Genomic DNA, 106,556 nt, shown 5'->3' on the forward strand with positions numbered 1-106,556 from the left:
GATGAGGAGGATGAGGAGGATGAGGAGGATGAGGAGGATGAGGAGGATGAGGAGGTAATTTCTCCCTCATCTCCCCCATCTCCCCCATCTCCCTCATCTCCCTCATCTCCTCTTGACCATTCGCAATACCCCGAAGAACACACCCACTGCTAAAAGACCTGAGAGGGCGATCGCCCAAAGTGGTATTCCCTGTGTTTGCCCCTCTGTTACGTTTTCTAGATTTTGATTGACATTTTGTACATTTACTGGTAATTCTGTTGACACTGAACCAGCTGCTACAGTCACCGCAAACTTTAACTCAAATGGCTGAAAACTCCTTCCGTCTTTTGGTTTGCCACTCAGCTGTAGCTGATAAGCTCCTGGTCTGGGAAAGGTAATTTCAGTACCAGGTATGCCTTGATACCGTTCAGCAGCAACAGGTTGTAAGGGTGGTTCAAGGAGTGGTGGTTCCTTAGGTGAGTGAGGTTCAGCGTAAACAACTAATTGACAATTACACTCTGCCAAAGCGATAGCTTTTCCACCTTTACGAGTCAGGGCAAACCAAGTTTTTGTCGCTTCCCCAGCACGGGGGTTATCATTTGGTTCTAGATGTAAAGTCGCACCGACATCTGCTGCAGTGGTTACTTTATGGGCAGAGGCGACAGGAGTGTTTGTTGTGAATATTACTAAAATTCCTAGTAATATTATCGATTGAAACAACCTCACCCCCCTAACCCCCCTCTGGGCAAGCAGAGAGGGGGGAGTACTTTTTCCCCTTCTCGCTTGCGGGGAGGGGTGGAAAGAGGGGGGAGTACTTTTTCCCCTCCTCGCTTGCGGGGAGGGGTTAGGGGTGGGGTTACGTCTTTTTTGGGGGAACATAAAATTTCTGTAAAGATAACATTGACCAAAAAAAGCGCCAACGCACCAGCAACACAAGCGAAGTCACAAATCCCAGAAGCACTGCTGCTAATTTATTTCCCCAGCCAGATTGAAAAGAACCTAAGTAGTGGGAGCCAATAATCACAGCATGAATGGAGCTTAACAGCAAAGCGGGTACGCTGAATAGATGAATGAATCGCCAGCGCTTGCCCAATGACTTCTGCAAGGAATCAAAACTGGTGAGGGCTGCGGGAGTCATTAATACCAGTGCTACAGCACCCAAAGCCATGCCCAACTGATACTCTGGCGGTAAGAAAAAGAAAGCTGCAAAATTCCATTGCAGGGAATGTTCCATCATATGAGTGGTGTGAGCACAAGACAGCACAAAAGCGCCTACTCCCAACGCACGACGGTAACGCAAAGGTGCTGTCCACAAGCTGCTGATGGGGCGAGCAACAAGCGCCAGGATTAAACAGATTAACGCAGCGTGCCCAGTGTAATCTACCATTGTGTCACCAGTCCGCAGCAGCGTTAGCACGCCGATGGTGAGAGTGACCCAACCACCCAAGCGAAACAATTGACTGCGCCTGTCTTTACTGACCAACGATGTAGACACTCCTACACCTAACATTGTAGGCAGAGTTCCTAAGCCAAAAGCCAGCATTGTTGCAGCACCCATCCACGAATTGCCAGTTTCCGCAGCTTTAATTTGGGCAGCATACAAAAAACCACAGGGCATTAAACCCCAAGTCATACCCAAAAGCGCTGGTGTCCACCACCTGTTTTGTAGAGAAAGCTTTATCATTCCCTGACTGAGAGAGTTGTGTAGACGAGCTTGCACCAGAGGGTGTAGTAATGGAATTTGAGGCAGAAAGTCGGGTTTTATTTGTCCAATGCCAAACCAAATCAGCAGAACGCCAGTCATAATTGCTATCCATTGGCGTAATTGGCTACCAATTCCCGCCATTTGTCCACTGGCAAGCAACACTGAACCCAATGCCCCAATACCAGCACCCACGAGAACATAGCTTAACATTCGCCCCAAGTTCAGGAGTGCGTGAAACTGCAATTGCTGTCGCCAATGGGAATCCTGCTTATGAGACAGGGAAAACGCCACCGCCAAAGGTCCACACATCCCAAAGCAATGTCCAAAACTTCCTAAGAACCCCAGAGCCATGATGAGCAACAAATGTAGCATCAGTCATTAAAAATTAAATAAATGACAACAATTAAGAAGAAAAAATTAATAATGAATATAACTCATTAAAAATACTATGCTTTTTCTTATAATGATGCTTTTTTGACTTAATTATCTCTAATATTTCTGAGTACTTTTTGTAGGAACTTCTATAATTGTTGTATCTTGAATGGCTTTTCCGTTAGAAACTAAACCTTCATGACTGTTACTATTTAAACTAACAGTAATCCGGTTTTTACCAGGTGGCAAATCTTCTAGATAGTACCAATTCCCATACAATCTGGCAATTTTTTGTCCATTGACATAAAGATGAGCGTGACCTTCTCCAGGTTTAGCGGCTGTATTGACACTTAGGAGTGCGAAGCTAAAGTTAGTAACTTTTACCTCCAAATTCCATCCTTTCTTAGTATCTGGATGCACAACTAAGTTAACTGAGGGTACAGGTTGACCAGGAGCAATTTCCATTGTCTTATGATGATGACTTGTCCCATTAGTATGTGGAGTATCACCTCGGGCTATTGTCATGTTCCCCAGTACTGTCAAGCAAATTAATGCAGTAGATGCGAAGAAAAGTCTTTGGAGCATTGCTCTAAGTTTGAAAGTTTCATGGGAACTTTATATCAAGTGACTTGTTCTGTCAAAAGACACGGTGTCAAACTTGGCGTTTGCGCTATCCTATGTCAGGAATACACGAAGGTGACAAGGGGATAACCAGATGAGGGGATTTTGATGAGAGATGTGAAAAAACGGTTTTGGCTGGTACTTTTGTTACTGCTGACAACAGTTGCTGTAGTTGTCACGAGCGTGTTTGTTAAGCAGCATGGGGAGTCAGTCATTTACAGTATTAGAGTTGACAATTCCCTCACTGCAAATCAAGACGCAAACACATCAAAAGGGAATGTAAAGACAACCAGAGGCAAAGATACGGAGACAAAAAATTTCCCCACGTCTTTGCGTCCTCCTATCCCTACTTCCTTACAAGTTTCTGGTGAGCAGCTTTTTGCCCATGTTCAAAGGTTAAATTTTACACGCCATACCCCAGCCGAGCGATCGCGGACTCGCGCTTACATCACAACCGAACTGAAAAAATTCGGCTGGAAACCTCAGTTAGAGAAGTTTGAAGATGGTGTCAACATCTTTGCCGAAAAACCGGGGACAGATAAAAATGCAGGAGCAATTCTAGTCGGAGCTCATTACGACAGTGTTTATATCTCTCCTGGTGCAGATGACAATGCTAGTGGTGTGGCTGTGGTGCTGGAAATTGCCCGACATCTTGGTTCGCGTCCCACTCCTAGAACATTGCAACTCGCGTTTTTTGACAAGGAGGAAGCAGGGCTTTTAGGTAGTAAAGCTTTTGTGACAAACAAGAAACATCTAGAAAACCTGGAAGGCGTGATTGTCATGGATATGGTGGGTTATGCTTGTCACACTCCTGGTTGTCAGAAATACCCCACCGGTTTACCAGTGACTCCACCCAGTGATAAAGGTGATTTTTTGGCGGTGGTGGGTGATACGGAACATTTGCCACTGCTTCATGCTTTTCAAAATTCACAGATGCTTCCTCCAATTTCTTTTAATAAGGAGAGTAGCAAGGGTACAATTGAATCAATCCCACCTGTGTTAACACTGCCAATCCCCCTCAAAGGTTTATTAACACCTGATACTCTACGCAGTGATCACGCTCCATTTTGGTATCAAGGAGTCGGTGCAGTGCTGGTAACGGATACCGCAAATTTACGGACTCCTCACTACCACCAACCGAGCGATGTACCAGCAACTCTCGATCGCAACTTTTTAACAGGAGCGGCGCAGCTTGTTGTAAATACGACTAATGCATTGTTAGAAAACAGCGATGGCTTGGGTAGCTCACCATCAACCTCGTCAGAATCATCTTGAAGATGGTTGGGTTTCTGTATTAATATATAGCAATATGGTAACTTCTATCGACATCTAACACCTGCGATAAACAAGAATGAAGCACATCAAAGATGTCCTTGATAAATAATTTTCAAATAATCAAGGTAATGTTTTGTCTCAGGTTCCATAGTCTCAAAACTCCCCCAGCCTTCGTTATCAACTCTATAGTTTCCTGATTCAAGCTGAGTCATCCACCAATTTAGAAATGTCTGAAAATCATCTGCTAAAACAAATTTAACGTCCTCATCAGTCCCAAAATTTATAACTTGCCCTACTGTACCCTTCTCTCCTGGATCGAAATCTATACCTAAGTGGTTTCCACTCCCATCGTAAGTAAATGGAATCCACTTTTTATTTATATACATTTCTTTTACTTTTCCGGGTATATGAGATCTACCGCCAATTTCCTCATTTATTGTGTCATCATCATCAATTATGTCTGACCAACATTTCCATTGCTCAAATATTCCCTCCAAAGAAAGAAATGAAAAACCGTAAAAAAGTCCGGTACTATTACCCTTCTGACCATTATGCCACTTATAAAATTCTCTAAATGAAATTGGTAGCTGCACTCCTATTCTATTTTCGGCATACTCAATTTCGCTTTCAGTAGCTCCAGGGTTCAAGTCTGCCAACATTTTTGGCAGATGCTCATTAAACCATGTTTCAATTCTATTTAGAATCTCTTTCATATCTTCATCACCACAAAGTAGCTTGTAAGTAGGGGCTATTTGCGCGATTATAGCTTACTGCAACTTGTTCACTTTACAGCAGTTTTCAAGTAAATAAACCACGGGTAGGGGCAAAGGCTAGCCTGTGCCCCTACAAAAATCTGTGGTTCAATTAGCTGAAAATAGCTGTAATTGACAGTACAATTGGAGAAACTCTTACAAACATTCTAACTCATACAAGCAACAGAATTTTCAAATTATATTTAATTTGCATTAATAATTTTTGGGTTCTACAGAATATATGAGTTACGAGTAATTTTTCATATTGATGTTTTAGAGGATTTTTGAAAAAGATATCCTCCAGTTCTCAAGTACGTTGACTTATAGTGTTTTTGCACCTGATTGGATAGCAAAATACAGTTGATTAAATTCTTGATTTGGTAATAGACCAGTTGGATCTAAAGCCAGGCTATCTTTAATACCATCCACAAGATACATATCGATTTTACCCTTATTTTTAGCAGTAATTTTTCCTCGATATTGAACAGCAAAAAAATCTTTAATTAACTCATAAGTTGCTTGGGAAATATTAATGCTTCCAGAAACACCAGACGATTCCATCCCGGAAGCGGTGTTAACAGTGTCGCCCCAAACATCGTAAGCAAACTTTTTGTGTCCAATCACACCTGCTAATAATGGTCCTGAGTGGATACCAATACGAATGTCCCAGTATGGTTGGTTCAAAAGCTGCTTCTCTTTTTTGCGCCATTCCATAAAGGTGCGAATGTTGATAGCAGCGAGTACAGCATCAATGGCATGGGTTTTGTTAGAAGTAGGAATTCCTCCAGCACACATATAACTGTCACCAATTGTTTTCAATTTTTCCAAATTATGTGCTTCTATAAACTGGTCAAAGCAAGAAAAACAGTAATCGAGTTCATCAACCAGTTCTTGTGGGGTCAGCTGTTCTGATAACTTGGTAAAATTCCTGAAGTCTGTAAACAGAACAGAGGCACATTCATAATAAACGGGCTGAACTGTACCACTTTGCTTGAGTTCAGAAGCAATATCTGTTGGTAGTATATTTAAAAGCAATTGGTCAGTCTTGCGTTTTTCTTCTTCTAATTGAAGATACAACCGATTTAACTCTTCAAAACGTTGAGCATTACGAATGGCTGCTGATAATTGCACGGCTAGTAAATAGCCAATCCGTACATCTTCTTGAGTGTAGATGTTTGGTGCTCTTGTGGCAAAGTTGATAGTACCAATCACCTGATGATCGCTTTCTAAAGGAATGATTACCTGCGATTGATACTGGCTAAGAAAACCGCTTGCAGAATTTTCCTGAATGAGTTGAACTTGACCTGTTTTCAGGCTTATACCAACTGCACCCATGTTTGTCAGATCAAAAAAGTCAAATTCGACAGTAGGACCAAACAGCCTCACTACACGCCAAGAATTGTTAGTGTTGCATAGGCAAACACTACAATGCTCGAAGTCTAACAACCATTTTGCTTGTTTGCCCACTACCTGCAAAATCTCATCTAGCTTCAGCGAACGATTCATTGCGATCGCAATTTCATTAACAGCAGCAATACGACTGGAAAGCGCTTGCGCCTCAGCAAGCAGGCGACGGGAAAGAACCAACAGTTGTTGATAATCCTGTTCGTCCAGCCTACTACCAATAAAGGCAGGGATAAAAGTCATAATGTATCAATTTCGAGCCCAATCGCGTCAGTATATCGATTTATACTCGTAAATAAGTCTGCTGTGGCAACAATCTCAAATATTTCAGAATCGTCCAAACCTAGGTTATACAGGTGTTGGTAATCTTTACTCGTCAGTTCATGGGGTTCAGTAGCCGCTTTCAAGCCAAAGCTGATCACTGCTTTTTCACGCTGAGGAAGCGGACAGGCTGCAAAATCTGACACCAAGGTTTTTAAAACTTCCTCACTCATCCCCAAGGATGATAATCCATGCAAGTGGACATTCAATGCATAATCACTGCGATGTGCCTGGGAAATGGCAATTCCCAGCATTTCCTTGAGTGTGCGTGGAACATCTCCTTTTAGAACTGTAGCGCGAAATTTCTTCCAGTTCGCTTCCAGCACATCAGGATTGATTGCCATTGATTTAAATAGATTTGGTACTATACCAAACCCAAGTTCAACCTGGATTTCTTGATATATCGTTTTGACCTTGGTATCAGTCAGTTGCCCGTATTCAATTATAGGAAATTTAGCCATTGTCATCTCTAGCCTGACTAGGGAACATGTTTGAGCCGCTCAACTCAAACAAACTTGTACGAATTAGTACAAGCTATATGTTTTGATAGAGAAATAATACTTAGGTAGAGACCCCGTCAGTAGATAGTATAACTTCTTGTCGGATTTGGTTGATTGGTAAAATAACCATAATCATCCTTTTTATCTTATCAGAGAAAATCTATCAAAAGTATAGTAATAATGATTTTTGATTTCAAGAAGCGCAGATTTTACTCAGAAATCTATACTTTTGAGAGAATAGGTAATAAAAAAACACGCAAAGAATTATGCAGGCAGAATATCGGCAGCGCCGTGAGCAATTGATGTCAAAAATTGGGAATGGTACTGCAATCTTTCGCAGTGCGCCAACAGCGGTGATGCACAACGATGTCGAATACGCTTTTCGCCAAGATAGCGATTTCTACTATTTGACAGGGTTTAACGAAGCGCAAGCAGTAGCAGTTTTAGCACCATCACACCCAGAACATCGGTTTGTGCTGTTTGTACAACCTAAGGATAGGGAGCAGGAAGTCTGGAGTGGTTATCGCTGTGGGGTAGAAGCGGCAAAACAAGTGTATGGTGCAGACGAAGCTTACCCGATTACCGAACTAGATGAAAAGTTGCCCCAGTATTTGGAAAAAGCCGATCGCATTTACTATCATCTGGGACGCGATCGCACTTTCAACGACAAAATCCTCAACCTTTGGCAGCGTTTGATGCGGACTTATCCCAAGCGGGGTACAGGACCAATTGCCATTGAAGATACGGGTCCTATTCTACATAGCATGAGACTCATTAAAAGTCAATCAGAATTGGAGTTGATGCGCAAAGCTGCTGATATTGCAGTTGAAGCACACAATCACGCAATGGAGTTTACGCAACCCGGACGTTACGAGTACGAAATTCAAGCAGAAATCGAACATATCTTTCGCCTCCGGGGTGCGAATGGACCAGCTTACCCCTCAATTGTGGCTTCTGGAGTGAATGCGTGTGTTCTGCATTACATTGAAAACAATCGGCAAATACAGGACAAAGAATTGCTGCTGATTGATGCTGGTTGTGCTTATGGTTACTACAACTCTGATATCACGCGTACCTGGCCAGTGGGAGGTAAATTTACGCCAGAACAAAAGACGCTGTACGAGCTTGTTTTGGAAGCACAAAAGCAAGCCATAGCCCAAGTGCAACCAGGCAATCCCTACAAACTCATTCATGATACTGCCGTCCGCGTCCTCACAGAAGGCTTAGTCGAACTTGGCATCCTCAAGGGTGAAATTGACAAGCTCATTGAGGAAGAGAAATACAAGCCATATTATATGCACCGTACTGGTCATTGGCTAGGTTTAGATGTTCATGATGTGGGTGTGTATCAGCACGGTGAAGATAAACCGCAGATTCTACAACCAGGTCAAGTGCTAACTGTAGAACCGGGACTTTATATTGTGCCAGATACCAAGCTCGCTGAAGACCAGCCACAGACAGACCCGCGTTGGGTTGGTATTGGGATTCGGATTGAGGATGATGTTTTGGTGACAGCGACAGGTCATGAAGTGTTGACTGCTGGTGTGCCTAAGGAAGTCGCGGACTTGGAAAGATAAATTGTAGGGTGGGTAATGCCCACCCTTTGAGAGGAGTTTCAATCTCTGATAGAGATTCGTTCTGATGAGGTCAAAGCCAGTACTTGGGATAAGTTCTCTCGTGTGCAAGATTATTGAAAACTACAGCGCAAAGTACCAGAATAATAGAACCTTCAAGTGCAGGAGTTAGTAGAAATTGCCAGGGTGCTTTCGTCATCATCACAACTAATGCAACTGCTCCCGAAGGGGGATGCAAAGTTCCAGTAAGCTGCATCATCCCAATCGCTGTCGCCACTGCCATTCCCATCGCCCAGGGTTCCGAACCAAAAAGATGTAGAATAGTCAGGCTCACTAAAGCAGCCACGAAATTACCGCCAATTACATTACGCGGTTGAGCCAAGGGACTGTCAGGTACACCAAAGATCAATACGCTCGTGGCACCAAAGGGAGCCATCAGCAGAGGAGAATTCATTTTCACCGAGAGGTAAGCCGTTGCTGATATTCCCAAAAAACTACCGAACCAACTCCAAAAGATATGTCTGTGATGGGGTTTATCTAGAGGAACTGAACGCTTAGTCCCGCGTATCTTGAACCAGTAATTCTTGCATTTCAACTGAACGTTTTTATAATTCAATCTGGATAGATAGGTGTAATGAATTCGCCCTTTAGGTAAATAGCCTTTCATAATTCTCCATAGCAATCAAAACAAACAGGCATCAAGTTGGGAAAAATGCCTGCATAATACTGTGTCCTAGCCAACCCTCAAATTTACAAATGAACAAGGGAAGCAATGACAACTTCAGTGGACAAAGAAATACCTCAAATTTGTAAACAGGCTAAATCTACAACGTAGGTTTCTAACCTGCTATTCCATTGGTACATCTACCCCACCAATCAGCGTTTCTACTAGTACAAAATTCACATACATTAATCGCGTGCAAATTGAAAAAATTTAGCAACCTCACAAATGTCATGAATTAATGACATATAGTTTTTAGAATATCCTCTAAAGCCTGTAAATAAAACTTAAAATCTATATAAATAACTTATATAAAGTATACCAAATCCTTATATATAAAACACATCAGGCTATAGAGCGGTTGGGAATTACGCCAAATTAGTTAAATAATTCAATTGTTCTGCATTGCTGGCATAGTTGTAGGCGTGATGCAACAAACCACGGATAGTCTATTGTTCATGCTTGTAAAATCAAAAACAAGATGTATTGAAGACTACAGATTGACTTGATTAGAACTCTGTCTGTAGAGCAGGTCAACTTGTTCCTATGGTACACGTTTAATAAAACAGCATCATTTAGGCTGTTAGGAATAGGCTGCCCTAATAAATATTTGCAACAGGTAAAGTAGCACGTTGAAATTCAAGGTAGTCTTTCTCATCGCCCTTCCCTTGTTATTGCAAGGGGAGCCAAGTTGAGGCTTTGACGAATCTGTAAAAGCTAGAACAACACCACAATTTCTGGTGCATGAATTTTTTCATCTGTAACTGAATGAAGCAGAGATTACTTGAAAGCAAACTCTGCTACTCCCTACCCCACATTTAGTTAGATTTTGAACTATGAGAAAAGCTGTTTTCTTGATACTTCCTATTACCTTAATCCTGTTCTCTAACCAGAGAGTTCAATCCCAACAAGCAGAGTCTTCGTTTGACCGTCCCTACTTAGCGTTAGTTAAAGGAGACACTCCTAACAGTTGTAGCTTTATCTCCGCCGATTTGCTGGAACGGACAGCAGACATTGTTGATGATTTGCTGTTTGTCCGTCCTGGTGACTCTCCAGAGTGGGTGAGGTATAAAGTGCGCTTGGTTCCCGATCAGTCTTCGGGTAATGCGTTGCAATGGACGGGGCTTGCAGGAGGAAACTATATTAAGGCTGTTGTAAATTTCCGCAACAACAGCGTCCAATCCCGCAGTTTTACAATGGCGATTAATTACAACCAACCGAATGAAAAACGGTGCCAGTGGGAGGTACGAGAAACACCACAGGCAATTAAATTGAATTCTCCAACTTCATCTGTAGGGCAGTAAGGAGTTGTCTTCTTGTCGAGTAACAGATTATTTGACACTCACAAACTGATGACGCGGTAGCGGTGGGGAGTAACAAGTGGTTAACAAGGGCAATCGCAAACTTTCTTAGGGCAAGCGGTCGTCTTTTGTTATGTCTCATATTACTAACGTAAATAGTAATAATCAAGCGGTTTCTCTAATTTTTTGGGGCATTTTCACCAACGGACATCCCAAAAAATCCTCGACAGTGATAGAAAGCGCTTGGCATATAGCTTCTAGTTTTTCCAAAGAGATAGTAGGCGGCGAATTTCTTCCACTTGTTTTGCGGATATTCTCCACGTTCTAAATGCTGAATCAATTGATAAGCACAGCTAGCCCGTTTCGCAAAAGATTGCATGGACTCGTTGCCACGCAAGTATTTTAGCTTTAAACCTAGTTCTTTATTCCATCGAATAGACGCAATTAAGCTTTTGTCAATAATCATTAAATTCATCACCGATTTCACCAATTGCGTTAGTAGACATAATACAGTAGTATCACTAATAGCGTTAGTAGAGAAAGACAAAACAACCCATTTAAATCAGTTATCAGTTATCAGTTATCAGTTATCAGTCAGTCAGGCGTATGGTGGGGGACGCGCGACCACTCGTATTTAACTCATAACTGCGGCTGGTACTGTTCACTGTTAAAGTATGACTGCGATCGCTCTAGCAAGGATGTGAGTAGTGACCTAGGACATCCAAGCATTTCTTAAGTGTCTTTCAGAAAAAAGCTGATACGCAACTTACCTGTGCACGAGTCCTGTTCCACAACAGACCCCACCCCAAATACATCATAGATAAGCATCGGTTGCAGTAGCGATTCCGGCTTTCCTGAGGCGGCTATGGTTCCCCCCTTGAGAACGTAGATGCGATCGCAGTAAGTAGCTGCAAGGTTCAAATCATGTAAGGCAGCGAGGGTTGTTATACCTAGCCGCTTTACGAGTTCTAAGAGTTCTAACTGGTAGCGAATATCGAGGTGATTTGTTGGCTCATCGAGAATCAAAAAGCCTGCTTGTTGGGCGATCGCTCGTGCAATCAACACCCGCTGTTTTTCTCCACCAGAAAGGGAAGCAAAACTACGTTCTGCAAAGCCATCCATTCCCACCTGCTTCATAGCATCAAAGACTAAGGAGCGGTCTAGTTCTGTTTCGCGGTCAAATAACCCTTGATGGGGATTACGCCCCATCAACACTATCTCTTCAACAGTAAAGTCAAATTCAGTAGACGTTTCCTGCAAAACAACTGCGGTAGCAGTTGCCATTTCACGGGAACTCAAGTGCCAGATATTCTTACCATTGAGGGTAATCACCCCAGTATCTGGTTTGAGGACACGATAAATACATCTGAGTAAAGTTGACTTACCACTGCCATTAGGACCAATCAGTCCAACAAACTCCCCTGGCGAAACTTCCAAATTGATGTCATGTAAAATCTGTTTTCCCTCAATACTCCAGGATAGGTGTTTCACCTCTAAATTCATCGCCCACCCCCTTGACCTTGCATCAACCAGATGAAAAAGGGAGCACCAAACAGTGCCGTGATTATACCGACAGGAATTTCTTCTGGAGCAACCAAAGTCCGTGCCAATACATCTGCCCAAATCAGGAAAATTCCCCCCAGTAGCAAACTCACAGGTAACACGCGGCGATGGTCTGAACCGATGAGGAAACGGACGCTGTGAGGAATCATTAGCCCAACGAAGCCAATAACACCACTGACAGCAACTATTACACCTGTTAACAGCGATGTCACTAAAAATAACTGCTTGCGGAAATTATCGGTGTCAGTTCCCAAAGTCCGAGCTGTTTCTTCACCAATGAGGAGTGCATTCAGCGATCGCGCTTGCAATAACAAATATCCTAACCCTAGTAATAATGCAATCATCGGTAAGGTTAAATCAGTCCACTTTGTACCTGATAGCCCACCTAACAACCAAAATAATACCCGTCGTGCGGCTTCCCCTGTCCCACTTTTGATGGTCAAGAAACTCGTCACCGCAGAAAATAAATAAGACATCGCGACCCCAGCCAAGACTAACCGAGTAGCTGAGATGCGTCCTTGCCGTTGTGCTAAAAAGAAAACAACAAAGAATGCCAACAGCGCCCCAAGAAAAGCCCCAACCGAGAGTGCATACACACCAAAAAATGAGAACACACCGAACAGGATTGCTAAAACAGCACCTACGGATGCACCAGAGGAAATACCGAGAATAAAGGGGTCAGCCAGGGGATTTCGCACCAGTGCTTGCATAGTGACACCTACCACTGATAGCCCAGCACCCACAAAAAAAGCCAACAGCACACGCGGAAAGCGAATCAGCCAGACAATTTGAACTTGTGCTTGCGTCCAGTCTCCTGTTACCTTTGGAAACATTTGGGATAAAGCTATCTGCCATACCCTCAAAGGGGAAATAGGCACAGGTCCAATCATCACCGCCAATGTCATAGAAATCAACAACATCACAACCATTGCCACCATTAGCAGTTTGTAGCGTTGCTCCTTGTTTTTTTTCAGGTGCTTTGGTGTTGGATTAATCATGAGTTAGTAGTTGCTGTTTCCATCCCTGCGTCTCGTGTCGATCACTCAAACCTCTCTGGGTACAAAGCCTCTGCTAATTGTCTCACCCCTGCGACATTCCTAATTCCTGGCATCGTGTAGCTGAAGCCTAAAACAACGAATTTATCTTGTTGCACTGCTTTGAGCTGCGAGTAAGCAGGGTTAGATTTAAGCAACCGCCGCTTCTCCTGGGCTGGTGACCAGCTAGCATCGATGAGAACAATCACATCGGGTTGACGTGCAACGACATCTTCCCAATTAACTTTCACCCATGCTTCTTTTTTCTGGATATCTTTGAAGATATTTTCTCCACCTGCTAGTTCAATAATATGATTGGGCATTCCCCAGCTAGAAGCAGTCACAGGAGGGTTTTCCGAGTCATACCAGAAGATGCGCTTGCGGTTTGTCACCTTTGCTAGCTTTTGCTGAGTTTCTTGCAATTGTTCTTGCAGTTGAGCAATTAACTTTTCTGCCCTTTCTTCTACTCCAAAAATCCGCCCAATCTCCTGTATTTCCTGATATAAATTCTCCATCGTGACACGTGATGGTCTAAGTTCTGAGCGATCGCATTCAATGGGCAGTAAATAAGAGGAAATACCTAATTTGAGCAACTCTTCCCGTGACCCAAGTGCTTCTTTGGCAAAAGCACTTTCCTCAGTGGAGAACACAAAATCTGGTTCCACCCCCAAAAAAACTTCCTGTGACGGGTATTTCTGCGCTAAAACTGGAATTTTGGAATATGCCTGTTGATACTCTGGCAAAATCGGATTATCCAGGTAAGCTGTACCGACCATGTGCTTTTCTAAACCCAGCGCCAGCATGACCTCCGTTGCAGATTGCATCATCGTGACAGCGCGTTGTGGTGGTTGTTTGTAGGTAATCGTCAGGTCACAGTTCTTAAGTGTAACTGGTGTGTATTTTGCTGCTTGAGAGGCAGTATCAGTTGATTTAACAACATTTGTTTCACACCCTGAAACCATTCCCAGCATCAACACTGCTAAGACTGCCACAAAGGGTTTACTTATCGAGATACGGTAACGTCGTAATTTACTCACACACAACTCTCGTTTGAATGCTTCGGGAATCAAAACTCAATTGACGCTGTTCCCAACACCGTAAACGGTGGCGCAGGGTCGATACTGTACCCATCAACCTCATAATACTTGATGTTAGAAATATTCTTTAAGTTGATCGCAAATCGATAATTTTGCCGCCGATAGAAGATCGTAGCATCAGATCGCACGTAACTTGGGAGTTTAAATGTAGGATTCGGTAAATCTACTTCTTGCTCACCGACAAAATATACCCCAACACCAAATCCTAACCCCTGCAAACTACCACGTTGCAGTTCATAAGTTGTCCACAATCCAGCGCTATGTTCTGGGACACCAAATAATCTGTCTCCTACAGGAATCACATTGTCTTTCGTCACTTTGGCATCAATGTAAGCATAGTTGGCAATCACTTTCCAACCTGGTAATATTTCGCCTGCAATATCTAATTCAATACCTCGGCTGCGTTGTTCTCCTGTTTGGGTACTGAATCTGGAGTCTACTGGGTCTGGTGTCAGTACATTCTGCTTGGTAATTTGAAAGAATGCCAAAGTTGCAGAAAGCTTATCGTCGAGAAAATTCTGTTTAACCCCCACCTCAAATTGCTCAGTCGTTTGCGGCTCAAATTCTTCCTCTGTCCGACTCCGCGCCTGAAATTGGGGAGAAAAACCATTTGACCAATTGAAGTAGAGCGAAGTGGTATCACTCGGCTGATACACAATCCCCACTCGTGGCGAAAAACGAGTCTTTGATTGCTCGTTGAGTATCTCTCCACGCACACGGTCTTCAGTGCTGTAGTCATTAAAGTCTAAACGACCACCCAACAACAGTTTGACACTCGGCAGAAGTTCAATAAAATCCTGTACAAAAATGCCGATATTCTCGGAGACGATTTTTCGACCAAAGGGAGAAGCACCTTCCACAGGTATAGGAGTTCCACCATATTGTGGGTTAAAAATATCTATTGGTAGTTCCAAATCGGGAGCAATAATGTAGTTAAATAAATTTCGGGCTAAATCTACCCCAAATAGCACATTATGGCGAATAAAACCAGTAGAAAATTTGCCAGAGATTTCATTTTGGAGGGTGATATTTTCGTGTTCTTCATCGGAAGCATAGAAAAAACGGTCTAATGTCCGGCGGTCATCTCGCAAAGAACCAGGAGATACCTGCTTTGCATCGTTCAAATTAGCATTGAGAAAATTAAATCCTTGGCGGAATTTCCAGTTGTTGCTAAATTGGTGTTCAAAGTTATACGTAAACGAGTTAAGTGTCACTTCACCATCGGCAAAGTTAGGTTCTCCTAAAAACCGACTGCGCGGAAGTTGCAGAACCTCTGGCTCAATGGGAAAACCATTATCAAAAACATAGTTGTATTTTTGGTGTTCGTATTCTAAGGTGAGTTTGGTGCGATCGCTTATATTCACCTCTACCACAGGCGAGATAAAAAAGCTGTCATACTCTACAAAATCACGGAAACTATCAGCTTGTTCATAGGCAACGTTCAAACGATACAGAACTGATTTATTGTCTGTCAGCGGTCCACTAAAATCTAGAGTGGGTCGCAGAAAATTGTAACTTCCATAAGTAAAGTTTAGATTGTAGTATGGTTGTGCAAGCGGCTTTTTCGTAGTTGTGTTAATAACGGCACTTCCACCTGCATACTGTGTTGGACTACCGCCATAAAGCACCGCCGCCGGACCTTTGAGAATTTCCAACCTCTCAATATTGGCTACATCTCGCGGACTAAAGTAACCGTAATCTGGAAAGCCATTGCGTAAAGTCTCAAAATTGGTGAGAAACCCACGCACTCGAAACCCTAATGAAGACAATCCCCCATATCCCCGTTCTGGTTGTACGCCACTAACGTTATCTGCCAATTCCGAAAGACGCACAACATTCCGGTCTTCAATCACCTGACGCGGAATGACTTGAATCGATTGGGGAATATCACGTAATGGTACATTGAGCCGCGTTGCAGTTGTGGCATCAGGTACACTGTATCCTTCTTGTTCACCCGTCACAACTAGTTCAATCGGTTCTTTATCAGAAGCCGATGGTTGAGTTGGCGGTGTTTGACTACTTGGCTGATCCGTCTGTGGCTTTTGCGGTTGCTGCGGTTGCTGTGTAGAGGGTGCAGCTGGTTTTACGCCGAAAATCAGACCTTGATCGCTGTCAAACAGCTCAACAGTAGGCACAGCCACCTCACCAATCACCGTCACCAGGATACTATTTGTATCCTGATTCGTCACTGTGATTTCAGTAATTCCAACAGCAGGTTTTTCAGAGCGGAAGGCATTGCCTGATGGTAAACGTAGTTGAGCGTTACGAATTATAGCGGTAAAGGTGTTCCCCTCACTTTTGATTGTGGTTTGTAGTTTATCTGATATCGGAGTTTGTAATATGACTTCCACACCGCTAGCAGTTGCGTTCAGGCGCACCTCTGTCACTTGTATAACCTGATTCTGCTGATTTTCCTGCGCTAGCCAGTCCTTGACACTAGTGTAAGGACGCGGAATATCACGAAGTTGGGGAATGTCTGTGATGGGTATTTTTGCTTTTGTTGCCTGTTGTTTAAGTGGCACAGCAGTCACTTTCACAACATCAGCACGCGCCTCTGAAGCAACTAAGACTGATACAGTCGCATACACCCACATCCAAAAGGATAATTTCCGTTGTTTCACCTACTTCCTCACACATAAATGGCAGATTGCACCCACAACATTGGAGAAAAAATAGGTTTTTTCTGCTGTGGGGATTGGCAAAAACTTTCTGGAGTCTTGAAAATTACAGTTTATGAATTTATTCACAATTGACACACATCGGCTTCAAGTTCCCCATGCTCAATCAATTGACGATTGAGCGAAGACTGTGCTTGTGTATCAATGATCTTCGAGTTGCAGAAAAGCTCTAGATATTATGAATGAGGGAGCTATTTATGTCAAAAGACAGGATGTCAAACTTAGCGTTACTTTGAATAAGTGTTAGTAAAAAGCGATATTTTCTGTTGAGTTTTCTCAGGCTTGAGTTTTTCCTGGCGTCCATTTAGGTCGTTATCAGTCATACTGTGTTTATATAAATTAAAAAAAAACATTGTTTCTTTTTGATAATGTTTTTTTATATTGAGTTGCTAAACACAAAAAATCTGTAATATGGTTAATAACAGAATTTCTGAAAAGCTAAAAAAGTTTCCATATCTGCTTTTGCAGTTTTTTCTACCAAATAATAATATCAATGCTCATCATTAACAATAACGGCAACATAAGGAATGCCAAAAATTTTCGTTACTTGGAATATTTCTAATATCTTTGTCACCCAAAAATAGGTTTTCATCATCCTTAAATAGAAAATCTCTTTTGTGTTGTCTCAAAAATTTCAGTTATCAACGTAAAAGGGATTGGGGATTGGGTAATCAAGACGAAAATTATGTCCGGGGCAATAAAGACCTAGACATATTTTGGAATGTTTTCCCAGTCCGTAGAGACGCCCATAGAGGGCGTCTGTACTCCCAGTACCCAGACAGGGAGCGGCTAACCACAAAGTACGCATATACGTATGGTGGGAGGTTTTGAGACAGTTGAAAATGAATTTTAAACTTCGAGCAGAGCGCAACTGAAGAGTCTTAGTCATGGATGACCTTTACTCCACCATCAGTAGGTGTACAAATGGGCAAACACTTTTTCGAGCTACCAGTTAAGTTCTCCACGTTGATCGAACTTCTGCGTTGGAGAGCGCAAAAGCAACCTCAGCAGAAAGCCTATTCTTTTCTGATTGATGGAGAGGTTGAAGGCTCTCATCTCACTTATGGGGAACTTGATCGCCAAGCTCAAAGCATTGCTGTTCAACTTCAAAGTTGTGGAGTGAAAAATGGAGAGCGTGGACTACTGCTCTACCCACCTGGCTTGGAATTCATTGTTGCATTTTTTGGATGCCTGTATGCTGGGATCATTGCAGTCCCCGCTTATCCGCCGCGACCTAACCAATCCTTATCCCGACTCCAGGCTGTTGTAGCAGATGCACAAGCAGCAATGGTTCTTACCACCACAACTGTCTTGTCCAACATCGAACGACAATTTGCCCAGTATCCGAACTTACAAACTTTGCGGTTGCTGGCTACCGACAATATGATTGCTGGCGACTTAGGACAGCAATGGCAGCAGCCATCTATAAATAGCGACACGCTGGCGCTTCTCCAGTACACATCAGGCTCTACAGGTACACCTAAAGGGGTGATGGTGAGTCATGGAAACTTGCTGCATAATGAACTTTTGATTAAGCAAGCAATGCAACACACAGAAAACACTCTTTTCGTGGGTTGGTTGCCCCTGTTTCATGATATGGGTTTGGTGGGAAATTTACTCCAGCCCTTGTACTTGGGAATACCTTGCATTCTCATGTCTCCTGTGGCATTTCTGCAAAAACCTGTTCGCTGGCTACAGGCAATTTCCCGGTATAAAGCAACAACTAGCGGCGGACCCAATTTTGCTTATGACCTGTGTGTTCGCAAAATTACACCCGAACAACGAACCAACCTGGATTTGAGTAGTTGGGAAATCGCCTTTAACGGTGCTGAACCTATTCGTGCAGCTACTCTGGAGCAGTTTAGCACCACCTTTGCCGAGTGTGGCTTTCGCCGCGAGGCTTTGTATCCTTGTTACGGGATGGCGGAAACAACGCTGATTGTCACAGGTGGCAGCAAACTACTTCCACCAGTATTACAGCCAGTTCAGTCAGCAGCACTGCTGCAAAATCAAGTCGTTCCAGCCAGTCAAGAGGCGTCTGGCGTACAGACTTTAGTCGGTTGTGGTCAAGCCTTACAAGATTTAAAGATAGCCATAGTTAATCCTGAGACTTTAACTCGTTGCCAGCCTAATAAAGTAGGTGAAATTTGGGTTGCAGGACCAAGCGTCACCCAAGGCTACTGGAATCAGCCAGAGCAAACTGAGTACACATTCCGAGCCTACCTAAAAGATACTCAAGACGGGCCTTTTCTGCGTACTGGAGACTTAGGTTTTTTGCACGAGGGAGAGCTATTTGTCACAGGTCGTCTGAAGGATTTGATCATTATCCGAGGTCGCAACCATTACCCGCAAGACATTGAATGGACAGTAGCGCAAAGCCACCCAGCCCTTCAACCTAGTGGTGCAGCCTTTGCCATTGATGTTGCTGGCGAAGAGAGATTAATGATTGCCCAAGAAGTTAAGCGCGATTTCCTGCGGAATTTGGCAACTGAGGAAGTTATTGCAGCTATTCGTCAAGCTGTAGTAGAAGAACATGAACTGCAAGTTTATGCACTGTTGCTGCTCAAACCAGGTAGTATCCCCAAAACTTCTAGTGGCAAAATTCAGCGCTATGCTTGTCGGACTAGTTTTTTGGCAAGAAGGTTAGAGAGTATAGCCAGCAGCATTTTAGAAGAATCTCATACTACAGTCAGTACAGCCAGCCTCACTCATGCAGCAGTTCTGGCATTAGAACCACAAGAGCGTCAGTTACAGCTAACGTTTTATCTTCAGCAGCAAGTTGCTCAGGTTCTCAAACTAGGGACTTTCCAAGTCAACCCACAGCAACCCTTAAACACTCTGGGACTCGATTCTTTAATGGCGATCGCACTCCAGCACACCATTGAAACTAACTTGGGTGTGGTCTTGCCGATGACTAGCTTTCTGGGGAGTTCCAGCATTAACCAACTAACAACCGCATTACTTGCCCAGTTAACAGATGTTTCTTCTACCCCAAAAAGCGCTCCAGCCGAGGCTATTAAAGCTGTCACTGAATATCCCCTTTCCTACGGTCAACAGGCTCTGTACTTTTTACACCAACTAGCACCAGAGAGTCCTGCTTACAACATTGCTAATGCTGTGCGTATTCGTGGCGAACTTGATATTCCCGCATTGCATCAAGCATTTCAGAGTTTAGTAGAACGCCATACAACTCTTGGCACGACTTTCGCAAATGCCAACGGACAACCGATGCAGCAAGTCCATAAGCATACAGAGGTTTGCTTTCAACAGGAAGATGCAGCAACATGGGATGAGGAATTTTTGAGCGATCGCCTGCTTGAAGAAGCGTACCGTTCCTTCAATCTTGAGCAAAGTCCCCTCATGCGCGTGAGTCTGTTCACCCGCTCACCCCAGGAACACATTCTTCTACTTGTTGTCCACCATATCGTAGCAGACTTCTGGAGCCTTACCGTGCTGGTGGATGAGTTAGGAACACTGTACCAGGCAGAAAAGAATAATACACCCGTCACCCTCCCTCCTTTGGTCTGGCAGTACACCGACTATGTGCGGGATCAGGCGAAAATACTAGCGAGTCCAGAAGGTCAGAGGCTGTGGGGCTACTGGCAGAAGCAGTTGGCAGGAGAGTTACCTGTGTTAAATTTGCCAACTGACCGTCCGCGTCCCGCCATTCAAACCTATCAAGGGGCTTCCTTGGGGTGCAAGCTGAGTGCAGAACTCACTCAAGAGCTACAAGACTTCAGCCGCAAACGTGGAGTGACTCTCTACATGACAATGCTAGCAGCCTTTCAACTGCTGCTTTACCGCTACACAGGTCAAGAAGACCTACTAGTGGGTTCTCCCACAACAGGCAGAAGTCGAACTGATGTGGCAGGACTAGTAGGCTACTTCGTCAATCCGGTAGTTTTGCGAGCCGATCTATCAGGAAATCCTACCTTTGATGAGTTTCTCGCTCAAGTACGTTCCTGTGTACTGGATGCTTTTGATCACCAGGACTACCCCTTCGCACGACTGGTTGAACAACTACAACCAGTGCGAGACTCCAGTCGTTCGCCACTCTTTCAAGTGATGTTTGTCTTGCAGAAAGCGCACCTCCTTAATGAGGAAGGTTTGGCAGCTTTTGCCTTAGGGGAAACAGGAGCAAGGATAAAACTAGGGGAACTAGAGCTAGAGTCCCTAGCCCTCGAACAGCGAATTGCTCAGTTCGACCTCACGTTGATGATGGCTCTTGTGGATGAAACATTATCTGTTTCTTGGCAATACAACACAGACCTATTCGATGCTGCCACTATTGCGCGGATGGCTGGTCATTTTCAGACCTTATTAGAAGGTATCGTCGCTGACTCACAGCAGCACGTCTCACTTCTACCACTCCTCACCGAATTAGAACGGCAACAATTATTGGTAGAGTGGAATGCTACCCAAGTAGATTATGCTAATGCACCTTGTCTCCATCTACAATTTGAGGCTCAGGTAGAGCAGACACCAGATGCAGTGGCGGTGATATTTGAAACAGAACAACTCACCTACGCACAATTGAATCAACGAGCAAACCAGTTAGCACACTATCTGCAAGCCTTGGGAGTAGAACCAGAGGTGTTGGTTGGTATTTATTTAGAGCGTTCTATAGAAATGGTGGTGAGTATCTTAGCGACTCTCAAAGCAGGAGGAGCCTACGTCCCTCTAGATCCCAGCTATCCTCAAGAACGTCTAGCTTTCATGCTCAAAGATGCCCAAGTTTCAGTGTTGTTGACTCAAGAGAAATTCCTCGCAGCTTTACCTGAGCATGGGGCGCAAGTAGTCTTTGTGAACAAAAACAATGAGGTTTGGGCTAGTGAAAGTGTGGACAACCCAGTTAGCCAGGTTACAACTAATAACCTCGCATATGTGATTTACACCTCCGGCTCAACTGGCAAACCAAAGGGGGTAATGAACACCCATAGAGGAATTTGCAATCGTCTCTCTTGGATGCAGGAAACTTACCAACTGACAACGGTAGACCGAGTGTTGCAAAAAACACCCTTTAGCTTTGATGTCTCGATTTGGGAATTCTTCTTGCCTTTAACTACCGGAGCGCGTTTAGTGGTAGCTCGACCAGGAGGTCATCAAGACAGCGTCTACCTTGTTCAGATCATAAAAGAGCAGCAGATCACCACACTGCATTTTGTTCCTTCCATGTTGCAAGTGTTTCTTGAGGAACTTGGTGTGGAAACTTGTCACTGCTTGAGGCAGGTAATGTGCAGCGGTGAAGCACTACCTTTTAAACTACAAGAACGATTTTTTGCGCTTTTGGATGCAGACCTCCACAATTTATACGGACCAACGGAAGCAGCTATTGATGTCACATATTGGGCTTGTGAGCACCAGAGCCGTAAACACACTGTCCCTATTGGTCGCCCCATTGCCAATACGCAAATTTATCTGCTAGATACTCACTTGCAACCAGTGCCTGTTGGCGTACCGGGGGAACTACACATTGGCGGTGTGGGTTTAGCGCGGGGTTATCTCCACCAACCAGAATTAACAGCTCTGAAATTTATTCCCAATCCCTTTAGCGATGAACCTGGGGACCGCCTGTACAAAACTGGGGATTTGGCACGTATCTCACGCGATGGCAACATCGAGTATCTGGGACGACTCGACGATCAAGTTAAATTGCGAGGGTTCCGCATTGAGCTAGGAGAAATTGAAACAGTACTGAGTCAACACCCTGCACTGCGGGAAGTTGTTGTCTTGATAAGAGAAATTGAGAGGAGGGAACTTAAGCGAGAGTTTACACCACTAATTGACGTAGAAAATTCATCAACAATTACTGGTTTGCGTCGCTTACTCAAGGGAGAATTAGCTGCATCTGGGGCAGACTCTAGCAACCAGCAATTAGTTGCTTATTGCGTCACCCGTTATCAGCCAGCACCTACAACTACCGAACTGCGTCGTTTTCTCTTGGAGCAGCTCCCCGATTACATGGTTCCTGCGGCTTTCGTCATGCTGGATGCACTTCCTTTGACTCCGAATGGTAAGGTAGATCGGTTTGCGCTACCAGTTCCTAGTAAAGCCAGACCTGAATTGGAAAAAGCTTTTGTAGCACCTCGCACTCCACAAGAGCAGACATTGGCACAAGTGTGGGCAGAAGTGCTGGATATTGAACAGGTGGGCATTCACGACAACTTTTTTGAGTTGGGAGGGGATTCGATTCGTAGCATCCAAGTGCTAGCTAGAGCCACTGCAAAAGGTTTAAGCTTCTCCCTGGCGCAGATTTTCCAGCATCAGACCATCGAATCTCTGGCACAAGAAATTACCTTTGTCGAACCCAGTGGTTTATTAACTCGAAAAACAGAGCCATTTAGCCTCATTTCCCACGAAGAACGGCAAAAGCTACCCGAACACGTAGAAGATGCTTATCCTTTGGCTAGGGTTCAAGCTGGGGTAATTTTTCACACTCAGTCTATGCCAGAGGAGCCGATGTACCATGACATTTTCCTGTACAATTTGCAAGTTCGTCTAAACATTCAATTGTTTCAAAAAGCCGTACAGCAGGTTGTGGAGCGCCATCCCATCCTGCGGACATCATTTGATCTGACCAACTTTAGCGAACCCCTACAGTTAGTTCATCAACAGGTCACTGCTCCCTTTCAAGTCGAGGACTTGCGCGATTTATCACCAGAGCAACAACAACAAGCGCTTTCCACTTGGATCAAAGCTGAAAAAAGACGAAATTTTGACTGGTCTTACCCGCCATTTATTCGCTTTTTCATTCACCGCCTCACAGATCAGTCTTTTTATCTCACCTTTAGCTGTCATACTTCTATTCTTGACGGCTGGAGCAAAGCTTGTTTGCTGACAGAATTGCTGCATCATTATTATGCCCTGCTTAATGGCAAAGATGATGCCATTGAACCATCCCCAACGATTGCTTATCGAGATTTTGTCGCCTTAGAGCGCTCAACGTTGCGATCGCCTGATTCTCAAAACTTTTGGAAGCAAAAATTAGCAGATTGCGTCACTACCAAACTAGCCCGTTGGGCGGTGACTCACCGCACCACAGATACCCCGGAAATTGGCTTTTTAGATGTTCCCATCTCCCCTGAGCTTTCCGAGAAATTGCAGAAACTAGCACGTAGAGCAGAAGTCCCCCTCAAAAATGTTTTGCTAGCTGCACACGTGAGGGTGATGAGTTTGCTAAGTGGTGAAAGCGATGTCCTCACAGGGCTTGAGTCTAACGGTCGATTGGAAGAGGCTGACGGAGAAAAAACCCTGGGAATCCATTTGAACACAGTTCCCTTGCGTCTAAAGTTGATGGGCGGAACTTGGCTAGAGTTGGTGCGGCAAGTTTTTGAAGCTGAACGAGAGTTGTTACCCTTTAGACGTTATCCCTACGCAGATTTACACCAACTTGTCGGGCGTCAGGCTCTCCAGCCCTTGGTTGAAACTGTCTTTAACTACACTCACTTTCATGTTTATGAGAGTCTGCAAAGCTTCAAAGATTTGGAAATTTTGGGGGCGAGGGGTTTTGGTGAAACTCATTTTACGTTGCGCTGTGAGTTTAATCGAAATCATGCCTCAGATTGTATACAACTCGATTTAGAGTGCGACTTGACACAGATTAGCCATGCCCAGTTAGAGACTATTGGCAGTTATTTTATAGAAACGCTAACAGCAATGTCTACACAGCCGTTTGCACGTTACGAGTCTCAATGTCTTTTGGGCGATCGCCAACGGCAGATGTTGCTTGTGGAGTGGAATAATACCGTCACCCAATATCCCCAATATAGCTGTATCCAGCAATACTTTGAGGCGATGGCAGCACAAAATCCTGATGCGATCGCCATCGTCTTTGCAGGTGAGCAACTCACCTACCAACAGCTAAACCGTCGAGCTAATGCCCTTGCCCATTACTTGCAGCGCCTAGGAGTAAGTTCCGATGTGCCGGTGGCTCTCTGTGTCGAGCGTTCCTTGGAAATGATTGTGGGAATTTTGGGAATTCTCAAGGCAGGAGGAGCTTACTTACCCTTAGACCCAACATATCCCAAAGAAAACCTGGCTTTTATGCTGCAAGATGCTCAAGTTCCAGTCCTGCTGACTCAGGCACGGCTAGTAGCAGACTTACCTACACACTCCGCCCAAATTGTCTGCCTAGACTCACATTGGCACACTATAGCACAGGAGAGTCCAGAAAACCCCAGCAGTACAAGCACATTAGAGAATCTAGCCTACATCATCTACACCTCAGGTTCCACAGGTCAACCGAAGGGAGTACTCGTTACCCAGCAAAACTTAGTTCACTCCACAAGAGCGCGGATTGCTTATTACCCAGAACCCGTTACCAGTTTCTTATTGATTCCCTCGTTTGCTTTTGATAGTTCAGTTGCTTGCATATTTTGGACATTGTGTCAAGGCGGTACACTGGTGCTGTTCCAAGAGGGTTTCCAAAAAGATATTTGGCAATTAACCAAGCTAATTGTCCAACATCAGGTTTCACACTGGTTGAGTGTTCCTTCACTCTACAGCACCCTACTCGCTACTATAGACCCGGATCTACTTGTTGAGTTGCACACTGTCATTGTTGCCGGGGAATCTTGTTCCACAGAGTTAGTGGAACGTACACGTCAGTTATTACCTCATACATCCTTATTTAATGAGTACGGTCCAACAGAAGCCACAGTTTGGAGCAGTGTATACAATTGTCAAAATCATGATTTGAAAAATTCTGTTCCGATTGGTCGTCCAATTGCCAACACCCAGATTTATTTACTCGATTCTCACTTTCAACCAGTACCAATTGGTGTACCGGGTGAACTATATATTGGTGGTTTCGGTCTGGCTAAGGGCTATCTTAACCAACCTGAGCTAACTGCCCAAAAGTTTATTCCCAATCCGTTTAGCGAAGAACCGAACGCACGCCTGTACAAGACTGGGGATTTAGCGCGTTACCTTCCAGACGGCAATATAGAGTTCTTGGGGCGCATTGACCATCAAGTGAAGCTTAGGGGGTATCGTATTGAACTAACGGCGATAGAAGCACTGTTACTCCAACATCCTGTTGTTCAACAAGCGATCGCCACACTTCGAGAAGAAGAGTCAGGTCGCAAACGCTTAGTTGCCTACGTAGTGCTACAGCAAAAACCTGCACCTGCAACCAATGAATTGCGGAGTTTCTTGCGGCAGAAGTTACCGGAGTATATGATTCCTACCACCTTTGTTGTCTTAGAAGAATTGCCATTGACTCCTAGTGGCAAAGTTGATCGCCGCCGTTTGCCAGCACCTGAGCAAGTAAAATCCCAACCAGAAATGCTGGTGCAGGAAGAAAGCACAGCAGAGCAAACTACCTACGTAGCACCCCGTACAGTCGTAGAAGAGGCGATCGCCACAATCTGGAGTCAGGTTTTGGGAATTCAGCAGGTGGGCATTTACGACAACTTTTTAGAGTTGGGAGGTGATTCGATTCAAAGTATTCAGGTTGTGGCTAAAGCTTATGAAGTGGGGTTGAAATTCAGTACCAATCAGCTATTTGAATATCCAACAATTGCAGAGTTAACAACGGTTATCGAGACAATTCCAATTCCACAGGAACAACAGCGATCGCGTACCCGAAGAGAGCGCTTTGCGCTCAGCGGCTCCTCCGGAGCATCGCCCGCATCGCCAATCACTGATTTTTTGTCCACCGAAACCCCAAGCTTCACACCTTCAGATTTTCCAGAAGCTGGGTTAACTCAAGAAGAACTCAACAAGCTGTTGATGAACAACTAAAACCAGACAACAACAGGTAGAAATCCCCAGGTATGGAAGCTAAAAATATAGAGGACATCTACACACTCTCACCTACCCAGCAGGGTATGCTGTTTCACATCCTCTCTGCTCCAGATTCCAGGATGTATTTTGAGCAGACGCTATGTACCTTGCACGGAACTCTTGATGTCTCAGCTTTTGAGCAGGCTTGGCAGCAAGTGGTAGACCGACATCCGAGTTTAAGGACAGCTTTTGTATGGCAAGGTCTAAATCAACCAGTTCAAATAGTACACCGACAAGCTAAACTGCTGATACAGCAGTATGATTGGCGTAAGCTCTCAACTGCTGAGCAACAAGCGCAACTACAAAGTTACCTGGAAGCAGACCGCAAACATGGCTTTGAGCTTGCTAAACCACCCTTGATGCGGCTCATCTTAATCCAGACTGATGTAGATACTTATCAATTGATCTGGAGCATTTGTCACTTGGTGCTGGATGCCTGGTGTGTTAACACTATCCTCAAGGAATTTTTCTGCTTCTACGAAGCACTTTGCCAAAATCAAATTCTCCAGTTGCAACCAAACCGTCCCTATCGGGACTACATCACTTGGTTAAAGCAGCAGGATTTATCGGAGGCTGAGGTATTTTGGCGAAAAGTTCTTCAGGGCTTCACAACACCAACTCGTTTGGTAGCAGACTGGATAACCAATGGCTCCTCTGGTCAGCACCAAGGTTTCAGTCAACAACAAATCCAGCTGTCGCTAGCAACCACAGAAGCACTGAAGTCTTTAGCACAAGAACATCATTTGACACTGAATACCCTAATACAAGGCGTTTGGGCTTTGCTATTGAGTTATTACAGTGGTGAAGCAGATGTAGTCTACGGAAGCGTTGTGTCTGGTCGTCCGCCCACCCTACTAGGGGTTTCCTCTATGGTGGGAGTCTTTATCAACACCTTGCCAGTGCGTGTACTCGTGTCTGGTGAAGCTTCGCTCTTGTCTTGGCTAAAGGAATTTCAGTCCCAGCAGCTGACTATACGTAAATACGAGTGTACTCCTCTAGTCCAAATCCAGAATTGGAGTGAAGTACCTCCAGGGATGCCTTTGTTCGAGAGTATTTTGGTATTTGAAAACTCTTCAGTAAATATCTCTAGCTTAGCTACAGGAAACTTGAGGATTGACAATGTTCGCTCTGTTATTAACTCTAACTATCCTGTTGTTTTCTTAGTTAAACCTTGGTCGCAGTTATCGTTGAATATATTTTATGACTTACGCCACTTCAGTACCATGACGGTAGCTAGAATGCTCAGTCATGTTGCAGCGCTGCTGAACAATTTAGTTGCTGATCCCAACACTACACTGGGAGCTTTGACACAGAGTATTGTTAACAATCCAGAACAATTGATGAGTGATGTCGAGCGACAACAACTGCTCGTTGAATTTAACAATACGAGAAGAGACTATGTTAACGACAAGTGTATCCACCAATTTATTGAGGAACAGGCAGAACGTACCCCGGAAAACGTAGCTGTGGTGTTTAAAAAGCAGCAACTCACTTACCGAGAATTGAACACCAGAGCCAATCAGCTAGCACACCATCTTCAGGCTTTGGGAGTTGGGCCGGATGTATTAGTGGCGATTTGCGTAGAACGCTCTTGGGAAATGTTAGTAGGTATACTAAGCATTCTCAAAGCCGGAGGAGCGTACTTACCTATCGATCCAATGTATCCAAACCAACGACTGGTTTATATGCTGCAAGATTCTCAGGTATCAGTCGTATTGACCCAAGAACGGTTGGTGAAAAAGTTACCTGATATTGGGGCGCAAGTACTTTGCTTAGATACTCTTTGGGATGCAATTGCCCAAGAAAGTGATGAGAATTTCAAAAGTGAAGCGACTCCTGAGAACCTGGCTTACTTGATTTATACTTCTGGATCTACAGGACAACCCAAAGGAGTGCAGGTTACGCATCAAAACCTAGTTCACTCCACAACTGCTCGCATCTGTTACTACGATCAATCGGTAACAGGCTTTCTCTTAACTTCACCTTTTGCGTTTGATAGTTCCGTTGCCGTCATTTTTTGGACACTTTGTCAAGGTGGTTTTGTCTCCGTTTTACCAGAAAATTTTCAACTAGATATTAAACAGCTCATAGAGGCGATCGCTCAACAACAAATTTCCCATTTATTATGTCTGCCATCTCTCTACAAGCTGATTTTAGAGCAAGCCCAACCACAGCAACTAGTTAGCCTGCAAACCGTAATTGTAGCTGGAGAATCCTGCCCAAAAGAGCTTGTTAAGCAACACCGTGAATTACTACCCCAGACATCCTTATTTAATGAGTACGGTCCAACAGAAGCAACAGTTTGGAGCAGTGTATACAATTGTCAAAATCATGATTTGAACAATCCTGTGCCAATTGGTCGCCCAATTGCTAACACCCAGATATATTTACTGAATTCTCACCTCCAACCAGTACCCATTGGTGTATCGGGAGAGATATACATCGGCGGTCTTGGCGTAGCACGGGGTTATCTCAACCGTCCAGAACTAACGACCCAAAAGTTTATTCCCAATCCGTTTAGTGATGAACCAAACGCACGCCTCTACAAAACTGGCGATTTAGCGCGTTATCTCCCGGATGGAAACATTGAGTTTCTCGGTCGTCTCGATCAGCAGGTCAAGATTCGAGGGTATCGCATTGAGCTGACTGAAATTGAAGCCGTTCTGAATCAACACTCCACCGTACAGTCAGCGATCGTCGTCGCCCAAGAGGATATCCACGCTAACCGACGTTTAGTAGCTTATATTGTCCCACAAAAGGAGCAAGTCCCCACAGTTGATGCCCTGCGTAGCTTCTTGAAAAATCGCTTGCCAGAGTATATGCTGCCTTCGGTGTTCGTGATGCTGAAGGCGCTACCACTGACTCCCAATGGCAAGGTAGATCGTCAAGCGCTTCCTGTTCCCGACCAGGAAAGACCAAATCTCGAAGCAGTATTTGTCCCACCTAGCACCCCAATCGAAGTAGCACTGGCAGAGATTTGGTCACAAGTTCTTGGTGTCGAACAAGTGGGCATTCACGACAACTTCTTTAAGTTGGGAGGAGATTCTCTGTCCAGCATTCAAGTACTATCCAGAGCTAATGACCGAGGATTAAGTTTCTCTTTGCAAGAGTTTATCCAACATCCTACAATTCACGAACTTTCCCATGTGATCAAGACGGGTGAGGATCTGCGGATACCTGCAATACAGCCAGTGTCTCGTGAGCAATACCGTATGCAGGCATCTTTGGATACACTACCGATGGTGTCTGAAATTCACAACAAGGATTTGTAAGAGCGCAATGACAGAAGAAGTGTTTGTTTTTCCTACATCTTTTGCCCAGCAGCGATTGTGGTTTTTGCATCAGCTAGAGCCGAATAGCCGGGTATATAACATGACTTATGGGTTGCGGATAAGTGGTAAATTGAGGGTAGAAGCTCTGCAACAGGCTTTTGAGACTATCGTAACTCGCCACGAGATACTGCGTACTACTTTTGCCACAGTGGATGGGAGTCCGGTGCAAGTCATTGCCAAAAGCCGATCAATAGACATACCTGCGATCAACCTGAGCGAATGGTCAGAAGCAGACCGCGCAGCCCAAGTCCAGCGACTGATTACCGAGGAAGCAGAACATCCTTTTGACCTGGCACACGGTCCGTTACTGCGTGTCACCTTGCTACAATTAGCCGAGCAAGAATATGTGCTGTTGCTGGCACTACACCACATCATCTTTGATGGTTGGTCGCTTGGGGTTTTCATCCGAGAACTGACAGCACTGTACAAAGCTTTTTCTACCGGGACTTCTTCGCCACTTCCCGAATTGCCCATACAGTACGCTGACTATGCTATCTGGCAGCGACAGTGGCTGCAAGGGATGGTACTCAAAACTCATTTGGACTACTGGAAGCAGCAGCTAGTCGGGTCCCTGCCCGTCCTGGAACTGCCTACAGACCGTCCGAGATTGGCAGTCCAAAATTTTCAAGGTGCAACCCAGTCTTTTTCATTGTCTTCTGATTTATCGCAGGCGCTTAAGCAGATCAGCCAGCAAGAAGGAATCACCTTATTTATGACTCTGCTGGCGGCATTCAAAACATTACTCTACCGCTATACAGGAGAAGGAGACATCATAGTAGGTTCACCTACTGCTAACCGCAATCGTCCCGAAATTGAAGGATTGATTGGGTTCTTCGTTAACACCCTTGTCTTGCGTACCTACCTTGGGGATAACCCCAGTTTTCGGCAGTTGCTTTTACGAGTACAGTCCGTAACCTCAGGGGCATATGACCATCAAGACTTGCCCTTCGAGAAGCTGGTAGAAGAAATGCAGCCCGAGCGAAGCTTAAGCCATACACCACTGTTCCAGGTGATGTTTGTCCTGCAAAATGCACCGATGCCACCCTTGGAGTTACCAGAACTGATCCTGAGTCCTCTAATGGTTGACAACAAGACAGCCAAAGTTGACTTGTCTCTATCTATAACAGATACGCAGCAGGGATTAATAGGGAATTTAGAATACAATACTGACCTGTTTGAGGCAGCCACCATTAGTAGAGTGGTGGGGCATTTCCAGACTTTGCTCGAAAGCATTGTGGTCAATCCCGACCAACGCCTCAGTGACTTGCCAATCTTGACAGAAGCAGAACGGCAGACTCTGCTAGTAGATTGGAATCAAACAAAAACAGAATATCCGCAGGATTTATGTATCCATGAGCTGTTTGAAACTCAAGTAGAGCAGACACCGGATGCCGTTGCAGTAGTCTTTGAAAACGAACAGTTAACATACCGGGAACTGAATGCCAAAGCAAATCAGCTAGCACATAACTTGCGTTCGCTTGGTGTGGGACCAGAGGTGCTGGTGGGCATTTGTGTAGAGCGATCACTCTTAATGATTATAGGGTTGTTGGGCATCCTCAAAGCTAGTGGGGCTTATGTACCCTTAGATCCCACTTATCCCCAAGAGCGCTTGACCTGGATGTTGTCAAATTCACAGGTGTCAGTCCTCTTAACTCAGAAGCAAATGCTTGTGGGACAAGAGTTTGATGAACTGCATCTAGTTAGCCTGGATACAGACTGGGAAGTCATTTCTCACGAGAGTGAAGAGAATCTCGTCAGTAAGACTACACCTGAAAATTTAGCCTACATTATTTACACCTCAGGTTCCACAGGTCAACCGAAGGGAGTACTCGTTACCCAGCAAAACTTAGTTCACTCCACAAGAGCGCGGATTGCTTATTACCGAAAACCCGTTACCAGTTTCTTGTTGATTCCCTCGTTTGCTTTTGATGCTTCAGTTGCTTGCATATTTTGGACATTGTGTCAAGGCGGTACACTGGTGCTGTTCCAAGAGGGTTTCCAAAAAGATATTTGGCAATTAACCAAGCTAATTGTCCAACATCAGGTTTCACACTGGTTGAGTGTTCCTTCACTCTACAGCACCCTACTCGCTACCATAGACCCGGATCTACTTGTCGAGTTGCACACTGTCATCGTCGGCGGGGAATCTTGTTCCACAGAGTTAGTGGAACGCCATCGCCTAAGCTTACCTCACACATCCTTGTTTAACGAATATGGTCCAACAGAAGCAACGGTTTGGAGCAGTGTATACAATTGTCAAAATTATGATTTGAAAAATTCTGTTCCGATTGGTCGTCCAATTGCCAACACCCAAATTTATTTACTCGATTCTCACTTGCAACCAGTACCAATTGGTGTACCGGGTGAGGTGTACATTGGTGGTCTTGGTTTGGCTAAGGGTTATCTTAATCGCCCAGACTTAACTGAAGAAAAATTTATTCCTAACCCCTTTAACAAGTCAAAAGAGAGCGATCGCCTTTACAAGACTGGGGATTTAGTGCGTTATCTCGCAGACGGCAACATTGAGTTTCTCGGTCGCATTGATAATCAAGTGAAGGTGCGCGGCTTCCGCATCGAACTTGGAGAAATCGAAGTTGTGCTGACTCAACACTCAGAGGTTAAGGAAGCTGTAGTCATGGCTCAACAAGACGCTACGGGCAACCAATACTTAGTGGCTTATGTGGTTCCGAAGCAAAAGGCAGTTCCGAAGAGCAGTGAACTACGCCGCTTTCTCAAGGAGAAGTTGCCCGAATATATGGTGCCAAAAGTCTTTGTGATGTTAGAAGCACTACCACTCACTCCTAACGGCAAAGTAGACCGCAGAGCGCTACCAATAGCTAACCAAACCCGCTGTGATGATGACACAATTTACGTAGCACCACGTACATCCATTGAGGAGCAGTTAGCGATAATTTGGTCTGAGTTACTTGGTCTGGAGCAGGTTAGTATCAACGACAACTTCTTCGAGTTAGGCGGTCATTCCTTACTACTGACTCAGCTGATTTTTCGAGTGCGAGAAACTTTCCAACTAGAGCTACCCTTGCGTAGTCTGTTTGAAATGCCTACCGTAGCTAGCCTAGCCGGAAGTATTGAGATGGTTCAAAACACAGGTTTTGATACTATTGGCGGGAAAACTGTTGCGGAACTGCAAGCCGAAGCCGTCCTTGATCCCACAATTCGTCCTGAAGCTATCCAAAGAGAGTATACAACTGAGCCAGCGAGTATCTTCTTAACTGGAGCTACAGGTTTTTTAGGAGCTTTTTTACTTGATGAACTTCTCCAAAAAACTCAAGCAGATATCTATTGCTTGGTACGTGCTGCTAATGCTGAAGAAGGCAAAAATAAGCTCTGCAAAAACTTGGAAATGTATTCACTTGGAAACGAACATTTCAGTTCTAGAATTATCCCAGTTGTGGGAGATTTATCGCAGCCACTTTTTGGACTTTCTGAGGCACAATTTTTACGACTCGCAAATAAGATAGATGTTATTTATCACAATGGTGCTTTAGTTAATTTTGTTTATCCATACGAGCAGCTGAAGGCGGCTAATGTTCTCGGAACCCAGGAAGTTTTGAGATTGGCAAGTTTAATCAAAGTCAAACCTGTGCATTACGTTTCTACCCTTTCTGTTTTTCCCGCGCAGAGCGATTCTGACGTGCAAGTATTCTGCGAACAAGACTGTTTGGAACATGATGGAATTCTCCAAAATGGCTACGCTCAGAGTAAATGGGTGGCGGAAAAGTTAGTCGCGATCGCACGTTCTAGAGGGCTTCTTGTCAGTATCCATAGACTGGGAAGAATAACAGGAAACAGCAAAACAGGGGTTTGGAACACAAATGATTTTATGTGCAGCATGATTAAATGCTGTATTCAGCTTGGTAGTGTGCCAAAAATTGATGGTTTGCTGGACATGACCCCTGTAGACTACGTAAGTCAAGCCATCATTTATTTATCTCAGCAAAAAGAATCCATTGGGAAAGTCTTTCACTTGCTCAATCCCCACCCAATTCAACTGGAAAAACTGATCGACTGGATGTGTTTTTATGGCTATCCACTGCGGCTAGTGACCTATGACGAATGGCGACAAGAGTTGATCGCTGCTGCAAAGCATTCCTCAGATCCAACTTTGTATTCCCTTTTGCCTTTGTTTCCTGAAAATAGATACAAAGAACAGATATCCATCCCAGAGAGTCTCTCTCAACCAAGAATGACACAGTTCGATTGCCAAAACACGCTTGCTCGGCTGGCAAGTACTTGTATTTTCTGTCCTAGGATAGATGACAATCTTCTGAAAAACTACTTTTGTTACTTCACTCGTAGTGGTTTTCTGAATCACCCACACATGTAGAATGCGAGTATTTACCCTTATCTGGTTTGGGCAGCTTATTTCACTGATTGGCTCTGGGCTGACTCGATTTGCTCTTGGTGTCTGGGTATACCAGAATACTGGGTCAGTCACGCAATTTGCGCTCATTTCTTTGTTCGCTATGCTGCCGAGTATCTTGATATCACCGTTGGTCGGTGTGCTTGTAGATCGCTGGAACCGACGCTCTTGTATGATATTTAGCGATGCAGGAGCAGGAGTAAGTACGCTGACTATTGCGCTGTTGCTCTTTTCTGGTCAGCTTGAAGTTTGGCACATCTACTTGGTTGTAGCAGTTAGTTCGACCTTTAGCGCTTTCCAGTGGCCAGCCTATGCTGCTGCAACTACGATGCTTGTCCCAAAGCAACACCTTGGTCGCGCCAGTGGGATGGTGCAACTTGCAGAGGCAGCTTCACGGCTGCTCTCACCGATGTTAGCAGGTGCGTTGGTTGTCAGTATTCAGATTCAGGGCGTAATCCTGATTGACTGCCTCACTTTCCTCTTTTCCCTGGTGACGCTGCTGCTTGTCCGATTCCCTACGTCGAAAACTACCGCAGAGGATGAAGTCAGACAAGGTTGGCGATTGCGGGAGTTTACCTATGGATGGACATACATTACAGATCGACCGGGACTACTGGGATTGTTGGTTTTCTTTGCTGCTATTAATTTCTTAATCGGAGTTGTTAGTGTGCTAGTTACACCGATGGTACTAGCGTTTGCTTCAGCGACTGTACTTGGCACCGTGCTGTCCATTGGTGGAAGCGGGATGTTGGTCGGCGGTCTGGTGATGAGCGTTTGGGGCGGTCCAAAGAACCGCATCCGTGGTGTGTTTGGCTTTACACTATCAGGTGGGCTGTCCATACTACTTGCTGGGCTTATGCCTTCTGTTCCGGTCTTCTTTGCTGCTGCCTTCATATACTATTTTGGGGTGTCAATTATCAATGGCTGCGACCAAGCCATCTGGCAGAGCAAAGTCGCATCTGCTGTGCAAGGACGGGTGTTTGCCGTGCGGAGTATGCTCGCCTTGGCATCCCTACCGCTTGCCTATCTGATTGCAGGACCATTAGCCGATCAAGTCTTCGAGCCGTTGCTTGCTGTCGGAGGACCATTGGCTGCTAGCATAGGGCGGATCATCGGTGTGGGGCAAGGACACGGCATTGCCCTGTTGTTTGTTGTGATAGGAATACTCACTATGCTAGTAACAGCTGGGGGCTATCTATATCTACCTCTACGGGTACTAGAGGAGCAACTGCCGGATGCGATTGCGGACGTTGCTCCTGCCACAGTTGAAAACAAAAGTAAAACCACATAATAGACCTAAAAAGAAGATTACAAAAATAGCTTTGCTGATAGAATTAATGGCTATCAAGTTAATAGGACCCAAGCGTAGAATTGGACATTAATTCTTTAAAACTGACAAATAATTATTTAATGGACAGAGGCTGAATAAAGCTCTCAACTATGTGCACAAAGATGACTGCGCGATTGCCTGGAAGTTAGATAAGCTCAGGCGATCGCCGTGTTGAGTATGATCTCGCCCGTGCCAACGGAACTGATCGCCTCAGAAACCTGGAACACGGTTCACCGCCAAAAACTACCCAAAAAGATCAGGAAACAGATTTATTGCGGAGAGTACAACTACATCCACTACCACTGGTCTAAATTCTTCCATCACATCCAATGCTAAGGAAGGGCGACCGTAACGTTCAACGTGCAAGTAGCCTAGGTAATACCGTTTTACTTTAATGTTGATACAAATAGGCAGCAGGCAGTAGGGCGCAGGGGTCAGGGGGAAAGAATTAGAGACCAATCATTTGTATCAGGCCTGAGCGTGAAATGGTATAAGGGTCGAAGCCGACGATATTCACCGCACTTTGCACGTCATGGGGGAGTAAAGAATATCCCAAAGCGTTCTGATTTTAACCAGATGGCGCGAACTTGCCAAGTTTCTTCGCGGTGTCCTTCCCCTAAGTATGGACGCGAGAATGCAAGCTAGTTCCTTCGATTGTGTATTGATTATCGGTAAATTCTCCAGCACAAAACATCCGCCAACAACGATGAGGACAATAAGCATATTGATTGAGGGCGGCAATTGGAATATATTGTGTGTTACTCATAGTGTTTGTCAGTCAAAGTTATTTTTTGTCATGTTTAATCGTCGAATCATACCCATACCCATTGTGGTTTTGCGTCCTGCACCACAATAGAGAGCAAAATTAGCTAAGGCGTTAATTTGTTTGATGATGAGTGGGTCAATATTTCCCATAATTCGATAGCTCATTTCGCCGACACAGCCAATAAATTTACTACGAGAGTCGGCTGCTATGGCTGTGCGAATATTAAAAAAACTAGGAAAAATGACTTCTGTCAAATTGGGTTCTAAAGAAATACCGCTATATTTATTCCAGCGTTGAAGCAAACTGTTAAATACACATTCTCTTGTTGGTAAAGCAGTGTCAAAATTACCTTGGCGGAAGTTAGTAGGAGTGCAAAAACTTAAAGCAATTTGGCGCTCATGATCAGATGCTTGCTCGTATAATTGGGCGTAAGTAGTCGCATTTGCCCAAGGTTGCGTTAACTGGGGAGTGCCGAAAATGCTGGTAATATACAAATCAGCAGGACCCAAGTGCCAAGGTTGGGCAGGGTTAAGATTGAGCCACAGTTGGGTTAGTTTGCTAAAGAGGGTATCATCTAGTAGGGAAATACGCCACCAACATGGAGTTCCTATAGGAATCGGTTTTTCATGATCCCATTGCAAGGTGTGATCTGAAATTTTGTTCCTGTTGGTATGGTTGAATTTAGCTTGCAGGGGGCTGATGGTGAAAGCTTTGTCTGCACCGGAGTCGTGGAGGCGATCGCCCAGTTCTCTATCCACGGAACTAACGAGGTTGAGAAACAGGGCGTGGAGATGTCTGCCGGTGAGGAATTGTGGTGGAATAGGAGATTGGGGAAGTAGGTTGAGGACTAAGCTGTGGGGCATGGGATTGTTGTAAACTGAAAAACTGCATAACACTATGTAGTTTCTATCACGCGCTTAAACATCGCCCGAATATTTCCAAGTTGGTGGAGGCGATCGCCCGTCGCAAATTCCCTCAAATGACTCATCACGAAGAACGCAAGTATCTTGATTGTTGGTTTGACACTCCCCACGACTATAAGCCGGGGGATTCTTGGCTCATCGTCGCAACTTGCGTAAGCCTTGGTTGCCCCAACAAGAGTAGAGGTTCCGACTCCCCAAGCGTTACTTCCCGGATGCCCTCCGGTAGACTTTGCTTTACACAAAATATTGATCGCTGCATTCACGTCGCGTTGCAGAACACATCCACATTTACAGGCGTGTGTTCGGGTTGACAACATCTTTTTCACGATGTTTCCACAGCTACTACACTTTTGACTTGTGTAGTGAGGTGGAACAGCGACAACTTGAGTGCCGAACTTGATAGCACAGTATTCTAACCAACGACGAAAAGCGCTCCAAGCTACATCACTGATTGACTTGGCTAAGCGACGATTTCTTACCAACCCTTTAACATTTAACTCTTCATAGGCGACATAGGCGTTAGCCTTGCATACGTTACGCGCCACCCTAAGAGCGTGTTCTTCCCGTTGCCTACTTACTTTTAAATGCTTGCGAGCATATCGACGGATTGCTTTTCGTCTGTTGTTTTTCCCTTTCTCCTTAGAGTAGATGCGTCGCTGAGCGTGCTTGATAGCCTTGTGTGCTTTACGGAGAAATCTGGGATTTTCTTCGTGATACCCGTTTGAATCAGAGTAAAAGTACTCCAACCCTACGTCTAGTCCGACTTGGCCGTTCCCAATCCTAGGCTCAGGTGTCGCATCCACTTTTATGCAGAATTGAACATAATAGCCACTTGACTCACGACGAACAATCCGGACTCGTTTAATCAAGTCTAATGGGTATGTGTGAATATCCCATTTACCCAATAGTTTGAGTTCCCCAATGCCCTTTTTGTCCAAAAAAGTGATTCGACGTTTTGTTGGGTGTAGCTTCCATCCGGATGTTTTATATTCAACAGAACGAGCATCTGTTTTGAACTGTGGATATCCCTTCTTCCCCGGCTTATTCTTTTTGCAATTATCAAAAAACCTGTTGATTGCACGTTCAACATTTTCAACCGATGCATGAGTTGCATGGCTGTTTAGATCTTTAACAAATGGATATTCAGCACGTAATGCAGTGTTGTACTGGTACAGTTCTTTTTTGCCTACACCACGATTGTCCATCCAGTATCTCAACACTTTGTTCCGTACAAATTGACTTGTCCGGATTGCCTCGTCTATTGCTTTTGATTGACTGGGTTTAATCACGGCTTTGTATTCCAGCACCAACACTTGTAAATCACCACCTTTGTGTTAATGTATATCTGTTAGACCCACGATAACACAAAATAAGTTCCTATGCCAAAGAAATATGCAGTAAAAAAGTTAACTGTTCGATTAAGCGAGCAAGAGTGGGGAATAGTTCAGAAGATATCCGAGTCTGAAGGAATTGACTACAATGACGTTATTCGTGATGCGATACGGAAAATAGGACGGGGATTAAAATCCCCTCACGGCGTCGCCCATGAATAAAATTCAGGGGCTTGCGCCCTCCGACCTTCGGTCAACAGACAATAGGAAATCAGGATATAGAGGAACTGCAACACAACAGGAGTTTACGCTTAGACGGCATCACAGACACCACTATTTCACCAATTTAAAGTCTGTAACAATTTCTAGAACTGCCGACCGTTGGTTTGTTTCGTTCAAGATTCAAGTAGAACCAACAGTTACCGAAAACAAAGTTGATGTTGTTGGTGTAGATTTGGGCGTCAACCACTTGGCTACGCTTTCGACAGCACAGGTGTTTGATGGCGTTAAGCCGTACAAGCAGTACGAGAAAAAGCTTGCTCGCCTGACTTGGCTCAACCGTCATAAACAACCGGGTTCTAGTAACTGGAAGAAAGCTCAAGTCAAGATAGCTAGACTGCATCGGAAAATAGCCAACATCCGTAAAGACACTTTGCATAAAATCACCACCTATATCGCCAAGAACCACGGCGTAATCGGGGTTGAGAATTTGAACGTGTCCGGGATGTTGGCAAATCATAAACTTGCCTTAGCTATCGCGGATATGGGTTTTTACGAGTTTCGTCGTCAATTGGAATATAAATGTCAGTTGTACGGCAGTAAGTTAGTTGTTGTGGATAGGTTCTTCCCCAGTAGTAAGCGGTGTTCTAACTGCTTGTCTGTGAAAGAAACACTGTCTTTATCACACCGGACGTATTGTTGCTCTAGTTGTGGAATTCAAATTGATAGAGACTTGAATGCCTCTATCAATTTGGAGTTAGCGGTCAGATCGAGCGTGTTAGCCTCTGGACTGGAAGGGTGCCGTCACCCCCAGGATGAAGGAGGAAAAAGTGTTAGCGATTGTTAGCATTTTGGTATCGGAACAGTATAAGTGCGGCTTTCAGTAATTCTGGATTCTGAGTTCTCTCTGCATAAATTAAGCGCAGGTTAGATCTATGACAACTACGGTAATCGTCGGATAATGGTTAACCCATCTCGCAGTGGCAACAATACCTGTTCTACACGCGAATCGGCGGCGACAACACGGTTAAACTGAGCAATAGCCTCGCCGTTAGGGGTGCGATTTTCACCGGGGAGATAAACTTGTCCTTGAAGTAGAGTGTTATCCACGCAGAGAAACCCGCCAGGGACTAGCAAATCTTTCTCCAGCAGGGTTTGAAAGTACTTGACATACTCCCGCTTATCTGCATCAATAAACACAAAGTCAAATGACTCTCTCGCTGCTGCCAGTTTCTGCAAAGTTTCCAGTGCTGCACCCACTTCCACACGAATTAAAGCGCCGTGGGGAGATTCCCGGAAAGCAGCTTGCGCGAACTCTGCGGTGTAAGGGTCTACTTCACAGGCGACTAGTTCTCCATCAGCCGGTAAAGCTTCTGCCATAGCTAATGCAGAATAGCCAGTGAACATACCGATTTCCAGCACTTTCCTAGCTTTGGTCATGTGGATAAACATCTTGAGGGTTTGTCCTTCCACATGCCCAGAAAGCATTTCCTGCTCTAGTTCTCGGACGGTAGCTCCCTCGTGGAACCTTTGACTCCAACCTTCCTGAGCCGTTTTTTGAGCTAGCGCTGCTAGGGCAGGTGATTCACGGGTGGTACATTCTTCTAAGTAAGGGTCTAGACCTGCTGCCAAAAGCCATGCTTGATTGAGGTTAGCTAGTAGCTCATCAGATGTTTGCTGATTTAATGTCTGCAAAATGGTTTCTAGCTGCTTAGCTAAAATCCCTAACGGCGTAACAGGTCTAGCGCTTGGCTTTTCGACAACTTGAGACATTACATTTCACTCCCGACAAGTTCTGGCTGATGAGCGTCTGGGTACTGTTCTACACCATCTCCGCCACGAGGGTAAGTTTTGCACAGATGCTTATGTTCTGATAATGCTGCTGCTAGTTCATCGCGAGTTAAATCATTGACAAAGAAACAACTTCCAATCGGTCTGGGCATAGCGGCTCGTAGCAGACCGTCTCGTGTTAGGGTTATCGATTGGGTAGCATACCAGGCAAGTTCTTCGTCTAAGAGGGGATGGTCGAGGGCAAGACCGATACGGCTCATCAAACCAAGAATGCGATCGCGTTCTTCTGTGGTAATATAACCCCGCCCCGCAGCAATTGTCGCAGATAATGCCATGTCAATATTGACCGCATGACCATGATATATAGGCACGCGAGGAGCAAGTTCTAGAGTCGGACTCCAAGTATGACCGTAGGCAATAACGCGATCCAGGTCTAATTCGTGTAGGTTGGGAACTTCCAACTCCAGCATTGTTTTGATAGACTCGTAAGTCACCCGATGCGCCACATCCTTGATTTCTGGGGTTGCGTCAATGTTGCCAAAGTGTGTATGCAGTAGTTCTTCCCCATACTTCTCCAACAAATCGAAAACCTCTTTGTTGGCAACCACTGAAATTTTTACGAGTTCCGCCATACCATTACGCACTTGCGCTGTTGGCAAAGTACCCAGAAACGAGAAATCGAGGAAAACGTTTCGCGAAGCGTGATAAGCACCTAAACGATTTTTCAGCTTCTTGTGGTTCACTGCTACCTTGATAGCAACACTCGCATCAATCAATCCGATCAGAGTCGTTGGAATGCGAATGTAGTTGCTACTGCGGCGGTAAGTAGAACAGGCGAAACCTGCGACATCTGTAATCAGCCCACCACCAACCACTAGCACTGGTTCTTTGCGTACCAGCTTAAATTCAGCGAAAGCATCGATAATCTTCTCGAACGATTCAATCGTTTTGTTTGGCTCAGTGATAGTGATGGGAAAAACCGTCAGGTCAATGCCGTAATGCTTGAAATATTGCTGAATTTGACTGCTGTAGTGTTTATACACATTTTCATCTACAACAGCTAAGCAGCGTCCAAAATCTTTGTAAACTTCTGCTAATTCTGCATTTTCGATTCCGAAAACTCCATTAACATAAATCAAGCTGTACTCAATTTTTTCGTAAGCTTCTACGTGAAAAGCGGTTTTAGTAGCTTCAAACTTTGTTTGGACGGTACTCATTCTTTTTGACCTAAAGTTGACACTATCCCCCAAACAATATGGGGGACTATTCGCAAGATAGTAGTAACTCCAGTCCACTCACAAAACACCTATCCTCTTGAGCAAACTGCTCAATGGATAAGAGAATTGGAGGAGAATAAGGGAACACAATATAATGCTCTCCTCCCATATAATTAGGTTTTGAGCATTATTCAGTAATTGATTTGATTTTGATTAGCTGACTAGTGAGCCAAAGAGCGCTGACATCAGGTTAAAATTCCACATTTTGCAGAAATTTCCTCATGCTTCGCTCTGTTGATAGCTATCTAATGGTCATTGTATTTTGACCTCTTTATCAAATTATCACATTTGCTTAAATGAAATTAAGTTTTTTTTCTATTATCCTCCCAACTATCGGATACAAAGTAACCGAAATGACTCAAAAGTTTCATAAAAATGCGAGAATCTCAGTAAACAGCAGGACTATATATCGTTTGATATCGTTTGTATTTAAACTACTAATTACCACATCATATGACTCACTCAAATCTACCAGAAGCTATACAAAATATCCTAGATACATACAAAGAGCCGGATGCTGTCTTTAGTGCTTTGGTTGGGGTACTTGGGGAAGTCTTGCAGTGCGATCGCTGTTTCCTTTACCTGAGAAACCCTCAAACCAAACTTGGCAAAGTCTCCTATTGCTGGCGACGAAACCAAGAAATTCCAGAAATCCTAGACCCCGACTGGAAAGCAGAACCGGAATCTCTACCTAAAGAAGACCCCCTATTTGCTGCGGCTTTGCGAACTGACCCTTCTGTCTATGTTGAAGATGTAGAAACAGCGAGTCCAGAGGTCGTCAACCGGGAGTTTGAGCGCAAGGAGTTTGGACATCGAGCGTTAATTCACTCCCACCTTGTCTGGGACGGTCAACTATGGGGAATTTTGCAACCCTGTGTTTTTGGAAGTCAACGAGTCTGGTCAGAGTTTGACCACGCCGTTGTAACTGAAGTGGAAGGCAAAATAGCACCCCTAGCGGCTGCTTATGTTAAAGCAGCTAATTTTAATTAGGGATGTCAGGGCGGACAGCATTGAAACCCTACTTACTAGGTCGGTTATCCCCCACTCTGTGATCCCCTATCTCGCCTAGGATTTAGCCACAATTTAAGTAGGGTCATTTCTAAAAAAGCAAACTATGTTTCCGTTTTCTTTTCCTTTTGGGTATAACAACTGCTATACTGGCGAGCCTGTTTCTCGCAAAAGCCGCCTAGAGCGTAAGCTGAGATTCCTCAAGACAATGCGAGATGATTTAGAGACTAAACTTGCTGGTCTAAACGCTGCTATCAGTAATGTTGAGCAGCAGTTAAATCAGGAAGATGTCACTCAAGTGTAAGAAGTGACGGTAAACGTGAATTTCGCCGTGATATAGGCTGACCTCAGGGTTCGTGTTATCAGGGATGTGTATAGTAACTGCACTTCCCTAGTAACACGAACCCTGACAACTAAGAAGTTTTTAGAGTTAATTGCTCAAAGCGAAGTTTAACTAACAATTCCTGCCAACGCTCCACAGGCAAACTTCCTCCAGATGCAAAGTCGTGTCCATGACCGTAATTGCCCTCACCTTCAGATAAGCCTATATTGCCTAAGAAGTCCAGCACATTTATTCCAGAATTTGTTCTCACACTAAAGTTAACTCGACCAGGTATGTAACCTGAATTGGCTACAATGACAATGTACTTTGGCAATCGTGTACGCCAGCTTTGAGCAATTAACGGGTGAATCTGACAAGGTGAATTAATTTGCACCAAAGCCACATTCCCCGCAAACACAGGTGCAGCTTTTCTTGCTTCGTCCATTGCTGCTTTGACCTCCGCCCTTGCAGAACGCAATTGCTCAACTTCCGCCGCATTCGAGTTAACAATATCTCGCGGTGAAGTGTGGGTAAGTAACACTTTGGCAGCAACTTCTGGGTCATAATAAGAAGCACGCCGTGCTGCATTAATTAGGGTAGTTGCCTCTTTGAGATACTTGGCAGTGTACTGAGTTTTAGCAACTCCCAACATTTCAAAAGGAGCCTTTTCACCAAGGTCACTAATAGTACCAATTGCAGCAATCCAGTCTAAATCTGATACCTCTGCAATCACCTTGGACAATTCCCAAACTATGAGTGACGTGTTAGGTACAGGGTTCCATGTATAAGCACTGATAAGAGTATCACCTGGTGGCACTCCTTCTGGGCGGTGATGATCAATAAAGCAGGTAGGAATACCAGGAATGACAGGTTCTGATTGACTACCTAAGTCAAGTACAAATAAATAATCCGGTGCAGCGGCTTGCACTTGCTTGCGGTTCGCAGGAGTCCAAGCATTGCGTTCCCGATCTGGGATAACGCGCGTCACATTTCCAAAACCAGCCCGTGACAATGCTAACTGCAACACCACACCCGCCGTTACACCATCTGCATCCGAGTCGTGTAATATCACAAGGCGTTGCTGCGCTTTTATGCGTTCAACAAAAGCCTTAAAAGCATCACGCGCAGCCTCAAGAGTTGGTGTCGTGTTGATATCTCTGGGCGATCGCTCTTTAGTAAAAGATTCCTCATCTTCTAAATGAGGTTTTGCCGTTGGAGAGTCTGGGACTACTTCAGCCAAACGCCGCACTGTTTCGAGGGTGTCAATTTCTTCAGCAGGCTTATCATTTCGTACCCGAAGAATACGCGGGAAGCGCAGGGCGTAACCGCTATTGTGTCGTTCCGATGGTTGCACGCGGTCAAAAGTAACTTCCAAAACCATTTTTGGTTCCACCACACACACCCTACCGTGTTCCAACTCTTGCAAAGTATGGGCGCGAAACCAATGACTCAGTTCAGTGACTTCAGCATCAGTGAGTCCTGAGTATGCTTTGCCCACATTTAAGAGTGTTGGGTCTGTTTCGCTTTTGCGTACTGCAAAAGTGTAGTCAGAAAGAAAGCGACTGCGTTTACCAGTTCCTACTTCCGCTGCTGTAACAACAACATCAAGGGTGGCGATCGCCCGTTTAACTTTCAGCCAATCACGTCCCCGACGACCTGGTTTATATGTTGAATTGAGGTCTTTCACCATCAATCCTTCATTTCCTCGCCCACGAGCGGCTGCAAATTCTTCATCTAAACTGGAAATATCAGCGAATCGTTTATGAATCCCACTTCGCACTCTTTCACTGTTTAAATGTAGAGATTCTAGAATTGTTCGCCGAGTCTGAAACGGTTCATTAATCAACACGCGTCCTTGAGCGTACAACACATCATAAGCAATAAATGCCACGGGAACGTCATTCAGCAATTCTTGTGAAACTTTCTTGCGTCCCAAGCGCTTTTGCAGTTCTTGAAAAGGTAAAATTTCTTTGCCTCTAATTGGTACAATTTCCCCATCCAAAATTAAACCATGAGCTTCACCCACATCTGATTCAAGTGATATCAAATCAGCCAGTGGACTCGTTAAGTCTGGAAAGCTTAATGTAATTTCGTCAAGAGTGCGCGAAAATATTGCCACACGCCTATTGTGACAAACTGTGCCGTGCAAAATTTCTTGGTCTTCTGAAGCTCGCGCAATGTGAACTTGAGCGCGAATACCATCATACTTGTCTTCAACAGCAAAACCCGAAGGCATTTGCTTTGCAACTTCCGTTAAATCAGTAACGGGACTTGCCAGCATAAATTTGATCGGATGAAATAACCGCATCTGTGCTGTGTCAAGTTGTTTATTCCGAGCAAGAATTGCTGTTTCACCAATATCGCCAGTTAGCATATTTACCCATTGGACTTTAGCAACTGGGATTTTAAAAAGACGGGCTATACCATCCTCAACAGCACCTTCTTTTAATCCAATGCGTAAATCACCTGCTAACAGTTTAACGATATACTTTGCTTCTAAAGGTGTTGCTAGTTTTAGTAAATCTGTAACAAGAGAGATTTTGCGTTTTGTTCCCTTTGCTGTTGCCAGTTCTTCGAGTTTTTCTGATAATTCAAAAAGGGTAAGAGTAGGCTGATGTTGCTCTACTTGGAAATTCTTATTAAAAATTTCAAATGCTACGTCTCCAGGGTCGCCCTTTTTGACTATCTTCTCTTGAATTTCTGATTTTTCAGCACCACTAACATTTGTCATTGCTGTCAATAACGCCGCTCCACCAATATTAATTGTGCGTTGGTCGCGTAATGGAAATATATATCCGGAAAAATATCTTGCAGCAAGTACCAACTTGTTATCAGATAATTTGGTGAAGTAGTCGCCCAGCAATGCAGCTTTTTCAGTACGCTTTGATGTGGTAGCGATACTTTCTGCAACTTGGGCAAAACAGATGAAGGCATTAGCCTGTAGAATTATGTTGTTACTAACAGTTATTTCTTCAGACACAGCAAACAAAGCTTTTGGAACACTTAATAGTAATTACTACTACAAATAAATTTCATCTGCCCAAAAGAGTATGCAAAAAACTTACCTTTGGGACTTGCTTTTGCAATTAGCAAATCATCAATTTTTATATATTTTAAGAGAAAATATAGCGCTTCTCGTTTGAATGAAGTAGTAATTTATCTGTGTCCATCTGTACGGCAGTTGCTTCAACGGGGGGAACCCCAACGCCAGTCACCTGCGACGGGAAACCCGTCTTCAGTGCTGGCTCCGCAACGCACGCAAGAGTCCATCTGTGGTTCATTATTTCTTTGTGTACCTCACTCAATTGCAAACCGCTATATAAACTAAAATTTTAGCTGTAAATACAGACAAATTAATTTTTGTCTGACCATTGGCGGTAGTGTGCGAACAATCACGGAGGTAGAGGCATCAACATTTGCTGATTACGGTTTACCTGACCAGTTTATAAACATATCTGGAATACGGTAAGGTGTTTAGACAAGTGGATGATACTCTCTCACTCCAAGCCAAGCAGCAACTCAACTACAAGCGGAGGTGATTTTCTTGACGCACAAAGAGGAACTGCATGAAGTGAATCTGGGTTGGCATCCTCAGGCGGAAGAGATTTTATGGCGACCCGAACTGCAAGAGCAGAAGTATTCCCAGACAGGCGGTAAGAATGTGCGCTACATACGTACGGCGGGTCACGTCCGAACTAACGCCTCTGGAGACATCGACCTCTGCGCGGGTGTTCGCCTTTGGCGTCTCCCCTTGGGAGAGGAAACTCCTCCTTTGTAAGCCGAGTCGCGGAAAGAGAAAGCCCAAGAAGTGATTCTTGGAATCCCCCCCAGTACCTGTACTTTTGTCAGCGGCGGGAGGATGTCAATGCAACATTCGGTATGCTTTTTAAGAAAAATCACAGGTAATCGGGAGATTGTGTGCATTGAGCAGCTTAATGCATACAACTCTTATGAACTTCATTTGTATCCTAGAAATAGAGGCTTAATATTTTTTAGATAGATATGATGACTTCAGTAGAATTCAAGCAATTGATAGAAAATGAACGAAAATGTCCTGAGTCACTGCCAAAAGCGTTGCAAGCCCTTTGGTACGACAAAAAAGGTGACTGGAACACTGCACACGAAATAGTACAAGATGCCAGCGATGCAGATAGTGCTTGGGTTCACGCCTACCTACACCGTAAAGAGGGCGATTTAAGTAATGCCCGTTACTGGTACAGACGTAGTGATCAGCCAGAGTCAAAAGTAGGATTAGATCAAGAATGGGAGCAGATAGCTTCTAGTTTGCTGAGCAAGGTGAACCAAGCATGGATGCAGATGAACTGAAGCGGCGTTATGCTGCAGGAGAGAGAGATTTTCCAGCAACAAATCTCGGCAGAGCCAAGTTGATTGGAGCCCATTTAGCTGGAGTCAATTTATTTGCAGCGGATTTAAGTGGGGCAAACTTAGCTAAAGCTAAACTGTGGGGAGCCAACCTTGGAGGAGCTAACTTAGCCGGAGCCAACTTGACGCGAACTAACTTAAGCGGTGTCAACTTGCATGAAGCTAATCTCAGGGGAGCCAAGCTAAACTTTGCCAAGCTTTATGGAGCAAATTTGAGTGGGGCTTGCTACGATGACAGCACCCGCTTTTCTAGAGGTTTTGACCCCATCAGTAGAAATATGCGGAAGCTGTGACTAAATATATATTCATTGCCTACAGTTTAAGCATAATAGAGATAAGTTATGGAATAATCTGATGGCTGATGTAAGTGGCACTTGGCTGGGAACTTACTGGCAACAAGGAATTCCTACTCGCTTTGAAGTGACATTAATTCAGAGTGGTAACGCATTGACTGGTAGGATTTTGGATGACAGTGACTTGGGAGAAGCGCAGCTCACTGGTGAAGTGGTTGGGCGTCGTATCAGCTTTATCAAGCGCTACTTCACGACTTCACCTGACCCAGTTACGTACGTTGGCACAATCTCAGAGGATGAAGATTATATGCAAGGACAATGGAGCCTCAAACCTTGGGGCTCTGGTCCTTGGGAAGCCCGACGCAGTGGCGAAACCCTGATGGCAGATTTACAAACTCGTATAGAAAAAAAGGTTTCGTTAACAGGTGTATAGCTGGGATTTTACAGCGGTTTTCTGTAAGGAGGGCATTGCCACACAATATCTCAAATCTTGATTACGTAAGCTTTTACGGGCAATGCCCAACGCCAGATGCGTGGCTGCCGGGAAACCCTTTCGCCAGTCGCCTGGCTGTCGGGAAACCCTCCAAAGGGCGCTGGCTCACCAACGCACTGGCTCCCCTACGATTTGTCGTCTAATCATTTGAAGGGCGCTGTAAATAAGTGTGGGGTGTAGTCATTTTTTTATCCTTACACCCTACACCCTGGTCGTGGCGAATCACTTTGTTGCTTTCAAAGCAATTTCAAATTAATTCTCCACGGAGAACGGTAACTGCTTGTCCACTCAGATAAACACGAGAACCCCCTTCATAACGAATCTTTAACACACCACCCCGGCTAGATGCTTGGTATGCTAAAAACTCATCCTTCCCTAGGCGATCGCGCCAAAAGGGAGCAAGGCAACAGTGAGCAGCCCCAGTTACAGGGTCTTCATTAATTCCAACTCCTGGTGCAAAAAAGCGAGAGACAAAATCGTATTCTGAATCTGTGTGTGCTGAGCTCGTAACAATCACATTGGCAAGAGGTAACGCTTTGAGAAGCTCAAAATTCGGCTGCATTTGTCGTACTAAATCTTCAGACTCCACCTCTACCAAATAACCCAGAGAATTTTTCATCAGTGTTTGTATGGGGACACCCAAAGCTTCATCAAGTTCTCCAGAAGCGGTTGTTTCTTCGGAATGATTCACTGGAAAATCGAGTTCAATCCAATTTCCCTGTTTTTTGGCAATCAGCAGTCCGCTCTTAGTGTGGAAACGAGCGACTTCATCAGGTAAAAGATCTCCCTGGAACCAAAGAACATGGGCGCTAGCAAGGGTTGCATGACCACACAGTGGCACTTCTGTTGTAGGCGTGAACCAACGCAGATGAAAACCATCCTCCTGCCTGACCAAAAACGCAGTTTCAGATAAATTCATCTCTTGCGCCACTTTCTGCATCCAATCTTCCGACTGGGGAGCAGGTAAAACGCAGACAGCAGCGGGGTTACCTGCGAAAGGTGTGTTAGTAAATGCGTCTACTTGAGTAATAGTCTGTCCCATATCTTCAAATTTGTTTTAAATTAAGAATAGTGGTGAAACTTAACCGTTTGGTAATAAATAGTCTGGTTGAGGCGGCAGTTCTAGCCAAAAAGCAATTTAGCCGTCATCGGTTGATAATACTCATTTTTGCAGGGATTATGCTAAGGAATCTACCACAAGCGTGGTAACTAATTCAAAAAATTGCTCGGACTAGCTTATAAATTTTTTCTTTCTACCCGCATCACCCCATCAGAATTATGAGCTAATAAAAGCAGCTTGAAAACCCCTGAGTATTGTCACCACTATTTGAAGCCATCTATGATTGTTTGCAAATATTGAGTGGAGGCAGCTTCTGCTTGGGAACGCACAACCAACTCTGGCTTATTTAATGCATCTCGAAGCTGGCGATAAAAGTGAATAGTGTGTTGAAGCGCTTGGGCAATTTCCAGGCGATCGTCTTTGGCAGGAAGAGTCTGACAAAAATCGGGAACCAAAAGCGGAATTTCCCTTTCCAAATTCCTTACACCGCGTGGAAGCAGCCCAGCCTGCACCTTTGCTAATGGAGCCAGAACCTGTCCACGGAGAAAAGAAAGAAAATCAATGGCTTCAAACAGTTCACCTCTTCCTAATTTAGTTGCGCCGTAGTGTATCCACACCCAGAAGCGGTCTTCAATCCATTGTGGATCAAGGGGTGGATAGTTCCGTGGATTATCTAAAATAGCTGAACTCAGTAATTTTCCACGTTCCCATAGAACAACAGGATTTTCTATCCGGTCTGTTTTGAAATCTTGTAAAAGCAAAAACTTCAAATCGACGTGTACAAGCGGATTGTCATACAGACAAATTAACAATCGGGGTTCGCCGACGTGTTCGCCCGTAAAAGCTGCAAGCAGGGAACCAAGCCGATTGGCGAAAAGCTGTCGCTCGTTTAAAACCTGTTCATAATAAACATCATCTACGACAATAATCAGATCTAAGTCGGAATACTCATCCATTTCTCCAGTCAAATAGGAGCCAGCGATCGCTACACCCAGCAAACGGTCATCCTGATTCAACTTTCCAAGAATCTGCTCTAGAAACAAGCGTTGTGGTTCGGGAATAGACATACTATCTTCTATCTCTGCTGCCGCTTTGTAATACTATATTACTAAATGTAGTATGAGACGATTAGCTGGTAACATCCTGCAACTGGGTGATTTAGATCAGTGAATTCCCATGCTCTTGAAATACAGATAAGTTGCTGAAACAGCAAATTCGTATCAGAATCGTGAGGCTATCAGCTTCACATCCGCATACTTCCAGGCTTGCTCAAAGCGCTCCTGCACGGTCAAAGCTTCCCGAGTCTTGCCTTGTTGGCGCAGGCTCTGTACTAGTCCGAACAGTGACCAGCCATTCTCGGGATAGCGTTCTAAGTCCTCTTTATACACAGTCTCAGCTTCTGCGCCACGATTAGTCTTAAGCAACAAAGCTCCCAATGATTGCCGAACTGGTGAGTACCAAGTTGCAGGCTCATCATACTTCAGGTTGTCTTCCAGAGTAACAGCCGTTTTTAAGTGAGCGATCGCCTTCGTATAATCACTTTGTTGAGCCGCTATCTCACCTGCCAAAACTTCAGACGCCATTTGCAGAAGCTGTGAAGTTGTGTTGATATCCCAAACCGTCACTTTCTTTATGGCTGGATCAGCTGCAATAGCTTTTAACTGTTTGAGTTCCTCTGCTGCTTGTTTGAGTTCACCTTTTGCTGCGAATGCCATTCCTCTGGTATAATGCCAAACTCCGTTAGGATACTTAAGATCTGCTACTGGTGCTGGTTCTTTGAGAATTTCATCCCACTTACCGAACCTTGTTAATGCGTAAAGCGGCATCGCGTAGTAATGTTGCAGCGTACCATATCCAAGTTCTCGCATTTTTTTCTGGTCTGCCATTTCTGCTGTATGGCGAGCAGCTTGAATTGCTACTTCACTATCCCCTCCCATCATGGCACCCGCCATCAGGAAATGATGGTTATGAGGCATATAACCCAGTGGATAAATTCCTTGAGCATGGCATTGGGTAATATAATCTTGGTCTACGGCGATCGCTCTTTGGTTAGCAACAACAGCATCATGGTAGCGCCCAACTCGAATGTAGATGTGAGCGGGCATATGCACAAGATGTCCAGCCCCCGGAACTAACTCACCAAGACGATCTGCACTGGCTATACCGCGTTCGGGATTAGGTGAGGACTCAACAGCGTGAATGTACAAATGGTTTGCGCCAGGATGATTAGGATTGCGCTTAAGCACCGACTCTAAAACAGTCAGAAGTTCAGTTGTTCCTGGATTCGGCTTACCATCTTTTGACCAGTAATTCCAAGGCATAGTATCCATAAAAGCTTCCGCAAACAGGGTTGCAGCATCCAAATCCTCTGGATAACGCTTTTGCACCTCGCGCATTGCATTTACATAAGCGGTATCTAACGGCTTGCGGTTTTCATCTGGCTGTAACGAGTAGCGCTTAGCTAATGCTTGAATGTAAGCTTTTTCCTTTTCGCTAGCGTTTTTGCTCAATCCAATGGCTTTTTTCATCGCCTGAACTGTTTCTGGTACGGCTTCTTTTTCCATTGGGGCATTGATGTTCGGTCCTTTGACGAGTGCTATTCCCCAGTAACACATAGCGCAATTAGGATCTAAACTTGCTGCTTCTTTAAAAGAGCGTGCTGCCTCAGCATGATTAAATCCGTAAGCTAGAGTTAGCCCTTGGTCGAAGTAGCGCTGGGCAAGTTTCGAGTTTGTGGAAATAGGATGATGGTGATTACCGAGATTCTTGAACAGAGGTGCCGTGTGATGAGTCGTTTCAGAATAAATGCGACTAGGGTCATTTGCTACCATCTGCTTAGCAAATTTGATACCACATCCAGACAGTCCAATCGTAATGAGTAAAGTTAGAACAAACAATATTTGCTTTTTGTTATTGAATAACATCGCAACCTGCAACTATTGAATCAGATACACAAATGTATTTTTAAGCAATTTCGTTGAATTTGTTTGGAATTTGATTTACCTATTGATATTTATATTTAATATCACTACCTGATGGAGGATTTTCGCAAATATTGAGCTATTTCCATAAAGTGCAGACTTTATGTGAACTTTTGAGACTTTTTTAACTTATGTAAGTAAATTAAAATGACAAATTTTTAAGAATCAGAGATGAACTACGAGTTGGTGATTACCCGTATGCGCAAAGCGCGGGCACTCTCGGTGCGCAGCGTGTCCAAAGGACTCAGGGCAGTGAGCTAAGTTCCTATGTCCTTACGGACACGCTACATGAACGCCCAATCACTAATTATTTAGAGTTAGAAATTGTTACTTGGGAGCAACAATTTCTAACTCTAAGTTCTGTATCTTGAAAACCGATGAAACCAGCACCTAAGTTGGCTGCATTGCCTCAGCAACTTTGAGGGTATCCGTGTATTGTTGAAATTTTATAATCCGACCATCTCTAAGCTTATAGATATGAGCAAAGGCTGCCGTTGTAGGCTTTCCTGTTGACCGATACACGCCATGATATTCGCCCAATGCGACAATCGTGTCCCCAGTATCCAGCCATTCGTCCACAACAGCTTGCCAAGTTTCCCACTCCAACCGGAATTTAGCAAATACGTTGTTTAGGACTGCATGAGAGCCAAGATGTCTACCACCTCCTGGAAAGCCTTCATTCTGTATCCACTCAATTTGGGAGTCAAAAAGTTTAAGGATAGTTGCTGTATCGCGATCGCCAAATGCTTGATAAAGTTGCTGGATAATTTTGAGGTTGCTCCTAATTTTGTCTTCCATTTCTGCAAATTCTTGTGATGTTGAGGAATAAGGTTTGACCATTACACAGAAGTGTTCTCTGAAATCTCTAAGCTGCAATCAGTTCAGCAATCTTTGCTTGGGCATCAGCAATTGACTGAGCTAAAGACTGACCCCCAAACTCGTCGTTCTCGATATGAATAAACGTGATGTCAGTGATACCCAGGAAGCCAAACACAGCTTTCAGGTAAGGATCTTGGTGATTGTATGCCTCGAAAGAACCGCCAGCACCGTACCCGGAAGCACCACGAGCAGTGATGATAAACATTGTCTTACCGTGAACGAGTCCTTTGTAGGGTGTGTCCCGATTCTCAGGCTCAAAGGCAAACGTTCGTCCGACCCGTACAATCTGATCGATATATGCTTTAAACGCGCTTGGAACGCTAAAATTGTACATAGGTATACCCATGACATGACATAGATGTCAGCCGTGAGGAATTCGTCGAGCAACTGGTCGCTCATTTGAATGGCTGCCGACATTTGTGGTGTTCGTAATTCTTGCGGTGTAAACGCGGCTGCAATCCACGGTTCATCAACGTGGGGAACTGGGTTACGACCAACATCACGGTAAGTCACGGTGCCGGTCGGATGTGCTTGTTTCCAAGCTTCAACAAATTCTCTTGTCAGTCTGCGTGAGTGAGATCTCTGAGCGCGTGGACTCGCATCAATATGAAGGAGATGTGCCATTGTTCTTACTGCTTCTTTGTGTTGGACAATTTGATACACTCATTTAAGGGAATTGCCTATGAATTACAATTTAGACAGACTCAAGATTTCAAGCTACTTAAATTTTGTGCGGCTATCAAAATCTTGCTGTAAATTTTGGGTCTTTCCGTGTTGTGACACCAAAATCTAATTTCTGATTCCAAGCGGATTCGACCATCTGTCAATAACCCCGCCCTAAAAGGGACGGGGCTTGTAAGCGGCAAGGCTTACGTGTTTGACTAGCTCAGTTGAGCCTAACTCTGGTACAAACTGCCGGATGCTTCCCCAGTCCGGTCTATCTTTAAGCCGTCTTGTCTACGGCGTTGGATCATGCCAAGACATCCTGAGTTAGGTGAGCGAGGGGACAATTAACTTAACTCGTAAGGATTATCTCCATGCAACGAGTACCAGTATTATCACCATCGGGTAAGCCATTGATGCCAACAAAGCCCAGTAGGGCGCGTCGATGGCTGAATCTTGGAAAAGCCAAAGTTGTGTATAACGACCTTGGGATCTTCGAGATCCAATTAGTAAGGTGTCCTAGAACAACAGACACGCAGCCAATTGCAGTCGGGATTGATCCGGGCAAACTTTACACCGGTGTTGGTGTCCAGTCGGTTAAGTTTACTCTGTGGTTGGCTCATCTACAGTTACCATTCAAAACGGTTAAAGACCGAATCGAGCAACGGCGTATGATGCGGCGTGGTCGTAGGGGACGACGGATCAACCGTAAAGTACCCTATAATCAACGCGCTCATAGACAAGCAAGATTTGACAATCGCCGTCAATGCAAGATCCCGCCTAGTATTCGCGCCAATCGTCAGCTAGAGTTACGAGTCATTGACGAACTATCCCTGATCTACCCAATCACTAACATTGCGTACGAAATCATTAAGGCACGTGGTGATAAAGGTTTCAGCCCTGTGATGGTCGGTCAAAAGTGGCAACTAGAGAACCTTGCGCACTTCGCCGAAGTAGAGCAAATTGAGGGTTGGCAAACAGCACAAATACGACAACAACTACGATTACAGAAGCAAAGGCACTTTAAAGGGGATGCAATACCAGCGACTCATGCAGTAGACGGGGTTGCTTTGGCTTGTAGTGTGTTCATCCGGTACGGCGTCACTTCGACTGATTCGATGGGGTGGCAAGGAAGCGTGAAAGTACAATCCGCACCGTTTGCCGTGATCCGTCGCCCTCCCGTTAGCCGTCGCCAGTTGCATTTAATGGTTAAGAGCGTAGGTGGGGTCAGGCGCAAGTACGGAGGCACTGTTACCCGCCACGGATTCAGAAAGGGTGATCTAGTTAAATCTCCTAAAGGGATCGGCTATGTCAGCGGTGATACCGAAAAACAAGTATCTGTCAGCGATGCTAACTGGAAACGGTTAGGACAGATAGCATCTAGCAAGATTGAATTAATTCGCCGTTCAAGCGGGTTAATTGTAACTTACTAGATTCATGTAAAGCCGTCCTCCGCTTCGCGCTCAGGACGGGGTTTCAGACCCAAATTTTCGATGATGAAAGCATCAGCGACACCCTCTGCTAGAACTGTTCATCTGCCAGATAACGGACTGAATCCACCCATCTTGTCGAGCCGCTCCCAAGGTTGGGAAAATATCCTGGTCGAAGAATTTCGTCACCCACCTGGACAGTGTAAGTATCAATCTGAGACTGAACATGCCATTTGTCTGTGTTTAGCCCCTCGTCCGTTTCGTTTATTGCAAGTGAAGGGCGATCGCCGCTATACCAGTCTCTATACCAAGGGCGATATGTCCATCACGCCGGCTGGGCTGCCTTTTTTAGCACGGTGGGAGGGTAATGATCACTATCTGTGGATACGGATCCCGTTGCACTTCACTCAAAAGGTTGCTAGAGAAGCTGTGGAAATAGACCCAGATCAAGTGGAACTCCTTCCAGAATTTCGCGCCCGCAACCCTTCAATTGAACAGATTGGCATGATGCTGGTTTCTGAGTTACAAAATGGGGGGTTAGCAGGACGACTTTATGTTGAATCGTTGGCAAATGTGTTAGCTGTACAATTGCTCAGAAATTATTCAGCTACGCAACCTCGTGTTTCTTTATATAGTGGTGGATTATGCGATCGCCAGCTTCTCCAAGTAATCGATTACATCAACGACTATCTGGCTGAGGAAATCAAACTATCAGATCTAGCTGAGTTACTGGGGATGAGCCAGTTTCACTTCAGCCACCTTTTCAAACAATCAATGGGAGTTCCTCCTCACCAGTACGTAATCCAGCAACGGGTAGAACGAGCGAAGCAGTTTCTCAAACAAACAGAGCTATCTATTACAGAAATTGCTTTCCTGTGTGGATTTAACAGTCACAGTCATTTAAGTAAATGGTTTCGACAGCTTACAGGGATGACTCCCAAAGCTTACCGAGTTAACTAGGGTAATAATTCTGAACACAATTGCAGCAGGTCCTTCCGCATGAGAGGATTTAAGCAGGTTTAACCCATCGCTTACTATGCAACTCATTAGCGTGAAGAAAAACTATGAAACAGGGCGATTTGTCCTTGCCAGCGGGGTGTACCCTTCGCAGTGCAACATCTAAGGATATCTGGTCAATTCGGTTGTTGGTGCTAGGGGCAAAACTAGACCCTACTCAAATAAAATGGCAACAATTCTGGGTCATAGAATGCGATGGGCAATTGGTAGCTTGCGGACAGCTACGCAACTTCTCTGCCGCACAAGAACTTGGTAGTTTGGTTGTTTTACCAGCTTGGAGAGGTCGCGGTTTGGGGACTGTTTTAACACAGCATTTGATTGATCAAGCGACTCAACCCCTTTATTTGGAGTGTTTGGGTCAGCGACTGGCGCAGTTTTATCGTCGCTTCGGTTTTGTGCAAATTTCCTTCGAGGAATTACCGCTGTCTATGAAACGCAAGTTTGGATTGTCTCAATTAGGAAAGAGGTTGATAGGAGTTCCCGTTGTGTTTATGGAGTACCGGGACTAGAATACACTCAAGGTACACATCAGGTTGTTTTGTCGTTAATACAATGACAGTGACGAGATCAGGACTTACGTAAAATTATGAAAAAACGAACCGCAAAGGACGCAAAGGACACGTAAGCGCAAAGCGCAGGCTACGCCAACGCGCAGCGTGCGCCTTAGCGCATAGGGATAAGAGTTTGAGAGAGTTTTTGCGTAAGTCCTGCAGATATAATACCAAGCGTGAAAAAAGAATGCGACAGATATACACTCCCAAACCCTCGTTATCTCTGGGTTTCTTAATGCCGTACCTTATGAATGCGTGAATGAGCGAATTGGTATAAGAACTGTGCATTCGGCATTGAGTCATTCCAAGCATCTAAATATTATGTGCCTCAGAAAAATTCTTTCTCATAACCTCTTGACTCTCCAGTGTACTGGAGCATTCAAGATGAAATTAGTTGCTAGTTAGCGCCACTTGCTAATTGGAGTCGTCCTATGGAAAATGCCACACTGAAACTACGCGGCATGAGTTGCGCCTCTTGTGCTAGAAGCATTGAAAATACAATTCGTTCTGTTCCTGGCGTCAATGAATGTAATGTGAATTTTGGGGCAGAACAGGCAACAGTTGAGTATGATCCCAAAAAAACCAATTTAGAAGCGATTCAAGGTGCAGTGGATGAAGCAGGTTATTCTGCTTACCCACTCGAACAACAAAACCTGATGGCGGGAGAAGATGATGCCGAAAAAACAGCTCGTTTGCAAGAGTCACGCTTGCTACTGCGGAAAGTTGTTGTGGGTGGGGTGATTGGTGTTGTGCTAGTGATTGGGTCGTTACCCATGATGACAGGATTGCATTTACCTTTCATTCCAGTATGGTTGCATAATCCTTGGGCGCAGCTCGTGCTGACAACCCCGGTGCTGTTCTGGTGCGGTGCTGATTTCTTCAAAAATGCTTGGAAAGCTTTTAAACGACACGCTGCAACTATGGATACTCTAGTTGCTTTAGGTACAGGGACAGCATACATCTATTCTCTGTTTGCCACAGTTTTCCCCAGTTTCTTTACGGCACAGGGGTTGATGCCGGATGTATATTATGAAGCAGCCGTGGTGATTATTGCCTTGATTCTTTTGGGGCGATCGCTCGAAAATCGCGCCAAAGGGCAAACCTCTGAAGCTATCCGCAAACTCATCGGGTTACAAGCCAGAACTGCTCGTCTGATTCGCAACGGGCGAGAAGTTGATGTCCCGATTGCAGAAGTCATGATTGGCGATGTCATACTGGTTCGCCCTGGTGAGAAGATTTCCGTAGATGGTGAAGTGATTGAGGGAACATCCACCGTTGATGAAGCAATGGTGACTGGGGAAAGTGTGGCTGTCAAAAAACAACCAGGAGATGAAGTCATTGGAGCCACCATCAACAAAACTGGGAGTTTCAAGTTCCAGGCGACACGAGTCGGAAAAGATACCGTGCTGGCGCAAATTGTCCAACTTGTGCAGCAGGCTCAAGGTTCCAAAGCCCCGATTCAACGATTGGCAGACCAAGTGACTGGATGGTTTGTGCCTGCGGTGATTGCGATCGCCCTCCTCACTTTTATCATTTGGTTCAACTTCATGGGCAATCCGACTTTAGCGCTGATCGCTACAGTTGGAGTACTGATTATCGCTTGTCCTTGTGCGTTGGGTTTAGCCACACCAACTTCTATCATGGTAGGAACAGGCAAAGGTGCAGAAAACGGCATTTTAATTAAGGGAGCCGAAAGCCTGGAACTGGCGCACAAGATTCAAACAATCGTGTTGGACAAAACCGGAACGATTACTCAAGGTCAACCCACAGTGACGGATTTTGTTACAATCAAAGGCACTGCTAATGGAAACGAAATCAAGCTGTTACAGCTAGCTGCATCTGTGGAACGCAATTCTGAACATCCACTGGCAGAAGCAGTTGTGAGATACGCCCAATCCCAAGAAGTGGCGTTAGCAGATGTGAGGGAGTTTGAGGCAATTGCAGGTAGTGGCGTACAAGGTGTAGTTTCCAACCGTTTAGTGCAAATTGGGACACAACACTGGATGGAAGAATTGGGCATTGATACCCAAGCCCTACAACACGACAAAGAGCGCCTAGAATATTTGGGCAAAACAGCAATTTGGATTGCAGTTGATGGGGAAATTCAAGGATTGATGGGCATTTCTGATGCCATTAAACCCACTTCTGCCCAAGCGGTAAGAGCATTGCAAAAACTTCGTTTGGAAGTCGTGATGCTCACGGGAGATAATCACCGTACCGCAGAAAGCATTGCTCGTGAAGTTGGTATCAAACGTGTCCTTGCTGAAGTCCGCCCCGACCAAAAAGCTGCTACAGTCCAGAAACTGCAATCAGAAGGAAAGATTGTGGCAATGGTTGGTGATGGTATCAATGATGCACCAGCCCTAGCTCAAGCTGATGTGGGAATCGCAATTGGTACTGGTACAGATGTGGCGATCGCCGCTAGTGACATCACACTCATCTCTGGCGATTTGCAAGGTATTGTCACCGCCATTCAACTTAGCCGCGCTACGATTCGTAACATCCGCCAAAACCTATTGTTCGCCTTTATTTACAACGTTGCTGGAATTCCGATTGCGGCTGGTCTTCTTTTCCCCGTCTTCGGTTGGTTACTTAATCCCATCATTGCAGGTGCAGCAATGGCATTTAGCTCGGTTTCTGTTGTCACAAATGCTCTGCGTCTACGTAAATTTCAACCTAAAGCAATTGCATGAGGTGGCAAATGTTAAGTAAAAAGGTAATTCTCAGCAGTATAGCTAGCTTGGGATTCTTCTTCAGTCTCGCTTCTGGGGAAGCAGTAGCACAAACGACCAGTGAAATACCAAGCAACGAGAAATCACAGATGACTGCGTTTCGCCCTATAGAGCAACCACTATGGCTAAAAGGTGCAGTTACCAGCGCAGGCTTAGTGTTAATCGGTTTAGAAATATGGTGGTTTCTGTTGAGTAAACCTAAGTCCCAAAAAGCAGAAGCTCATCATGGCATTCAAGAGGTAAGTATTACTGTGGATGGAGGCTATGAACCTAGCCGAGTAGTAGTTAACGCTCTTCAACCTGTCCGTCTCAATTTCCTACGCCGTGATCCCAGTAGTTGCCTTGAACAAGTCGTATTCCCCGATTTTCACATTGCCCAAGAGTTAGACTTGAACCAGGTAACAACCGTCGAGTTCACGCCTGAAAAACCCGGTCAATACACCTTTGCCTGCGGTATGAATATGTTTCGCGGTGTTGTGGAAGTCAAAACGCCTCATACCAATTCTATGTGAGGTAGCGCCAAATCAATTTTGTAGAGACTGTACTGTACGGCCTCTGTTATTTTTATATTCACGACGGCTGTTGACCTCTCCTCGGCATAAATGCACGAGGATTCAAATCGTTAGTCAGAGGGAGGCTCAAGCCGTCCCTCTTCGTTTTTTAGATTTGGTATTCCACAGATAAATCCGTGTAGGCTTTCTTCAGTACTGCCCTACAGACCTTAACTAGGGATAACCCTAGCTGTGCCTCTACTTTGGGGAGGATATTGGCTGCAGCTTGAGTATCAGCGTTCACAATTTGTCCCGACGCCGTTTTGTATTGTCCTCGTGTTATTCTTGTTCCTGATGGCTTGTATCCGTTGGGTTTTTCACCGTATTTTGGGACACTATCGCCATCCAAAAATGACGCCTTGGACGTGTAGCTCTCCTCGGTTTCTACAAAATTAATACCATGTTCAGAACAAAGTTCTCCTAATCGTTTCTTCAGCCTTGCGGTAGGTGTTTGAACTATTTTCTGATTGTTAACTTTACCTGTTTCAATACCGTCCTTGTTGCCTTGGTTCCATCCCATGACAACAGTTCCAATATTGTTTTTTAAACAGTAGTTAACTATTAACCTAGCTGCCTTGTTGACCGCATCCTTAACCTGACGGTACTTTCGTTCTGTGATTTGAGCAAGTCTATCATTCCAAAAGCCTTGAGGCTTACCCTCCTTAATAATGCCAACTTGTTTGTTATACCATTGTGTTAATGATTTAAGTTTAAATCCATCAACAATAAAACTGTTGTCACCAGTATTTGGCACACAACTCAGCCAATTGTTAACGCCTGGATCTATGGCTAACGCTCTCTTTTGGTCTAATTCTATTTTGACAATATCAGGATGAGCGCAAACAAACTCTGCGTAAAAACTACGATTACGTGGTAGTATTCGCAATTCCTTAATATGTTCAAATTTAATATTGTGCGGCATTTGAACATATAAGCTATCCATACCAAACTCTACTTTGAAACTATTGCCCAAAGGCAATCTAATTAAACCTGTTTCAATATCAAAACTGAGCGATTGCTTGGGGTATGTCCATCCAGCTAACCCATTTTTCTTGCGGTATTTAGGCAACTTGGGTTTATTTTTTAACTCCCCTGAATACCACATGGGCAACAGTTCTTTATAGCTTCTGAATGATTCAGCAACTTCGGTACAAATCTGTTGTGCAGCCTGTGAGTAGAAAATTTGGTAGTGTGGATTAGTTTTTAATTCTGCGTGCAGGTCAAATTGGTTATCTAAAATTTCTCCAAATGTAAAATATGCTTGCCTCAACAAATATATCGCACAGTTGCGAAGTTTATTGGATTGCTCTGCTAAGAATTCCAACACGTTTATGTCAAGTTGGTCTAATTTGATTAGCATTTGCTGCGTTGCGTACAGGTTACATCACCTCCCCCTTGTTTTATACGTATATAATACGGATAAAACAAGGATGTCAATATGAGAGATACAAGTTATGGAGAGAAAAAAGAAAAATTAAATTTGACCGTTACACCTACAGTTAAAAGATGGTTAAAACAACAGCAAAAACTGTTAGGGGCTACTAGTCTATCTGATACTCTAGAAAAAATGTCAAGACTGGAGCAGGCAGGCTAAAGCCTGCGTTGTGGCTTTCATCCCCGGTCTAAAAGCACGCTTGGACGGCGCGGCTGCGCCTGTTCCTCCGGGGCTTTCAGCCTACCATTCTTGTAAATTAGGAAAAAAACAAAATGAATTTAGACAAGTTTGTTCTAGCACAAAACATGGCTTTCCTGATACTGATGCTGAAATGTTGCGGAAATTAACCATATTTAAGATGGAATTTTCTCAGGTATGCCTAAAACCTTATAGCGTCATAATTACTAAGCATTAGACATGAGGGTGTACGTCTTTTACTATAAGCAGACGTAAAAAAATAGTTTTAATGGCTTTTAAAAGCGATTCTAGAGCGTTTATCCCAGGTAACCACTTCTGGTTTCTAGTAGGGTAGTGGGGAGTGAGGGGGAGTAGAAGTTAGTAGTCATGTTAGACAATATATAGATATATTGCCTATGGTGGCTAACGAAGTGTAAGTAATGTATGCATACGAAATATTTAGTATAAATGCTTGGTGGAAGTAGAGCAGAGGGGAGTAGGCGATCGCGTCTTGTCTTGCTTGTTTCCGCTAATCCACCTCTTGTCTAACTTGTCAATGCGTAAGTCCTATCTACATATTTTTTCTGCTTTTTGTCAATGATTGTCTAAGATGCGCTTACCCTGCTCCTGACTTTAAGTTAAAACTTGTTGCGTCGGCTATCCCGTCCCTGCTTAAAAGCGAGGGGTTCTCACCCTCCCAATATGCTTTCATAGTTCAAGGAATGATGCTGTTTTCTCTTGACTCTCCAGCTAACTGGAGAGTTTAAGATAAAACTGGTAGTTGTATTTAGTCAAGGTGCAGCTAAATATGTTAGTTCAAGAAGAGATAAAACAGATTGGTGTAGTTGCTAAAGAAAGCGGCGTACCAATTAAAACCATTCGTTACTATGAGGAGCTAGGTCTACTTAAAGCATCAGGGAGAACTGAAGGTGGATTTAGATTATTTCACTCTGATGTTTTTGCGCGTTTGAACTTTATCAAACGCGCCCAAAGTCTTGGGTTGACCTTATCAGAAATTAAGGAATTTTTGAATGTTCACGACCAAGGTGATTTACCGTGCGAACATATCAAAGTTAAACTGCAAGACAAGCTAGTAGATATTGATAAACAAATTCGGCAATTAATCATTCTGAAGCAAGAGTTAGAAGGACTGCTTTCGGGTTGGCAAATAATACCTGAAACTTCTGAGGAAACAATTTGTCCTATTATTGAAAAAAATAAATAATTCAGTTTGTCTAATCTATGTTAACCAGCATATAGCAGTTCTAGATGATTCGTGAACAACAAGATTCCCGACTTCGCCAAAGTTGTCGGGACTCTGAGCATACGCGATTTTCACCAATCAAATACGATTGCTAAAGCCCTGAATCAGATTTTTGCAAGAAATCTAATCTTTCTAAAATACTCCTTTTCTGGTAACAAAACTCCATCTTTGGACTCAAGTCACTGCTTTGTAAAAACGCTAACAATATAAGTGAAGCTCTTAGAAGTGAAGAAACGACTTGCAGTAGAGCGCTCATATTCCAGCTAGGTAGTAGAGATAAGAGTAGGAAAAATGACAGATTCACAAAATCGCGATGAACAAATTAAGAAGCTGCGTGAACTGATCAAAGATATTGACATTGGAATGCTGACTACAGTTGATGAAAACGGAAGTTTGCACAGCCGTCCGATGTCAACTAACTCAGAGGTGGAATTTGATGGCGACCTTTGGTTCTTTACCTACGCCAGTTCACATAAGGTGGCAGAAGTTGAGCAGCATCAGCAGATCAATGTCAGTTTCAGTGACCCACATAAGCAAAACTACGTTTCTGTTTCAGGTAAAGCTCAATTGGTACGCGATCGCACGAAATTACAAGAGTTATGGAAGCCGCAATTGAAAGCTTGGTTTCCTAAAGAACTGGATGAACCTGATATTGCTTTGCTCAAGGTGAGTGTAGAAAAGGCTGAATATTGGGATGCACCTTCAGGTTTTGTAGCACACACAATTGGACTGGTGAAGGCAATAACCACAGGCGAGAAACCCAATGTCGGCGAAAATGAAAAAGTCACTTTGAAATAATCAAAAAGTGAAATAATAGCAACAGAAAAACTCGGTTTCTCAAAGAAACCGAGTTTTTGTTATTAAACTTAAGATATAACTTCGAGATTTTATGGTAAATAGCATACCCCAACCAGGACAAAAAGCCCCTGATTTCTCTGCGACAGATCAAGACGGTCATCAAATCAATCTAAGTGATTTTTCTGGTCATTGGGTTGTTCTGTATTTTTACCCCAAAGATGACACTCCTGGTTGTACGACTGAAGCTAAAGATTTTACTGAGTTATATCAGGACTTCAGCAAATTAGGAGCTAAAATTTTGGGCGTTAGTACAGATTCTCAGAAATCTCATTGTAAATTTATCAATAAACATAACTTATCAATTACTCTATTAAGTGACCCAGAGCATCAAGTTGCTGAAGCTTACGGAGCATGGCAATTGAAAAAGTTTATGGGTAAAGAATATATGGGTGTACAGCGTTCGACTTTCCTTATCGCACCTGATCAAACAATCGCTCACAGGTGGGCAAAAGTGCAAGCCAAGGGTCATGCAGCTGCTGTGCTTATGCAATTGCGAGAATTGATAGAAACCCAATCAAGTCAGGCATGAAACTAGACAATTGCAACAGCAATAGTAGCAGGAGTATTTAGACGGCAATAATTACAGTTCTGATACTAAACGTCATAGGGTGTTGTCCTGCCGGCATATCCACAACTGCTTTTTTCATACTTGACTTTTGGTTATGACGGAACTGATGATACAACAAGCACATGAGTTTTATAGAAAGTACATCTACAACGAAGAACTTATTAGCCTATTAAGAGAATACAACATACGAATACCTGGAAGCATTTCGCCACAGCTTTGGGAGTTGTTTGGTGCAATACTCACTGGAGATAGAGGTACTGGCAGCTATGGAGCCGACCTTAGCAATTACGAGGTAAAATCTAGTATTGCTGGTAACTCATTTGAGTATCAGTATCATTTAAAAACAGGTAGGGGTAAGCTTCTGAAAGATATGACTGTAGACCATTTATTTGTGTCCTACAGTCGCGACTACAGAAACGTTACAGTTCGCCAAGTGACAGGAAATTTTCTGTCAGAAATTTTCCAAAGTTGGTTACCTGGTTTGGAAGAACGTTACGGCAGTCAAGAATCTAATCGTCGATACCGCAAAAATATCAGCTACAGTACAGTAAAAGCACACGGTCAAGTAGTTATGAGTATTCAGGATGGTATGCTTATATTTCCCCAAAACCAGTTAAGCAGCAGGTAGAGAAGTTTTCATTGCGCTATTTAATTCATCAAACAATAGATTGAGATAATTCTTAGCAATCCATTCGATTACCGGAACACAAACAGCATCACCAAAGCCAAAGAGTATATTATTGAGTGAAATATTTTCAGGAATTAAATACTCAGAAGCCCCCATAAGACGAGCACTTTCACGAGCATTAATTAACCTAGCATCAAAACGTCCCTTACCAGCTCTAACAATAATTTGACGAGCACTTCCTCCCTTAGGGGTTCGCAAACATCCAGCAATTCCATCGGTTCTCAGTTCTGCGGTTGATTGTTTAATACCATCGCGTACTCTCATGCGTCGAAAGACAGTTCCGTATAACCAATATTCGTTTTGCATCATTAAACGAATTTGGGCTTGATGTCGCTCGAACATCTGATTGAACAAATACTCTGTTCGTTCTTTTGCCCACCATTGTTCAGTTTCATCAACAATATCAGCTAAGTTGATTGTTCTTTGAGGTAAGTCCGGAACCTTGCGAAGGCTCCATCTAATTGTCGGATTAGCAGCAATGAAATTTTTGACTTTTTGAGGTCTTGCATCGGTTGGCTTACTCATAATTTGTTCCAACTCATCACAAGTTTGTGATAAACCAAACAGATTACCTAAGATAAATAGGCGCACCCTGCTTTGTGGAACAAAATGGGCAGCATCGATGACCAGAATATCGACTGCATAACCAAGATTATTTAAGGCTGTTAATGCAACGATTAAATCTTCTCCACACCCGGAAGTGAGGAAACCTTCTACATTTTCAATAAGAATGAAGGGGGGTTTACCCCCACAGCGAAGTTCCCCCATTTCACTAATGAGTCGGACAAAGTCCCAAAATGTAGATGATTCTCCAGAGTGCAGCCCGGTTCTGGAACCCGCAACAGAGAGGTTGGCGCATGGGAAAGACGCATGAGCCAAAGTTACTTTGGGAACTTCGATTCCACTTATTTCTCTGATATCTTTATGATGGTAGTGCCCTCCTCTAAAATTCCCCTCGTACATTCGGCGCTTCTCGTCACTATAGTCAAGGGCATACTTCACTTCCCATCCTTGCTTAACAAGCCCCATTGTGACGAGCCCGATTCCTGCAAAAAAATCTGCTGCTGTTTTCTCAAGCTTCATTTACTCTCGTCATCTAGGAAATCTTTAACGTAGAAAAATGGTTCTTTGACGCTTTTGTGCCCAATAACCTGGACTTATTTAATTGCAACATTAGTATACCTACTGCTTTTTCCCTGTTCTGCTGCACTTACGTTTGATTTGGCAAGAACCGATAATTTGAGCAGCTTCAGCTTGACTTAAGCCAGCATGCTTACGAATTGTACGAGCCAGTTTTCCCAATTGCTCAATGTTTAGATAGCTCATTAAAGTAGATAATTATTATAGTCAAATTGACTATAATAATCAAGAAAAATTCAATAGATTCTTGGTTGTATAGTCACCCTATGGTTACCAGAGTATGGCTAAAAGCAGCGAAGACATTGCTATCTGTATTTTGTGTAATAAAAAATTGTAGAAGGGTGAGCAATGCCCACCCTTCTAGATTGTTGGTTTGTTATGGAAAAAGGTTTCTCGGCTTATCGGTCTATGTCTAGATGTTGAGCCAAGAGCCTTTTACCATGAATCACAGCCGCAATAGTTACAGTATCTTGTTGAATTTGATAAATGATTCGATAAGTGTAAGCAAACAGTTCCCTAATAGTATCCTCGCTAAATTCTGGGACGACGGAACCGGAAGAGGGAGAAGTGCTCAACTTATCAGAAGAGTCAAGTATCTTCCGAACTACTGTGGCAGAAAAGGAAGCGGAGTCACGAAATATGTATGCCGCGATCGCGTCTACATCTTCGAGCGCTTTGGGAGACCAAACTACTCGATAAGCCATTTACTTAATAGCGCCTCGGCTTCTTCTTGAGAGATGATTGTTTCTCGATTGTCAGTGACTACCAATCCCTGACGAACTTTTTCAAGTACGTACAGATGATATTGAACATCTTCCACAGAACAATCGTCTGGTAATTTGCTCAACAGAGACTGGACTTTTTCTTTTGTAGTAGTCATAGCATTTTTTTGAGAATATTTATATGAAGTAATTTTTAAGGGCGAGCAAAAAGCTCACCCTTATGTCTACATTTTGTTAAAGGTTGTCATAGTTAGCAATAGCCTGTTTCATTTTGTCCAAAATTTCAGCTACAGGCACAGTTCCTAACTCTCCTGAGGCGCGGGTGCGAATACTTAAGGTATTCGTTTCTACCTCTTTGGCTCCCACCACTGCCATAACGGGGATTTTCTCTTTTTCGGCATTGCGAATCAGTTTAGCGAGGCGATCGCCACTCGTATCCACTTCAGCGCGGATACCGATAGCTCTCATCTTCGCCGCCACGTCTTTGGCAAAATCAAGCTGTGCTTCACCCACTGGTAGCAATCTTGCTTGCTCTGGGGCTAACCACAAGGGGAAATCTCCCGCATACTCTTCAATCAAAATACCAATGAGCCGTTCCAAGGAACCGAAAGGCGCACGGTGAATCATCACTGGGCGTTTGCGAGAACCATCTTCAGCGACGTATTCTAGCTCAAACCGTTCTGGCAAGTTATAATCTACCTGCACGGTTCCTAGTTGCCACTCCCTGTCTAAAGCATCGCGGACAATGAAATCTAGTTTGGGACCATAAAAAGCCGCTTCTCCAATGCCTTCAAAGTGATCCATCCCCAAAGTTTCGACAGCGCGGCGGATCGCATTTTCAGCTTTGTTCCAAGCTTCATCAGAACCGATGTACTTATCACTCTTCGGGTCGCGGAAACTGAGTCGTGCTTTAAAATTCCCTAATTGCAGAGTCTTAATAACGGACAAAATCAAATCCACGACGTTGAGGAATTCGCTGTCTAGCTGTTCTGGCGTCACGAACAGATGGGCATCATCCTGAGTGAAGCCGCGCACCCGCGTTAAGCCGCCCAGTTCGCCTGATTGCTCGTAGCGATAGACGGTGCCAAATTCAGCTAAGCGCATCGGTAATTCCCGATAAGAGCGCAACTCACTCTTATATATTTGGATGTGGAAGGGACAATTCATAGCTTTGAGAACAAAGCCTTGTTCATGCGCCGCTGCTTCCTCATCCTCTGCCATCATCGGGAACAAATCTTCTTTATATTTCTGCCAGTGTCCAGAGGTTTTAAATAAATCAACTCTGCTAATGTGGGGTGTGACAACCTGCTGGTAGCCACGTTTGATTTGTTCCTGCTTGAGGAAGTCTTCCAGAAGACTGCGCAACAAAGTTCCTTTGGGCGTCCACAATGGTAACCCTGGTCCCACTAGGTCGGAAAATATAAACAATCCCAGTTCCTTACCCAGTTTCCGGTGATCTCGTCGCTGGGCTTCTTCTTTACGCCGCTTGTACTCAGCGAGTTGTTCTGGTGTTTCCCAGGCGGTGGCGTAGATGCGTTGCAACTGCGCTTTCGTTTCATCTCCACGCCAATATGCCCCTGCAACGCTTTCTAAATCAATCGCTTTCGGGTTGAGTTCGCCAGTATTTTCCACATGAGGTCCAGCGCACAAATCCCACCACTGCTCTCCAAGGTGGTAAATCGTGATTGGTTCCTGTTTGATGTCTGATAGGATTTCTAGCTTATATGGTTCGTTAATTTGCTTAATACGCTGTTCAGCTTCTTCGCGGCTGACTTCTTCTCGAATGACTGGCAATTTCCGATTGATAATCTTTACCATTTCTTTATAAATGGCTTTTAAATCCTTATCAGTAAATGGTTCCGGATTATCAAAGTCATAGTAAAAGCCGTTTTCAATCCAGGGACCGATTGTGACTTGTGCTTTGGGAAACAGCTTTTGTACTGCCATTGCCATCACATGAGAAGCGGTATGGCGAATCTTCTTTAAAGTCTCTGATTCTGAGGTTCGCGGTAAATATATTTTTTCTGGTTCTTCTGGTTGATGAGAATATGAGTTTGGCGACATCTGCTGCTGTACCATTGGCAAAGTGATTGTAAAAGATAATGTATGGGTTGGAGTTATGAAAAAATTTTCCCCAAAACTAAAGTGGGGCTACTTTTCAGTTTTGTCATATTTTTCTTTTTACCAATTTTTATTCCTTGAGCAGGATGAACTCGATTCATTAATCATATATTGATGCTTATGCCTTTCTTCATAATATCTATTTTTAATAAGTTATCATGTCATTTACTATCTATGTATAAATAAACAGTCAGTTTTTTATAGAGAATGCTTATCGCTCATGGTTACAAGACTTTGGAGCATTTAAAGCGCCAACCTTACAAGTATTGTAGATTCAAGAGCGAGCTAAGACTTCGCCGTACTCATTGAAGTGTTTGCTCGCATTGCCAGACATTTTGATGTATGCGGCTCTTCTTTAAATATAACCACTTTAATTCCTGTTGGTTTAACTTAATATTTCAATGATGAAGTTAACGATTTCTAGTAAAGAATAAAAACAAACTTCTGATTGATGACTAAGAGTGATTTTTATGTACTTGGGATATTTTGTTTTTCACAAAAGCCAGGCATGCAAGTGTCTTCGTTGAATTCTATATTTTATCTAATATTTTACAAGTTTAGCTTTCATTGTGAGATAATCTTACATTAATTTAACTTTACATTGCTACCATTGCTTGTTTTTTTTTCATTACCTAGTCTTTTGGGCAACAGGAATTGCAATAGGGGGAGCGCCAAAACCTTTATGCATATTACTTAACTGTCTGTTGCGGGAATGCTGAGAAAACCATTCGGGTTTTTCTCGATTGGCTTTGCATAGATTCACTGAGCTACCGAGGTCTCATCTGATTCCTTCAGTGTTGAATAATACATATATATTAGTAAATTCTCAGTTTTTTTGTCTCTAAGATAAACAGGTTTTTTGAGATCCCTCTGGGGTATCTGTACAATAGCCTAGAAAAGTTTATATAATAGACGCTGTGTCAATAATGTTACAAAGCATCAAAATTTTCTAACTTATGAGAGAGACGAGGGAAATGTTAAGAATCTTAAATAGAGTTAATATTAGTAAGAAAGTTAGGAATATCCTTCTCATTTATGCGAGACTCGAATTTACCAGAATCTGAACTGCTGAAAACAGTTTTGCAACCGCTGTTAGAAGATTTTCAGTACTGGTTTGCGCGATCGCGCGATTTTCTGGAAAGAGAACAGCTGTCATTCATGAGTCAACATGAACAATCTGACTTACTAACGCGAGTCAAGAAAGCGCAAGAGGAAGTGAACACAGCAAAGATGCTGTTTAGTGCAACTGATGGACAAGTCGGTATTGATATGGCAACGTTAGCGCCTTGGCATCAATTAGTAACACAATGTTGGAATGTGGCGATGCGCTTCCGTCAAGCGCGAGAAGTCTGATGCAGTTTCCACCCCTCAAGGGTAACTTTGAAGCGGAGTGAGGCTCAAAACTATGTTATCTGGGTACGTTACTTTGTGAATGGTGGCAGAATTAGCACTACTCAAGACGGTATGTAAGTGAGATAAAAAAATTTTTTGACATCATCTGAGATAGGAAGTGATGTATTTTATGTTACCAGCGCACTCTCCCGTAGGTTAAAAATTCCCTTTTTATAAAGAGTATGAGCGCATAAAGATTGCGTTAACCATTCAGCATCAGCGTAATTAACAGCATCAACATTGAGCAGCTAAGCAAAACTTTAGAACATATAGCTTTAAAATCTGCGAACTCTGGAGGAAAAACGATGTTACACCTGCTTTACATTCTTGCTTTTACCATCCTAGCTTTTATAGCTGTTGCTAACTTAATTCGCAACCTGATTATGTTCAGTTTTGATAGAGAGCGGATTTATCCACCCAGATCAGTAGCTAGTGAAAATCAGGGCAGATATCCCTATAGTTCATCAACCAAGCAGTTTAAACCGCATCCAGAGTTATTAGATGCTGCTGGTAACTTAATTAAAGAGCCGCTTCTGGTGATGCGTTCGATTAACGTTGAAGACGCACGCCAAAAACTAGATGCGCTTTACGAAGCTTCTCCTGGGCACAGAAGTGAGAATCAACAAGAGGAAGGCTAAAGCAGGGACTGGGGATTAGGGATTGGGTATTGGGGAAGAAAAAGGACTGGTTGTATAGCGGTAGTCCCCAGCATCTTCCCATTCCGGGTCAACAGCCCCCAGTTCCTACTCCCCACTTCCTGATTTTACGCTTCGATAACGACTCGGAGGTTACCGCGTTTCTTGGCAACGCGACAAGCAGTTGTGCTACCAGAACGCTCAAATTCCAAATCCAGTATAGTAGAACCAACTTTGAGATTGTGCAGTGACAAAGTGCTGATCGACTCTGGCAAAGTAGGGTCGATAATTCGTAAGCAGTTGTTGGGAGCGTCAGGCACCAGGTTTATGATCATTTGCAGCAACTGGAAGATACTACCGGTTGCCCATGCTTGAGGTGTACAGGCAACAGGATACTGTACAGGGGCGTTATCACCATTGCGCTCGTAGCCGCAGAACAACTCTGGAGGACGTTGATAGGGCTGCTGGTTAGTCATGTCGAATAAACCTTCAAAAAGTTCCAGGGCTTGATCGACTAAACCGAGCGATCGCAATCCCAGCGCAATCAACGAGTTATCGTGGGGCCATACAGAACCGATATGATACCCCATTGGATTGTAAGCTGGTGACAAGCTATTCAGGGTGCGGATACCCCAACCGTTAAACATATCTGGTGCCCGCAGCCGTTCAGCAACACTGTAAGCTTTTTCAGGTGTGAAAATGCCTAAATGTAGGCAATGACCAGGATTAGACGTAATACTGTCTACTTGCTGACCTTCTCCATCCAAAGCCAAAGCACAGAAATCCTGGTCTTCCATCCAAAAGTCTCTATTGAAACGAAGCTTAAGGTTTCTTGCTTCTTCTGTCCACCGATCTGATAAGTCAATCCGCTTTTTCAGCCTGGCAATTTCTGCTAAGCGCAATTTGGCAGCGTAGACGTAAGCTTGTACCTCACACAAGGCGATCGGTCCGTTGGCTAACTCTCCCTTACGATTGACAATACAATCGCCAGAGTCTTTCCACCCTTGGTTGGCAAGACCACCTTTGGATTTACGGTAGTAGCTGAGATAGCCTGTTTCTCGAATGTTGCGGTCGATCCAGTCCATTGCCAACAAAGCTTTAGACCAAAGTTGATCTAAAGTTTCGACATCATGAGTCCAAGCATAGTATTCGGCATACAGCATCAGCCACAAGGGAGTCGCATCGACTGTACCGTAGTAAGGAGTGTGGGGAATTTCCTGACAGCGAGCTAGTTCACCCAACCGCAACTCGTGTAAAATTTTACCTGGTTCCTCTTCGCGCCAATCATCATCAGTTTTGCCTTGGTATGTCGCCAGAAGCTGTAGAGTTTCTTTGGCAATTTGAGGGTTTAACATCAGGGTTTGGGAAGCTGTGATAATCGAATCGCGCCCAAACAGCGCGGAAAACCACGGCACTCCTGCGGAAACAGTCTTGTACTTGCCGAAGGACTGACGCAACAAATACATATCTTGCTCAGCTCGCTCAATAATGTGATTGAACGTGCCTTTGTCTGAGCGAATTCGTGTAATTTGTTGTACCCAGTGTTGCTCCTCCATCATCTCGGAGGCTTTGGCTTGTACTAAGGTGAAAGGAGCGCTAACAATGGAAGTCGATTTGTTGTTTGTCAAGAAATTGACTCGGTAGCCCAATTTTTGAGTTTCGTGAGAAGCCAACTCCAGCCGCCAAACCGCTGTGTAACCTTTGAAATAGTCTGGTTGTCTATGCTGGAATTGAATGCGAGATTCCATGAGTAAGCCATCCAGACCTTCATAGGCAAGGCTTAAGGATTGCTCTTTCTGTACAGCTGGCACAGATTGTGCAGAAATACCTTCGCCAGTTGATGTTCCTTCTTCAGGTGTCGGTTCTACAAGGCGTAAAAGTCTACCCCGTTTTTGCCTGTCATAGCCCCGGACTTCAAATAAATCGGCAAAATCCGCGTCAAAGCTAATACTGAGTTCAAAGCTGATGGAACTTGTGCTATAATTAGAAACTTCTAACTCTTCAAATAATGCTCCATTAAGTACGAGTTCCCGACGAATGCCCACTGTATCGGCTTTCAGACGGTCTTCGATTCTGGGATTGGTACACAAAATTGACAGAGAAAATCCTTTTTCAGCAGTGCTGCTAAGTAACACAGGAGAGTGTCCATCAATTTGCAACTCTAGGCGACTCAGAAAGCGTGTGTCACAGCACAATAGCCCCATACTGGGATTGCCATCATTGAGCGAACAGCCAGAAATATTGCCTAAAGTGTCTGTGACCAAAAATAAATCATCATCTTTAACCGTGAGTGTCGGTTGTGGTCTTTCACTTGTTACACAAGGCCATTCTGGAATAGGTATTTGATCGGCAGGAACAAAAGTTTTTCCGTCTAGAAAAATTTTTTCCGGTGTCGTCAGTGTATCCGGTGTCATCAGCCAAAATTCCGTGTACAGGTCTAGTTGTTCATACAAGCATCAGCGTCAACAGGAAAAAAGACGCTGTTAGAAGCAGATTTGAGCCATTGAGCAAAAATCATAATCGCATACAGCTAGTCACAAAACATGAAGAAAGCCTTGATCATAAAATCTTTATAAATCTATGATTTTCTAAAAATTTTATGAATAAGCTTAAAAGTATGGATTTCTACTTGTTTTCTTAGCCGCTTTTCTTCAGAATGGCAAGATGTAGACGCCCCTCGGTAGCAATATGGAAATAGGGGTTTTCCACAGCAACACGCAACAGGTTAGTCACTTTTAGCTAAACTGTTACTTAAAATTTTTTGTAAAGGGAATTAAAAAATAAATATATTATGTATAATATGAAGCACTAATAATTATATACTAATTTTACTAAAATAATATTAGTTGAGTCTCCAATTTTAGAAAGAAAAATAAATTTTTTTTATTGACCAAGTTTGAACTCAAAACTCTAGAGGTGGTAAAAACAAGGGACTCCGTGTCCCTTTTTTTACCCGATTTCATCCACTCTTGCCCATAAACCAATTTTCAAGATTGCCTTGTGACTTTTGGAGTGATGGGTTGCAGGTGCAGACTTCTAGACTAGGACCATTTTATAAGCCCTCTCATACTCATCGGTCATAGATTCAACGCTAAAGCGACTGACAACGTATTCCCGACAAGTCGAACGGTCTAATTTTATGGCGTCTGGAATCACTTCAATCATTTTTTGGAGCGAGTGGCAAACAAAACCTGTTTTCCCATGAGCAATGACTTCTGGTACTGAGCCTAATCCCATGCCAATGACAGGTGTACCCGTTGCCATTGACTCAATCATGACCAAACCAAAAGGCTCTCGCCAGTTGATGGGGAACAAAGTCACAGTTGCTCCACCAAGCAGTTTAACTTTTTCTTCGTGGGAAATCTCACCCAGGTACTGAATTTGTTCGCCATCAATCAGAGGCTCTACTTGTTCTCGATAATAATCCCGGTCAACAACGTCAATTTTGCCAGCCATCTTCAATGGTAAGCCAGCAGCACGAGCAACCTTAATCGCTTCCACTGGTCCTTTTTCTGGGGAGATCCGCCCGACAAATGCTAAGTATGCAGGTTGTGTCGGTTCAGAATAGAAGGGATAGACGGTTGTGTCAATGCCGTTGTAAACGGTATGAATGTAGTTCAAGCCTAAGCGGGGTTCTCGCTGTGCCTCACTAATACTGATCAAAGGTTGCCAAGGAAAACGCCGATACATCTTCTCGTTATCGGGCGTAAAAATACCATGCATTGTATGTACGGTGGGAGTTTTCACAAAACCGCAATACGGAAGGGCAGGACAACCCACATGAGAGTGGATAATATCAAAATGATGGGCGTTTTGATAAACATCAGCAAGCATCATCTGCTCGTAGAGTGCTGGCTCTTTGATATTGCGGTCGAGCCGTAAAGCTTGGTTATGGACTGAACAAAGCTTTGCTTTGGTAATTGAGTCACCAGAAGCAAATAAGGTAACATCATGACCGCGCCTAACTAATTCGTCTGTAAGTAATTGAACAATTAGTTCAGTACCGCCATAACGAAAGGGAGGAACACGCTCCCATAAAGGAGAAATTTGTGCGATTCTCATGTTTCACCTGAGCAGGTATGTGTAGCACGTATTTACCCAGGAAATCTATGACCAACAGATTCATAGTTCTACAGCTATTTTCAGGTCAATAGACCTTTTTTGTCTCGCGCATAGACTGCATGAGCGGCTTCTCGTAGAGAAGCCACAAGACGCAAAGAAAAACAGCAAAAAATGTGGTCTAAATTAAGTGAAAACTGCTGTAACAAAATTGGGAAAATATGCAATGCTTTGTGTTTACTGTTGTTGCAAGCCTTAATGGTGTCACTTTAATACACTCCATCTTTTTTGGATTAAGGCATTAAGGAATGATTTCTTCTACTTTTTTGTTAAAAAATTTATGGATGGGATCATCTCCCCATCAAAGCTTGCTTTGTCTATTGTCTATGACTTAGTGATTTTACTCGGCTGCTATTGCAGACTTCACTGCTTTTAGCACCAAGTAAATTTTCAGATTGATCACATGGTTTTAAGAATTTTGAAAATTATTGATAAAATAATATTACATGAGATCGCTATATTCCGCAATACACTTTTTCAACAGTTACTACAAGCACTTCTGTACTTCCTTATCCATACTTAAAAAGTCAAAAGTCTGAAGATTTGTAAATAGTTATACTTTTTAACAATAGTTTATAAAAAAGTACGATGATAGCGGTTGCGTCTTCAAATAACATAAATACTTGAGTTAGCTATGCATGAAAATCAAATTCTTGGCAAAGTCAAATCATAGTGGAAATTTCGACAGTGATTGACAATGCAGCCTTTGATGATATCCTAAAAAGAATGTAAACAAGAGAATGTGCTTGTGCAGGTCATTTTTGGAAGTAGATTTTTACCTCCACAATACTTATAAATTCTGCGTATTCAGGTTCTTATACGGCGACTTTGGTCATTAGGCATTTTTGTTAGACATAATAGTCCTGAGTTGTGAGTCCTGAGGGTGTAGTAGTTTGTGTTCAATTCTTTAAACGGCTTCAGCAAAAAGGAAAATGGTGGAAAGACCCTAAATTTATGAGTGGAGAAAAGAGGCTTTTTTTCCTAAATCAAAAAACTTCTCGTTTAGCTTATGTTCAATGCAAAGCTGACAAAATAAAAAACTTGACTATAGCAATCCGGTTTGATTGTTGAAAAAAATTAAGTATTTTTCGGGTGGGCAATGCCCACTATATCTGGGTTATATCTGGGTTTTGCTGAGCATTGCCCACCCTACGTGTATTTATGAGAACTCAGAAGTAAAAAGGGCTTAGTGTCTCGGCTTTTAGACAAAGCGCGTTGTACTTCATGCACGAACAATGCGCTGTATCTATATCTAGTCCATACTTTCTAGAAACTACAAACCATATTAAGCATGAAAATGTACGTTTTGCCAATTCCCCATTTTTTAATCGGTCTATTGTTTGAAACCTCGCCATTATAGTAAATAGCTCAAAAATACTATACTATAGGGTGCCTGTGCGGATGACCAACCATGAGAATGATCCGTGGGGATATACTCAAAACGCAGGACTGAAGATTTAACAAGCTATGATGACGCCAGTCTACTTCTGTAGGATACTTACTATAGCTCTAAAGCTGCCGTCGGTTAGCTGGCGGGAAACCCTAGACAGAATGTTGCTGCATCTCAAGCAACGTGCTGCGCCTGCCAAGGGTGTCAACGTGTCTTTCACCATTCTTTACATATTGCAACTATCTCGTTAACTTAAGAGTCCGTTGTAATTTGTACAATGCAGCTGTGACATCGATATTGTCCAGATTGTGGCTCCTTAAAGAAATTGATGAGCATTTCGACTTCCGTGCTGAGTGAACTGCTACAGGCTCTACCCAACCTGAGACCTCAAATATATTTCAAGGCTTCACTAACGGCGCTCTCCCACGCGATGGAAGACCAGGTGTTGGCGGCTACTTTGGAGCAGCCTCTGGTCATTGCTAGCTTCCAAAGAGAGCGATTCTACCGTCAAGAAGCTCATCGCTATCAGCGGCTTGCCCAGCGTAGTAATCAAATATACGTATTATCAGCCCCCGAAACGGATTTTACCAACAGTTCGGAATACTACGAAAAGATAGCCTTTGAACCCGATGATGGCTTAAGTCAAGAGTGGCATTTGGTGGTGGTTGCCCAAAACTATGCCACTTGCTTGGTTTGCCGGGAAAGCATGGGTTCTCTTGCTAAAAATGAGCAACTGCGGGAGTTCAGCCCGAGTTTGGATATGGACACGGCGCGAAGGTTTGAAGGAATTTGGACAGCAGAACGGGGGGTAAGCCTGAAAGCCGCTGAATTGCTATTGGACAGGATTTTGGTTTACAGACCAGAACTGGTAGATAAAGTTGATCAGGCACGCCACAGGTTTAGGATAGACGAGCGGCAGAGCGAAACAGGAGTAGTACAGCTCAACGAATATGCTTGCGACATAGATACTGATCCGTTTGTGCAGCGCTTGGTGACTTATTTGCAAGCAAGTCAGTATAAATTGCACAAGGCATATCGTTCCATAGCGGCTCAAGCACGTAAAGAACGCTTGGTCAATACGATTAGTAACGCTATTAGGCGATCGCTCGATCCCCATGAAATTCTCCAAGTCGCAACCCAAGAACTGGGACAAAACTTAGGGGCGTGTCGCTGTTTAATCTATCGCGCTCAAGGCACGGATGCCAAAGCCGTTATTGAACATGAGTTTTTGAAATCTGGTGTACCATCTCTTCTAGGACAAACCTGGCTGTTGGAGAACAATCTCCTATTTCGGGATGTGGTACTACAAAGCGAAGGGGTTTGTGTAACTGATACTCAGACTGATGCTCGCATTACCTCTTCTAGAGAACTTTGGGAACTCGTGAAAAAGTATGGCATTCGTTCTTGGCTGATGGAACCAGTGTTCTACCAAGGGCGGTTGTTGGGTATCGTTGAACTGCACTACTGCAACGAAACTTTACACGATTGGCAAGCTGGGGACTTTGATTTGGTAGAAGCGATCGCCACCCAAGTGGGAGTCGCCCTGATCCAAGCGGAGGCTTATGCTAACCTAGAAGTTTTGAACAAGCAGTTGGAAGCTCTTGACCGCACCCGCAGCAACTTGATAGCCATCACTGGACACGAACTCCGTACCCCCCTATCTACCATTCAGGTGTGCTTGGAAAGTCTAGCCAGCGAACCGGATATGTCTCCTGAGTTACGACAGGTCATGCTAGACACTGCTCTTACTGACTCAGAACGGATGCGCAAACTCATACAAGATTTCCTGACGCTTTCTAATCTCGAAAGCGGTCGGGTAGAATGGCATCCAGAATCGCTCAGCTTACAAGAATGTGTGGAACTGTCGCTCAGTCGGATTCGCACTCGGTTTGCCTCCGAAAAGCTGCCTAAAATTACAACTCAGATTGCAAAAAACCTGCCTTTGGTTAAAGCAGATGGAGATTGGCTGGTGGAAGTCCTGGCAAAACTGGTAGACAACGCTTGCAAATTTACACCATCAAACGGAGAAATCACCATTAAGGCTGAACGCAATCGCAAGAAGATGGTTGAAGTCACCGTAGCTGATACCGGACGCGGTATTGAACCACATCTTCTAGAAATCGTTTTTGACCGCTTCTATCAAGAAGAAGGAGCGTTGCGCCGCACCACTGGTGGCACAGGTCTTGGCTTAGCAATTAGCCGTCAAATTGTCCATGGTTGGGGTGGAGAGATTTGGGCAAAATCAAACGGCAAAAACCAAGGTAGTCAGTTTCACTTTACCATACCTATAGTTGAGGCGAGGCAAGAGCAAAAGTTATCACGTCCAAGGAAAGGGAGCAAGGGACAGGGGACACAAGAGAAAACTCTATAAAGAAATTTAGCGGTTTAGCAACAGTTATGAGTTCATAGTCAAAAACCTGTGGAATCTAGATTTTTGACTATGGATTATCGACGATTGACTAACAACTGTTACAGACTATGACGCGATCGCAACATGACCCTAGTTGCGGTGATAGGATGCCGTAAAAACGTTGAGAGAAAACTTTATGGCAGAAACACTCTCTGGACAGACCCCTATATTTGGTGGCAGCACTGGTGGCTTGCTGAAAAAAGCAGAAGTGGAAGAAAAGTACGCTATCACTTGGACTAGCCCCAAGGAGCAGCCTTTTGAACTGCCTACAGGCGGTACCGCCATTATGCGCCAAGGTGAAAACCTCCTGTATTTGGCTCGTAAGGAATACGGCGTCTATCTGGGCGGTCAGGTATTGCGGAAATTGAAAATCACAAACTACAAAGTTTACCGAATTTATCCGAACGGAGAAATTCAATACATACATCCGGCTGATGGTGTCTTCCCAGAAAAAGTCAACCCAGGTCGTGAGAAAGTGCGCTATGTAGACCGCAATATCGGTAAAAACCCGAGCCCAGCGGCAGTCAAGTTCAGCGGTAAGTCTACTTTCGACTCTTAGTAAATAGAGGTCAGCCGTTAGCTGTTAGGTATTAGCAATTAGGTAATACCTAACAGCTGATGACTGATAACTGATGACTGATGACTGATGAGTGATGAGTGAAAAATTTCTTCCTTACTCAAACTTCATCCCGTAAGTGGCGTAAAGTATTCTGAGTTCTGCGTTCTGGATTCTGACTCCTTTTATGATATTCCCCGATTTTGACCAGTTTTCCCAGCAAGCATTGCAAGGCAACTTTGTGCCCGTGTATCAAGAATGGGTAGCCGACCTGGATACACCAGTATCGGCTTGGTATAAAGTATGCGCAGGACAACCATACAGCTTTTTGTTGGAATCGGTAGAAGGTGGGGAAAAACTGGGACGGTATAGCTTTGTGGGTTGTGATCCGGTGTGGGTTTTAGAAGCAAGAGGCGAATACACCACTCAAACACATCGCGACGGTTCGCAGCTTGTCTTTGAAGGCGATCCGTTTACAGCTTTAGCCAATTGTTTGGAACCATATCAACCCGTCAAATTACCCCAGTTACCGCCAGGGATTGGGGGTTTATTTGGTTTCTGGGGCTATGAATTGATTCGCTGGATAGAACCACGCGTCCCAGTTTATCAAACTGATGAAAGAAATATCCCAGATGGGTTGTGGATGCAGGTAGACCATCTGTTGATTTTTGACCAGGTGAAGCGGAAAATTTGGGCAATAGCCTACGCTGATTTGCGTGATGTAGAACTCTCGGATGGCGCGTCTTTACAAAGAGCGTATCAACAAGCGTGCGATCGCGTTACCCAAATGGTGAGCAAGCTCTCTCTCCCTGTGTCACCCCAAAAGACCATAATGGAGTGGACACCACCAGGGACTAAGAGAGCAGGAGAAGCAGGGGAAGCACAAGAGTACAAAAGTAACTTCACCCGCGCTGAATTTTGTGCCAATGTCCAGAAGGCAAAAGAATATATCAAAGCTGGAGATATTTTTCAAGTTGTTATTTCCCAGCGACTCACAACAGAATACACTGGCGACTCCTTCGCTCTTTACCGTTCTTTGCGCCAGATTAATCCTTCGCCTTACATGGCTTACTTTCACTTTCAAGATTGGCAAATTATCGGTTCCAGTCCAGAAGTGATGGTAAAAGCAGAACTAGATTCACAAGCACAGGTGATAGCAACTGTACGTCCTATCGCTGGGACACGCCCACGAGGGAAAACCCCTCAAGAAGATGCAGCATTCGCAGACGATTTGCTCAAAGATCCCAAGGAAATTGCTGAGCATGTGATGCTTGTTGATTTGGGACGAAATGATTTAGGGCGCGTTTGCCAAAGTGGTACGGTGAGAGTTGATGAATTGATGGTGATTGAGCGCTACTCTCATGTGATGCATATTGTCAGTAATGTTCTAGGTAAACTAGCACCTGGGAAAACGGCATGGGATTTACTCAAAGCTTGCTTCCCAGCAGGAACCGTAAGCGGCGCACCCAAGATTCGCGCGATGCAAATCATTCACGAGTTAGAACCTAGTCGTCGTGGCGTGTATTCTGGTGTTTACGGACACTACGATTTTGAAGGACAATTGAATACGGCTATAGCAATTCGTACAATGGTTCTCCGAAATAATACTGTGAGTGTGCAAGCAGGCGCTGGTTTGGTTGCTGATTCTGATCCCGATAAAGAATATGAAGAAACCTTAAATAAGGCGAGAGGGCTGCTGGAGGCGATTCGCTGTTTGCGCTCATGAGTTGTAAACTTGGCTACGGTGAGCAATTGTATCTACTAACACCTGCACCCGCTTCATCATCTATCGAGTAGATGACTCGATAGTCGCCAACTCGATAGCGGTAGTAACCAGAATAATTTCCCTTTAAAGGTTTAATATTTGGGTGCAGGCGAGGATTTTGCTCTAGTTGCTCTAAGCATCTAGCAATCTTTTTGGCAAGCGCCTTGTCTGCTGTAGCATAGAATTCCTGAGCATCAGGATACAAGATAACTTCATACATCAGAGCGGATCGCTCTCCAATTAACTAAGCGAGCCTTGGAGGTTGTTTCTCGATTCTTCTTAATCTTTTCTAAAAGACCAGGAATTTTCAGGAGTTCCTCAGTTGCTTCCTCACTCTCCTTATCTGCTAGGTAAGCTACAAAGTCAGCAACGACTTGCAGACGCTCCAGAGATAACTCTTTAAGAGAGCAAAATTAAATAGCTCCAAACTTTGCTAAACTTACTTATACTTCTTTAGTATGGGGAAGTTTTTTCCTGTGGAAAGTAGGAGTGGGGGAGAAATCATAGTTGAAGACAGTGATTGATTTTTTCTTGCATTTCAATCGTTTGAGCAAGGGCGATCGCCCCTTTTCTTGAAATCTTAAAGACGCAAAAAAAACTTGGTTTCTTTGCGTCTTTGCGCCTTTGCGCGAAATTATTGCAACTTATAAACTACACCAACGCCGCCACTTTCTCCAACAACCCCTGGAACAACTTCAACCCATCGTTACCGCCCAACATCGGGTCAGAAGCCCTCTCCGGATGGGGCATCATTCCTAACACATTGCCCGTAGAATTGCAAATCCCGGCAATGTTATTCACTGAGCCGTTAACGTTATCTCCCTCGTAGCGAAACAACACTTGATTGTTATCTTCAAGTTCTGATAACGTAGCTGTATCAGCGTAAAATTGCCCTTCTCCGTGAGCAATAGGCAAAGTGATAATTTCCCCTTCTTGATAACCTTGCGTCCAAGGAAGATCTGTGCGCTCAACTTTAACAGGAACGCGATCGCAAATAAAATGCAAATCCCGATTTTTTACCAACGCTCCTGGTAACAACCCTGCCTCAGTTAATACCTGGAAACCGTTGCAAATACCCAGGACAGGTTTGCCCTTTTGAGAGTGTGCTACTACTTGCTGCATAACAGGTGAAAACCGTGCGATCGCACCACAGCGCAAATAATCGCCGTAGCTAAAACCACCTGGTATAATAATGATATCCAAATCAGAAATATCAGTTTCTTGATGCCAAACCATGCGAGTCGGTTGCTTTAACAAGTCTCTTGTCACGTAAGCAACATCGCGATCGCAATTAGAACCCGGAAAAACAACAACCCCAAATTTCATGTTATTAGTCATTAGTCATTAGTTATTAGTCATTAGTCATTAGTCATAGCATTTTAAACTAGGGACAAAAGACCAATGACTCTTGCTTTGGTGCTTTAATACACTCCCGTCTGTGACTCAACCTCGGTCAAATCAAAGTGATAATTTTCTATGACTGGATTTGCAAGCATTTGGTCACACATCCGATCTAGGTTCTGACGGGCTGTACCTTCATCGGTTGAGATGAGAGTTAATTCAATGTACTTGCCGATCCGCACCTGCTCAACATTATCGTATCCCAATTGCTTCAGCCCAGATTGGACTGCTACACCAGCAGGATCGAGAACTGAAGGACGGAGAGTTACAAAAATTTTGGCTAGATACTTCCTTTGCACTGGCTTAAGCTGAATACTGCTACGCTCATACTATATCTTTCTGTCCCAACTAGGCGACAATCAGATAACAAGTCATTAGAGTTAAGCTAGAAGTCTGCCAAAAGAACATTTTCAACTATAAATTGGCGTTTTTTTACTATTGTTTTTTTACTATTGTCTATGAGAGCCATACGCACCCGCAGTCAAGAGCGTATTCTAACACTGCTTAAAACCGTCAAACAAGGCATTTCTGCCCAAGATATTTACGTAGAATTACGTAACCGTAACCAAAACATGGGTTTAGCAACAGTATACCGCTCATTGGAAGCCTTAAAACTTGAAGGCATGGTGCAAGTGCGGACATTGGCTAACGGTGAAGCCCTTTATAGCTTAGCGCAGCAAGACAAGCACCACTTGACCTGTCTGCAATGCGGTGCTTCTATTCCGATTAATCAATGCCCTGTCCATGACCTAGAAGTTCAGTTACAATCTACACATAAGTTTAAGATTTTTTATCACACTCTAGAGTTTTTCGGTTTGTGCAGCCAATGCCAGCTAGCTCAAGCTGCTGGGGAGTAGGAAGATGAGGGGGATGAGGGGGATGAGGAAGATGAGGAAGATGAGGGGGATGAGGGGGATGAGGGGGGATGTTACTCCCTTATCTCCCTTGTCTTCCCCACCTCCCCCTACTTCTCCCTCCTAGCTAGCGTGATTGTTATTCACTGGGGGTATTTCCTTAGTAAACAAGGGGTTTGAGTCAGTCTGACCATCTGATACAATCGAGCGTATACCCTCCAAAGTAGCAGGAATCGTGCGCGGGTCCATAAACATGACCTTACTGCTATCGCTTTTGCCAATAGTCGCGCCCATATCCAGGTAGCCCAAAGCAAGCAGAACTTCCAGCGCTTTGTGACCATCGGGGTTTGTTTTGATTTTTTGGGCAATAATGTCCGCAGACTCAGCAACAGCTTGTGCTTTAAGAACCTGCTGCTGGCGTTCGGCTTGTGCTTTGAGAACGATCGCTTTTTGTTCAGCTTCTGCTTGCAAAATGACCGCTTTTTGACGGGCTTCTGCATCCAGAACTTGAGCATCAGCTTTACCTCTGGCGCTATTAACAGCTGCTTCTCGTTCGCCCTCAGAAGTCAAAATCGCCGCCCGTTTGCGCCGTTCCGCTGACATTTGCAATTCCATCGACTCCCTAACTGCTTGTGAGGGAATAATATCCCGCAGTTCCACCCGTGTGACTTTGACGCCCCAAGGGTCGGTAGCAACGTCCAATTCGTGCAGTAAAATTTCATTAATTTGAGAACGGGCGGTAAAAGTTTCATCCAGTTCCAGTTTGCCCATTTCCGCACGAATTTGAGTCAGCACCAAATTCTCCATTGCCGTCCGGAGATTTTCCACTTTGTAGTAAGCTTTCTCCATATCGACAATGCGCCAATAAACCACAGCATCAACGGTAATTGAGACATTATCGCGGGTAATACTCTGTTGTGGAGGAATATCTATGACTTTTTCCCGAATCGTCTCCCGGAAGACGACTCTATCTACAACAGGAACAATAAAGTTAAGCCCTGGTTCTAACTTTTTGTTATAGCTTCCCAAGCGTTCCACCAAAGCTTCATTACCCTGATTCACAACTTTGACAGAGCCTGCTATGGCAGAACCGCCTAAAGCTAATAAAACAAGTAAAAAGAACTGTTCCATAATAAATTTTCCAATTTTTTAATTAAGCAATTACGAGCGCAACAGATTTTCTGGCATCACAATTAGGGTGGTGCCTTCGCGTCTTGTGACGTAAACTCTTTGATTGGGTGGTATGCTAAGTTTTTCATCGTCACAAAGCGCCCGCCAAGAATTCCCCTCGTACAGCACTCGTCCTGTTTTCCCGGCTGGAATCTCTGTTAAAGTTTCAGCTATAATTGCATCCTGAATTTTCGACTTGCGGTGTGGCAATCTCACAAACCGACGGGAAAGTAGGACTAGGGCTGTGGAAAGCAATAGCCAAACCACAACTTGCAGCCATAACTTGCCCAAAACCGCTTGAGACAGAAACGCCACCACAATAGCGCTAATTCCCATTAAGAAGGCAACAAAAGCTGTTGGCAGGAACAGTTCAATCAAACATAGACCTGATCCCGCTAACAGCCAGATTAAAGTAGTACTTGGCATAACGCCATCCTAGACAATACATTCAGTCGTCAAGGCATTTATATGATTAGATACACTCATGCATTGACTGTTTCCAGAAAGCGAAAGTTATTTTTTTAGGTAAATTTTGATAACTTTTAGTAACAGTATGTTTAATCAAAGGAATACAATTCCAGTCTATTCTAACGTTCAGGTATTTGACAGCCAAATTTAATTGGAATTAACCCTTATATTTGTCGAAAAATTCTCACTTGCATGATTTCAACACAGCAGATAATTTATTGCACAAATTCCAGTTGTACTCAACCCATGAATTCTGTGGGGGATAGTGTTTGTGCAAGTTGTCAAACTCCCTTAGTTTACCGCTACCTTTGGGCAACTGGTTCCTCAGTAGCCGAAATCCAACCTGGAGAAAAAGTGGCAAATAGGTATGAGGTTATTACCCCTAATATTTGGCTGGATACTCAACCAGGATTATTGCCAAATATACCTGAAGAATTGCCAAGAGAAATTGTGTCTTACCTGCGGCTATACCAACACAGATTACACATTCCTCAGGCATATGGAATTGTTCACGATGATATTTTGTTGCTAGAAAATGTGCCGATAGATGAGACGGGAAATCTCTACCCAGCAATCACAGATGCATGGGAGCAAGCACAAGCCGTAAGACAAGTTTACTGGTTGTGGCAAATTCTCCAACTGTGGATACCGTTATCAGAGTTGGGTGTGGCTGGTAGTTTGCTGATTGCAGATAATTTGCGAGTCCAAGGTTGGTGCGTGCGACTGTTGGAACTTGTTAATGTAGAACTCTCGGATGGCGCGTCTCTACAGCATGCAACGTCTCTACAGCATGCAACGTCTCTACAGCAGTTGGGCGAGTGTTGGCAACCTTGGGTAGCGACTGCAAAAAAACCAGTGGGACAAGAGTTGAACAACATAGTCCAGCAGATGCGTAGCGAGGAAGCAAATTTAGAGTCTATTGCGAGTCAACTCAATGCATTACTTCTATCATCTGCAGCAGATTTGCCATTAACCCTAAAGGTTGCAGGAGCAACAGAAACTGGTCCACAACAAACGCAAAATGAAGATACTTGCTACCCCACTAACACTGCTGATCCCGATGATCCATTATTACCACGGGTATCCATTGTTTGTGATGGCATTGGTGGACATGAAGGCGGCGAAGTTGCAAGTCTACTAGCAGTGCAGTCCTTAAAGTTGCAACTCCGTGCCTTACTGACAGAAGTGAAAGAACAAGCAGACATTTTACCGCCGGACTTGATCCAAAAACAACTAGAGGCAAGTTTGCGGATTGTAAACAACGTAATTTGCAACTGCAATGACGAGCAAAAACGCGAAGGTACCCAACGCATGGGTACAACACTCGTGATGGCAGTGCAATTACCGCAAAGCATCCAAACCGCCCTCGGGTTTCAGTCATTAAATGCACATGAACTTTATTTAGCAAGTGTGGGCGATAGCCGTGCATACTGGATGACGCGCAACTATTGCCAGCTTTTAACAATAGATGATGACGTAGCGGGGCGGGAAGTCCGCTATGGTCGTAGTTTGTATCGAAAAGCATTGCAACGCCCAGATGCAACTGCCCTAACTCAAGCATTGGGGACAAAAGAAGGCGAATTTCTGCGTCCTTTGGTTCAGCGATTTATTTTAGAAGAAGACGGTATATTACTGCTATGTTCTGATGGTTTAAGTGATAATGACTGGGTAGAACATTCTTGGCGGGATTACGCTATCCCTGTTTTACAAGGTGAACTTTCCTTGGAAGATGCTGTCCGAGGGTGGATTGAATTGGCAAATCAGAAAAATACTCATGACAATACGTCAGTGGTTCTGACTTATTCTCGTGTCTCGCGAGACCCTATAGTGCCAATGACTTCCGCCCTAGCACCTGTAGAAATAATAGAGGCAGAACAAGAACAACAAGAACAACAAGAACAACAATATGAGTTGGCAGCAAGTTCTCAAGCCCTTCTGGAGTTGGATGTTTCAGAACCACCTGCACTAGACAAAATCCAAACTCCTGCTAAACGGCAAGGGCGGCGAAAGTGGTGGGTTTTGCTTGGGGGATTGTTGGCATTTGTGGGCGGTGCGAGTTTAGGATTAGTTGCTTGGTGGCGACTGAGTCCGGAAACATTTCAACAGACGTGTCGGCAACTTCCCGAGAAAGTGCAGCAAGTGTGCCTCCCTCAGAAGTAAAGACTCATCACCAAGTGTTAAAACCTCGTGCTTTGAGTATTAGGGAGTACCAAAAAATAATTATCCTTCTATGACTCTGGAGAAAAAATAATTGAGGCACAGGTGCGGAGTTTACGGGCACACAAACAAAGTCCGCCTGCGCGGACTAACCTAAAAATAGGGTTTCAAATTTAAGCGTTATGTAGGGTGGGTTAGGCGTACGACAATTAAGGTCTTACATGATAACTAAAGTGCGCCGTAACCCACCATTATTTGCGTCACTACAAATTGAAGATTTTTTTAATTACAAGTCCCTTAAAGACCAATACGGTTCAGTTAAGGATTGTTGATGATAGCGTAAGCGCAAAGCGTGCCGCAGGCATACGCGCAGCGTGTCCCCTTGGGACTCAGCGTGGCACGAATGTGCCATAGATTCCACACGTGTAGAGACGTTGCATCCGAGAGTTCTACATTGCCATCCTGATGTGTTAGGAACTTGTGCTTTGAGTATCAGAACCGCCAATTTGTTTGCGAAACTCTTTGACTGCTAAAACCGGGTTGGGTTGCCGTACATATTCAGTCAACAGTGCTAAATCTAAATTGGGGAGTAATTCGCTGGCTTGGATAAGTTCATATTTGTCGCCCTGGAGGCGATACACAGAAAATTGAGAGTTTTGCCAGAACCAAACCTCTGTCACACCCAGCCTTTTGTAGACTGCTAACTTATCCGTCTCACCACTCGTCAAAACAACTTCTACAGCTAAGTCAGGAAAGTCTTTTTTCAAACCAATACAGTAGCTTTCATCAGGTTCTGTCCCTCCCTGTCGTTCTTGTCTACGGAAAGTTTTAGAACCAAGCGGAAAATATTGAGTGCCAGTTTCCTGAAAATAAACTTCCAACAAAGTCCCGATGCCTTTCTTTATTTCTTCGTGACGGGGACTTGGGGACAAGATTTCTAATACTCCATCTAAATAGGTGACGCGATAGGAGAAATTATCTGACAACTTGACCAGTAGCGCTTCATACTGTTCCCAAGATACCTCATTGGCAATAAACCGCTCTTCTGTCTCCATATTTTTCAGCGTTTCCTGCTCTAAGTCTTAAATTAGCTCTGCTAGCATCGGCTTACCTTTAATAAGGAAAGACTGTAACTTCTATCCTAAACAACAAGGTATTCAAACAACCTCATCTCCCTCCTAAACGTCAAAATTTAGTAACTTTGAGAATCAAAAGCTGTGTACAAATGAGTAATATTCTATCCGGAATTAGCAACGATCTACGTGATGTTTAATTTTAGCTAGCATAAAACCAACCTCTTCCACAGCAGCTATGGCGAAAAATTGCTTGCGGATTACTCATCAAGGGGATACCGTTCAACTTTCTTGGCAACGGGGACAGGCTGCGCCTCGGTTTGCCGATGTCGTAGAATTTGAGCATCCTTTTCATCAGCAAGCGCTTACCGATTTACGCTGGTATCTCGAAGAGTATTTGCGCTTTCCCTACGGACTCGCGCCAGACAACGCCGCAAAGATAGAGCAAAAGTTGCAGAATTGGGGACAACAGTTATTTGAATTAGTGTTCCGCAGTAGTGAAAAGGCGCGGGAATTTTTTCAAGCAGCTACCTACGATGGGTTGCATAAGTGCGAACTGGTTATAACGTCCGATGACCCCACGGTGTTAAATTTACCTTGGGAATTGTTGTACTCAACGAGCGATCGCCAATTTCTCGCCCCAACTCTAGCTGGGATGTCTCGCAGTCTCAGTGAATATGCTGTACGGGCGGAAATGCCACCATTGCCCCAAGATAAACTCAATATCTTACTCGTGATTGCCCGTCCCTACGGCGAAAAAGATATTGCTCTCAAAACTATTGCTCGTCCATTACTAAATTCCATCTCACAAATTCGCCAAAAAGTCAATATAAAAGTATTGCGTCCCCCTAGCTTTGAGGAATTTGAGCGGGAACTGAATAGAAACAAAGGATTTTATCATATTGTCCATTTTGACGGACACGGCGACTTTGACCCCAATAGCCAAGGATTTCAGCATACCTTGGGTGGGTTGGGACAGGGAGTGTTAGTATTTGAAGCTCTTGATGGTTCACCGCAAATTATCACGGCGGCACAAATTGCCCAGAATTTGGCAGATTGCGGTGTGCCGATTTTTGTGTTGAATGCTTGCAAATCAGCACAAGAAGGAGAAGCAAAATTTTCTTCAGTGGCTACTCGCTTGGTATCCTTGGGGGCGAAAGGTGTTGTTGCAATGGCTTATTCTGTCTATGCTGTGGCGGCAAAACATTTCATCGGGCGGTTATATGGCGAGTTGGTAGGGGGTGCGAGTCTCTCTAACGCCGTAGCGGCTGGGCGCAAAGCAATTTTAAATCAGCCGCAGCGTCCAAGTCCCAAGGGCGATAAACCGTTACGAGATTGGTTGGTTCCGGTGTTGTATCAGCAGGAACCTTACACGCCGTTTATTCCGGAAAATAATACAGATATTCCTGATATTGACGATTTACTTGTAGAGACATCACATGTAACGTCTCTACATGGGTTTCCAGAAGAAGGTGCTTACGGTTTTATCGGGCGAGATTACGATATTTTGCGGTTAGAGCGGGGGTTTCGCCAAAACAATATAGTATTGTTGCAAGGCATGGGCGGCGTGGGAAAAACTGAGTTAGCTTGTGGGTTTGCGCGGTGGTTAGAAGAAACTCAGGGACGTGCTGGCAAGATATTTTTTGTGTCCTTTGAACATGGGGCGACGCTGAGTTATGTAGTCAACCAAGTGGGTAGGGAAGTTTGGGGAGATAAGTTTTCCTCGGTTCCCACCTAGCAGAAGCCAAGGCAAAGGGTAAAGACGCTTTTGACTTCTGGATGTATTTGCGGGTTGCAGATGCTAATGAAGCGCTTCTAATTCCCAACTTAGAAGAAGCGAGGGTAATTTATCAAGAAATTCTTGATGAACTCACAGATTTAAATGACTCTTCGATAAATTACAAAATTGCTGTTGCTTATCACCAACTGGGTATGGTAGCCCAAGAACAACGGAAATTTGAGCAGGCGCGGCAATATTACCTCAAGGCTTTGAAGATTTATGAAGACGCAGGGGATTTGTACACTGCTGCGCGTGAGTATCACCAACTGGGTATAGTAGCTCAGGAACAACGGGAATTTGAGCAGGCGCGGCAATATTACCTCAAAGCTTTGAAGATTAAAGAAGACGCAGGGGATTTGTACAGCGCTGCAAGTGACTATCACCATCTGGGTATAGTAGCCCAACAACAACGAGAATTTGAGCAGGCGCGGCAATATTCCTTCAAAGCTTTGAAGATTTATGAAGATGCTGGAGATTTGTACAGTGCTGCACGTGTGTATCACCAACTGGGTAGAGTAGCCGAGGAACAACGGGAATTTGATGTAGCAATTAACTATTATCAAAAAACCTTTGGAATTTGTGAACAATTCCGCGATTGGTATTGGGCTTCACAAACATTAGCTAAATGGGGAAGGGTTTTAGAAGCTCAAGAAAATTACGCTGAGGCTTTGCCAATTTACATTCGTCTTTTAGCCGTTGAACTAGAGCATAATCAAGATTTGATTGGTTATTATATCAATGCTTTAGCTCGTATGCTCCAGCAGTTAGGTGAAAGCCAGTTTCTTGCCATTTGGCGTAAGGTGACGGGTGAGGAGTGTGCGGGTGAGGTGCGTGAGGCGATTTGGGCGGCGCGGGATAGATTCCCGACTTCTTAAAGAAGTCGGGAATCTCGCGGTTTCATTCATAAGTTTTATTTAACGTGTGGTAACGAATTCATAAGCGGTTGCCACGACAGCAACTTTGGGAGTAACGACAGCAACTTTGGGAGTAACGACAACAACTTCGGGAGTAACGACAGCAACTTTGGGAGTAACGACAACAACTTTGGGAGTGACGACAGCAATTGCGGGAGTAACGACAACCAGATGATTCGTGAGTGCGATCGCCATCTCAACAATAAGACGATGAGGGAATGCGATCGCGTTCCGCGCAGCGAAGCTGATCGCGACGTTTACAACAGCCGTGTTTTATAGCGCTTCTCGTTTGGATGAAATAATTATTTATCTGTGTCCATCTGTGGTTCTTATTTCTTGATGTATTGCACTCAACTCCTGAACGGCTATATTCTAGAAACAAAAAGGAGCAAAAGTATGCAAGCCTACAAGTTGAATGCAACAATTGATGAATCAGGTCACTTAATTATTGACGAACCTCTCAATATTGCTCCTGGTAAGGTGGAAGTCATTATTTTGCAATCAGAACCATCTGTAGAAACTTCTACAGAAACTCAAACTCAACCACAGCCTACAAAGCAAAAAAGAGTAGTAGAATGCTCTATTCCCATTTTGAAAGAGTGGTTAGAAAGCACAGAACCAACTCCTTCAGACTTTGACCCTGAGCAAGCAAAATGGGAATATTTGAAGGAGAAACATAATCTGTGAAAGTCTTGCAAGACACTAATATAATTCTTGATTTTGCTCTGGAACGGCATCCCTTTTACAGAATACACGTAAGGTGGGCAATGCTTACCAAAATCCAAATATAAGCCAGATACGGTAGGCATTGCCCACCCTACAGATACTACATACCTTTAATGATTTACACCAACCTACTTATTTTGTTAAAAATATATCTATGAACACTCAATTAATCGCTTCTGAAATTCAAGAAATCCAACAAATTCTCAAAGACGAACCTGCACAAAAAGCACTTTCCACCCTAGAACAAAACAACGGTAATTTAGAAGCTAGTTTTGACATTCTCTGGCAAGAACAATTCGGCATTCAAGAATACGGCAAGAGCAAATCTCTATTGCAACTTGTACTTGATGAAATCCGCGCTGAAATCTGCGGTGATGAAGGTTTACGCGGGAAACTCAAGGAATACACCAATAATCCTGGTAGCGCTTCTTTACTCAACAGTATTATCGGTTCATTGGTGACAGTTGCAGCCTTAAATGGCATACCTATTGATGGGGCGATCGCTACAATTGTCGCGTTATATATTTTAAAAATTGGGCTGAATGTTTTCTGTAAATATACTGCTTCCGAGGGTGAAGAGGAGAAGAAATAAATTTTTCTGTATCTACACACAAAATATTAAATTAAATATCTGGAGTAGAAACAAGAACTATCCTAATATTTCATCAACAGTAATCATCACATCAGGAAATGCCTGAATTGATAAACTTTCACCCCGCGTCAACTTCTGAACATTCCGATATCCATCAGCTGTCGGTTCTCGAAAAACTTCCACACATTGCTCATTAATATCTACTAACCAAACTTCAGTTATCTCGTCTTCAGCATAAAGAGGGATTTTCACTTCCCGGTCATATTTAACCGTTGTATCTGCCACTTCTATAACCAGGAAAATATCGTTTGGTTGAGGATGTGCGTTTTCATAAAAATCTTCGCGGGGTTGCAGCAATGTCACATCTGGCTGCGGTTCGGAGTTATCGTTTAACACCACTGGATTTTGAGTATCTATTAAGGCACGTCCTTGTAGTTTTGCAGATAATAAGTTGCTTGAGCGTCTTACACAAGCAGCGTGTTTGGTTCCAATGGGTGACATTTCAATGATCTCTCCTCGTATCAGTTCTACTCGGTCATCCTCAGTAAGAATTCCCGATTCAGCCATTTTGTGGTATTGTTCAACTGTGAATTTCCGTCTTAGTAATTGCACAGACATTGCTACCTCTACTTTTTGCCGTATCTTAAATTATTAGATTTGTTGCAGGGTGTTGCTGAATTGAGGTATGAAATTTTCTTCCTTTAATTTTCAAAATCCTTATCTTTGCGACGCCAGTCGCCTGGCTGTCGGGAAACCCTCCTGCATAGCGCTGGTTCGCCTTTGCGTCTTGGCGCGAGCCTAAATTCATACTTTGAATCAGCAACGCCTGTTGCAGCAATACAATCATTCAGCACCGCAACAAGGCTCAGATGCGTTACGGATTTCGTCCTCTACTTTTTCCCGTATCTTAAATTATGAGATTTGTTGCAAAAATACAATGATTCAGCACCGCAATAAGGCTCAGATGCGTTACGGACTTCGTCCTAACACATCCTACAATTGTTTTAAAGCATTCATGCAAGAGGTCTATTGCTAGCTTCCCTTAACTTTCTCAGCATGCAGTTGACCTTGGGAGCATCCTAGAGTGAAGATAATAAGAACTAGACCTCTTGCCCAAATACGAGGCGGCTCTCATGTTGCCCTATCCCTGTTCGTCTCTTCGTTGATTGGCAGAACAAAGGAGTAAGGACGAAGGCTGATCATTAAATCATAAAGCCTGCACAGGCAGAGAGAAGTCCTACAGGCGGTGAGACCAGTGATCCAGGAGGGTTTCCCGCTCTCACGGCAACTGGCTCTCCTGTTGGGGTTTCCCAACAAGCGGGAACTTGGGAGCTTTGTTTCTCTAGCAACTACAGGAACGCCCAACAGCGCATCTGTACTGGCTATGATTTAACGGTAACTTTTGTTGGCAAGCAGTCTATTTTTCAAAAAAGCAAGTTTAGAGAGGGATGGCTGTGGAGACAGTTGTGGAACAAAAGCTAGGTGTAAATACTAATATGAAAATTGGCGATCGCGTCCGCGTTAAAGAATCCGTCATAGTTTATCATCATCCTGAGCATCGTGGGAAAGCTTTTGACCTCAAAGGCACAGAAGGTGAAGTGGTAGGTATTATCAATCAATGGCAAGGTAGACCTGTCAGCGCTAACTTGCCGATTCAAGTTCAGTTTAGTAAAAAATTCAAGGCACACTTGCGTGAAAATGAATTAGAAACCCTCTAAATCAGTCATTTGCGGCGAAACCACTGCATTATATTTAGTTCGCCGCGCATTCTTTCTAGCTCTTGACGATGGGTCTCTGCTGTAGTATAATACCATTCACAGTATTTCTTAAGCTCTGACCGCGCCTGAACTTCGTAATAGAACTGGTGAGTTGTTTGGTAAGAGGCAAATGTGTCCTCAACTTGCGGTTGAGGGGCAGGTATAATAAGCGGTAACTCTTGAGACATAATCCTAATTCAGCAAGAAGATAAGAGTTAAAAATGGGGAGTTGTTGTACAAATCTTTATTTATTATTACGTACTCAATAGCTACTAAGTCATAACTTGCTTTCACAGCCATCCGCGCAAGCGATAGGCGAAAATACCAACGTATTCTTTCAAAGCAGCGGTAAATAAGTTTAGGTTGTCAACATCAGGTAACACATTTAGTAACGCCGCCTTTGGCGTGCTGGTAAGTTCTTGCAAATCACCCTCACTAATGAGAAAGTCAGTGGGTGTGGGAATGGCATCAATACCTTGACGACGGAAAATGAGAAGCGATCGCGGCATATGAATTGCCGAAGTCACCAGTAAAACGCGGCGAATCCCGCGAGACACCAAAATCTTCTTGACATTCACCGCATTTTCATAAGTATTGAGGGCTTCAGGCTCCTGTACAATTGCTGCTTCTGGTATACCAATAGAGGTGAGGATACTAGCCATATCCGCCGATTCTGGTGAACCGCTTCCCTTCCAATTAATCCGACCACCACTAAGAATGATCACAGGAGCTTTTTTTTCGCGGTAGAGTTGACCAGCATAAATCACGCGATCGCCTGCTTCATTTAAATCTACACTGGGTCGTGGCGGCAAAGCTGATCTGGTAGCACCACCCAAAACCACAATGGCTTCTGCCGTTGGTATTTCAATAGGTGGAAGATTTTGCCATTCCAAAGACTGCACAAGCAAGCGAGAAACCCAGGCATTACTGCTAGATAACAATAAAATCAGCGCCAGCGCAATTGCAAGCGCCGCAGTGCGTGGTCGTTTCCATAACATAAAAAGTGCTACCAGCAAGCATAAGCAAGCCAGTCCTAGGGGATAGAAAAACAGTGGTAGCAACTTGGAGAGATAGAAAAACATTTGGCAAATTTCTCAGTTGACATGATGGGGATGAGGGAAATGAGGGAGGGAGAGAGGGAGAGAGGGAGAGAGGGAGAGAGATGAGGGGGATGGGGAGGATGAGGGGGATGGGGAGGATGAGGATACAGAAGTAAATAAACAATGGCTACTCTCCCTTAGGTGATTTTCAGGAAACAAATTACTGGGGAGGTTGGCTGAACTTCCTATGGGTTAACGGGATGCCTCGCTTTAAGTGGTAAATTCTTTCTCAGAAACCGCCTTATCTCCCAATACGGTTCAGTTAAGAGAATTGATCTACCGTCAACCTTTGTAGAACTTTCGGACGCAACGTCTCTACACACTGGAAATTCATATTGTTCAGCCCTAACTGAACTGTATTGCCTTATCTCCCTCATCTCCCTTATCTCCCTCATCTCCCTCCTTCCCTCCCTCTCTCCCTCCCTCTGGCTACCTTTCCCAAAACCGGAAATTAATACTTCCAGGGCGGCGACGAAAACGGCGAGTGGTTTTCCTGACTTGGCGTCCTCTGGTTAGTTGTTTTTCAGTGCCAATTTCAGCTTCGCCGTCTTCTAAGTCTTCTTGTGGGAGCTGAGTTCTTGATTCTTCCTTACTTTGCCACCAAGCAATAATCCACCCTCCGCCTATACCAGCGATCGCACCCAGAAAGATACCCATCGGTGGTTTATACCCCACAAACACAAAGCCGAGTAAGAAAAATAACCAATACTTCAAGCCTGCATCGACGCCTTCAGAGGTAGCTACTGTAGATGCCTGGGGACCACTTTTGGTTGATGCCGTCACCCAGCCTAAGGCGAAACCACCCAAGACGCCCAGAAAAATACTGAAGGCTGGGTCGTATCCTGTCGCTATAAATATGAGTGTGAAAAATAACCCAAGTAGGATTTGCGTTACGAAGTTTGGTGAGAAGTTTAGCTTTGGTGGTGCCATAAGGTAAGTTTATTGCTCAATTACATTCTTTAATTGTGCCTCTATTGATTGAGTCGTATCCAAAATTTTAGCGAGTGGTTTTTCTTTTTCAGTCAAAGGTTCAGCTTGCTCGATCTGAGATTTTAAGTTGGCAGCAGTCGCATCAGCAATATCACCAGTACGGTCATCCAATCGCTGTTGCAAAACTTCTATCGGTGCTGTGCAGGAGATAATTTGCAAAGGAAGTTGATGCTGTTGAGCTGAGGCGATCGCCTCCTCACGCAACTGTTGTCGGTCATACTTAGCATCCAAAATCACCGAGTATCCTTGACTTGCCAACAAAATTCCCAATTCCAACAGCCGTGCATAAGTTTTCTGCGTCATCTCGGCTGTGTACAAATCATCACCACCCCGTTCCAACAACCCAATTCCCGCCAGATGTTTTCGCACCGCATCCGAACGAATTTGAATTGCTCCCAATTGACGAGCTAAATACCGTGCTGTCGTACTTTTACCAGAACCCGATACACCCGACATCAAAATCAGCCGTCCTTGACGGGGTTTTGTGTATTCCCAAGCAAGCTTGTAATAATTCGCTGCTTTTTTTGCGACCTCCTCCTTCACCGAAGAGGGGACACTCGGGTCATCTAACAAGAATGAAGTCACCTTTGCCCTGACATACGATTGTCGGCTTAAATAAATGGGCAATACCTGTAACCCTTCCCAATCCCCAGTCACCTCAACGTAAGTATTCAAATAAGCATTACTCAAATCAGGACGCTGCTGACCTTCCAAATCCATCACAGCATAAGCAACGTCAAACATTGTATCGACAAAGCGAAACGGCTCATTAAACTCGATGCAGTCAAACAGCCAAATTTTATCTTTCCACAAACAAATATTTCCCAGGTGCAAATCGCCGTGACATTCTCGAAGATAATTCTTTTGAATTCTGCTGTTAAAGAGTTCGCGACGTTCGGCAAAAAACTTATCTGTATACTCCTTTGTCTCGTCAAACTGCTGCTGTGTTTGGGGACCACCGATATACTTTTGCGTTTGCTCGTAATTCTCGTCAAACGCAGCCCGAATTTGCTCCACTTCACCAAAAGAGCGAATGTAATCATTCGTCACAGTTTTCGTGTCATGATATTCAGCTACCACCCGTCCCAACTCTTCTACAAGTGCTTCATTTAACTGACCCTGCTCAAACATTTTGCTAAACAGCCCATCTGTGGGAAACTGAACCATTTTCAGCACATATTCCACAGCTTCTCCTGTTCCTCCTAGTTGGTACTGCTCCCCCACCAAAGTTATAGGGAACACCTCCAAATAAAGTTCCGCAGCTCCCCGCTGATTCAAACGTAACTCTTCCTGACAAAAATGTCCCCGCTTCTCTAAAGTCGAAAAATCCAAAAAGCCAAAATTAACAGGCTTTTTCACTTTATAAGCATAATCTCCAGTCAACAGCACATAAGAAATATGCGTCTGAACCAATTGAATCGGTTCCTTCACCGGATGCTGATAAAACCCAGGCTGCAACATCTGCTCAATTAAAGCCGGAATCGAAACTTCTGTCATCTTCTCTTGGCGTCCTTGGCGACTTGGCGGTTCAAATAACAAAAAACCAGAGGTATGCCCCCTGGTTTCAACGGTAACTATAACAAACTTTAAGTATTTTAGGTAACTGGTTCTGTTTCTGTATCAGAACTTCCTTGTGGAGGCAACACAATCAGAACAGATTGCCCTGGCTCACCCAAATATTTTGCCCCCTCAGGCAGAGAGAGTTGCTCAACAGTCAAACTATCTCCGATGTTTAGATTAGAGACATCAACCTCAATCACTTGAGGAATGTTTTCTGGTGCACAACGCAGCGACAAGGCTGTAAGGTGCGTGTCTAATACACCACCTTGTTGCTTCACACCCACTGGTTCTCCCACAAAACTCAGACGTACTTCCACATCAGTGTCGCCGTGACCTGCGACAGCAAAAAAGCTGAGGTGGTAAGGCGTACGTTTTGCTGGATGAGATTGAACTTCCCGTAGCAAGGTTTTCCCACGCCAAGGAATATCAGTAATGTTGAGGTCAATCAAAGTGTTGTTAATCGAACCCTTAATGAGCAGGCGCTCAACAACCTTAGCATCAATAACCAGAGCAATTGACTCGGTACCTTTATGACCGTACAAATTCGCGGGGATTTTTCCAGAACGGCGCAAAGCATTGGGCTTGCTGCCTTCTGGCCGCTTTTGAGATTCGACTGTTAACTCCATGTTAGGATTTTAGATTTTAGATTTTGGATTTTTGAGCCACTGCGTTGCGGGGGTTTCCCCCGTTGAAGCAAGTGGCGGATTTTGATACTATCACGCTCGTATTGGCACAATACCTTACACCCCTACGCACTCAGCAATGAAGCGGGCGTGCCGTCAGGGTGCAACAAAGCACGTTTCGGACCGTGGATCGGGTCTTCTACAATGATAGTTTGATCGCGGCTCGCTCCTAAGGAGACAATTGCGATCGGCACTTCTATCAATTCTGCCAAGAATTTTAAGTAGTCTAGCGCTTGCCTTGGCAATTCTTCTAAAGAGCGGCAGTGACTGGTTGAGGTGCGCCATCCTGGCAAGGTTTTGTAGATCGGGCGACACCGGGCAAATTGACGGGCGCTGCGAGGAAAGTGTTCACTGCGTTCCCCATCTATCTCATAAGCTACACAAACTTTGATTTCCTCCAGTTCGTCGAGGACATCGAGTTTGGTGATTGCCAAACAGTCCATACCATTAATGCGGACGGCATAGCGACCAATAACCGCATCAAACCAGCCGCAACGTCTCTTACGTCCAGTGGTTGTGCCAAATTCCGCACCAAGCGAGCATAATAATTCTCCCAATTCCCCGTCTATTTCTGTGGGGAAAGGTCCCTCGCCAACCCGAGTGGTGTAAGCTTTCGCTACCCCAATCACTCGGTCAATCATTGTTGGTCCTAGCCCCGTCCCAACACAAGCTCCTCCCGCCACTGGGTTAGAGGAGGTAACATAAGGGTATGTCCCATGATCCAAGTCCAAGAGCGTACCCTGCGCTCCTTCAAACAAAATATTGCGCCGCCTTTGAACCGCGTCGTATATTTTTAAGGATGTATCAACGACGTACGGTCGCAGGCGTTCTGCATACCCCAAATACTCGTCAATCACCTGTTGCGGGTCTAACGGCGGTATATTGTAAAGCTTTTCCAGAATGACGTTTTTATAATTAATCGTCCATTCGAGCTGTTCGCGCAGTCCTTCAGGATCCATCAAATCTAAAACCCTGATACCAGTCCGCTCTGATTTATCAGCATAAGTTGGACCAATCCCTCGACCGGTAGTGCCAATTTTATGGCTACCCCTTCGCTCCTCCGATGCCGAGTCAATCAATCGGTGGTAAGGCATCGTGATATGAGCTGTCTCAGAAATCAGCAGATGGCGAGTGGAAACACCAAGTGCTTCTAGTTGGTCAAGTTCTGCTATCAAAACCTGTGGATCTATGACTGTCCCACAGCCGATAATGCAGTCGGTATTTGGATACAAAATACCAGAGGGAATCAAGTGCAGCTTGAAGGTTTGACCCTTGACTACAATTGTGTGTCCAGCATTGACACCCCCTTGGTAACGTACGACAACATCTGCGGAGCGGCTGAGCAAGTCTGTTATTTTACCTTTTCCTTCATCGCCCCACTGGGCACCTATAACAATGACGTTAGCCAAGTTTTTATTAAAGAGCTAAAGTTTCCACAAATTATTATTATCAGCATATTTGTTTGCTTATGTCAATGTATGGAAGGAAAAAATTCAATAAATAAGATAATAATGTCTTATCTCATATAGGAATCCTAGATAAGTTATGAGATATCTATTGAAAACGTAGACGCGTAGCGGCGTGCCGCAGGCTACCGCCAAGACGAGCCAGCGCTGCAGGAGGGTTTCCCGACCCAGGCGACTGGCGTCGCAAAGAGCGCCAAGAAAGGAGAAAAAGAGAGTTCTCACGAACGCGAGAGCGTGCCGCAGCGCCTCCCCGTAGCGTGGCCGTAGGGCTTATGATTTAGGATTGCCATAGCTTGTTTTTTTTATTTGTTACTGTTAATAATAATTACAATTTTTCGGTTTGTTAAAAGACTACTATGGCTTTATATGCAGAATTACATAGGCATCTAGGCGGTTCGGTTGTCCCTCGTGTATTGTGGCGATACTTCGAGCGCAACTCGTCTGAGATGATTTCTCGGTTTGCTGAGTATTCAGAGTTTGAAGAGTTTTACACGCGCCCGCGCAATACTCTAGATGAGTATCTGGAGTTACACACTTTGGTAGAAAGCGTGCAAACTGTGGAGACTTTGCCTTACTTTATCTACCGCTTGCTTAGGGGTGCTTACATTTTTGAAAATTTGGCTTATCTAGAACTGCGCTACACCCCTTATTTGCGCACACCAGACCATCTGAGTCAATCAGAGAGAATTGACAAAATGGCGGAAATTGTGAAAGTTGTGGGCAAAGCTAGCCAAATATCGGAATATCCGATTGTCACTAGCCAAATTCTTTGTATGCACACACGCCTACCGTTTGAGGTGAATAAGGCAATTATTGATTTGGCAGCACAAAACAAGCAGTATGTTTGTGGTGTAGATGTGGCTGGGGGAGACAGCTACTATGCCGATCGCATGGAGGAATGGATTAGTTTATATGATTATGCGCGATCGCTTGGAATTAACACCACAGGTCATCTTTATGAAACGACTGCTGGGTGTTATCCCCAACTTTTACCTTATCTGATGCGGATTGGTCACGGCATTCAAATTCCTCTGTTGTATCCTGAGTTACTTAAAGATGTGGCGACGCGCGGTCAGTGTTTGGAGGTTTGCCCCACAACCTACCTGAAAACTGGGACTTTGGAAGACATACGTCAACTCAAGTTAGTCTTTGACCGATGTTTTGATGCCGGGGTAGACATCGCTATTTGTACTGATAACGCCGGGTTGCATAATGTGCGTCTGCCATTTGAGTATGAAAATCTCTTGACTTACGACATTATTAACTTTCAACAGTTACAAGCTTGCCAGGATGCAGCATTCCGTCATGCTTTTGCTTGGCCTTACAGCCAGCGTCCAGTATCCTTACTCAATGGGTTGCTAAACACTGAACCGGCTAAAGCTTTAGCCATCATGGAGTCGTAAACTGCCACAGGCGTTTGACTGGCTGTCAGATGTCAGCAAAAACGGTCTTAAGTACTGAGTAGTCTCATGTCCGGATGAACATTTGTAAAGAAAATTACCCCGCCCCAACCCTCCCCATGAATCGGGGAGGGTGCCCGATAGGGCGGGTAGGGTAAAAATTGCTGTAATATTTCTGTTTAATCTTCAATAAGTTAAGTCTTGTTAAACAGGACAAATTTCTATAAAAACGTTGTAGTAAAATTCGCTCTGGTCATCACACTGGTTGACTCGTCCTCTACACTGTAGTTCATGATGTCAACTATTCAAGCTTTACCAGCAGAAGTCGTACATCTCATTACAGCCGGAGAGGTTATCGACTGTTTTGCTTCTGTCGTACGGGAATTGGTCGAAAATTCCCTAGATGCAGGTGCGACACGGATTGTTGTTTCCCTCTCGCCTCAGCAATGGCGTGTGCGTGTAGCAGATAATGGCTGCGGAATGACATTAGATGACTTGCACAAAGCAGCAACGCCACATAGTACCAGTAAAATTCGTAATTGTGCAGATTTGTGGAAAATTACGAGTTTGGGGTTTCGTGGAGAGGCGTTGCATAGTTTGACGACTCTGGCAGATTTAGAAATATTGAGTCGTCCCAGAAGTGGAGATTGTGGGTGGCGGGTTGTGTATGGCTATGCTGGAGAAGCATTGTACGTAGAAGTTGCTGCGATCGCTCCTGGTACAGTTGTGACAGTCTCAAATTTATTTGGAAATTGTTTACCTCGTCGTGAGGCGTTGCCAACATTAGCACAGCAAATGAAAGCAGTGCAAGCAACGATTCATCAAATCGCTTTGTGTCATCCTCATGTTACCTGGCAAGTGTGGCAAAATGACCGACAGTGGTTTACCCTTTGTCCCTCCGCTTCGATAGGACAACTGTTGCCCCAGATTCTACATCAGGTTAAAGAAGCGGATTTACACGAGTTAAAATTAGAAATACCCAATCCTGAGAACTCAGAACTCAGAACTCAGAATTCAGAACTGACAAATGTAAAGACGCGCCATGGCGAGCCAGCGCTGCGGGAGGGTTTCCCTCCGCAGGCGACTGGCGTCGCGTCTCTACAACTGACAACTCAGAACTCAGAAGTCACTAGCGAGAATTCAAGACTCACGAGTGAGAACTCAAAACTCACGAGTGAGAATTCAGAAACCGCAGCTAGGAACTCAGGACTACATTTGGTTGTAGGATTACCTGATCGCTGTCATCGCCATCGTCCAGACTGGGTGCGGGTTGCTGTCAACGGACGGATGGTGAAGTCGTCGGAATTAGAGCAAACTATTCTGTCAGCATTTCATCGGACATTACCGCGCGATCGCTATCCAGTTTGTTTCCTGCATTTATTCATTTCTCCCGAACATATCAACTGGAACCGCAACCCAGCAAAATCAGAAATTTATCTCAACCAACTGAGTCATTGGCAAGAACAAATTAGTGGGGCGATCGCCCAAGCACTCCGCATCAATTCTACGTCTGTTAAAGATGCTGTTCACACAACGCGAGTTGGTAAATTACTCAAAGCCGCAGAAGAAAAAGGCGGATACAACGTCAATCGTTCTATTCCCAGTGAAGAACACAAAACGGATGGAGAGACGGTGCATGCAACGTCTCTGCAACTCAAAGCCGTTGCTCAAGTTAATAACACCTACATCGTGGCAGAACATCCAGGTGGAATGTGGTTAGTTGAACAGCACATTGCTCATGAGCGAGTTTTGTACGAGCAATTGTGCGACAATTGGAAGATTATTCCCATCGAACCTCCAGTCATTCTTTATCAATTATCTCCGGCTCAAGTCTCGCAAGTGCAACGTATTGGTTTGGATATAGAACCCTTTGGCGAACAACTTTGGGCAGTCCGCAGCGTACCCGCACTTTTTCAACAGCGAGACGACTGTGCCGATGCAATTTTAGAACTCAGTTGGGGAGGTGACTTGCAAGCAGCGCAAGTTGCCGTTGCTTGTCGTAGTGCCATTCGCAACGGTACAACCCTGAGTTTACAAGAAATGCAAACACTTCTAGAGCAATGGCAACGCACGCGCAACCCCCGCACCTGTCCCCACGGACGCCCAATTTATTTATCTTTGGAAGAGTCGGCTTTAGCGCGTTTTTTCAAACGTCATTGGGTGATTGGGAAAAGTCACGGTATCTGAATGTTATTTTGACCTATTTGATGGTTTGCCCAATGAAGATGACACTTGCCAAAACTTGTAGTTTTGTTAGCTTGCGCACGAGATGCTGAGCTTGATGTTTATAAAGTGGTGTTGGCAACACTCTAGGCAAGTTATTCATCGATTGCCTAGCAGTAGTGAAACTACATCCAGTAATCAACGCTATTTCTTCTGCACCATCAGCAATAGCATTTCTAGTCAAAGCTTTTTCAATCTGCACCTTAAAAAGACGAGGCAGCATTTCACCCCATTCAATTCGCTGCAAAGCACTGCTTGTGGCTAAAACAATCAAGCGATCGCCAGCAGAAAGCTTGAAATCATCCCAGGGCAATAACGAGTAATTCTCTTGCCGCTCTTTCTGGTAGAGAATCGGCACAACACCGTAACCATGAGCTATTTCAGATAGAAGCAATCCATTGAGAGTATCGCCCTGTTCAATGTTGTATTCCGTCACCATGACTATTTGATTACTCAAGTGAAAAAAGCTAAGAACGTTTTCTCCAAAAGCAGCACAAGCAAAGACTTCCGCTGACAAAGCCGCGCCACACAGAACTTTGGCATAGGGAAACAGAGGAGCTATATTGTCACTAAATTGGCGATCTTGAGAGCGGATAATCAAGCGACTGGTGGGGTTGATTGCATGAGCCATCAGCCCAATTTCCAGATTTTCCATGTTATCGTCCCCGACTAAAACGATGCTTTTGGCATGGGAGAGATTCACCTGAGCAAGTGCTTCAATACCATTGCCAACAATAAGGGGCATCTCGCGTAAAGTGCGTTCGTCGAGACTGGTAGTATGAATTCCGACTAACGGCTGGTTGAGTTCTTGCAAAAGAGCAGCCACTCTCAGCCCCAGTCGATTTAACCCAATCAGTACCACATGGTTGGATTGTGGTATGGGAGGATGGGAATTGAAAAACTCGAACCTTGAAGTGACAAGAGCATCAGTCAGCAGTGCATACAATACTCCCACAAAAGCTTGACCTGTCAACGTGAGTCCCAGGCTGAACAACCGCAACCACCATGGCATATGCTCTGATGGTTGTTGCGATACAAACTCAACGCCGCCAAATAAATCTCCGTATCCTCCCAACAGCAAGACTGCTGTTGCATAGAAAGCTTCTTGGAGAGTGATGTCAGGATAATACAAGCGGTAAAGAACTATTCCGACGAGCCACAGGATGACTACAGTCATCGCATAGATTGTCGCAATTCGCCGGATTTGATTTTGGCTTTGGTAGTAAGATTGCCAAAATTGCACTATTTTCTGCTTAAGATTCTTTGGTGTGATGCCTCGGACAAACTGTTGCCACTGCCACCTTTTGTGGTGAGATTTGCTTGTATCTTGCTCAGATAAATCCAGTTCGTGTGCAACATCAATGTAAACGAGTGTGTCTCCCGCTTGCACTTCTGCCTCTGGATCCCAGTCATAGAATTGTTTGGGTGCGTCAGATGAAACAGGTGTATGACACAAGATGCGGCGAGTTGTTAGATTGAGTCTATGTACTGGCTTGCGATCGCACCAGCGCTCGTTTGGTTGTACCTGATGCTCTATCACTCGCAACAGTTGCCCTTCTAAGGTGAAATATCCAATAGCTTCAGAACCGAGGGCTGTCAGAGCGAAGGCATGAGCGCAGAGATGGGTAGGCTCAAAGGCAGCAAAATTGCGTAGATTTTCGTACAAGAGTTCGTTGAAATTTTGTTTATCAGAACGTACAATCAAGCGAACGTGCGGATTAAGACGCCGTGCTGCAAACGCAGCCTCTATATTCATCCGCTCATTTCTTGTCAGTAAAAGTATTGAACGACACTGACGTATACCTGCCTGCTCTAAAATACTTGGCTGGCGGCAGTCTCCTATGATGAACTTTTCTAGTAAGTTTGGTACTTCTGGGACTTCCCAACTTCTGGGCTGCACAACGTCAATGGCGCTAACTTTAACATCGTACTCCTTTAGGACTGCAACACAATGTTGCCCTAAACTTTTGAGTCCGCATACTAAGAAAAGGTCTTGCTTTTTGTCTTGATTTGTGCTGTGTGGAGAATGCACTTTCTGTTGATGGCAGCATTCGGTACTGCTAACAGTATGTGTTTACTACGATTATATGAGTATTAAAAAAAATTGAGCAACCGACAGCGCTTTACTAAAACGGGAGAAGTCTAATGAACCGCCAATCGCCCTTTCTTTGCAGGTATCTATTAAAATACCCCTTTGGCAAGTAGCCGAAGGGGGGATTAACATAAGTCTTTAGGAATAGATTTTATATATGCTGTTTGATAATAACAACTACAAAGCGGTTTATCAAGATTCCAGAATTTAAAAAACCAAATATTGACAGGATATGCATACAGTCGGCTGTACCCATAGAAGCTAAATTGCTCTACAAACCTCACCCCATCCCCTCTCCTTAGTAAGGAGAGGGGTACCTGTCTCTCGTTCCTATGCTCAGCATAGGAATGCCTAAAAGGAGGCTCTGCCTCCCAACCATTATATTTTGATGACTATGCTGAGCGTAGGGTGGGCAGTGTATGAACCGTTTAGAAACAAGAGCCACAGTGGTGGGCAGTGCCCACCGATACTCTAGAACTGCAATGGCTTGACTAGCAGTGCCCACCCTACA

Annotated in this window: 84 protein-coding genes and 5 pseudogenes; 41 read left to right on the forward strand and 48 right to left on the reverse strand. The window is 44.2% G+C overall.

Annotated features, from left to right (window positions below; genetic code table 11):
- Positions 1-102: 102 nt before the first annotated feature.
- The 3 genes from ACM0OZ_RS18620 to ACM0OZ_RS18630 all read right to left on the reverse strand — a co-directional run bounded on the left by ACM0OZ_RS18620 (position 103) and on the right by ACM0OZ_RS18630 (position 2,641).
- Complete coding sequence (locus ACM0OZ_RS18620) at positions 103-699, reverse strand: hypothetical protein (RefSeq protein ID WP_414584313.1); 597 nt, start codon at positions 697-699, stop codon at positions 103-105.
- Between the two features lie 136 nt (positions 700-835).
- Positions 836-2,056, reverse strand: coding sequence for a sulfite exporter TauE/SafE family protein (locus tag ACM0OZ_RS18625; protein ID WP_414584314.1), 1,221 nt, complete (start codon positions 2,054-2,056; stop codon positions 836-838).
- A gap of 117 nt (positions 2,057-2,173) precedes the next feature.
- Entirely contained in the window at positions 2,174-2,641 is a 468-nt protein-coding gene (locus tag ACM0OZ_RS18630; RefSeq protein ID WP_414584315.1) for a hypothetical protein, read from the reverse strand.
- A gap of 144 nt (positions 2,642-2,785) precedes the next feature.
- On the opposite strand from ACM0OZ_RS18630, the gene ACM0OZ_RS18635 reads away from it, so the two are divergent.
- Entirely contained in the window at positions 2,786-3,952 is a 1,167-nt protein-coding gene (locus tag ACM0OZ_RS18635) for a M20/M25/M40 family metallo-hydrolase (protein ID WP_414584316.1), read from the forward strand.
- Positions 3,953-4,038: 86 nt separating this feature from the next.
- Here ACM0OZ_RS18635 and ACM0OZ_RS18640 read toward each other — a convergent pair whose 3' ends face one another.
- The 3 genes from ACM0OZ_RS18640 to ACM0OZ_RS18650 form a co-directional block, all read right to left on the reverse strand.
- The gene (locus ACM0OZ_RS18640; protein WP_414584317.1) at positions 4,039-4,665 is read right to left on the reverse strand and encodes an SMI1/KNR4 family protein; all 627 of its coding nucleotides are present in this window, start codon (positions 4,663-4,665) and stop codon (positions 4,039-4,041) included.
- A 360-nt stretch (positions 4,666-5,025) separates the two neighbouring features.
- Entirely contained in the window at positions 5,026-6,351 is a 1,326-nt protein-coding gene (locus tag ACM0OZ_RS18645) for an adenylate/guanylate cyclase domain-containing protein (RefSeq protein WP_414584318.1), read from the reverse strand.
- Entirely contained in the window at positions 6,348-6,890 is a 543-nt protein-coding gene (locus ACM0OZ_RS18650; protein ID WP_414584319.1) for a carboxymuconolactone decarboxylase family protein, read from the reverse strand. Before ACM0OZ_RS18650 ends, ACM0OZ_RS18645 begins: the two co-directional genes overlap by 4 nt.
- A 305-nt stretch (positions 6,891-7,195) precedes the next feature.
- Here ACM0OZ_RS18650 and ACM0OZ_RS18655 point away from each other — a divergent pair, with 305 nt between their 5' ends.
- Positions 7,196-8,506, forward strand: coding sequence for an aminopeptidase P N-terminal domain-containing protein (locus tag ACM0OZ_RS18655; protein WP_414584320.1), 1,311 nt, complete (start codon positions 7,196-7,198; stop codon positions 8,504-8,506).
- A 70-nt stretch (positions 8,507-8,576) separates the two neighbouring features.
- On the opposite strand, the gene ACM0OZ_RS18660 is transcribed toward ACM0OZ_RS18655, so the two are convergent.
- Positions 8,577-9,170, reverse strand: coding sequence for an HPP family protein (locus ACM0OZ_RS18660; RefSeq protein ID WP_414584321.1), 594 nt, complete (start codon positions 9,168-9,170; stop codon positions 8,577-8,579).
- 890 nt (positions 9,171-10,060) lie between these two features.
- Here ACM0OZ_RS18660 and ACM0OZ_RS18665 point away from each other — a divergent pair.
- Positions 10,061-10,528, forward strand: coding sequence for a hypothetical protein (locus ACM0OZ_RS18665; protein WP_414584322.1), 468 nt, complete (start codon positions 10,061-10,063; stop codon positions 10,526-10,528).
- A gap of 162 nt (positions 10,529-10,690) precedes the next feature.
- Here ACM0OZ_RS18665 and ACM0OZ_RS18670 read toward each other — a convergent pair whose 3' ends face one another.
- The 5 genes from ACM0OZ_RS18670 to ACM0OZ_RS18690 form a co-directional block, all read right to left on the reverse strand.
- Positions 10,691-10,846: a helix-turn-helix domain-containing protein gene (locus ACM0OZ_RS18670; protein ID WP_414584323.1), complete on the reverse strand. Its 156-nt coding sequence runs from the start codon at positions 10,844-10,846 to the stop codon at positions 10,691-10,693.
- Between the two features lie 411 nt (positions 10,847-11,257).
- Positions 11,258-12,028, reverse strand: coding sequence for an ABC transporter ATP-binding protein (locus tag ACM0OZ_RS18675; protein ID WP_414584324.1), 771 nt, complete (start codon positions 12,026-12,028; stop codon positions 11,258-11,260).
- Complete coding sequence (locus ACM0OZ_RS18680) at positions 12,025-13,086, reverse strand: FecCD family ABC transporter permease (RefSeq protein WP_414584325.1); 1,062 nt, start codon at positions 13,084-13,086, stop codon at positions 12,025-12,027. Before ACM0OZ_RS18680 ends, ACM0OZ_RS18675 begins: the two co-directional genes overlap by 4 nt.
- A gap of 41 nt (positions 13,087-13,127) precedes the next feature.
- Positions 13,128-14,159, reverse strand: coding sequence for an ABC transporter substrate-binding protein (locus ACM0OZ_RS18685; protein WP_414584326.1), 1,032 nt, complete (start codon positions 14,157-14,159; stop codon positions 13,128-13,130).
- Positions 14,160-14,188: 29 nt separating this feature from the next.
- A complete protein-coding gene (locus ACM0OZ_RS18690; protein WP_414584327.1) occupies positions 14,189-16,840 on the reverse strand; it encodes a TonB-dependent siderophore receptor in 2,652 nt (883 codons plus the stop codon).
- 948 nt (positions 16,841-17,788) lie between these two features.
- On the opposite strand from ACM0OZ_RS18690, the gene ACM0OZ_RS18695 reads away from it, so the two are divergent.
- Genes ACM0OZ_RS18695 through ACM0OZ_RS18710 form a run of 4 tightly spaced genes read left to right on the forward strand, consistent with a single transcriptional unit; the run spans position 17,789 to position 35,690 of the window.
- A complete protein-coding gene (locus tag ACM0OZ_RS18695; protein ID WP_414584328.1) occupies positions 17,789-26,641 on the forward strand; it encodes an amino acid adenylation domain-containing protein in 8,853 nt (2,950 codons plus the stop codon).
- Between the two features lie 32 nt (positions 26,642-26,673).
- On the forward strand, positions 26,674-29,955 hold the full coding sequence (locus ACM0OZ_RS18700; protein ID WP_414584329.1) for an amino acid adenylation domain-containing protein: 3,282 nt from the start codon (positions 26,674-26,676) through the stop codon (positions 29,953-29,955).
- A 7-nt stretch (positions 29,956-29,962) separates the two neighbouring features.
- The gene (locus ACM0OZ_RS18705; RefSeq protein WP_414584330.1) at positions 29,963-34,363 is read left to right on the forward strand and encodes an amino acid adenylation domain-containing protein; all 4,401 of its coding nucleotides are present in this window, start codon (positions 29,963-29,965) and stop codon (positions 34,361-34,363) included.
- 1 nt (position 34,364) lies between these two features.
- Complete coding sequence (locus ACM0OZ_RS18710; protein ID WP_414584331.1) at positions 34,365-35,690, forward strand: MFS transporter; 1,326 nt, start codon at positions 34,365-34,367, stop codon at positions 35,688-35,690.
- 306 nt (positions 35,691-35,996) lie between these two features.
- On the opposite strand, the pseudogene ACM0OZ_RS18715 reads toward ACM0OZ_RS18710, so the two are convergent.
- The 4 genes and pseudogenes from ACM0OZ_RS18715 to ACM0OZ_RS18730 form a co-directional block, all read right to left on the reverse strand.
- Positions 35,997-36,288, reverse strand: a pseudogene (locus ACM0OZ_RS18715) (CRISPR-associated endonuclease Cas1); the annotation flags it as partial.
- A pseudogene (locus ACM0OZ_RS18720) lies at positions 36,284-36,495 on the reverse strand (CRISPR-associated protein Cas4); the annotation flags it as partial. The pseudogenes ACM0OZ_RS18715 and ACM0OZ_RS18720, both read right to left, overlap by 5 nt.
- Before the next feature lie 8 nt (positions 36,496-36,503).
- Positions 36,504-37,358 carry a CRISPR-associated endoribonuclease Cas6 gene (gene cas6 / locus ACM0OZ_RS18725; protein WP_414584332.1) on the reverse strand — a complete coding sequence of 285 codons (855 nt, stop codon included), beginning with the start codon at positions 37,356-37,358 and terminating at the stop codon, positions 36,504-36,506.
- 32 nt (positions 37,359-37,390) lie between these two features.
- Positions 37,391-38,731 (reverse strand): RNA-guided endonuclease InsQ/TnpB family protein, encoded by a 1,341-nt coding sequence (locus ACM0OZ_RS18730; protein ID WP_414584333.1) that lies wholly within the window; start codon positions 38,729-38,731, stop codon positions 37,391-37,393.
- A 66-nt stretch (positions 38,732-38,797) separates the two neighbouring features.
- Here ACM0OZ_RS18730 and ACM0OZ_RS18735 point away from each other — a divergent pair, with 66 nt between their 5' ends.
- Positions 38,798-38,971, forward strand: a complete 174-nt coding sequence (locus ACM0OZ_RS18735) for a hypothetical protein (protein WP_414584334.1) — start codon at positions 38,798-38,800, stop codon at positions 38,969-38,971.
- Positions 38,964-39,815, forward strand: a complete 852-nt coding sequence (locus tag ACM0OZ_RS18740) for an RNA-guided endonuclease InsQ/TnpB family protein (RefSeq protein WP_414584335.1) — start codon at positions 38,964-38,966, stop codon at positions 39,813-39,815. The genes ACM0OZ_RS18735 and ACM0OZ_RS18740 overlap by 8 nt, the downstream gene beginning before the upstream one ends.
- Before the next feature lie 95 nt (positions 39,816-39,910).
- Here the strand turns inward: ACM0OZ_RS18740 and ACM0OZ_RS18745 are convergent, their stop codons facing one another.
- On the reverse strand, positions 39,911-40,741 hold the full coding sequence (locus ACM0OZ_RS18745; protein ID WP_414584336.1) for an O-methyltransferase: 831 nt from the start codon (positions 40,739-40,741) through the stop codon (positions 39,911-39,913).
- Positions 40,741-41,976, reverse strand: a complete 1,236-nt coding sequence (locus ACM0OZ_RS18750; RefSeq protein WP_414584337.1) for a sedoheptulose 7-phosphate cyclase — start codon at positions 41,974-41,976, stop codon at positions 40,741-40,743. Before ACM0OZ_RS18750 ends, ACM0OZ_RS18745 begins: the two co-directional genes overlap by 1 nt.
- Positions 41,977-42,489: 513 nt before the next feature.
- Here ACM0OZ_RS18750 and ACM0OZ_RS18755 point away from each other — a divergent pair.
- Positions 42,490-43,026, forward strand: coding sequence for a GAF domain-containing protein (locus ACM0OZ_RS18755; RefSeq protein ID WP_414584338.1), 537 nt, complete (start codon positions 42,490-42,492; stop codon positions 43,024-43,026).
- A gap of 124 nt (positions 43,027-43,150) precedes the next feature.
- The gene (locus ACM0OZ_RS18760; protein ID WP_069348024.1) at positions 43,151-43,348 is read left to right on the forward strand and encodes a hypothetical protein; all 198 of its coding nucleotides are present in this window, start codon (positions 43,151-43,153) and stop codon (positions 43,346-43,348) included.
- A 109-nt stretch (positions 43,349-43,457) separates the two neighbouring features.
- Here ACM0OZ_RS18760 and ACM0OZ_RS18765 read toward each other — a convergent pair whose 3' ends face one another.
- A complete protein-coding gene (locus ACM0OZ_RS18765; protein WP_414584339.1) occupies positions 43,458-46,346 on the reverse strand; it encodes an ATP-dependent DNA ligase in 2,889 nt (962 codons plus the stop codon).
- A gap of 564 nt (positions 46,347-46,910) precedes the next feature.
- On the opposite strand from ACM0OZ_RS18765, the gene ACM0OZ_RS18770 reads away from it, so the two are divergent.
- The 4 genes from ACM0OZ_RS18770 (at position 46,911) to ACM0OZ_RS18785 (ending at position 48,475) form a co-directional block, all read left to right on the forward strand.
- Positions 46,911-47,144 (forward strand): hypothetical protein, encoded by a 234-nt coding sequence (locus ACM0OZ_RS18770; protein WP_414584340.1) that lies wholly within the window; start codon positions 46,911-46,913, stop codon positions 47,142-47,144.
- A gap of 227 nt (positions 47,145-47,371) precedes the next feature.
- Complete coding sequence (locus ACM0OZ_RS18775; RefSeq protein ID WP_414584390.1) at positions 47,372-47,692, forward strand: hypothetical protein; 321 nt, start codon at positions 47,372-47,374, stop codon at positions 47,690-47,692.
- Positions 47,674-48,042 carry a pentapeptide repeat-containing protein gene (locus ACM0OZ_RS18780; protein WP_414584341.1) on the forward strand — a complete coding sequence of 123 codons (369 nt, stop codon included), beginning with the start codon at positions 47,674-47,676 and terminating at the stop codon, positions 48,040-48,042. Before ACM0OZ_RS18775 ends, ACM0OZ_RS18780 begins: the two co-directional genes overlap by 19 nt.
- 61 nt (positions 48,043-48,103) lie before the next feature.
- The gene (locus tag ACM0OZ_RS18785) at positions 48,104-48,475 is read left to right on the forward strand and encodes a hypothetical protein (protein ID WP_414584342.1); all 372 of its coding nucleotides are present in this window, start codon (positions 48,104-48,106) and stop codon (positions 48,473-48,475) included.
- A gap of 307 nt (positions 48,476-48,782) precedes the next feature.
- Here ACM0OZ_RS18785 and ACM0OZ_RS18790 read toward each other — a convergent pair whose 3' ends face one another.
- The 5 genes and pseudogenes from ACM0OZ_RS18790 to ACM0OZ_RS18810 form a co-directional block, all read right to left on the reverse strand.
- Positions 48,783-49,577 (reverse strand): PhzF family phenazine biosynthesis protein, encoded by a 795-nt coding sequence (locus tag ACM0OZ_RS18790; RefSeq protein WP_414584343.1) that lies wholly within the window; start codon positions 49,575-49,577, stop codon positions 48,783-48,785.
- 281 nt (positions 49,578-49,858) lie between these two features.
- Positions 49,859-50,662, reverse strand: coding sequence for a nucleotidyltransferase domain-containing protein (locus tag ACM0OZ_RS18795; RefSeq protein ID WP_414584344.1), 804 nt, complete (start codon positions 50,660-50,662; stop codon positions 49,859-49,861).
- Positions 50,663-50,815: 153 nt separating this feature from the next.
- The gene (locus ACM0OZ_RS18800; RefSeq protein ID WP_414584345.1) at positions 50,816-52,519 is read right to left on the reverse strand and encodes a tetratricopeptide repeat protein; all 1,704 of its coding nucleotides are present in this window, start codon (positions 52,517-52,519) and stop codon (positions 50,816-50,818) included.
- A 447-nt stretch (positions 52,520-52,966) separates the two neighbouring features.
- Complete coding sequence (locus ACM0OZ_RS18805) at positions 52,967-53,416, reverse strand: nuclear transport factor 2 family protein (RefSeq protein ID WP_414584346.1); 450 nt, start codon at positions 53,414-53,416, stop codon at positions 52,967-52,969.
- Positions 53,417-53,441: 25 nt separating this feature from the next.
- Positions 53,442-54,079, reverse strand: a pseudogene (locus tag ACM0OZ_RS18810) (FMN-dependent NADH-azoreductase).
- Positions 54,080-54,492: 413 nt separating this feature from the next.
- On the opposite strand from ACM0OZ_RS18810, the gene ACM0OZ_RS18815 reads away from it, so the two are divergent.
- The 5 genes from ACM0OZ_RS18815 to ACM0OZ_RS18835 all read left to right on the forward strand — a co-directional run bounded on the left by ACM0OZ_RS18815 (position 54,493) and on the right by ACM0OZ_RS18835 (position 60,360).
- Complete coding sequence (locus tag ACM0OZ_RS18815; RefSeq protein ID WP_414584347.1) at positions 54,493-55,551, forward strand: RRXRR domain-containing protein; 1,059 nt, start codon at positions 54,493-54,495, stop codon at positions 55,549-55,551.
- Positions 55,552-55,611: 60 nt separating this feature from the next.
- Entirely contained in the window at positions 55,612-56,508 is an 897-nt protein-coding gene (locus ACM0OZ_RS18820; RefSeq protein ID WP_414584348.1) for a helix-turn-helix domain-containing protein, read from the forward strand.
- Between the two features lie 104 nt (positions 56,509-56,612).
- A complete protein-coding gene (locus tag ACM0OZ_RS18825; RefSeq protein WP_414584349.1) occupies positions 56,613-57,074 on the forward strand; it encodes a GNAT family N-acetyltransferase in 462 nt (153 codons plus the stop codon).
- A 473-nt stretch (positions 57,075-57,547) separates the two neighbouring features.
- Complete coding sequence (locus ACM0OZ_RS18830; protein ID WP_414584350.1) at positions 57,548-59,809, forward strand: heavy metal translocating P-type ATPase; 2,262 nt, start codon at positions 57,548-57,550, stop codon at positions 59,807-59,809.
- 8 nt (positions 59,810-59,817) lie between these two features.
- Positions 59,818-60,360 (forward strand): cupredoxin domain-containing protein, encoded by a 543-nt coding sequence (locus tag ACM0OZ_RS18835; protein WP_414584351.1) that lies wholly within the window; start codon positions 59,818-59,820, stop codon positions 60,358-60,360.
- Between the two features lie 148 nt (positions 60,361-60,508).
- On the opposite strand, the gene ACM0OZ_RS18840 is transcribed toward ACM0OZ_RS18835, so the two are convergent.
- Positions 60,509-61,759, reverse strand: a complete 1,251-nt coding sequence (locus ACM0OZ_RS18840) for an RNA-guided endonuclease InsQ/TnpB family protein (protein WP_414584352.1) — start codon at positions 61,757-61,759, stop codon at positions 60,509-60,511.
- Between the two features lie 78 nt (positions 61,760-61,837).
- Between ACM0OZ_RS18840 and ACM0OZ_RS18845 the strand changes: the two genes are divergently transcribed.
- The 5 genes from ACM0OZ_RS18845 to ACM0OZ_RS18865 all read left to right on the forward strand — a co-directional run bounded on the left by ACM0OZ_RS18845 (position 61,838) and on the right by ACM0OZ_RS18865 (position 65,329).
- The gene (locus ACM0OZ_RS18845) at positions 61,838-61,993 is read left to right on the forward strand and encodes a hypothetical protein (protein WP_414584353.1); all 156 of its coding nucleotides are present in this window, start codon (positions 61,838-61,840) and stop codon (positions 61,991-61,993) included.
- 826 nt (positions 61,994-62,819) lie between these two features.
- The gene (locus ACM0OZ_RS18850) at positions 62,820-63,236 is read left to right on the forward strand and encodes a heavy metal-responsive transcriptional regulator (protein ID WP_414584354.1); all 417 of its coding nucleotides are present in this window, start codon (positions 62,820-62,822) and stop codon (positions 63,234-63,236) included.
- A 330-nt stretch (positions 63,237-63,566) separates the two neighbouring features.
- Entirely contained in the window at positions 63,567-64,073 is a 507-nt protein-coding gene (locus tag ACM0OZ_RS18855) for a pyridoxamine 5'-phosphate oxidase family protein (protein WP_414584355.1), read from the forward strand.
- A 91-nt stretch (positions 64,074-64,164) separates the two neighbouring features.
- Complete coding sequence (bcp, locus tag ACM0OZ_RS18860; protein WP_414584356.1) at positions 64,165-64,662, forward strand: thioredoxin-dependent thiol peroxidase; 498 nt, start codon at positions 64,165-64,167, stop codon at positions 64,660-64,662.
- A 133-nt stretch (positions 64,663-64,795) separates the two neighbouring features.
- A complete protein-coding gene (locus ACM0OZ_RS18865; RefSeq protein ID WP_096564447.1) occupies positions 64,796-65,329 on the forward strand; it encodes a hypothetical protein in 534 nt (177 codons plus the stop codon).
- Here ACM0OZ_RS18865 and ACM0OZ_RS18870 read toward each other — a convergent pair.
- The 5 genes from ACM0OZ_RS18870 to thrS form a co-directional block, all read right to left on the reverse strand.
- Positions 65,315-66,472, reverse strand: coding sequence for a DNA cytosine methyltransferase (locus ACM0OZ_RS18870; RefSeq protein ID WP_414584357.1), 1,158 nt, complete (start codon positions 66,470-66,472; stop codon positions 65,315-65,317). The genes ACM0OZ_RS18865 and ACM0OZ_RS18870 overlap by 15 nt on opposite strands.
- Before the next feature lie 99 nt (positions 66,473-66,571).
- Positions 66,572-66,715 (reverse strand): hypothetical protein, encoded by a 144-nt coding sequence (locus ACM0OZ_RS18875; protein WP_158054920.1) that lies wholly within the window; start codon positions 66,713-66,715, stop codon positions 66,572-66,574.
- 212 nt (positions 66,716-66,927) lie between these two features.
- Positions 66,928-67,233: a type II toxin-antitoxin system RelE/ParE family toxin gene (locus tag ACM0OZ_RS18880; protein WP_414584358.1), complete on the reverse strand. Its 306-nt coding sequence runs from the start codon at positions 67,231-67,233 to the stop codon at positions 66,928-66,930.
- Entirely contained in the window at positions 67,218-67,409 is a 192-nt protein-coding gene (locus tag ACM0OZ_RS18885; protein ID WP_073635211.1) for a hypothetical protein, read from the reverse strand. Before ACM0OZ_RS18885 ends, ACM0OZ_RS18880 begins: the two co-directional genes overlap by 16 nt.
- 76 nt (positions 67,410-67,485) lie before the next feature.
- A complete protein-coding gene (gene thrS / locus ACM0OZ_RS18890) occupies positions 67,486-69,330 on the reverse strand; it encodes a threonine--tRNA ligase (RefSeq protein ID WP_414584359.1) in 1,845 nt (614 codons plus the stop codon).
- 1,077 nt (positions 69,331-70,407) lie between these two features.
- Here thrS and ACM0OZ_RS18895 point away from each other — a divergent pair.
- Together ACM0OZ_RS18895 and ACM0OZ_RS18900 are read left to right on the forward strand one after the other, a co-directional pair.
- Positions 70,408-70,725, forward strand: coding sequence for a DUF2605 domain-containing protein (locus ACM0OZ_RS18895; protein WP_414584360.1), 318 nt, complete (start codon positions 70,408-70,410; stop codon positions 70,723-70,725).
- Between the two features lie 344 nt (positions 70,726-71,069).
- Positions 71,070-71,402 carry a DUF2973 domain-containing protein gene (locus ACM0OZ_RS18900; protein WP_414584361.1) on the forward strand — a complete coding sequence of 111 codons (333 nt, stop codon included), beginning with the start codon at positions 71,070-71,072 and terminating at the stop codon, positions 71,400-71,402.
- A gap of 125 nt (positions 71,403-71,527) precedes the next feature.
- Here the strand turns inward: ACM0OZ_RS18900 and ACM0OZ_RS18905 are convergent, their stop codons facing one another.
- Together ACM0OZ_RS18905 and ACM0OZ_RS18910 are read right to left on the reverse strand one after the other, a co-directional pair.
- The gene (locus ACM0OZ_RS18905) at positions 71,528-73,813 is read right to left on the reverse strand and encodes a glycogen debranching N-terminal domain-containing protein (protein WP_414584362.1); all 2,286 of its coding nucleotides are present in this window, start codon (positions 73,811-73,813) and stop codon (positions 71,528-71,530) included.
- A gap of 622 nt (positions 73,814-74,435) precedes the next feature.
- Positions 74,436-75,461, reverse strand: a complete 1,026-nt coding sequence (locus tag ACM0OZ_RS18910) for a glycosyltransferase family 4 protein (protein ID WP_414584363.1) — start codon at positions 75,459-75,461, stop codon at positions 74,436-74,438.
- 1,524 nt (positions 75,462-76,985) lie between these two features.
- On the opposite strand from ACM0OZ_RS18910, the gene ACM0OZ_RS18915 reads away from it, so the two are divergent.
- From ACM0OZ_RS18915 to trpE, 4 genes are all read left to right on the forward strand, one after another.
- Positions 76,986-77,159, forward strand: a complete 174-nt coding sequence (locus tag ACM0OZ_RS18915) for a hypothetical protein (RefSeq protein WP_414584364.1) — start codon at positions 76,986-76,988, stop codon at positions 77,157-77,159.
- A 77-nt stretch (positions 77,160-77,236) separates the two neighbouring features.
- On the forward strand, positions 77,237-79,279 hold the full coding sequence (locus ACM0OZ_RS18920; protein WP_414584365.1) for a DICT sensory domain-containing protein: 2,043 nt from the start codon (positions 77,237-77,239) through the stop codon (positions 79,277-79,279).
- A 175-nt stretch (positions 79,280-79,454) separates the two neighbouring features.
- Positions 79,455-79,877 carry a photosystem I reaction center subunit II PsaD gene (locus ACM0OZ_RS18925; protein WP_414584366.1) on the forward strand — a complete coding sequence of 141 codons (423 nt, stop codon included), beginning with the start codon at positions 79,455-79,457 and terminating at the stop codon, positions 79,875-79,877.
- A gap of 184 nt (positions 79,878-80,061) precedes the next feature.
- Complete coding sequence (gene trpE / locus ACM0OZ_RS18930; protein WP_414584367.1) at positions 80,062-81,600, forward strand: anthranilate synthase component I; 1,539 nt, start codon at positions 80,062-80,064, stop codon at positions 81,598-81,600.
- Between the two features lie 13 nt (positions 81,601-81,613).
- Here trpE and ACM0OZ_RS18935 read toward each other — a convergent pair whose 3' ends face one another.
- From ACM0OZ_RS18935 to purS, 3 genes are all read right to left on the reverse strand, one after another.
- Entirely contained in the window at positions 81,614-81,859 is a 246-nt protein-coding gene (locus ACM0OZ_RS18935) for a type II toxin-antitoxin system RelE family toxin (protein WP_414584368.1), read from the reverse strand.
- A gap of 431 nt (positions 81,860-82,290) precedes the next feature.
- Positions 82,291-82,965, reverse strand: coding sequence for a phosphoribosylformylglycinamidine synthase subunit PurQ (gene purQ / locus ACM0OZ_RS18940; protein WP_414584391.1), 675 nt, complete (start codon positions 82,963-82,965; stop codon positions 82,291-82,293).
- A gap of 95 nt (positions 82,966-83,060) precedes the next feature.
- A complete protein-coding gene (gene purS, locus ACM0OZ_RS18945; protein ID WP_414584369.1) occupies positions 83,061-83,339 on the reverse strand; it encodes a phosphoribosylformylglycinamidine synthase subunit PurS in 279 nt (92 codons plus the stop codon).
- Positions 83,340-83,498: 159 nt separating this feature from the next.
- Here purS and ACM0OZ_RS18950 point away from each other — a divergent pair, with 159 nt between their 5' ends.
- Entirely contained in the window at positions 83,499-83,897 is a 399-nt protein-coding gene (locus ACM0OZ_RS18950; protein WP_073635179.1) for a Fur family transcriptional regulator, read from the forward strand.
- Positions 83,898-84,017: 120 nt separating this feature from the next.
- On the opposite strand, the gene ACM0OZ_RS18955 is transcribed toward ACM0OZ_RS18950, so the two are convergent.
- Positions 84,018-85,025 carry an SPFH domain-containing protein gene (locus ACM0OZ_RS18955; protein WP_414584370.1) on the reverse strand — a complete coding sequence of 336 codons (1,008 nt, stop codon included), beginning with the start codon at positions 85,023-85,025 and terminating at the stop codon, positions 84,018-84,020.
- A gap of 30 nt (positions 85,026-85,055) precedes the next feature.
- A complete protein-coding gene (locus ACM0OZ_RS18960) occupies positions 85,056-85,490 on the reverse strand; it encodes an NfeD family protein (RefSeq protein WP_414584371.1) in 435 nt (144 codons plus the stop codon).
- Positions 85,491-85,724: 234 nt separating this feature from the next.
- On the opposite strand from ACM0OZ_RS18960, the gene ACM0OZ_RS18965 reads away from it, so the two are divergent.
- Positions 85,725-87,692: a PP2C family protein-serine/threonine phosphatase gene (locus tag ACM0OZ_RS18965; RefSeq protein ID WP_414584372.1), complete on the forward strand. Its 1,968-nt coding sequence runs from the start codon at positions 85,725-85,727 to the stop codon at positions 87,690-87,692.
- A 467-nt stretch (positions 87,693-88,159) separates the two neighbouring features.
- Here ACM0OZ_RS18965 and ACM0OZ_RS18970 read toward each other — a convergent pair whose 3' ends face one another.
- The gene (locus ACM0OZ_RS18970) at positions 88,160-88,744 is read right to left on the reverse strand and encodes a Uma2 family endonuclease (RefSeq protein ID WP_414584373.1); all 585 of its coding nucleotides are present in this window, start codon (positions 88,742-88,744) and stop codon (positions 88,160-88,162) included.
- A gap of 256 nt (positions 88,745-89,000) precedes the next feature.
- Between ACM0OZ_RS18970 and ACM0OZ_RS18975 the strand changes: the two genes are divergently transcribed.
- On the forward strand, positions 89,001-90,500 hold the full coding sequence (locus tag ACM0OZ_RS18975; protein ID WP_414584374.1) for a CHAT domain-containing protein: 1,500 nt from the start codon (positions 89,001-89,003) through the stop codon (positions 90,498-90,500).
- Positions 90,501-90,541: 41 nt separating this feature from the next.
- On the forward strand, positions 90,542-91,417 hold the full coding sequence (locus tag ACM0OZ_RS18980; protein ID WP_414584375.1) for a tetratricopeptide repeat protein: 876 nt from the start codon (positions 90,542-90,544) through the stop codon (positions 91,415-91,417).
- Positions 91,418-91,456: 39 nt separating this feature from the next.
- Here ACM0OZ_RS18980 and ACM0OZ_RS18985 read toward each other — a convergent pair whose 3' ends face one another.
- Positions 91,457-91,651, reverse strand: a complete 195-nt coding sequence (locus tag ACM0OZ_RS18985) for a hypothetical protein (RefSeq protein WP_414584376.1) — start codon at positions 91,649-91,651, stop codon at positions 91,457-91,459.
- A 201-nt stretch (positions 91,652-91,852) separates the two neighbouring features.
- On the opposite strand from ACM0OZ_RS18985, the gene ACM0OZ_RS18990 reads away from it, so the two are divergent.
- Both ACM0OZ_RS18990 and ACM0OZ_RS18995 read left to right on the forward strand, forming a co-directional pair.
- On the forward strand, positions 91,853-92,143 hold the full coding sequence (locus tag ACM0OZ_RS18990; protein ID WP_414584377.1) for a hypothetical protein: 291 nt from the start codon (positions 91,853-91,855) through the stop codon (positions 92,141-92,143).
- Positions 92,144-92,336: 193 nt separating this feature from the next.
- A complete protein-coding gene (locus ACM0OZ_RS18995; RefSeq protein ID WP_414584378.1) occupies positions 92,337-92,774 on the forward strand; it encodes a hypothetical protein in 438 nt (145 codons plus the stop codon).
- A 57-nt stretch (positions 92,775-92,831) separates the two neighbouring features.
- Here ACM0OZ_RS18995 and ACM0OZ_RS19000 read toward each other — a convergent pair whose 3' ends face one another.
- Both ACM0OZ_RS19000 and ACM0OZ_RS19005 read right to left on the reverse strand, forming a co-directional pair.
- Complete coding sequence (locus ACM0OZ_RS19000; protein WP_414584379.1) at positions 92,832-93,392, reverse strand: Uma2 family endonuclease; 561 nt, start codon at positions 93,390-93,392, stop codon at positions 92,832-92,834.
- Positions 93,393-93,417: 25 nt separating this feature from the next.
- Positions 93,418-93,621, reverse strand: a complete 204-nt coding sequence (locus ACM0OZ_RS19005) for a hypothetical protein (protein WP_414584380.1) — start codon at positions 93,619-93,621, stop codon at positions 93,418-93,420.
- A 601-nt stretch (positions 93,622-94,222) separates the two neighbouring features.
- Here ACM0OZ_RS19005 and ACM0OZ_RS19010 point away from each other — a divergent pair.
- On the forward strand, positions 94,223-94,492 hold the full coding sequence (locus tag ACM0OZ_RS19010) for a ferredoxin-thioredoxin reductase variable chain (RefSeq protein WP_414584381.1): 270 nt from the start codon (positions 94,223-94,225) through the stop codon (positions 94,490-94,492).
- Positions 94,493-94,497: 5 nt separating this feature from the next.
- Here the strand turns inward: ACM0OZ_RS19010 and ACM0OZ_RS19015 are convergent, their stop codons facing one another.
- The 6 genes from ACM0OZ_RS19015 to ACM0OZ_RS19040 form a co-directional block, all read right to left on the reverse strand.
- The gene (locus tag ACM0OZ_RS19015) at positions 94,498-94,719 is read right to left on the reverse strand and encodes a hypothetical protein (RefSeq protein WP_414584382.1); all 222 of its coding nucleotides are present in this window, start codon (positions 94,717-94,719) and stop codon (positions 94,498-94,500) included.
- A 102-nt stretch (positions 94,720-94,821) separates the two neighbouring features.
- Positions 94,822-95,613, reverse strand: coding sequence for a YdcF family protein (locus tag ACM0OZ_RS19020; protein WP_414584383.1), 792 nt, complete (start codon positions 95,611-95,613; stop codon positions 94,822-94,824).
- A gap of 447 nt (positions 95,614-96,060) precedes the next feature.
- Positions 96,061-96,561, reverse strand: coding sequence for a hypothetical protein (locus ACM0OZ_RS19025; protein WP_414584384.1), 501 nt, complete (start codon positions 96,559-96,561; stop codon positions 96,061-96,063).
- Positions 96,562-96,570: 9 nt separating this feature from the next.
- On the reverse strand, positions 96,571-98,118 hold the full coding sequence (locus ACM0OZ_RS19030; RefSeq protein WP_414584385.1) for an AAA family ATPase: 1,548 nt from the start codon (positions 98,116-98,118) through the stop codon (positions 96,571-96,573).
- Between the two features lie 98 nt (positions 98,119-98,216).
- A complete protein-coding gene (locus ACM0OZ_RS19035) occupies positions 98,217-98,807 on the reverse strand; it encodes a 50S ribosomal protein L25/general stress protein Ctc (RefSeq protein ID WP_414584386.1) in 591 nt (196 codons plus the stop codon).
- A gap of 122 nt (positions 98,808-98,929) precedes the next feature.
- Positions 98,930-100,273 (reverse strand): adenylosuccinate synthase, encoded by a 1,344-nt coding sequence (locus tag ACM0OZ_RS19040; protein ID WP_414584387.1) that lies wholly within the window; start codon positions 100,271-100,273, stop codon positions 98,930-98,932.
- A gap of 413 nt (positions 100,274-100,686) precedes the next feature.
- Here ACM0OZ_RS19040 and ACM0OZ_RS19045 point away from each other — a divergent pair, with 413 nt between their 5' ends.
- The 3 genes and pseudogenes from ACM0OZ_RS19045 to mutL (ACM0OZ_RS19055) form a co-directional block, all read left to right on the forward strand.
- Positions 100,687-101,733: an adenosine deaminase gene (locus ACM0OZ_RS19045; RefSeq protein ID WP_414584388.1), complete on the forward strand. Its 1,047-nt coding sequence runs from the start codon at positions 100,687-100,689 to the stop codon at positions 101,731-101,733.
- 288 nt (positions 101,734-102,021) lie between these two features.
- A pseudogene (gene mutL, locus ACM0OZ_RS19050) lies at positions 102,022-102,747 on the forward strand (DNA mismatch repair endonuclease MutL); the annotation flags it as partial.
- A gap of 192 nt (positions 102,748-102,939) precedes the next feature.
- Positions 102,940-103,917 (forward strand): annotated as a pseudogene (gene mutL / locus ACM0OZ_RS19055) (DNA mismatch repair endonuclease MutL); the annotation flags it as partial.
- 13 nt (positions 103,918-103,930) lie between these two features.
- Here mutL (ACM0OZ_RS19055) and ACM0OZ_RS19060 read toward each other — a convergent pair.
- Positions 103,931-105,985: a potassium channel family protein gene (locus ACM0OZ_RS19060; protein ID WP_414584389.1), complete on the reverse strand. Its 2,055-nt coding sequence runs from the start codon at positions 105,983-105,985 to the stop codon at positions 103,931-103,933.
- Between the last annotated feature and the right edge of the window lie 571 nt (positions 105,986-106,556).

The sequence above is a fragment of the Scytonema sp. PCC 10023 genome (genome assembly GCF_963920835.1).
Lineage (GTDB): Bacteria > Cyanobacteriota > Cyanobacteriia > Cyanobacteriales > Nostocaceae > Kalymmatonema.

What these genes read in the sequence shown, in the direction of transcription:
- ACM0OZ_RS19005 (WP_414584380.1), bottom strand. Translation starts at nt 93,621, where the DNA reads ATGATTGTATTGCTGCAACAGGCGTTGCTGATTCAAAGTATGAATTTA.
- ACM0OZ_RS18895 (WP_414584360.1), top strand. Translation starts at nt 70,408, where the DNA reads ATGCGAGACTCGAATTTACCAGAATCTGAACTGCTGAAAACAGTTTTG.
- ACM0OZ_RS18905 (WP_414584362.1), bottom strand. Translation starts at nt 73,813, where the DNA reads ATGACACCGGATACACTGACGACACCGGAAAAAATTTTTCTAGACGGA.
- ACM0OZ_RS18760 (WP_069348024.1), top strand. Translation starts at nt 43,151, where the DNA reads ATGTTTCCGTTTTCTTTTCCTTTTGGGTATAACAACTGCTATACTGGC.
- trpE (WP_414584367.1), top strand. Translation starts at nt 80,062, where the DNA reads ATGATATTCCCCGATTTTGACCAGTTTTCCCAGCAAGCATTGCAAGGC.
- ACM0OZ_RS19045 (WP_414584388.1), top strand. Translation starts at nt 100,687, where the DNA reads ATGGCTTTATATGCAGAATTACATAGGCATCTAGGCGGTTCGGTTGTC.
- ACM0OZ_RS18775 (WP_414584390.1), top strand. Translation starts at nt 47,372, where the DNA reads ATGACTTCAGTAGAATTCAAGCAATTGATAGAAAATGAACGAAAATGT.
- ACM0OZ_RS18865 (WP_096564447.1), top strand. Translation starts at nt 64,796, where the DNA reads ATGACGGAACTGATGATACAACAAGCACATGAGTTTTATAGAAAGTAC.
- ACM0OZ_RS18970 (WP_414584373.1), bottom strand. Translation starts at nt 88,744, where the DNA reads ATGGAGACAGAAGAGCGGTTTATTGCCAATGAGGTATCTTGGGAACAG.
- ACM0OZ_RS18785 (WP_414584342.1), top strand. Translation starts at nt 48,104, where the DNA reads ATGGCTGATGTAAGTGGCACTTGGCTGGGAACTTACTGGCAACAAGGA.
- ACM0OZ_RS18960 (WP_414584371.1), bottom strand. Translation starts at nt 85,490, where the DNA reads ATGCCAAGTACTACTTTAATCTGGCTGTTAGCGGGATCAGGTCTATGT.
- ACM0OZ_RS18935 (WP_414584368.1), bottom strand. Translation starts at nt 81,859, where the DNA reads ATGTATGAAGTTATCTTGTATCCTGATGCTCAGGAATTCTATGCTACA.
- ACM0OZ_RS18640 (WP_414584317.1), bottom strand. Translation starts at nt 4,665, where the DNA reads ATGAAAGAGATTCTAAATAGAATTGAAACATGGTTTAATGAGCATCTG.
- ACM0OZ_RS18700 (WP_414584329.1), top strand. Translation starts at nt 26,674, where the DNA reads ATGGAAGCTAAAAATATAGAGGACATCTACACACTCTCACCTACCCAG.
- ACM0OZ_RS18745 (WP_414584336.1), bottom strand. Translation starts at nt 40,741, where the DNA reads ATGTCTCAAGTTGTCGAAAAGCCAAGCGCTAGACCTGTTACGCCGTTA.
- ACM0OZ_RS18655 (WP_414584320.1), top strand. Translation starts at nt 7,196, where the DNA reads ATGCAGGCAGAATATCGGCAGCGCCGTGAGCAATTGATGTCAAAAATT.
- ACM0OZ_RS18750 (WP_414584337.1), bottom strand. Translation starts at nt 41,976, where the DNA reads ATGAGTACCGTCCAAACAAAGTTTGAAGCTACTAAAACCGCTTTTCAC.
- ACM0OZ_RS18870 (WP_414584357.1), bottom strand. Translation starts at nt 66,472, where the DNA reads ATGAAGCTTGAGAAAACAGCAGCAGATTTTTTTGCAGGAATCGGGCTC.
- ACM0OZ_RS18830 (WP_414584350.1), top strand. Translation starts at nt 57,548, where the DNA reads ATGGAAAATGCCACACTGAAACTACGCGGCATGAGTTGCGCCTCTTGT.
- ACM0OZ_RS18625 (WP_414584314.1), bottom strand. Translation starts at nt 2,056, where the DNA reads ATGCTACATTTGTTGCTCATCATGGCTCTGGGGTTCTTAGGAAGTTTT.
- ACM0OZ_RS18680 (WP_414584325.1), bottom strand. Translation starts at nt 13,086, where the DNA reads ATGATTAATCCAACACCAAAGCACCTGAAAAAAAACAAGGAGCAACGC.
- ACM0OZ_RS19010 (WP_414584381.1), top strand. Translation starts at nt 94,223, where the DNA reads ATGGCTGTGGAGACAGTTGTGGAACAAAAGCTAGGTGTAAATACTAAT.
- ACM0OZ_RS18920 (WP_414584365.1), top strand. Translation starts at nt 77,237, where the DNA reads ATGAGCATTTCGACTTCCGTGCTGAGTGAACTGCTACAGGCTCTACCC.
- ACM0OZ_RS18995 (WP_414584378.1), top strand. Translation starts at nt 92,337, where the DNA reads ATGAACACTCAATTAATCGCTTCTGAAATTCAAGAAATCCAACAAATT.
- cas6 (WP_414584332.1), bottom strand. Translation starts at nt 37,358, where the DNA reads ATGCCCCACAGCTTAGTCCTCAACCTACTTCCCCAATCTCCTATTCCA.
- ACM0OZ_RS18780 (WP_414584341.1), top strand. Translation starts at nt 47,674, where the DNA reads ATGGATGCAGATGAACTGAAGCGGCGTTATGCTGCAGGAGAGAGAGAT.
- ACM0OZ_RS18885 (WP_073635211.1), bottom strand. Translation starts at nt 67,409, where the DNA reads ATGACTACTACAAAAGAAAAAGTCCAGTCTCTGTTGAGCAAATTACCA.
- ACM0OZ_RS18900 (WP_414584361.1), top strand. Translation starts at nt 71,070, where the DNA reads ATGTTACACCTGCTTTACATTCTTGCTTTTACCATCCTAGCTTTTATA.
- ACM0OZ_RS18660 (WP_414584321.1), bottom strand. Translation starts at nt 9,170, where the DNA reads ATGAAAGGCTATTTACCTAAAGGGCGAATTCATTACACCTATCTATCC.
- ACM0OZ_RS18645 (WP_414584318.1), bottom strand. Translation starts at nt 6,351, where the DNA reads ATGACTTTTATCCCTGCCTTTATTGGTAGTAGGCTGGACGAACAGGAT.
- bcp (WP_414584356.1), top strand. Translation starts at nt 64,165, where the DNA reads ATGGTAAATAGCATACCCCAACCAGGACAAAAAGCCCCTGATTTCTCT.
- ACM0OZ_RS18805 (WP_414584346.1), bottom strand. Translation starts at nt 53,416, where the DNA reads ATGGTCAAACCTTATTCCTCAACATCACAAGAATTTGCAGAAATGGAA.
- ACM0OZ_RS19015 (WP_414584382.1), bottom strand. Translation starts at nt 94,719, where the DNA reads ATGTCTCAAGAGTTACCGCTTATTATACCTGCCCCTCAACCGCAAGTT.
- ACM0OZ_RS18910 (WP_414584363.1), bottom strand. Translation starts at nt 75,461, where the DNA reads ATGAGAATCGCACAAATTTCTCCTTTATGGGAGCGTGTTCCTCCCTTT.
- ACM0OZ_RS18815 (WP_414584347.1), top strand. Translation starts at nt 54,493, where the DNA reads ATGCAACGAGTACCAGTATTATCACCATCGGGTAAGCCATTGATGCCA.
- ACM0OZ_RS18975 (WP_414584374.1), top strand. Translation starts at nt 89,001, where the DNA reads ATGGCGAAAAATTGCTTGCGGATTACTCATCAAGGGGATACCGTTCAA.
- ACM0OZ_RS18925 (WP_414584366.1), top strand. Translation starts at nt 79,455, where the DNA reads ATGGCAGAAACACTCTCTGGACAGACCCCTATATTTGGTGGCAGCACT.
- ACM0OZ_RS18880 (WP_414584358.1), bottom strand. Translation starts at nt 67,233, where the DNA reads ATGGCTTATCGAGTAGTTTGGTCTCCCAAAGCGCTCGAAGATGTAGAC.
- ACM0OZ_RS18755 (WP_414584338.1), top strand. Translation starts at nt 42,490, where the DNA reads ATGACTCACTCAAATCTACCAGAAGCTATACAAAATATCCTAGATACA.
- ACM0OZ_RS18665 (WP_414584322.1), top strand. Translation starts at nt 10,061, where the DNA reads ATGAGAAAAGCTGTTTTCTTGATACTTCCTATTACCTTAATCCTGTTC.
- ACM0OZ_RS19020 (WP_414584383.1), bottom strand. Translation starts at nt 95,613, where the DNA reads ATGTTTTTCTATCTCTCCAAGTTGCTACCACTGTTTTTCTATCCCCTA.
- ACM0OZ_RS18695 (WP_414584328.1), top strand. Translation starts at nt 17,789, where the DNA reads ATGACCTTTACTCCACCATCAGTAGGTGTACAAATGGGCAAACACTTT.
- ACM0OZ_RS18980 (WP_414584375.1), top strand. Translation starts at nt 90,542, where the DNA reads ATGTATTTGCGGGTTGCAGATGCTAATGAAGCGCTTCTAATTCCCAAC.
- ACM0OZ_RS18845 (WP_414584353.1), top strand. Translation starts at nt 61,838, where the DNA reads ATGAGAGATACAAGTTATGGAGAGAAAAAAGAAAAATTAAATTTGACC.
- ACM0OZ_RS18950 (WP_073635179.1), top strand. Translation starts at nt 83,499, where the DNA reads ATGAGAGCCATACGCACCCGCAGTCAAGAGCGTATTCTAACACTGCTT.
- ACM0OZ_RS18740 (WP_414584335.1), top strand. Translation starts at nt 38,964, where the DNA reads ATGAATAAAATTCAGGGGCTTGCGCCCTCCGACCTTCGGTCAACAGAC.
- ACM0OZ_RS19030 (WP_414584385.1), bottom strand. Translation starts at nt 98,118, where the DNA reads ATGACAGAAGTTTCGATTCCGGCTTTAATTGAGCAGATGTTGCAGCCT.
- ACM0OZ_RS18825 (WP_414584349.1), top strand. Translation starts at nt 56,613, where the DNA reads ATGAAACAGGGCGATTTGTCCTTGCCAGCGGGGTGTACCCTTCGCAGT.
- ACM0OZ_RS18650 (WP_414584319.1), bottom strand. Translation starts at nt 6,890, where the DNA reads ATGGCTAAATTTCCTATAATTGAATACGGGCAACTGACTGATACCAAG.
- ACM0OZ_RS18990 (WP_414584377.1), top strand. Translation starts at nt 91,853, where the DNA reads ATGCAAGCCTACAAGTTGAATGCAACAATTGATGAATCAGGTCACTTA.
- ACM0OZ_RS18915 (WP_414584364.1), top strand. Translation starts at nt 76,986, where the DNA reads ATGATGACGCCAGTCTACTTCTGTAGGATACTTACTATAGCTCTAAAG.
- ACM0OZ_RS18705 (WP_414584330.1), top strand. Translation starts at nt 29,963, where the DNA reads ATGACAGAAGAAGTGTTTGTTTTTCCTACATCTTTTGCCCAGCAGCGA.
- ACM0OZ_RS18795 (WP_414584344.1), bottom strand. Translation starts at nt 50,662, where the DNA reads ATGTCTATTCCCGAACCACAACGCTTGTTTCTAGAGCAGATTCTTGGA.
- ACM0OZ_RS18835 (WP_414584351.1), top strand. Translation starts at nt 59,818, where the DNA reads ATGTTAAGTAAAAAGGTAATTCTCAGCAGTATAGCTAGCTTGGGATTC.
- ACM0OZ_RS18840 (WP_414584352.1), bottom strand. Translation starts at nt 61,759, where the DNA reads ATGCTAATCAAATTAGACCAACTTGACATAAACGTGTTGGAATTCTTA.
- ACM0OZ_RS18955 (WP_414584370.1), bottom strand. Translation starts at nt 85,025, where the DNA reads ATGGAACAGTTCTTTTTACTTGTTTTATTAGCTTTAGGCGGTTCTGCC.
- ACM0OZ_RS19025 (WP_414584384.1), bottom strand. Translation starts at nt 96,561, where the DNA reads ATGGCACCACCAAAGCTAAACTTCTCACCAAACTTCGTAACGCAAATC.
- ACM0OZ_RS18850 (WP_414584354.1), top strand. Translation starts at nt 62,820, where the DNA reads ATGTTAGTTCAAGAAGAGATAAAACAGATTGGTGTAGTTGCTAAAGAA.
- purQ (WP_414584391.1), bottom strand. Translation starts at nt 82,965, where the DNA reads ATGAAATTTGGGGTTGTTGTTTTTCCGGGTTCTAATTGCGATCGCGAT.
- ACM0OZ_RS18820 (WP_414584348.1), top strand. Translation starts at nt 55,612, where the DNA reads ATGATGAAAGCATCAGCGACACCCTCTGCTAGAACTGTTCATCTGCCA.
- ACM0OZ_RS18790 (WP_414584343.1), bottom strand. Translation starts at nt 49,577, where the DNA reads ATGGGACAGACTATTACTCAAGTAGACGCATTTACTAACACACCTTTC.
- ACM0OZ_RS18855 (WP_414584355.1), top strand. Translation starts at nt 63,567, where the DNA reads ATGACAGATTCACAAAATCGCGATGAACAAATTAAGAAGCTGCGTGAA.
- ACM0OZ_RS18710 (WP_414584331.1), top strand. Translation starts at nt 34,365, where the DNA reads ATGCGAGTATTTACCCTTATCTGGTTTGGGCAGCTTATTTCACTGATT.
- ACM0OZ_RS18635 (WP_414584316.1), top strand. Translation starts at nt 2,786, where the DNA reads ATGAGAGATGTGAAAAAACGGTTTTGGCTGGTACTTTTGTTACTGCTG.
- thrS (WP_414584359.1), bottom strand. Translation starts at nt 69,330, where the DNA reads ATGGTACAGCAGCAGATGTCGCCAAACTCATATTCTCATCAACCAGAA.
- ACM0OZ_RS19035 (WP_414584386.1), bottom strand. Translation starts at nt 98,807, where the DNA reads ATGGAGTTAACAGTCGAATCTCAAAAGCGGCCAGAAGGCAGCAAGCCC.
- ACM0OZ_RS18985 (WP_414584376.1), bottom strand. Translation starts at nt 91,651, where the DNA reads ATGGCGATCGCACTCACGAATCATCTGGTTGTCGTTACTCCCGCAATT.
- ACM0OZ_RS18800 (WP_414584345.1), bottom strand. Translation starts at nt 52,519, where the DNA reads ATGTTATTCAATAACAAAAAGCAAATATTGTTTGTTCTAACTTTACTC.
- ACM0OZ_RS18965 (WP_414584372.1), top strand. Translation starts at nt 85,725, where the DNA reads ATGATTTCAACACAGCAGATAATTTATTGCACAAATTCCAGTTGTACT.
- ACM0OZ_RS18735 (WP_414584334.1), top strand. Translation starts at nt 38,798, where the DNA reads ATGCCAAAGAAATATGCAGTAAAAAAGTTAACTGTTCGATTAAGCGAG.
- ACM0OZ_RS18875 (WP_158054920.1), bottom strand. Translation starts at nt 66,715, where the DNA reads ATGAGCTATCTAAACATTGAGCAATTGGGAAAACTGGCTCGTACAATT.
- ACM0OZ_RS18630 (WP_414584315.1), bottom strand. Translation starts at nt 2,641, where the DNA reads ATGCTCCAAAGACTTTTCTTCGCATCTACTGCATTAATTTGCTTGACA.
- ACM0OZ_RS18675 (WP_414584324.1), bottom strand. Translation starts at nt 12,028, where the DNA reads ATGAATTTAGAGGTGAAACACCTATCCTGGAGTATTGAGGGAAAACAG.
- ACM0OZ_RS19000 (WP_414584379.1), bottom strand. Translation starts at nt 93,392, where the DNA reads ATGTCTGTGCAATTACTAAGACGGAAATTCACAGTTGAACAATACCAC.